The 115,343-nt window shown below is 42.4% G+C and carries 103 protein-coding genes, 2 tRNA genes, 1 pseudogene and 1 riboswitch (1 of these 107 running past the window's edge); of the genes and pseudogenes, 43 read left to right on the top strand and 63 right to left on the bottom strand.

All coding sequences use genetic code 11. The features are described from left to right. Nucleotides 1–6: the start of an outer membrane protein assembly factor BamD gene (gene bamD / locus NT010_09505; GenBank protein ID MCX5806283.1), read on the bottom strand. 1,242 nt of this gene lie to the left of the window's left edge; only the first 6 of its 1,248 coding nucleotides appear in the window; it begins with the start codon at nucleotides 4–6; its stop codon lies off the left edge, out of view. 64 nt (nucleotides 7–70) lie between these two features. Between bamD and NT010_09500 the strand changes: the two genes are divergently transcribed. After that, entirely contained in the window at nucleotides 71–667 is a 597-nt protein-coding gene (locus tag NT010_09500; protein ID MCX5806282.1) for a class I SAM-dependent methyltransferase, read from the top strand. Nucleotides 668–752: 85 nt separating this feature from the next. Here the strand turns inward: NT010_09500 and NT010_09495 are convergent, their stop codons facing one another. Continuing rightward, nucleotides 753–1,133, bottom strand: coding sequence for a hypothetical protein (locus NT010_09495; protein ID MCX5806281.1), 381 nt, complete (start codon nucleotides 1,131–1,133; stop codon nucleotides 753–755). Between the two features lie 186 nt (nucleotides 1,134–1,319). On the opposite strand from NT010_09495, the gene NT010_09490 reads away from it, so the two are divergent. Next, nucleotides 1,320–1,814: a YfcE family phosphodiesterase gene (locus NT010_09490; protein MCX5806280.1), complete on the top strand. Its 495-nt coding sequence runs from the start codon at nucleotides 1,320–1,322 to the stop codon at nucleotides 1,812–1,814. 57 nt (nucleotides 1,815–1,871) lie between these two features. Continuing rightward, nucleotides 1,872–4,016, top strand: a complete 2,145-nt coding sequence (locus NT010_09485) for a glycoside hydrolase family 57 protein (protein MCX5806279.1) — start codon at nucleotides 1,872–1,874, stop codon at nucleotides 4,014–4,016. Nucleotides 4,017–4,177: 161 nt separating this feature from the next. On the opposite strand, the gene NT010_09480 is transcribed toward NT010_09485, so the two are convergent. Together NT010_09480 and NT010_09475 are read right to left on the bottom strand one after the other, a co-directional pair. After that, complete coding sequence (locus NT010_09480) at nucleotides 4,178–4,807, bottom strand: response regulator (protein MCX5806278.1); 630 nt, start codon at nucleotides 4,805–4,807, stop codon at nucleotides 4,178–4,180. Then, nucleotides 4,804–5,790: an AAA family ATPase gene (locus NT010_09475; protein ID MCX5806277.1), complete on the bottom strand. Its 987-nt coding sequence runs from the start codon at nucleotides 5,788–5,790 to the stop codon at nucleotides 4,804–4,806. The genes NT010_09480 and NT010_09475 overlap by 4 nt, the downstream gene beginning before the upstream one ends. Nucleotides 5,791–5,884: 94 nt before the next feature. On the opposite strand from NT010_09475, the gene NT010_09470 reads away from it, so the two are divergent. From NT010_09470 to NT010_09430, 9 genes are all read left to right on the top strand, one after another. Then, nucleotides 5,885–6,634 carry a glycosyltransferase family 2 protein gene (locus NT010_09470; protein MCX5806276.1) on the top strand — a complete coding sequence of 250 codons (750 nt, stop codon included), beginning with the start codon at nucleotides 5,885–5,887 and terminating at the stop codon, nucleotides 6,632–6,634. Nucleotides 6,635–6,636: 2 nt separating this feature from the next. Then, nucleotides 6,637–7,119: a prepilin-type N-terminal cleavage/methylation domain-containing protein gene (locus tag NT010_09465; protein ID MCX5806275.1), complete on the top strand. Its 483-nt coding sequence runs from the start codon at nucleotides 6,637–6,639 to the stop codon at nucleotides 7,117–7,119. Continuing rightward, nucleotides 7,116–7,514, top strand: a complete 399-nt coding sequence (locus NT010_09460; GenBank protein MCX5806274.1) for a type II secretion system protein — start codon at nucleotides 7,116–7,118, stop codon at nucleotides 7,512–7,514. Before NT010_09465 ends, NT010_09460 begins: the two co-directional genes overlap by 4 nt. Beyond that, entirely contained in the window at nucleotides 7,495–8,091 is a 597-nt protein-coding gene (locus NT010_09455; GenBank protein ID MCX5806273.1) for a prepilin-type N-terminal cleavage/methylation domain-containing protein, read from the top strand. Before NT010_09460 ends, NT010_09455 begins: the two co-directional genes overlap by 20 nt. Beyond that, nucleotides 8,072–8,959 (top strand): hypothetical protein, encoded by an 888-nt coding sequence (locus NT010_09450; GenBank protein ID MCX5806272.1) that lies wholly within the window; start codon nucleotides 8,072–8,074, stop codon nucleotides 8,957–8,959. The genes NT010_09455 and NT010_09450 overlap by 20 nt, the downstream gene beginning before the upstream one ends. Before the next feature lie 47 nt (nucleotides 8,960–9,006). Continuing rightward, nucleotides 9,007–9,777 (top strand): flavodoxin family protein, encoded by a 771-nt coding sequence (locus tag NT010_09445; protein ID MCX5806271.1) that lies wholly within the window; start codon nucleotides 9,007–9,009, stop codon nucleotides 9,775–9,777. Nucleotides 9,778–9,883: 106 nt separating this feature from the next. Next, nucleotides 9,884–11,827, top strand: a complete 1,944-nt coding sequence (locus tag NT010_09440; GenBank protein MCX5806270.1) for an FAD-dependent oxidoreductase — start codon at nucleotides 9,884–9,886, stop codon at nucleotides 11,825–11,827. Between the two features lie 2 nt (nucleotides 11,828–11,829). Continuing rightward, the gene (locus NT010_09435) at nucleotides 11,830–12,021 is read left to right on the top strand and encodes a 4Fe-4S binding protein (GenBank protein MCX5806269.1); all 192 of its coding nucleotides are present in this window, start codon (nucleotides 11,830–11,832) and stop codon (nucleotides 12,019–12,021) included. A gap of 516 nt (nucleotides 12,022–12,537) precedes the next feature. After that, complete coding sequence (locus NT010_09430) at nucleotides 12,538–13,206, top strand: VPLPA-CTERM sorting domain-containing protein (GenBank protein MCX5806268.1); 669 nt, start codon at nucleotides 12,538–12,540, stop codon at nucleotides 13,204–13,206. A gap of 146 nt (nucleotides 13,207–13,352) precedes the next feature. Here NT010_09430 and NT010_09425 read toward each other — a convergent pair whose 3' ends face one another. The 7 genes from NT010_09425 to NT010_09395 form a co-directional block, all read right to left on the bottom strand. Further along, a complete protein-coding gene (locus NT010_09425; GenBank protein MCX5806267.1) occupies nucleotides 13,353–13,604 on the bottom strand; it encodes a hypothetical protein in 252 nt (83 codons plus the stop codon). Nucleotides 13,605–13,642: 38 nt separating this feature from the next. After that, nucleotides 13,643–14,650 (bottom strand): Nif3-like dinuclear metal center hexameric protein, encoded by a 1,008-nt coding sequence (locus tag NT010_09420; GenBank protein ID MCX5806266.1) that lies wholly within the window; start codon nucleotides 14,648–14,650, stop codon nucleotides 13,643–13,645. Between the two features lie 167 nt (nucleotides 14,651–14,817). Beyond that, complete coding sequence (locus NT010_09415) at nucleotides 14,818–15,294, bottom strand: universal stress protein (GenBank protein MCX5806265.1); 477 nt, start codon at nucleotides 15,292–15,294, stop codon at nucleotides 14,818–14,820. A gap of 20 nt (nucleotides 15,295–15,314) precedes the next feature. Further along, entirely contained in the window at nucleotides 15,315–16,709 is a 1,395-nt protein-coding gene (locus NT010_09410) for a hypothetical protein (GenBank protein ID MCX5806264.1), read from the bottom strand. A 46-nt stretch (nucleotides 16,710–16,755) separates the two neighbouring features. After that, nucleotides 16,756–18,027 carry an FAD-dependent oxidoreductase gene (locus NT010_09405; GenBank protein ID MCX5806263.1) on the bottom strand — a complete coding sequence of 424 codons (1,272 nt, stop codon included), beginning with the start codon at nucleotides 18,025–18,027 and terminating at the stop codon, nucleotides 16,756–16,758. Nucleotides 18,028–18,146: 119 nt separating this feature from the next. Next, a complete protein-coding gene (locus tag NT010_09400; protein MCX5806262.1) occupies nucleotides 18,147–19,871 on the bottom strand; it encodes a thiamine pyrophosphate-binding protein in 1,725 nt (574 codons plus the stop codon). Between the two features lie 202 nt (nucleotides 19,872–20,073). Then, nucleotides 20,074–21,603, bottom strand: coding sequence for an aldehyde dehydrogenase family protein (locus NT010_09395; GenBank protein MCX5806261.1), 1,530 nt, complete (start codon nucleotides 21,601–21,603; stop codon nucleotides 20,074–20,076). Nucleotides 21,604–21,891: 288 nt separating this feature from the next. On the opposite strand from NT010_09395, the gene NT010_09390 reads away from it, so the two are divergent. Then, the gene (locus tag NT010_09390; protein ID MCX5806260.1) at nucleotides 21,892–23,172 is read left to right on the top strand and encodes a diguanylate cyclase; all 1,281 of its coding nucleotides are present in this window, start codon (nucleotides 21,892–21,894) and stop codon (nucleotides 23,170–23,172) included. A gap of 22 nt (nucleotides 23,173–23,194) precedes the next feature. Here the strand turns inward: NT010_09390 and pth are convergent, their stop codons facing one another. The 12 genes from pth to NT010_09330 form a co-directional block, all read right to left on the bottom strand. Next, on the bottom strand, nucleotides 23,195–23,752 hold the full coding sequence (pth, locus tag NT010_09385) for an aminoacyl-tRNA hydrolase (protein ID MCX5806259.1): 558 nt from the start codon (nucleotides 23,750–23,752) through the stop codon (nucleotides 23,195–23,197). Nucleotides 23,753–23,760: 8 nt separating this feature from the next. Next, complete coding sequence (locus NT010_09380; protein ID MCX5806258.1) at nucleotides 23,761–24,378, bottom strand: 50S ribosomal protein L25; 618 nt, start codon at nucleotides 24,376–24,378, stop codon at nucleotides 23,761–23,763. An 82-nt stretch (nucleotides 24,379–24,460) separates the two neighbouring features. Next, nucleotides 24,461–25,396, bottom strand: coding sequence for a ribose-phosphate pyrophosphokinase (locus NT010_09375; GenBank protein ID MCX5806257.1), 936 nt, complete (start codon nucleotides 25,394–25,396; stop codon nucleotides 24,461–24,463). A gap of 19 nt (nucleotides 25,397–25,415) precedes the next feature. Further along, nucleotides 25,416–25,487: transfer RNA gene (locus tag NT010_09370), tRNA-Gln, on the bottom strand. A 14-nt stretch (nucleotides 25,488–25,501) separates the two neighbouring features. Beyond that, complete coding sequence (gene spoVG / locus NT010_09365; GenBank protein ID MCX5806256.1) at nucleotides 25,502–25,771, bottom strand: septation regulator SpoVG; 270 nt, start codon at nucleotides 25,769–25,771, stop codon at nucleotides 25,502–25,504. Further along, on the bottom strand, nucleotides 25,722–26,705 hold the full coding sequence (gene ispE, locus NT010_09360; GenBank protein ID MCX5806255.1) for a 4-(cytidine 5'-diphospho)-2-C-methyl-D-erythritol kinase: 984 nt from the start codon (nucleotides 26,703–26,705) through the stop codon (nucleotides 25,722–25,724). Before ispE ends, spoVG begins: the two co-directional genes overlap by 50 nt. A 26-nt stretch (nucleotides 26,706–26,731) precedes the next feature. Continuing rightward, nucleotides 26,732–28,219, bottom strand: coding sequence for an Rne/Rng family ribonuclease (locus NT010_09355; GenBank protein MCX5806254.1), 1,488 nt, complete (start codon nucleotides 28,217–28,219; stop codon nucleotides 26,732–26,734). Continuing rightward, entirely contained in the window at nucleotides 28,209–30,515 is a 2,307-nt protein-coding gene (locus NT010_09350) for a TIGR03936 family radical SAM-associated protein (protein ID MCX5806253.1), read from the bottom strand. Before NT010_09350 ends, NT010_09355 begins: the two co-directional genes overlap by 11 nt. A gap of 84 nt (nucleotides 30,516–30,599) precedes the next feature. Further along, nucleotides 30,600–31,955: a phosphomannomutase/phosphoglucomutase gene (locus NT010_09345; protein ID MCX5806252.1), complete on the bottom strand. Its 1,356-nt coding sequence runs from the start codon at nucleotides 31,953–31,955 to the stop codon at nucleotides 30,600–30,602. A gap of 355 nt (nucleotides 31,956–32,310) precedes the next feature. Next, nucleotides 32,311–32,592 (bottom strand): TIGR04076 family protein, encoded by a 282-nt coding sequence (locus tag NT010_09340; protein ID MCX5806251.1) that lies wholly within the window; start codon nucleotides 32,590–32,592, stop codon nucleotides 32,311–32,313. 396 nt (nucleotides 32,593–32,988) lie between these two features. Continuing rightward, nucleotides 32,989–33,603 (bottom strand): hypothetical protein, encoded by a 615-nt coding sequence (locus tag NT010_09335; protein MCX5806250.1) that lies wholly within the window; start codon nucleotides 33,601–33,603, stop codon nucleotides 32,989–32,991. Nucleotides 33,604–33,642: 39 nt separating this feature from the next. Continuing rightward, the gene (locus NT010_09330; protein ID MCX5806249.1) at nucleotides 33,643–34,863 is read right to left on the bottom strand and encodes a PD-(D/E)XK nuclease family protein; all 1,221 of its coding nucleotides are present in this window, start codon (nucleotides 34,861–34,863) and stop codon (nucleotides 33,643–33,645) included. 666 nt (nucleotides 34,864–35,529) lie between these two features. Here NT010_09330 and NT010_09325 point away from each other — a divergent pair. Beyond that, nucleotides 35,530–35,745, top strand: a complete 216-nt coding sequence (locus tag NT010_09325) for a type II toxin-antitoxin system HicB family antitoxin (GenBank protein ID MCX5806248.1) — start codon at nucleotides 35,530–35,532, stop codon at nucleotides 35,743–35,745. Nucleotides 35,746–35,747: 2 nt separating this feature from the next. After that, nucleotides 35,748–35,969, top strand: coding sequence for a type II toxin-antitoxin system HicA family toxin (locus tag NT010_09320; GenBank protein ID MCX5806247.1), 222 nt, complete (start codon nucleotides 35,748–35,750; stop codon nucleotides 35,967–35,969). Between the two features lie 20 nt (nucleotides 35,970–35,989). Here the strand turns inward: NT010_09320 and NT010_09315 are convergent, their stop codons facing one another. Both NT010_09315 and NT010_09310 read right to left on the bottom strand, forming a co-directional pair. Continuing rightward, nucleotides 35,990–36,928 (bottom strand): ROK family protein, encoded by a 939-nt coding sequence (locus tag NT010_09315; GenBank protein MCX5806246.1) that lies wholly within the window; start codon nucleotides 36,926–36,928, stop codon nucleotides 35,990–35,992. 188 nt (nucleotides 36,929–37,116) lie between these two features. Beyond that, on the bottom strand, nucleotides 37,117–37,926 hold the full coding sequence (locus tag NT010_09310; protein ID MCX5806245.1) for a DUF72 domain-containing protein: 810 nt from the start codon (nucleotides 37,924–37,926) through the stop codon (nucleotides 37,117–37,119). A gap of 131 nt (nucleotides 37,927–38,057) precedes the next feature. Between NT010_09310 and NT010_09305 the strand changes: the two genes are divergently transcribed. Then, entirely contained in the window at nucleotides 38,058–38,708 is a 651-nt protein-coding gene (locus NT010_09305; GenBank protein ID MCX5806244.1) for a TIGR00730 family Rossman fold protein, read from the top strand. A 24-nt stretch (nucleotides 38,709–38,732) separates the two neighbouring features. Here NT010_09305 and NT010_09300 read toward each other — a convergent pair whose 3' ends face one another. From NT010_09300 to NT010_09285, 4 genes are read right to left on the bottom strand one after another with little or no spacing between them, the layout of a single operon-like run. Continuing rightward, nucleotides 38,733–39,746: a M28 family peptidase gene (locus NT010_09300; protein ID MCX5806243.1), complete on the bottom strand. Its 1,014-nt coding sequence runs from the start codon at nucleotides 39,744–39,746 to the stop codon at nucleotides 38,733–38,735. Nucleotides 39,747–39,771: 25 nt separating this feature from the next. Beyond that, on the bottom strand, nucleotides 39,772–40,683 hold the full coding sequence (locus NT010_09295; GenBank protein MCX5806242.1) for a phosphatidylglycerol lysyltransferase domain-containing protein: 912 nt from the start codon (nucleotides 40,681–40,683) through the stop codon (nucleotides 39,772–39,774). A gap of 1 nt (nucleotide 40,684) precedes the next feature. Beyond that, nucleotides 40,685–40,966, bottom strand: a complete 282-nt coding sequence (locus NT010_09290) for a 4Fe-4S dicluster domain-containing protein (protein ID MCX5806241.1) — start codon at nucleotides 40,964–40,966, stop codon at nucleotides 40,685–40,687. 10 nt (nucleotides 40,967–40,976) lie between these two features. Then, nucleotides 40,977–42,266, bottom strand: coding sequence for an FAD-dependent oxidoreductase (locus NT010_09285; protein MCX5806240.1), 1,290 nt, complete (start codon nucleotides 42,264–42,266; stop codon nucleotides 40,977–40,979). Between the two features lie 643 nt (nucleotides 42,267–42,909). Here NT010_09285 and NT010_09280 point away from each other — a divergent pair. From NT010_09280 to NT010_09270, 3 genes are all read left to right on the top strand, one after another. Continuing rightward, nucleotides 42,910–43,854 carry a ParB/RepB/Spo0J family partition protein gene (locus tag NT010_09280; GenBank protein ID MCX5806239.1) on the top strand — a complete coding sequence of 315 codons (945 nt, stop codon included), beginning with the start codon at nucleotides 42,910–42,912 and terminating at the stop codon, nucleotides 43,852–43,854. Nucleotides 43,855–44,052: 198 nt separating this feature from the next. Then, a complete protein-coding gene (locus tag NT010_09275) occupies nucleotides 44,053–44,853 on the top strand; it encodes a hypothetical protein (GenBank protein MCX5806238.1) in 801 nt (266 codons plus the stop codon). Further along, the gene (locus NT010_09270) at nucleotides 44,837–45,715 is read left to right on the top strand and encodes a nucleotidyl transferase AbiEii/AbiGii toxin family protein (GenBank protein ID MCX5806237.1); all 879 of its coding nucleotides are present in this window, start codon (nucleotides 44,837–44,839) and stop codon (nucleotides 45,713–45,715) included. Before NT010_09275 ends, NT010_09270 begins: the two co-directional genes overlap by 17 nt. Nucleotides 45,716–45,725: 10 nt before the next feature. On the opposite strand, the gene NT010_09265 is transcribed toward NT010_09270, so the two are convergent. After that, nucleotides 45,726–46,037: a hypothetical protein gene (locus NT010_09265; GenBank protein MCX5806236.1), complete on the bottom strand. Its 312-nt coding sequence runs from the start codon at nucleotides 46,035–46,037 to the stop codon at nucleotides 45,726–45,728. A gap of 693 nt (nucleotides 46,038–46,730) precedes the next feature. Here NT010_09265 and NT010_09260 point away from each other — a divergent pair. The 5 genes from NT010_09260 to NT010_09240 all read left to right on the top strand — a co-directional run bounded on the left by NT010_09260 (nucleotide 46,731) and on the right by NT010_09240 (nucleotide 55,635). Further along, nucleotides 46,731–48,779: a class I SAM-dependent DNA methyltransferase gene (locus tag NT010_09260; GenBank protein ID MCX5806235.1), complete on the top strand. Its 2,049-nt coding sequence runs from the start codon at nucleotides 46,731–46,733 to the stop codon at nucleotides 48,777–48,779. Between the two features lie 126 nt (nucleotides 48,780–48,905). Further along, a complete protein-coding gene (locus tag NT010_09255; protein ID MCX5806234.1) occupies nucleotides 48,906–50,267 on the top strand; it encodes a putative DNA binding domain-containing protein in 1,362 nt (453 codons plus the stop codon). Then, the gene (locus NT010_09250; protein ID MCX5806233.1) at nucleotides 50,264–51,274 is read left to right on the top strand and encodes a restriction endonuclease subunit S; all 1,011 of its coding nucleotides are present in this window, start codon (nucleotides 50,264–50,266) and stop codon (nucleotides 51,272–51,274) included. The genes NT010_09255 and NT010_09250 overlap by 4 nt, the downstream gene beginning before the upstream one ends. A gap of 127 nt (nucleotides 51,275–51,401) precedes the next feature. Then, complete coding sequence (locus tag NT010_09245) at nucleotides 51,402–54,632, top strand: type I restriction endonuclease subunit R (protein ID MCX5806232.1); 3,231 nt, start codon at nucleotides 51,402–51,404, stop codon at nucleotides 54,630–54,632. 70 nt (nucleotides 54,633–54,702) lie between these two features. Beyond that, nucleotides 54,703–55,635, top strand: a complete 933-nt coding sequence (locus NT010_09240; GenBank protein ID MCX5806231.1) for a DUF1848 domain-containing protein — start codon at nucleotides 54,703–54,705, stop codon at nucleotides 55,633–55,635. A 48-nt stretch (nucleotides 55,636–55,683) separates the two neighbouring features. Here the strand turns inward: NT010_09240 and NT010_09235 are convergent, their stop codons facing one another. The 8 genes from NT010_09235 to rpsU form a co-directional block, all read right to left on the bottom strand. Further along, entirely contained in the window at nucleotides 55,684–56,664 is a 981-nt protein-coding gene (locus tag NT010_09235) for an electron transfer flavoprotein subunit alpha/FixB family protein (GenBank protein MCX5806230.1), read from the bottom strand. A gap of 12 nt (nucleotides 56,665–56,676) precedes the next feature. Continuing rightward, a complete protein-coding gene (locus tag NT010_09230; GenBank protein ID MCX5806229.1) occupies nucleotides 56,677–57,468 on the bottom strand; it encodes an electron transfer flavoprotein subunit beta/FixA family protein in 792 nt (263 codons plus the stop codon). A gap of 122 nt (nucleotides 57,469–57,590) precedes the next feature. Then, a complete protein-coding gene (locus NT010_09225; GenBank protein MCX5806228.1) occupies nucleotides 57,591–58,739 on the bottom strand; it encodes an acyl-CoA dehydrogenase family protein in 1,149 nt (382 codons plus the stop codon). Between the two features lie 84 nt (nucleotides 58,740–58,823). Next, nucleotides 58,824–60,371: an RNA polymerase sigma factor RpoD gene (gene rpoD, locus NT010_09220; protein ID MCX5806227.1), complete on the bottom strand. Its 1,548-nt coding sequence runs from the start codon at nucleotides 60,369–60,371 to the stop codon at nucleotides 58,824–58,826. A 14-nt stretch (nucleotides 60,372–60,385) separates the two neighbouring features. After that, nucleotides 60,386–62,092 (bottom strand): DNA primase, encoded by a 1,707-nt coding sequence (dnaG, locus tag NT010_09215; GenBank protein MCX5806226.1) that lies wholly within the window; start codon nucleotides 62,090–62,092, stop codon nucleotides 60,386–60,388. Continuing rightward, entirely contained in the window at nucleotides 62,089–64,389 is a 2,301-nt protein-coding gene (locus NT010_09210; GenBank protein ID MCX5806225.1) for an endonuclease MutS2, read from the bottom strand. The genes dnaG and NT010_09210 overlap by 4 nt, the downstream gene beginning before the upstream one ends. Nucleotides 64,390–64,406: 17 nt before the next feature. Then, a complete protein-coding gene (locus NT010_09205) occupies nucleotides 64,407–64,856 on the bottom strand; it encodes a GatB/YqeY domain-containing protein (GenBank protein MCX5806224.1) in 450 nt (149 codons plus the stop codon). Further along, nucleotides 64,856–65,065, bottom strand: a complete 210-nt coding sequence (rpsU, locus tag NT010_09200; protein ID MCX5806223.1) for a 30S ribosomal protein S21 — start codon at nucleotides 65,063–65,065, stop codon at nucleotides 64,856–64,858. Before rpsU ends, NT010_09205 begins: the two co-directional genes overlap by 1 nt. A 397-nt stretch (nucleotides 65,066–65,462) precedes the next feature. Here rpsU and NT010_09195 point away from each other — a divergent pair, with 397 nt between their 5' ends. The 4 genes from NT010_09195 to NT010_09180 are packed head-to-tail and all read left to right on the top strand — an operon-like array spanning nucleotide 65,463 to nucleotide 70,708. Beyond that, a complete protein-coding gene (locus NT010_09195; protein ID MCX5806222.1) occupies nucleotides 65,463–65,807 on the top strand; it encodes a TfoX/Sxy family protein in 345 nt (114 codons plus the stop codon). Between the two features lie 41 nt (nucleotides 65,808–65,848). Then, on the top strand, nucleotides 65,849–67,069 hold the full coding sequence (locus tag NT010_09190; protein MCX5806221.1) for an STAS domain-containing protein: 1,221 nt from the start codon (nucleotides 65,849–65,851) through the stop codon (nucleotides 67,067–67,069). Nucleotides 67,070–67,072: 3 nt separating this feature from the next. After that, nucleotides 67,073–69,892, top strand: coding sequence for a hypothetical protein (locus tag NT010_09185; protein MCX5806220.1), 2,820 nt, complete (start codon nucleotides 67,073–67,075; stop codon nucleotides 69,890–69,892). Nucleotides 69,893–69,895: 3 nt separating this feature from the next. After that, nucleotides 69,896–70,708: an ATP-binding cassette domain-containing protein gene (locus NT010_09180; GenBank protein ID MCX5806219.1), complete on the top strand. Its 813-nt coding sequence runs from the start codon at nucleotides 69,896–69,898 to the stop codon at nucleotides 70,706–70,708. 349 nt (nucleotides 70,709–71,057) lie between these two features. On the opposite strand, the gene NT010_09175 is transcribed toward NT010_09180, so the two are convergent. From NT010_09175 to NT010_09165, 3 genes and pseudogenes are all read right to left on the bottom strand, one after another. Beyond that, nucleotides 71,058–73,619 (bottom strand): PAS domain S-box protein, encoded by a 2,562-nt coding sequence (locus NT010_09175; protein MCX5806218.1) that lies wholly within the window; start codon nucleotides 73,617–73,619, stop codon nucleotides 71,058–71,060. 359 nt (nucleotides 73,620–73,978) lie between these two features. Beyond that, nucleotides 73,979–76,123 carry an acetate--CoA ligase family protein gene (locus NT010_09170; protein MCX5806217.1) on the bottom strand — a complete coding sequence of 715 codons (2,145 nt, stop codon included), beginning with the start codon at nucleotides 76,121–76,123 and terminating at the stop codon, nucleotides 73,979–73,981. A gap of 66 nt (nucleotides 76,124–76,189) precedes the next feature. Beyond that, a pseudogene (locus NT010_09165) lies at nucleotides 76,190–76,345 on the bottom strand (3-oxoacyl-ACP synthase). 214 nt (nucleotides 76,346–76,559) lie between these two features. Between NT010_09165 and NT010_09160 the strand changes: the two are divergent. The 4 genes from NT010_09160 to lgt all read left to right on the top strand — a co-directional run bounded on the left by NT010_09160 (nucleotide 76,560) and on the right by lgt (nucleotide 81,099). Next, nucleotides 76,560–78,794, top strand: a complete 2,235-nt coding sequence (locus tag NT010_09160) for a SulP family inorganic anion transporter (protein ID MCX5806216.1) — start codon at nucleotides 76,560–76,562, stop codon at nucleotides 78,792–78,794. A 68-nt stretch (nucleotides 78,795–78,862) separates the two neighbouring features. Beyond that, the gene (locus NT010_09155) at nucleotides 78,863–79,546 is read left to right on the top strand and encodes a hypothetical protein (protein ID MCX5806215.1); all 684 of its coding nucleotides are present in this window, start codon (nucleotides 78,863–78,865) and stop codon (nucleotides 79,544–79,546) included. Beyond that, on the top strand, nucleotides 79,524–80,141 hold the full coding sequence (locus tag NT010_09150) for an HAD family phosphatase (protein MCX5806214.1): 618 nt from the start codon (nucleotides 79,524–79,526) through the stop codon (nucleotides 80,139–80,141). Before NT010_09155 ends, NT010_09150 begins: the two co-directional genes overlap by 23 nt. A gap of 172 nt (nucleotides 80,142–80,313) precedes the next feature. Then, a complete protein-coding gene (gene lgt / locus NT010_09145) occupies nucleotides 80,314–81,099 on the top strand; it encodes a prolipoprotein diacylglyceryl transferase (GenBank protein MCX5806213.1) in 786 nt (261 codons plus the stop codon). 45 nt (nucleotides 81,100–81,144) lie between these two features. Here lgt and NT010_09140 read toward each other — a convergent pair whose 3' ends face one another. The 6 genes from NT010_09140 to NT010_09115 form a co-directional block, all read right to left on the bottom strand. Continuing rightward, nucleotides 81,145–81,927 carry a type III pantothenate kinase gene (locus tag NT010_09140; GenBank protein ID MCX5806212.1) on the bottom strand — a complete coding sequence of 261 codons (783 nt, stop codon included), beginning with the start codon at nucleotides 81,925–81,927 and terminating at the stop codon, nucleotides 81,145–81,147. Nucleotides 81,928–81,998: 71 nt separating this feature from the next. Beyond that, nucleotides 81,999–82,964 (bottom strand): biotin--[acetyl-CoA-carboxylase] ligase, encoded by a 966-nt coding sequence (locus NT010_09135; GenBank protein MCX5806211.1) that lies wholly within the window; start codon nucleotides 82,962–82,964, stop codon nucleotides 81,999–82,001. Further along, nucleotides 82,957–84,999, bottom strand: a complete 2,043-nt coding sequence (gene fusA, locus NT010_09130) for an elongation factor G (GenBank protein ID MCX5806210.1) — start codon at nucleotides 84,997–84,999, stop codon at nucleotides 82,957–82,959. Before fusA ends, NT010_09135 begins: the two co-directional genes overlap by 8 nt. A 302-nt stretch (nucleotides 85,000–85,301) precedes the next feature. After that, nucleotides 85,302–85,787, bottom strand: a complete 486-nt coding sequence (locus NT010_09125) for a hypothetical protein (protein MCX5806209.1) — start codon at nucleotides 85,785–85,787, stop codon at nucleotides 85,302–85,304. Between the two features lie 646 nt (nucleotides 85,788–86,433). Then, nucleotides 86,434–88,146 (bottom strand): MBL fold metallo-hydrolase, encoded by a 1,713-nt coding sequence (locus tag NT010_09120; GenBank protein MCX5806208.1) that lies wholly within the window; start codon nucleotides 88,144–88,146, stop codon nucleotides 86,434–86,436. A gap of 182 nt (nucleotides 88,147–88,328) precedes the next feature. Next, nucleotides 88,329–89,858, bottom strand: a complete 1,530-nt coding sequence (locus NT010_09115; protein MCX5806207.1) for an MFS transporter — start codon at nucleotides 89,856–89,858, stop codon at nucleotides 88,329–88,331. A gap of 66 nt (nucleotides 89,859–89,924) precedes the next feature. On the opposite strand from NT010_09115, the gene NT010_09110 reads away from it, so the two are divergent. Continuing rightward, nucleotides 89,925–91,430, top strand: a complete 1,506-nt coding sequence (locus NT010_09110) for a GAF domain-containing protein (protein ID MCX5806206.1) — start codon at nucleotides 89,925–89,927, stop codon at nucleotides 91,428–91,430. Between the two features lie 117 nt (nucleotides 91,431–91,547). Here NT010_09110 and NT010_09105 read toward each other — a convergent pair whose 3' ends face one another. Further along, nucleotides 91,548–91,889 carry a hypothetical protein gene (locus NT010_09105; GenBank protein MCX5806205.1) on the bottom strand — a complete coding sequence of 114 codons (342 nt, stop codon included), beginning with the start codon at nucleotides 91,887–91,889 and terminating at the stop codon, nucleotides 91,548–91,550. Nucleotides 91,890–92,503: 614 nt separating this feature from the next. Between NT010_09105 and NT010_09100 the strand changes: the two genes are divergently transcribed. From NT010_09100 to NT010_09085, 4 genes are all read left to right on the top strand, one after another. Further along, nucleotides 92,504–92,836, top strand: a complete 333-nt coding sequence (locus NT010_09100; protein ID MCX5806204.1) for a DUF433 domain-containing protein — start codon at nucleotides 92,504–92,506, stop codon at nucleotides 92,834–92,836. After that, the gene (locus tag NT010_09095; GenBank protein MCX5806203.1) at nucleotides 92,808–93,152 is read left to right on the top strand and encodes a DUF5615 family PIN-like protein; all 345 of its coding nucleotides are present in this window, start codon (nucleotides 92,808–92,810) and stop codon (nucleotides 93,150–93,152) included. Before NT010_09100 ends, NT010_09095 begins: the two co-directional genes overlap by 29 nt. Before the next feature lie 313 nt (nucleotides 93,153–93,465). Then, nucleotides 93,466–94,014: a hypothetical protein gene (locus NT010_09090; protein ID MCX5806202.1), complete on the top strand. Its 549-nt coding sequence runs from the start codon at nucleotides 93,466–93,468 to the stop codon at nucleotides 94,012–94,014. 770 nt (nucleotides 94,015–94,784) lie between these two features. Further along, complete coding sequence (locus NT010_09085) at nucleotides 94,785–95,714, top strand: ParB/RepB/Spo0J family partition protein (protein ID MCX5806201.1); 930 nt, start codon at nucleotides 94,785–94,787, stop codon at nucleotides 95,712–95,714. A 407-nt stretch (nucleotides 95,715–96,121) separates the two neighbouring features. On the opposite strand, the gene NT010_09080 is transcribed toward NT010_09085, so the two are convergent. Further along, nucleotides 96,122–96,193 (bottom strand) — tRNA-Thr (locus NT010_09080). A 466-nt stretch (nucleotides 96,194–96,659) separates the two neighbouring features. On the opposite strand from NT010_09080, the gene NT010_09075 reads away from it, so the two are divergent. Both NT010_09075 and NT010_09070 read left to right on the top strand, forming a co-directional pair. Further along, nucleotides 96,660–97,625, top strand: a complete 966-nt coding sequence (locus tag NT010_09075; protein MCX5806200.1) for a serine acetyltransferase — start codon at nucleotides 96,660–96,662, stop codon at nucleotides 97,623–97,625. Between the two features lie 152 nt (nucleotides 97,626–97,777). Then, nucleotides 97,778–98,503 (top strand): flavodoxin family protein, encoded by a 726-nt coding sequence (locus tag NT010_09070; GenBank protein ID MCX5806199.1) that lies wholly within the window; start codon nucleotides 97,778–97,780, stop codon nucleotides 98,501–98,503. A 37-nt stretch (nucleotides 98,504–98,540) separates the two neighbouring features. Here the strand turns inward: NT010_09070 and NT010_09065 are convergent, their stop codons facing one another. From NT010_09065 to NT010_09005, 13 genes are all read right to left on the bottom strand, one after another. Beyond that, the gene (locus NT010_09065; protein ID MCX5806198.1) at nucleotides 98,541–99,161 is read right to left on the bottom strand and encodes a histidine phosphatase family protein; all 621 of its coding nucleotides are present in this window, start codon (nucleotides 99,159–99,161) and stop codon (nucleotides 98,541–98,543) included. After that, nucleotides 99,154–100,218, bottom strand: a complete 1,065-nt coding sequence (cobD, locus tag NT010_09060) for a threonine-phosphate decarboxylase CobD (protein ID MCX5806197.1) — start codon at nucleotides 100,216–100,218, stop codon at nucleotides 99,154–99,156. Before cobD ends, NT010_09065 begins: the two co-directional genes overlap by 8 nt. Continuing rightward, complete coding sequence (cbiB, locus tag NT010_09055) at nucleotides 100,215–101,213, bottom strand: adenosylcobinamide-phosphate synthase CbiB (protein MCX5806196.1); 999 nt, start codon at nucleotides 101,211–101,213, stop codon at nucleotides 100,215–100,217. The genes cobD and cbiB overlap by 4 nt, the downstream gene beginning before the upstream one ends. Next, the gene (locus NT010_09050) at nucleotides 101,204–102,022 is read right to left on the bottom strand and encodes an adenosylcobinamide-GDP ribazoletransferase (protein MCX5806195.1); all 819 of its coding nucleotides are present in this window, start codon (nucleotides 102,020–102,022) and stop codon (nucleotides 101,204–101,206) included. Before NT010_09050 ends, cbiB begins: the two co-directional genes overlap by 10 nt. Continuing rightward, on the bottom strand, nucleotides 102,019–103,065 hold the full coding sequence (gene cobT, locus NT010_09045) for a nicotinate-nucleotide--dimethylbenzimidazole phosphoribosyltransferase (protein MCX5806194.1): 1,047 nt from the start codon (nucleotides 103,063–103,065) through the stop codon (nucleotides 102,019–102,021). The genes NT010_09050 and cobT overlap by 4 nt, the downstream gene beginning before the upstream one ends. A gap of 369 nt (nucleotides 103,066–103,434) precedes the next feature. Further along, entirely contained in the window at nucleotides 103,435–103,953 is a 519-nt protein-coding gene (gene cobU, locus NT010_09040; GenBank protein MCX5806193.1) for a bifunctional adenosylcobinamide kinase/adenosylcobinamide-phosphate guanylyltransferase, read from the bottom strand. Continuing rightward, a complete protein-coding gene (locus NT010_09035) occupies nucleotides 103,941–104,738 on the bottom strand; it encodes an ABC transporter ATP-binding protein (GenBank protein MCX5806192.1) in 798 nt (265 codons plus the stop codon). The genes cobU and NT010_09035 overlap by 13 nt, the downstream gene beginning before the upstream one ends. Next, nucleotides 104,735–105,739, bottom strand: a complete 1,005-nt coding sequence (locus NT010_09030; GenBank protein ID MCX5806191.1) for an iron ABC transporter permease — start codon at nucleotides 105,737–105,739, stop codon at nucleotides 104,735–104,737. Before NT010_09030 ends, NT010_09035 begins: the two co-directional genes overlap by 4 nt. Before the next feature lie 3 nt (nucleotides 105,740–105,742). Beyond that, entirely contained in the window at nucleotides 105,743–106,612 is an 870-nt protein-coding gene (locus NT010_09025; GenBank protein ID MCX5806190.1) for a cobalamin-binding protein, read from the bottom strand. Further along, the gene (locus NT010_09020; protein MCX5806189.1) at nucleotides 106,612–107,283 is read right to left on the bottom strand and encodes a diphthine--ammonia ligase; all 672 of its coding nucleotides are present in this window, start codon (nucleotides 107,281–107,283) and stop codon (nucleotides 106,612–106,614) included. Before NT010_09020 ends, NT010_09025 begins: the two co-directional genes overlap by 1 nt. A 38-nt stretch (nucleotides 107,284–107,321) precedes the next feature. After that, nucleotides 107,322–107,540, bottom strand: coding sequence for a hypothetical protein (locus tag NT010_09015; GenBank protein ID MCX5806188.1), 219 nt, complete (start codon nucleotides 107,538–107,540; stop codon nucleotides 107,322–107,324). Nucleotides 107,541–107,610: 70 nt separating this feature from the next. Next, the gene (locus NT010_09010; protein ID MCX5806187.1) at nucleotides 107,611–108,603 is read right to left on the bottom strand and encodes an asparagine synthase-related protein; all 993 of its coding nucleotides are present in this window, start codon (nucleotides 108,601–108,603) and stop codon (nucleotides 107,611–107,613) included. After that, nucleotides 108,554–110,470, bottom strand: a complete 1,917-nt coding sequence (locus NT010_09005; protein MCX5806186.1) for a TonB-dependent receptor — start codon at nucleotides 110,468–110,470, stop codon at nucleotides 108,554–108,556. The genes NT010_09010 and NT010_09005 overlap by 50 nt, the downstream gene beginning before the upstream one ends. A gap of 30 nt (nucleotides 110,471–110,500) precedes the next feature. Beyond that, nucleotides 110,501–110,693: riboswitch (cobalamin riboswitch) on the bottom strand. A 183-nt stretch (nucleotides 110,694–110,876) separates the two neighbouring features. On the opposite strand from NT010_09005, the gene NT010_09000 reads away from it, so the two are divergent. After that, entirely contained in the window at nucleotides 110,877–112,007 is a 1,131-nt protein-coding gene (locus tag NT010_09000) for a putative sulfate/molybdate transporter (protein ID MCX5806185.1), read from the top strand. Nucleotides 112,008–112,058: 51 nt separating this feature from the next. Here the strand turns inward: NT010_09000 and NT010_08995 are convergent, their stop codons facing one another. Further along, complete coding sequence (locus tag NT010_08995) at nucleotides 112,059–112,247, bottom strand: hypothetical protein (GenBank protein ID MCX5806184.1); 189 nt, start codon at nucleotides 112,245–112,247, stop codon at nucleotides 112,059–112,061. Nucleotides 112,248–112,738: 491 nt separating this feature from the next. Here NT010_08995 and NT010_08990 point away from each other — a divergent pair, with 491 nt between their 5' ends. The 3 genes from NT010_08990 (at nucleotide 112,739) to NT010_08980 (ending at nucleotide 114,945) form a co-directional block, all read left to right on the top strand. Then, entirely contained in the window at nucleotides 112,739–112,918 is a 180-nt protein-coding gene (locus NT010_08990; protein ID MCX5806183.1) for a hypothetical protein, read from the top strand. Nucleotides 112,919–113,168: 250 nt separating this feature from the next. Beyond that, nucleotides 113,169–114,353 (top strand): ATP-binding protein, encoded by a 1,185-nt coding sequence (locus tag NT010_08985; protein ID MCX5806182.1) that lies wholly within the window; start codon nucleotides 113,169–113,171, stop codon nucleotides 114,351–114,353. 430 nt (nucleotides 114,354–114,783) lie between these two features. Beyond that, complete coding sequence (locus tag NT010_08980; protein ID MCX5806181.1) at nucleotides 114,784–114,945, top strand: hypothetical protein; 162 nt, start codon at nucleotides 114,784–114,786, stop codon at nucleotides 114,943–114,945. Nucleotides 114,946–115,343: the final 398 nt, after the last annotated feature.

The following is a 115,343-nucleotide window of genomic DNA, read 5'->3' as shown; positions in this document are numbered from 1 at the left end:
ATGCATGCTTAATTATAACAGAAGAAATTTATTTGTGCTATCCTTAAGTGCAATGGAGTTAGAGAAAATAATGCAGAAAGGACTAAATTTTTTCAATATTCAGTATAATGAAAAAACAGTAAACAAACTATGCTCCTATGCTCTTGAACTTAAGAAATGGAATGAGCGCATGAACCTTACCGGCCTGAAAGAAATAAATCGTATTGTTAGCGAACTATTATATGATGCATTTTTTCTATATGGATATATGCAAGAAATGAAATCCATTCTTGATTTGGGTTCCGGTGCCGGAATTCTTGCAATTCCTATTGCGATATTGAATGAAAACTTTAAAATTATTTCAGTTGACAAAAGTCTGAAGAAGATCCAATTCCAAAGGCATATAAAAAGAACAATGCATTTAAAAAATTTTACAGCAGCATATGGCAGAGTAGAAGCGCTTGATTCTATGGAAGTAGATGCAATGCTTGTAAAAGGATTTGGCAGCATTGAGGCGATACTGGAAAGTGGAGGAAGACACATACGGACAGGAGGCTGTGCATTCATTCTAAAGGGTAAAGGTGAGGACCAGGTAATATATCGGGGTTTTGAATTGGATTATGTAATGCCTTATACCTTGCCGGTGAGTGACAGGGAATACCGGCTTTTTGTTTATAAAAAACAATGACCGTGACACCGGTGAACGGTTACCAAGTAGCCCCCCTCTGCCGGCAAAGCTGTCGGAGTTTCTCCCCCTCGCTCACTCATGTCAGCTAAATAAATTCATCTACCGCTTCAGCTTCAATTGAGTATTTGCTTATGCTTTTGTTTTGCCTGGTTAATTTTACATCAAACTCCCCTTTTTGACCTGCATCGAGTATGATTATATCGGAACATCTGCTGACCACATTTTCGTTGTTGTCAAAGAGGTTTATGTTAATTCTTATGAAAATTTCTTTTGTAGTGCAGTTTTTTATTCTGCCGATTACTTTTGCCCAAAATGGCAATAGGGTCTGTGCGCAACATCCCTGATTAGGAGAAAGAAGGAATATATTCCCAGTGATTTCTATCCCGTTGACCGTTATAATCTTTATAAGTTCCGGTGTTTTTGTTGAACAATCGTCTTTACAGACATTATCTTCCTTTTTGTCCATAACAATCTCTTTAATACTGAATGTTCCTGAGTATTTTGTCAATAACGTGAATGCTTTTTCTGATTATATGATAAACATGTATTTGTCGTTGCAGGCTCATGGGTTCCACATATCAGTTTATGAGGCTTTATTTATTAAAGATAAGCCATTGACATGAAAAACTGTTTTATATAAAGTATATCAGGCATGGTAAAAATAGGAATTCTTGCTGACACACACCTTGATAGAGCCACTGATGGCTTTAAATCGGCAATAAAAACAATTTTTTCGGATATAGACATAATAATTCACGCAGGCGATATGATAGGAATGGGAGTTTATGAATATCTCTGTAACTGGGATCTGAAGGCTGTCAGAGGGAATATGGATAACCATGACCTGAAGGCTATTCTTCCGGATAAAAGGGTAGAAGAAATTAATGGTAAGAAGATAGGCATTATCCACGGCAAAGGCCCTCCATATTTTGTTGATATGTTTGTTTCCACTGAGTTTCAAGATGTTGATGCCATTATTTTTGGTCATTCACATATACCGTTTCATGCAAAAAAGGGTAATATAGTTATGTTTAACCCGGGTTCTTTCAGAAAACCCTATACCCCTCCAGGCACAGCGGGTATTATGGAAATTAGTGATAATGAAATAGTGTTCAGACTTCTTAAATTAGATGATTTTTATGGATAAACAAGGTTAAAAAGATTAGGATGGTAAGAAAAATAATGAATTTTTACGATTAAAACTATGGATAATATCTACCTGTCATTCATCTGGCATATGCATCAACCGTATTATAAAAACCTGTACAATGGCGAATATCTGCTCCCCTGGGTTTTGCTTCACGGCACAAAAGACTACTATGATATGCCTTTTTTGCTAAAGGAATTTGAAGGTATACGACAGAATTTTAATTTTGTCCCATCACTATTGCTGCAGCTTATTGATTATGAAGATTTAAACGTAAAAGATACATATCTGGAGATATTCAAAAAGACACCTAAGGAACTTTCGGAAAATGAAAAAATATTTTTATTGGTGAATTTTTTTAATGCAAACTGGGACAATATGATAAGACCTTTTCCGAGGTATTATGAACTGTTACGGAAGAGGGGATTCTATTATCCCCAGGAGCATATTAAGGATATTTTAGGGTATTTTAACGATGAAGATTATCAGGATACACAGGTTTTGTTTTTTCTTTCCTGGATTGATCCGTTGTTTTATGAGCATTATGATGATTTGAAATATCTAAAATCTAAAGGCAAGGGATACGGCGAAGATGATAAGCGTATTTTAGAAAATGTTCAAAAAGATATATTAAAAGGCATTATCCCGTTGTGCAAAGAGCTTTCATTAAATGGCAACATAGAGCTATCCACATCGCCTTTTTATCATCCTATAATCCCGCTTTTAATCGATAACAGGATTGCACGGGATGCGATGCCTGAATGCAGCTTGCCTGAAAAACTCTTTGCCAGTCCGAAAGATGCATCAGCCCAGATCAGCAAGGCAAAAGATTTTTTTTATCATGTGTTTGAATTTAATTCAAAAGGGATGTGGCCTCCGGAAGGCTCTGTAAGTGTTGATGCCCTTCAATTGTACATGGAGCATGATGTGGAATGGGTTGCAACGGATGAGGAAATCCTTTACAGAAGTTTGAATCAGGAGGGCCGAAGAGACAATGAGGGTTTTCTTATAAACCCTGAAGTGTTATACAAGCCATACCGCTTTGAGAAATCAGGTAAAGAAATCAATATTATTTTCAGGGATAAATATTTATCCGATCTTATTTCCTTCCATTATTCCAAATCAGATCCCAAAGATGCAGCAACAGATTTAATAAGAAGGATAAAAAAAATAGGAGAATCTGTAAAAGACAAGATCCGGAAGCCTCTTGTGGCAATTGTTATGGATGGAGAAAATGCATGGGAAAGCTACAGAAACGATGGAAGAGATTTTTTTAATTATCTTTATGAGGGTATACTGAAGGAAAAAGATATTATTTGCCAGACAGTTTCTGAGATACTTAAAGATACAAAAGATGTCGGCACATTGTCACACTGTTTTGCAGGCTCATGGATCAGCAATAATTTTTCCATATGGATTGGTCATATAGAGGATAATACAAGTTGGACTTTGCTTTCCGAGACAAGAGATTTTTTGGAAGCGAAGGACCCGGATGGGCTGAATAAAAATGCATGGGAATCCCTTTATATTGCCGAAGGCAGTGATTGGAACTGGTGGTACGGCGACGAGCATTCATCTGATAGTGACGAAATATTCGATTTTCTCTTTCGTGAGAACCTCTCAAATATATATAGATTTTTGGGTGAGGAGCCTCCCGAAAAACTAAGCATCCCAGTAATACTCAAGGATAGGGAAGTAAAACCTACAATAGAACCTATGAACTTTATACATCCAAAAATAGATGGAGGGGTATCGAACTATTTTGAATGGATGGGATCAGGTTTTCTGGAAGGTAAGGGGCATGGGGCTGCAATGCATGATTCTGTTTTACTCATGAAGGGGTTCTATTTTGGATTTGATGAACACTCACTGTATATGAGAGTAGATATTGATAAATCGTTTATCCAGAATATTAATGATATTTCTTTTGAAATAACTGTTGCAGGAAAAAGTACATTTGAAATGGTTTACCATGTCAAAGGGAGAGTAATCGAAAGCCCTTTACCTATTAAAGCCGCCTTCTCTGCAATTCTGGAAATGGAAGTTGATTTTGAATCTCTTGGTGTTACTGCCGGTGACAAGATCAATATATGGTCTTCCTTGAAAATGAAAGAGATGCTGGTAGATAGAATTCCTGTAAGGGGCTATATCACAGCCAAGGTGCCTTCAAAGGATTTTGAGATGGAAATGTGGTATGTATAGCTTCCTTTACCGGGACACCCGTGAACGGGTACCCGGTCGCCCCCTCCACCGGCCAAGCCGTCAGAGCCTCCCCTTCTCGCACGCTGAGCGTCCTGAATAGATTCTTTGATATTACCGGGGCTAACTCGTCCTGTACTTGGATTGTTTGAAGGAATATGCGGTTATCTTCTTGATTCTCTTATTAAGTTTAAAAGCTTATCCATTTCATCCCGTATGACCTTTTCTGCTGCGTTATTTAGAATCATTTTTGTCTGTTCTTCTATGTATTGACAGATCACTGGTGTTATTCTATCTGCAATGCTCATCTTTATACTTTCTATTGAATCATAAATAATATTTCTCAACTCATCTTCAAGCGCGATTGTTCTTTCTTTCGTCAAAGTAGCTACTTGGATTTCATTATCTTCGACTTTATTTGCAATTTTTATTTCAGGAAGGATGTCTTCTTTATCTATCATTTGATGGACTCTAAAAAAATTAATAGGTTTTTCAATGACTCCATCTATATCATAATAACTGGAAAGATTTAATTCTATGCCCTCATCTTTCAAGAAAAAAAGTCGTACGTTCTGAAGCATATTTTTTTCTTTTAATTCTTTATAAACATCTGTACCATCTTTTTTTTCAAGCCTGGTATTAAGAATATATATTTCTGGCCGATATTCTTCTGATATTTTTTCTACTTCTTTCCCATTTGAAGTGAATATTATATCAAATTCATCGCTGGGAAAAACAACACGGAACGCATCCTTTAAGCTCATGTCCTTGTCTGCAATAAGTATTTTTTTCATTTAATGCCCCCACGATATATATGAGATGGTAATATGTTATGAAAAATAGTTTCTACTGAAATCAAATTCGTTAAGGATAGTGCGAGAAGAGTAATTGCAATTAATGCCGCTACAAGATAAGGGAGCGAAGGAAGTCTTTTATTTACTTTAGTCATATCTGCCAATGTAGAGATGCTCTCCTCTTTAAGCACCGTATTCACAATGCTTTCATCAACTGTCCTTTCGGATTTTGAATAGAGAAGAAGCAAACATCTGTCACAGATGACATTAATAAGCCTCGGATATCCTTTTGATGCAGAGTAAATAAGTTTGATTGCATCGTCTTTGAATTGCAAAAATCCCTTAGAACCTGCCTTTAGAAGTCTGTGGGTAATATAAAGATTAACCTCTCTCAAAGAAAGAGGTTTAAGTCTGTATATGACGGTTATTCTTTGAGATAAATACCTCATACGCGGTTCTTTTAATTTTTCTATCAATTCTTGTTGCCCTAAAAGGATTGTGTGAAGTATTTTTTCCTTTTCTGTTTCAAGATTTGAAAGAATTCTTATGAATTCAAGCATTTCATCTGAAAGTAATTGTGACTCATCAATAATAATTATGGTTTCTTTTCCCTCTCTGAATTCTTCAAGAAGGTACGACTGAAATGTATCAAACATCTCTTTTTTTGATAAATTATCATGAGAAATATTGAGTTCCTTTAAAATTTCATGCAAAAACTCCTTTTCATCCATTATCGGGTTTAAAATAAGAGCAGTATTATATATTGATTTATCAAGAGAATCTATGAATATACGGGATAAAACGGTTTTTCCTGTACCTACGTCGCCGTAAATTGAAGCAAATCCTTCTTTCTGGGACAGGAAAAACTTCAGATGGTCAACGGCTTCTCTGTGTGTGATGGACTCATAATAAAAATGCGGGTCAGGCGTCAGTCCAAAGGGTTTTTCATTAAGACCAAAGTATTCCAGATATGGGATGTCCATTTGTTTTTACTTTTACAGAATATTTGAATATTATGCAAGAAATATTTGATAATACTATCGTTATTTGTATAATTTTATGTATAATATTTTACAAATGCTTATATCCGTGATAATTCCAGCATATAATGAAATTAATACAATTTCCTATGTTTTAAAAAAAGTGGAAGAGACGCCCTATAATAAAGAAATTATTATAGTTGACGATGGCTCAAAAGACGGGACAAGGGAATACTTAAGTTCGCGATTCTCTGTTCATAGTTCACCATTAACCCCTTCTGCCACTCCAGCACCTGGTAAGGGTGAAGGAACTTTTTTAACTGATGTAAAGGTCATATTTCATGAAAAAAACATGGGTAAAGGCGCAGCTATCCGAAGTGGTATAAAAGCTGCCATGGGAGATATTATAATTATACAGGATGCGGACCTGGAGTATGATCCCAAAGATTACCCCACATTGTTTGAACCTATTATTGAGGGAAAGGCAGATGTTGTTTATGGATCGAGATTTTTGGGAGGAACCCATAGAGTATTTTATTTCTGGCACTATGTGGGCAATAAATTGATTACGCTTGCGTCTAACATGTTTACCGATCTAAATCTTACGGATATGGAGACATGTTATAAGGCTTTTAAGAGAGAGATGCTGGATGGGATACAGATAGAATCCAACAGGTTTGGTTTTGAACCTGAAATTACAGCAAAGATGGCAAAGAAAGTCTGCAGGATATACGAAGTGCCAATTTCTTATTACGGCAGAAGCTATGAAGAAGGAAAGAAAATTACCTGGAGAGATGGTGTAAAGGCTGTATTTACTATTATCAAATATAATCTTTTCAGGAAGTAAGTATGTTCCTGATTCAGCGCTTTTTGCGATCTGCAATTTCTGCCCCTTCCTGCCGGGAATGCATATCCCCGATAAAGTGGTTCAATTTTCAACCTAAAGCCAACGGTTTTACATTACTTGAAACAATTATTGTAATTATTATTATCGGTATTCTTGTTATAACCATAGGATACAGATTTTTTTCCACTTCCGAGACAAGCACTGTTGCAGGGGTGGATCAGGCAACGGCGGATATCCAATATGTTCAAACTCTTGCAATGGGCACCATGTCTTCTAAGAGCATTTCATTTACAAACGGTTCCGGCGGATATAATATGGCCGGCGAAGCCAGAACGCTTCCGGGAAATGCTACTGCAGGTATAACAATAATGTTTACTTTCAATTCCCTTGGAGAACCAACTAGTGGAGGAGACAGTATAGTATCGATAGGTTCAAAGCAAATAAAGGTTTGGGCAATTACAGGAAAAGTTGAGGAACTGCCTTGAAAAAAGACGGGTTTACAATGATTGAACTTATAATATTCATTGTTGTTGCAGGAATATTTGTGCCACTTGCCTTTATTGCATTTTCCGGAGCAATAAAAAGCGGGACTGCCCCGGAAACAATTATAAAAGCAAGGTTTATAGCTGAGCATAAGATGGAAGATATAACGAGAAATCCTTATAGCAGCCTCCCTCCAGCACAGTCAACATATATTGCAGTGCCTGGCAGTACCGGTTATGAATGGAAATGGACGATTCAACAATTGGCCTCTGCCGATATATCGACAGTTAGTCCCCCGATAACAGATTATACTAAATATAAGAAAATCGTTGTTTATGTGAAGGAACCGAACAATTATGAATATAAGGCGTTTACAATTGTTACTCAAAGACCGTAGTAAAGCATATATTGGTGTTTTTAAACAATGCCGTGGTTTTACACTGATGGAGATGATAATAACCATCGTTATTCTCTCCGTTATTGCTTTGTTTACCTTTACTTTTTTTGTTGATCTTACAAAGGTTTATACGTCGATGGAAAGCCAGAGAGGTATCCATCAGGAAGCTGCATATATAGTTGAGAGAATTTCCCGGGAATTAAGAGATGCGAAGTCTGTTTCCGTTGCGGGCAACAGCGTTGCCTTCTTGAAAAGTCATGTTGTTGCCACAGACGCCAGCACCAACGTATACGTAAGATTCAGGCTGTCGGGCACAGACCTTTACAGAGACTCCGGCCCTTCAAGCACAAGCTATACGACGAGTAAAATCATTGGCAGGAATATAACTAATTTTACTGTTGCACCTACAGGGGCATTGCCGCAAAACACTTTTGCACAGGTAGCGGTTTCAGTTTCTCAGGGTGGACTGACGCAGAGCTATGCTACAAATGTTTGTCCAAAGAATTACACAACAACAGGCAGTTGCATTTTTACAGGGAGGGATTTCGGGGGTTGTTATGAAGATCGAATTTACTGATAAAGGCATGTCTCTTATTATTCTTATGGGAATAATAGTTGCTGTAGGTATTATCGGTGCCGGAATTGTTTCTTTTATGGATGTTAAGCAGAGAAGCTATCCTCTCCAGGCACAGTCCTATCAGGCGCTGAATCTTGCAAATGCCGGAGCTGAATTTGCCATAAGGTATGCAAATGATCAGAACAACAACCCGGTCAATCCCGGTTTTCCTAATGCATTTCTTTATAATACGACAACATATATAGCCTCTCCTCCAAACTGGACAACAATAAATTTTGGAAATGGAAGCTTCCGGATAAACTATAATTCAACCACCAATACATTGATCTCTCGCGGTATGTGCGGGAGTGCAACAAGAGAAGTAAGCATAAAAAGTTTTCTTGCCTATGCCTTAACAGGCGGGTTAACATTGGTGCCTGGTTCTGCAAATCTCCCTCATCAGGGTGAGGGGGCCAATAAAGAAGTTCACATACCCCTCATGAATAACTATAATGCTGATATCTATCTTTTTCAAATAGATATAAGCCTGTTAAATGCCGGCAGTAATGATTGTCTGCAGGATATTAATGTTGCTGCAGGGCAGGTATATGATTATACGCTGGACACATCAAACCCGTATTACAAAAAGAATAACGGTATTTGCCTGCCCCAGCCTGATAATCCGCCGGATCCCTCCCCGCAGGCACTGTTCAGATTCAATACAGGGGTGTCTCCTTTTTATGTACTTATTCCGGTAAATAGTGTTTTTACCGATGTAATATCTTTCAAAAGCAGTGCTCGCAGCGATTTTTATTATGTAACGCTTCATTATTCATTGAGTTCTGACCTTTCAAGCCCGCAAACAAGTATAGTGATATTCAAGATATAATATCAACAGAAGTACTTTTACAAAAATGAATAAAAAGGTGGGTCCCAATGAAAATTACGGCGATAAATGCAAGCCATCGAGGCGATGAAGGTTTTACGCATTTCCTGATCAATAAGATAGCCACAGGTGCTGCTCAACAAGGGGCATTATTCGAGACTGTTGTTTTAACAAAGCACAGAATTAACCGCTGTATCGGGTGCCAGGCCTGTCATACGGAAAAAAGCTATTTGAAATGTATCTATGAAGACAAAGATGACGTTAAGGAAATATTTGATAAAATGAGAGAAGCAGATATTCTGATATTTGCCACACCGGTTTATCTTTTTAATATGTCAGGTCTGCTTAAGATTTTTTTGGATAGAATTAATTCAACAGGTGATTCGTGTAAGCTGCAATTATCGAAGAGCGGTCTGTTTTTTCATCACATAGATCATGAACTTTGTTCTAAACCGTTAGTATTGCTCGTATGTTGTGACAATCTCGAGGATGAAACTCCAAAGAATGTGATTTCTTATTTCAGAACCTACTCTAAATTTATGGATGCACCGATTGTGGGAACTCTTGTACGGAAATCGGGCAAACTTATCGGGCATGGTAAATCGTCGGAAAAGGAAAAACAATATCCTAAAATTTATGATGTATATGAGGCATTTCAGCAGGCAGGAAAAGACCTGGCGACAACTGGCAGAATTTCTCCAAAAACACAAAAACGTGCAAATCAACATATTATAAATATACCATCTGTATTTAATATTTTGATGAAATTCCGTCCCTTTAAAAAACGTGCTATTGAAAAGGCTAAGACAATTTTTGTGTAAGCTGATAATAACATACAGCAGCTCCAGCCGTTGCCTTTGGTTGACTTACTAATGTTCACTATGGTAAGCATATAAAATAAAATTATAAAAAATAAAGAGGAATGACATGGAGAAATATCCCCATATTTTTTCAACAGGACGCATCGGATCCCTGACAATAAAGAACCGTATAAAATATGCTGCAACAGAGACAAACTTTAATTACGGCGATGGTTATGTTACCGATAAGGAAGTAGCATACATGGAGGCGCAGGCAAAAGGCGGAGCAGGGATTGTGACTACACAGGGAGCCTATCCTGACTCAAAAGGGGAGGGAAAGGGTTTTAAGGGTATGATGAGTATTGATGATAACCGTTTTATACCCGGACTTGCCAAAATTGCCAGAGTCATTAAAGACAACGGGGCTTTATCGTGCATTCAGATTTTGCATTGCGGAAGAGAAGGTGGAGTAGACCTTGATTATTGCCTTATGCCGTCAATTGTGCCCCAGAAACTGTCGTACTTTAAAGCTCCAAGAGAAATTACAGCAAAACAGATAAAGGAATCCGTAAGTGACCATATCAAGGCTGCACGCAGGGCAGTGGAAGCAGGCTATGACATGATAGAACTGTCTGGCATAGTGGGTTATCTTATCTCCACATTCATTTCACGTTACACAAATAAACGACAGGATGACTACTGCGGTGACATACGGGCCAGATGCCGCCTTATGATGGAAATAATACAGGGTGTCAAAGCAGAAGTAGGCAAAAACGTACCTGTAGGTATCCGTTTATGCGGCCTTGAGCTCCTTGATGACCGGGGAGGGAATGCCGTTGAAGAGAGCATAGAGAGTTTTCGTCTTGCAGAAGAGGCCGGGGCTGATTACCTGAGCGTAACTATAGGTTGGCATGAGTCTTCCCAATCGGTCATTACAAGGGATGTACCTATGGGGCATTGGCTTTATGTGGCTGAGACAATAAAGAAGGCGGTGGATTTCCCGGTTACGATGGCTTTTCGCCAGTTTTTGCCTGATATACCAGAACGGGCAATTGCCGAAGGTAAAATAGACTTCTGGGAGGCATGCCGTCCCATGATTGCCGACCCCGAGATCCCCCGGAAAGCCAAGGAAGGCAAAGAGAACGAGATTATTCCCTGTATTGCCTGTAATGTTTGTTTTTCACGACTTTATTTTCACCAGCCGATTATGTGTTCTGTAAGGCCGTCGTTGGGCCATGAAAAAGACGATAAATGGGGTTACTATGGGTTTCCCCCTGTAAAAAAGAAGAAAAATATCATTATTGCCGGAGGAGGGCCTGCAGGATTGCAGTGCGCTGCCGTGGCCGCAAAAAGAGGCCATAACGTTACCCTCTACGAGAAGGGCGATGTCTTAGGCGGCAGTATATTGCTTGCATCAAAGGTTGATGAAGGGGCAATAGAGCTGATGAGGCCTGTCAGCTATCTTGAAGGGGAATGCCGGCGCAATGGTGTTGATATAAGGCTTGGAGCTGAATTTACTTCTCAAACGCTTAATGAATGCGATGCAGATGCAGTTATAATTGCTGCAGGCGCAAATGTTGACATACCTGCCGGAATTTTTTCAATAAATCCTTTAATCCCGGAAGATATTATTAAAAAAGGGATAATGCCGGGGAAACGCGTGTTAATTATCAGTGGCGAAGGCGCAGGACTCGGCACGGCGATTTATCTTTTAAGAAACGGGGAATATAATATTACTATTGTGGAAAACAGCAGTAAACTCGGCCGCGATGTGAACCCCTTTTACCTTTGGCAATACATACAATTATTAAAAAAGAAGAAGGCGGCAATCATGCTGAACTCGAAAGTCACGGCAGTGAATGGGAATGAATTAAGTATTGAAGGCAAAGGAGAAGCCAGGACAGTAGGATTCGACAGTATCGTTGTAGCTCAGAGGAATGCTGCATTATCAGGCTGGAGCAATATGTTGAATAATATCAAGAAAGAGGTCTATTTTGTCGGTGATGCAAAAAAGCCGAGAAGACTGCTCAATGCAATACACGATGGCTATCGACTTGGAATGGAGATATAATTATGATACCGGTTATTGAAAAAGAATCCTGTACAGGTTGCGGCGCTTGTGTCGAGGTCTGTCCGCCGCTGGCCCTTTTTTTAAAAGATGAAAAAGTTCAAATTAAGGAAGAATTTTGTGAGGAGTGCGGCTTCTGTGCTGCCGAATGTCCGGTTGAGGCGATCAGGATAATCTTCCCGGTCTCAGATGAATAAGAGTTGCTTGCTGAAGTCAATGCCACGCGGTTTTTGCCTGGGTAAATGCTGCGCGGTTCTTGACTGAAGCATAAATAGCTTCCTAAAATTGTCGTTTTCGCCGATCCTTTTGCCATGCGATCTTGTGGGTAATAATCGTGGCCGTATGAATAAAAAAAGGCAGAGCCTTCTGGCCATGCCTTTCTGCAATCAAAGTGATTATCTCCAACCAGTAAATTTTACCCTTAAGTTAATTTATTTTCATTCCGATAAAAAACTAATAGGAGTATGAAGGTACACCAAAAGGAGGTCTCATGACTGGCGCCGTAAAGAGTGCAACCCAAGCTCGACCTGTAGTCAGAACCCAACATGTGGCACAATCCATGTCAGTGAACCGAAAACCTGCTCAAGAGAGACCACAACCAGCCCACGCTTTGCAATTTTGTTAAATTATGCATGGTGAATATAAGTAATGACCTCTATACAAGACTTATTTATTTATGTGATAAAAAACTCATATCAAAAAGGAGATTTTCTATGAAACGGCATTTAGTAATGTTTGTGAGTACAACAATTCTTTTCCTCGGTATTACTTTGCCTGTTTTTGCTGACATGATTTCCATTTCCGGATTATATGATACGGGTGTTAATGATGCAGGCAAAGCACTGGCCACTGGCGATGTCGAAACACATTATATTTTATCTTCTGTCAGTCCTCTTGCATCTGGAATAACCACGGTGGTTCCATATGCCTCTGGCGCCTGGTTGCCACCCCCACCAGAATCTAATTGGATTGGCCCTCAAGCCCATGCAGCAGGATTAAGTAGTGACCCTGAAGGTGCTTATAGCTACAAACTCAATTTCAGCCTTACAGGCCTAAATCCTAATTCTGCAAGCATTAGCGGCAAATGGGCAGCGGACAATAGTGCGGAGCTTTTATTAAACGGTAAATCAATGGCGACTGTCGGCGGGTTCGGTAGTTTGGAATCTTTTTTGTTAACGGGACCGAACTTCATAAATGGAATCAACACATTAGAATTTAAAGTTACTAACTATTCCGGTGATTATTATTGGGGTAACCCAAGCGGTCTGTTGGTGTCCGGTCTTCAAGGTACCGCTTCATCTGTTCCCCTGCCACCAAGCGTTTGGCTGCTCGGCTCCAGTTTAATTGGTCTTGTCGGATTCCGGAGATTCAAGAAAATCTAAACAAACCAATTAACAAATACAGTATTCTTAAGGCAGAGCCAGAAATGGCTCTGCCTTTTTAAATATTTATCTATGTGTTTCATGTTGTAATTACCAGTATGAGCTCATCACTGAAATCAAGGATGAGCAGGTGAAGCTCACAATTTTTAAAATTGATTCGATTCAGAAATCCATTTCTGCGATGTACTTCCTGCAACAAACGAAACTGTATCTTCGGCAATTATGCCAGCTTTCATTTGGCAATCGGTGTTCTGGACTGCATCAAACCCTGTGGTCCGAGCCCTGGCTGTTGCATAGGCAAGTTCATGGCTGTCTTGCTGCCTGCGGCGTAAACGGAATTCGCCGCATTCGCCGTAAGGCGGGGAATCGGTCAGTCGGAGTAGACTCCGAACTGCCAATTGCCTGCCTGTCCCTTACGGCTCACAGATACCGGCGATTACTTCTTCGGCACAAGATACTTGCCGGCCATTTCCTGACCATAATCCCTCATTGCTTTAGAACCAAAAACATCTACGGGAGCTGAAGTCATCCTCTCCCGAAATAAAACCACTTCAACTCCAGGGAGCAGACTTTTCAATGCGTAGGCAAGGGGTACGCCGTTCTCCACGATCTCTAAGGCGTGGGAATTCCCGAGCACCATGGTCAATCCGAGTTCTTTGGCTGTTGCTACCAGAGGATTGTCTTTTTTCACGCGGCTGATTGAAACGACCACCGTATCGATGTCAGGGTAGTCCTTTTTAAGCTGGCGCATATGCTGGGGTGTAAATCCGGTGTGGGGGAAGATGTGCAGGATTGTTCCTACTTTGCTTTCCCGTGTTCCGAGGAGGATCTCCGGAGCTGCGGCTATGTTGGCTTCCTGTATGGCCGGCGACTGCCTCTGTTCCTGTTCGCTTTTCAGTATTGTTTTTTCCCGGGACAAATCGGCAAGGACAGTTAACCGATCAACGATGTCGCCAAGCTTCTTTACATCAGGAAGAGGTTTTCCCACAAAAACTACGTTTCCGGGTATGCCGCCATAGTGAATATCCGATTTGAAGGGTACATGGCCGTGCATCCAGGCGATACCTGGATGGCGGCCGTGGAAGGCTTCATGAACTTCGAATATAGCCAGCCCGTAAAGCACAGAGTAGTTCCGAAGGGGAACCCCTCCGCTGCTTGCCGCATCTGCCACAGGATGGTGGAGCACAATGGCGTCTACGCCGGTGGCGCCTGCCAGCTCAATAGCGCTTTCTGTAAGTGTCATTCCCACTGCGATCTTCTTCACGATTAACTTCGGATTGCCAACGACCAACCCAGGGGTTTCCGTGATGGCTTTTCCCGGGATATTAGAACTTTTGGTCACCACGAAAGGGCTTCCTGTACCAAAGGCGGTCTCTGTCTTCATAATTACCCTGCCATTGGTGATGACATTGAGGGCTTCGTTAACGTCAGTGACCGTGTATATTTTATCGGCCCCAAAGGCCATGCCGGCCAAAGACATCAGGACAACTGTGACAAGCAGAACGGAAATCTTACTCTTTACTAATCTCATTATTCAAATCCTCCATTTATGTTTATTTAATCTGTCTTAATACGGGGGTTTCCTGCGTCGCCATAAGCATGATCGCCCCTTCAGTTTATCGCCGTATCAATGGAACTGTCAACACGTTTTATAATGTATACGTTGCACGGGCTCTCCCGAAGAACCTTCTCTGCCGTGCTCCCGAAGAGGACGTGCTCAAAACCTGTCAAACCATGGCTCGACATAACGATTAGGTCTATCGCCGCTTCTTTTGCATATCGGACAATTTCTGCGGCTGGTTTGCCCCGAAGCAACCGGCTCTTGCAAGATCCTATTTCACGGGATATTTCTTCGCATAGTGCTTGCAGTTTCCTTTCTGCTTCTGTTCCGGCAGGCTGAACCATCCTGAGTCCCCCCTCGCCGTGAGTAGGTGCTTCAAACTCTGCGATGTGGCCTGCCTCAAGATATACATGGACAACATGGAGCGTTGCGCCGTATTTCTTTGCCAAGTCTACTGCAAATGGGATAGCAGCCCTGGCATTTTCGGAAAAATCCGTGGAAAAAAGTATGTTCTTATAGGTTATCATAAACACCCCCTGTTAAACTGTCATAGCATGAAGATGGCCACGATGATAACACCTATAAACCCGAGCATGGTGGGCCAAAGATTGCGTCTGGCAATCTCAATCGGGTCCGTACCGGTTATGGCAGCGGCCGGAATAATTGCCCAGGGGATAATTGTTCCTCCCCCAACGCACACTGCAAAAAACTGTCCCAGCGCGCCTAACGTTGCCACATTAAGATGGGTAGGTCCACCGAGAGCCTGGGCTAATGTACCCATTAACGGTAGCCCTGCGAATCCTGAACCGTCCAATCCCGTGATACCTCCAACCACGCCCTGTACAATCGCCACCGGAATGCGGCTCAAAGGCACCATGTTTGCCAAGGCTTGGCCAAGATCAAAGAGAAGACCCCGTGCTCCTTCTCCGAAGACCGCTTTTGCTGTTCCGGGAGCACCCATAAAGAAAAAACTTGCGATCAAAAAAACCGGTGCAAAGATGCGCACCCCGAACATAAAACCTGCACGTGTATGGTCTGCCAGTTTTCCGAAACCCTCCATTTTGTAGACCCCGAAACTGACGATCACCATGATGAGACCGACGGTGCCTCCTAATAAAGCCGTAGCATCACCTCCGCGCAGCTTGAAGGCCAGCATTCCCGCCACGTCGAGACAAAAGAGGATTACAATGATCCAGATGGCTGACTTCTTAAAGATAGGGGCTGCTTTACTCCACTTTTGTCTCTCTGCCATAGCTTCTGCGGAGATTTCGAAGGGTGCCCATTTGATCGGTTTGCCTGCATTGGCTTTGATGTCCTTCTTAGCCGATATGAAGGAAAGCGGCAGGGCGATCACAGCCCAGGCAATGAGCATGGGGACGCTTTTAGCCATGATATCTTCCACGGGAACGCCTGATGCCTTGGATGTTATGGCCGGCGCGCCTTGTATTATGAAGTCTGTGGTGAGTGCACAACCGTACCCGAACATGCTGATGGCCATGGCTGCGGAGATAGGGGGAAGTCCAACCTCTACGGCAGCCGGGAGCAGCAGAGCGCCTACGAGGGCAATTGCAGGAGAGGGCCATATGATCCAGGCAACTGCCAGAATCACAAAGCCCATAACCCAGAAAGCAATGCTCGGGGATTTAATCAGTTTGCGAACAGGGTGGAACATCATTTCAGCAAGTCCGCATTCCTCAAGCATTTTAGCCATGGAGACAATCATCGAAATTATCACCACCGTACCCAGAAGTTCATTGAAAGCCACATTGATCGAGTTGAAGACTGCCTGCACTGCCTTTATGATATTTCCTGTAATTACCCAGGAGAGAGTAAAAGAACCGACAATACAGACCAGGGGTGGATCCAGCCTGTAAGCCATGGCCACTAATACGAGAACAACAAAGAGAGCATAAATCCAGTGTGCTGCTGTTAATTCAACCATGTTAGACCTCTTGTATAGTGTAGACTAATGACTTCCGGTTACTGTCTCAGGAAAAAATGTCCGTCAAACCCGCTTCGTCTACCCGCTTTCGAATCTTATTAATGTCCGTTGTGTAAAAATTATTCTCCCTCATCCGTTCAAAGTAAACCGACCCGGAGAAGGTATATTTATATCCCAGTCCCTCTTCTGTGGCCATCTGGTCGCGAACGTAGGCAATTGCGTCGCCGATGGCAAGGGCAGGTGGAAGAACCAGAGGTTTCTCCTTCTTTGCTTGTTTTGCAGCATTGTAACCTGCAAGTGTGCCGGTAATGATGGCTTCGGTGTGACCAACCAGGAGTCCTGCCTTTTCTCCGGCGCAGAAAAGATTCTCCACCCCGAGGACCTTGAGTGCGTCATCCCTGGGCGACATGCCGATATACCTGATGGAATTGCCGAGACCGCCGGCATAAGGGTCTTCATAACGCGCGCATTCCATACCCGGGACCTGCCTGAGGGAATCGAGAGGGATGTAGGAGGTCATAAGTTTTGCGTGGCCCGTATTCAAAAGGATAATATTGTCAAGGAATTCCGGAAGGGCATATTGCTGACAGGCCTTCATTGCAAGCTTCTCTGCGTTGCGCATTGAGGGAGGTATGGGGATTACGGCTACCCCCTCTTTGTCCAGGGTGTCGGCGACCTCCCTGGAAAGGGATTCCTTAAGAAGCTTGCAGGAGCCGCTCATAGCCCCTATATGATCACCTTTTCGTCCGACCATTTCAGTAATGCCACATTTTGCCGCAATGCTCACCCTGCTGCCAAAAGATGGGCAGCGAAGAATGCACATAGCACACCCGTTGCCGTATTTCGTGCAGTTGACAGGACCTCCTGCAGTGCCTGTGGTTTCAACAAATACATCTCCCTCGAAACGGACCTTATTGCCCTTGATTCTTGCGGTTACAGCTTCGATATGGTCATTCTTAATCACCACATTATCGATGCGGGTGGCAAAGCGGATCTCGATCCCTTTTTTCAGAAGAAAGTCTCTTACAATAGGTTCCATGGTAGCCACGTTGTACAGGGACGCATGTTTATGACCAGGGAATTCGATGTCCCTGTGAAGGTAGTTTTGATCAATAAGATTGAAGATTTCTTTTCCGCCCATTGCCAGGCACTCTTCTGTTGCGGTAAAACGGCCGTTGTTGCGCATAATGCCCCCAACGAGACCTGTACCCAGCAGCATGTCAGTCCGTTCCAGGAGTATGACCTGGGCGCCCTGCTTTTTTGCGGAGATCGCTGCTGCGCATCCTGACCACCCCCCGCCTATGATAACGACTTTCAAATTGTTCTCCTTTTATTACTGGGGCTCACGTCGCCCCCTCCACCAGCAAAGCTGTCGGAGCCACCCCCTCTCGCGACAGAAGTCGCTACAAAAGACAAGATGATACTCATTACTGGGGCTCACGTCGCCCCCTCCACACCGATTTTACCTGCTTTTTTCAGCCAGGAGTATACAGGGGGAAGTTCACTCAGTTCCGGTTCGGTTACGACATCAAGAAAAACAGGAGTTCTTGAAGCAAAAGCTTCATCCAGGCCTGCTTCTAATTCTTCCGGACTCTCTATGTGGAACGCTTTGAGGCCGAACCCTTCTGCGACACGAGCCATATCGCCGGGGGTAAAGTCCACGGAGAGAAACTTGCCTTTGCAATGCAAGGCCTGTAACGCTTTAATCCAGCCAAAACAGCCGTTGTTGAAATGGATCAGCACGGCCGGTGTTCCGAGCCGAACAAGGGTCTCCAGTTCTCCGGCGGACATACCGAGGCTGCCGTCTCCAAAAAGGGCAACTACGCGCGTTCCGGGCCGGGCAAAAGAAGCCCCTACTGCGGCAGGAATAGCATATCCCAGCCCTCCGAAAGAGCGGGGGATAAGGAACCTGGAGCCTCCGCCCTGCAATTTCAGGAAGCGTGTAATATAAGGCGTCGGGGTACCTGCATCGGAAATCACTATGGATGGCGAAGGAAGCCTCTGGTTCAGGGCATGTATAAGGCGCTGGGGCTTAATAGGGATCGAGTCTGAATTGAGGTCGGACTGTGATTCTTCCCAGAAACGGGTCCTTGACCGATTTAGTTCGTCCACCCACGGCGAAGGCTTGCGGGATCTCCCCTCTTTTGCCAGTAATTCGAGAAGGTCTTTTGATACGAGCCTGGCATCTCCAGCCACATCTAAAGTGTTGGCGAAATTGTTCGACAACTGGACCGGGTCGAGGTCTATCTGGATTATTTTGCGAGTCGGCTGATAAGAGGGCAGGGTCCAGCGTATGGTCGAGACCGATCCTCTTTTGCAGCCTATGTAGAGGAGAAGGTCCGCCTCTTCAACAGCTTGATTGGCATACATGTGAAATCCGTTATCCCCGACGACTCCCAACGCTAAAGGATGATCGTCAGGCATGATCCCCTGGCCGGAGATGGTTGTTGCCACCGGAGCGGCAAGCCATTCGGAAAGGGCGAGAATTTCCTGCGAAGCCTGGGAATGGTTGGCGCCGCCCCCTGCGATGATCACGGGCCGAACAGCCTTAATGAGATGTTTTGCTGCTTCCTCCAGGATCTTTCTGCTGCCCCTGGTCCGGTATGCCGGGTAGTCTATGCACTCGGTTTCAGAAAAAATGGCGTGGCTGCCTCCATGGAATTCCCCTGACAGTGTTTCCTGAGGAAAGGCCAGATGCACCGCGCCAGGTTTCCCTGTGGTGGCCACCCGAAAGGCCCTTCGCACGGTTTCCGGTATTTTTTCCACCTGTTTCAAAAAACCGGACCACTTGGTGACAGGTTCGAAGAGCCTGAGATGGTCAAGAGCTGTAATAGCTCCCCTGCCTTCGTCTGCCAGAGAGATGTCGGAGGTGAAGAGGATTACGGGGATCGACGAAGAATTGGCTTCTGCCACACCGGGGATGGAATAGAGGGCACCTGCTCCGCTGGGACACTCGCAGATACCTGGCTTGTTGGATAACCGTGCATAGGCATCGGCCATAAAACCGGCGGAACGTTCGTCTCTTGCCATTACGTGGCGTATTTTAGGTGCTGCATCATAGATAGCTTCATAGAGGGCCAGGCTGGTATCTCCGGGTACCCCGAAGATCACCTCGACCTTATATTCCAAAAGCATCTGTATGAGAATCTCGGCACCTTTCATGGCCTGCTCCACAAAGGGGTCAAATACTTGTTCTTTGGCATGTTCTCAATAGATAAAGTTTTGACCACGGTTTTCCCTAACGGGATCTGCGACAAGGTTTGAACACGTTCCATAAATTACCTCCTGAGAAGCAATATGTCCAGAAAATTTCTTCTTTAATAGGGTCCGCAGAGGACCCAGGCCGCAAGTCTGCGGAGATTCGCTATGTTTCGAACCGGATACCCTGGGCCAGAGGAAGGTCCTTTCCCCAGTTTATGGTGCAGGTCTGGCGCCGCATGTAGGCTTTCCAGGCGTCGGAACCTGATTCACGGCCGCCCCCGGTGTCTTTCTCGCCCCCGAAGGCACCCCCTATTTCAGCCCCGGAGGTGCCGATATTCACATTCGCAATACCGCAGTCGGAACCTTGTGAACTCAGGAACAGCTCGGCTTCTCTCAGGTCATTGGTAAAGATAGCAGAGGAGAGACCCTGGGGAACCTCGTTATGATAGCAGATAGCTTCTTGAATTGTCTTGTACGGGATGAGATAAAGGATAGGTGCAAAGGTCTCTTCGCGGACTATGGATATATCGGCCTTTGCCTCGCAGATGCAGGGCGTTACATAGGTTCCTGCATCATAGATCCCTCCTCCCGAGAGGACTTCTCCGCCATACAGCACATGGCCACCCTGTTCCTTAAGCGTGGCGAGGGCTGCCTGCATGGCCTCCACTGCTTCCCGGTCCACGAGGGGCCCCATAAGGGTCATCTCTTCGAGAGGGTTTCCAATTCTGATTGATTTGTATGCTTTGACCAGGGCTTTGGAGACGGTGGAATATATGGACTCATGAATGATCACTCGGCGCGTGCTTGTGCACCGCTGGCCTGAAGTCCCGATTGCACCGAAGAGGATAGCCCGAACAGCCAGATTCAAGTCTGCGCTGGGGGCTACGATGATCCCGTTATTTCCGCCCAGTTCAAGTAAGGTTCTCCCGAGTCGTGCACTCACCTTCTCTCCGATATGGCGTCCCATCCGTACGCTGCCCGTGAAAGAGACGAGGGGAATACAGCGGTCTTTGATGAGGGCCTCCCCCACAGAACTGCCCTTTCCGATCACAAGGTTCAGAATGCCTTCCGGAAGTCCATTGTCATGCAGCACCCTCCAGGCAATCTTCGTGGCAGCAATGGCAGAGAAAGGTACCTTGGAAGATGGTTTCCAGATTACCGTATCTCCTGCAATCAGTGCAAGCATCGCATTCCAGGCCCAGACAGCTACAGGAAAGTTGAAGGCAGTTATGACAACGATGGGACCCAAAGAGTGCCACTGCTCATACATACGGTGAAATGGGCGCTCGCTCTGCATCGAAAGACCATAGAGCATCCTCGATTGGCCCACGGCAAAATCGGCCATATCGATCATCTCCTGGATTTCGCCTTCACCTTCGGCCCTGATCTTTCCCATTTCGAGACTTACCAGGGCACCCAATTCTTTTTTTTGTTCGCGAAAGGCGTTGCCCAGTTGTCTGACAACCTCACCTCTTTTGGGGGCAGGAACAGTTTTCCATTCCTGGAAGGCCTTTCCGGCCTCCTTTATCACCTGGTCACAATCTGCCTTATCAGCACAGCGGACCCTTCCGATGGTCCGGCCGTTGACCGGAGAAACGGCCTCGAGCAACTCCCCTGTGCAGGGGAACCAATGACCGATGCCTGCCCCGGACTGTTCTTCCGACAAATCCAATTTTTTTAATATGTCTTCCATAGCTTTTCACCATCCTAACGGGCAGGCATTGCGTCAAACCTCTTATTTCTCCCCTGTTATATAACTTCTAATGCACAAAAGCCCTGCCGGCACAATCTTTCCGCATTCAGTTTGTCTGCCCTTGTCTCCATATATGGTATACCATGTTATATATTTGTCAAGTAAAGAGACTGTTAGGAAGCGGACTTCCGCATAATGCCGGTAATGATGACCTGCAAAAGAGGTTTGTTTATCTATCCATAAATGGAGTTGACAAGAAAATTCCAAAATAATATACTTCAGCTTACAATGTCAGCAGAATACACTGAAATAAAAAGCGATGAGGTTGTATACCGAACAATTTTTGAGATAATGAGTACCGCAACGATCATTGTTGAGGAAGACGGATTAATATCCATGGCAAATCAGGAATTTGAAACACTTTCGGGGTATCAAAAAGAAGAAATTGAGGGCAGAAAAACCTGGATGGAATTTGTTTCTCAGGAAGATTTGGAAAGAATGGAGGATTATTATGCTGCGCGAGAGACAGATTCAGACAATTCGCCTGGTAGTTGTGAATTCCTTTTTAAAGACAGATCGGGCAACATAAAGAATGTTTTCCTGACTGTTGCCGTAATCCCGGGAACAAAGAAGAGTATAACTTCTCTGCTCGATATTTCGGAACGAAAGCGCATCGAGGAGAATCTCCGTAATGCACTTATAGCAACCCATGATATTATACAAAACTCACCGGTCGGGATATATGTCATGAATGACCGCGGCAGGATCGTTTATTACAATCATGCATTCCGTAAAATAAGTGGAGTAACCGATGAACAGATTCTTGAGGCGAACATGCTCAATCTCGAGGAATATCAGAAAGTGGGACTTGCCGATAAAATAAAAAAAGGATTACAAGGTGAGCCCTTCAGAATGGATAATGTTAAATACATATCCCATTTCGGCAAAAAACCTACAGTAAGAAATTTTATTGGCATACCTTTCGAGGAAGCCGGAGAGAAAAGACTCCTTATGTTTGTTGAAGATGTTACCGACCAGAAGTTCCATGAAGAGGAACTTGCTTATATGGCAACCCATGATGCCTTAACCGGACTTCCCAACCGCCTTCTTTTCAATGACCGTTTACAGTTTTCCCTTGCATATGTGCAACGCCGGCAACTGAAACTCGCTGTCCTAATGCTTGACCTTGATAGGTTTAAGGAGGTAAACGATACACTGGGGCATGATGTGGGAGATATGCTGCTTAGATCTGTGGCAGATAGATTTAAAAGCGTACTGCGCAAAGCCGATACCGTCGCACGTTTGGGCGGAGATGAATTCATTCTGCTTCTGCCGGATATCATAAAAGCGGAAGATGCGTATGCAACGGCAAATAAGATTCTCGAAACCTTTGAAAAAAGTTTTGTTTTAGATAGTCACCAACTTGCTGTTACTGCGAGTATCGGGATTGCCGTTTACCCTGAGGATGGTACAGATTCGGAAAATCTCGTTAGAAACGCTGATATAGCAATGTACGATGCAAAAAGGAACGGCAGAAACAGATTCCAGCGTTATACAGGTAGTCCTTAAAAATTCACCGCGGAAAACTTTTTTACAAAATATCTTTCTTGTTAAACATGCTCATCGCTTTTTCTTTGCTTTCAAAGATGAACGTATGAATTGCATCTGTTGCTCTGTCAAGAGATTCTATCAGTATTTCCCTTTCTTCTTCCCTGAAACCGGAAAGTACATAATCTTCCGGTTCCATGAAGGGACTCCTGCCGATCCCGATTTTTACCCTGTAAAAGAGTTTTGTTTGCAGAGCATCTGCAACGGATCTTACGCCTCTGTGTCCGCCGTCCCCCCCGTTTAGTTTTATCCTGATTTTACCGAAATCCATATCAAGATCGTCGTGGATAAGAATAAGCTCTTCGGGTTTTATACCCATTTTCCCTGCAAGAGATGAAACAGGTGCGCCAGAGATGTTCATAAAAGTATCCGGTTTTGCAAGAAGCACATTTTCATGCATACCTATTCTGCAGCCACAGACCTTTTTTTTTACCGGGATATGGAATTTTTCTGAAAACCTGTCTATTACAAGATAGCCAATATTATGCCTTGTAAACTGATATTCAGAACCTTTATTACCAAGACCGCATAATAAAAACAAAAAAACTTTTACCCTTCCTTCTTTTCTTCGGCTACCACGGTTTCCTCGGTTAAAGCCTTTTCTTCGCCGGCAGCGTGGATAACTGTTACTATTGCGACATCCTGATTTTCAAGTAGCTTAACCCCAGGCATGGATATCTCGTGAACATGAACGGAATCCCCTATACCGAGGTTTGTAATATCAACCTCAAATTTTTCCGGTATCTGAGACGGAAGACATTCGGCCATAACTGTCCTCAAATGCTGTTCAACGATTCCACCGTCTTTTAATCCTATTGGCGTACCGGTCAGGTAGATGGGTATTTCCACCTCAATGATTCTTTTCATGGAAACCTGCAAAAAATCAATATGACAAATGGTATTGCTTATTACGGTCCTTTGCACGTTTTTCACCATGACTGGTCTGTCTGCAGTGCCGGTGCTATCAGGTAGTTTCATTGTAAGAATTGTATTCCTTTTCAATTGCTTGCGGAGTTTTTCCCAATCTTTTAATGAGATTGTGATCGGTAACGATTCAATGTCTCTGCCGTATAAAACTGCAGGGATACCTCCCTCTTTTCTTATCTTTTTTGCAAGGGACTTGCCATGGCCATTTCTGACATTTGCTTCAATTAATATTTCTTCCATTTAAACCTCCTGGTTTTATTACTTAATGAATAATTAAAACTCGATCCGTCTCCGGCTGAATCTGATGTCGGGTCTGCTGCTTTTATATAAACAAAGAACTAACGGATTCGTCCCTGTGTATCCTTTTTATTGCTTCACCGAGTATGGGAGAGACATCAAGCACCTTGATCTTCTCGACCTTTTTTGCCTCTTCCACCAAGGGGATTGTGTTTGTTGCAATGAGTTCTTTTATCTGCGAGTTGTTTATCCTTTCAACTGCATTTCCTGAGAGCACTGCATGGGTACAGCAAGCATAAACACTTCTTGCGCCGTTTTCCATAAGCGCTTCGGCTGCCTGGACAATGCTTCCGCCAGTATCAATCATATCATCAAGAAGTATTGCTATTTTATCCCTTACAGTACCGACGATGTTCATAACCCTTGAGACATTCGCTTTTTCTCTTCTCTTATCAATAATGGCAATGGAAGTATTCATGCGCTTGGCAAGTTCTTTTGCCCTTTCAACACCTCCTGCATCAGGCGATACTATGATGATTTCACCTTCTATCTTTTTCAAGTATTCAAACTGTGCAGGCAAAGCATAAAGGTGATCAACAGGGATGTCAAAGAAACCCTGAATCTGCCCCGCATGTAAATCCATAGCAAGTATCCTTGTAGCGCCTGCCAGTGTGATTAGATTGGCGACAAGCCTTGCCGATATCGGTGTTCTTGGCACTACCTTTCTGTCCTGTCTTGCATAACCATAGTATGGCATTACTACAGTTATCCTTTTTGCCGAAGCCCTCTTCACTGCATCAAGCATTATCAACAATTCCATAAGATTGTCACTCACGGGAGGGCAGGTAGGCTGAACGAGGAAAGTGTCCATCCCCCTTATATTTTCCACAATTTCCACCTGAATTTCACCGTCGCTGAATCTGCCGACTTTTGCTTTACCCGGTTGAATGTCCAGGTACTTACATATCTTATATGCAAGATCAACGTTGGCGTTTCCTGTAAATACCCTAAGTTTATCCACGTAATGCTCCTTTAAAATTCTGGGGCGGGAGGGCTCGAACCTCCAAATGCAGGCTCCAAAGGCCTGTGTCTTACCATTTGACGACGCCCCAATAATTTTTATTATTTATTGCTGATGTTTTCTGTGTGCCTCTTTTTCGTATGCTTCAATCACGCTTAATTCAATTTTCTGCCTTGTAGCATTATTCAAAGGATGAACTGTGTCTCTATAAGAACCGTCTTTCATTTTCTTGCTCGGCATTGCAACAAAAAGTTTGCTGTCCCCATTTATCACTTTCAAATCCCTCACAATAAAACAATTGTCAAATACAATTGATGCATAAGCTTTAACCCGCTTCTCCTCTACCGGAAAAATCTTGATATCTGTTATATCCATTTAACTCCCCCTTATGTATGCTATGTGCAATGAATGCACTTTTCATATCGCCGAAAGATATCAATGTTTTTTTTGCTTGCTCCTTATCTTTGAATATACCGAAAACCGAGGATCCACTGCCGCTCATAAGCGCACCAAAAGCGCCTGCATCAATTAATCTCTCTTTTAATGTCTTAATTTTTGGACACATTAATATGGCGACCTTCTCAAGATCGTTTTCCAGGATATCCGCAACTTCTTGAACAGATTCAAAATTTTTCCTCAATTTAATATCATTTTTGTCTTTTGTCAATACGATTTTTAGGCCTCCATATACATCCGGGGTTTTTAACGCTATATCAGGATATATGATGAGGTACCATAACCGGGGTAGTTTGATAGGCGATACCTTCTCTCCTATTCCTCTTATTATGCATGGGCCTTCGCTAAGGAATAAAGGAACATCAGCGCCTATTTCCTTCCCCATTTCCACAAGATCTGAATGTTCTATAGTCAATCCCCACAATTTCGGTAATTCCCTTAAAACAGCAGCAGCATTACTGCTTGGTCCGCCAAGACCGCTGCCTATTGGTATATTTTTTTCCACGTATATATTAATCCCTTTGTTGATTCCATATCTTTTTTTCAACAGCATTGCTGCCCTGTATATTGTATTTGCATGCCCTTCGGGAAGACAATTTTTATTATCCTTTACAGTTACAATTTCATCATCCTGATTTTTAAAATATATCACATCATAAATAGAAACAGGCGACACGATGCTTATGATATTATGATAACCATCATCTCTTTTTGAAAGGACTTTCAAAAAGAGATTAACTTTTGCAGGGGACATGCAAATATGTTGAGCATCATCTTTATTTTGATTTGCCAAATCACTTTTACTTACGGATTCTGAACCTTGCATATGCTGTCTTATTTTTCCGTTTTTCACTTTCCGTTTCCTGCTGTACTGTTGCTCTACGATGCTTTTACTACCTGGAACCTGTCAATGCTGAAATCAGGATTGGCAATAAGATTAACCTTTGTTTTAAGGGTATTTTCTATGAACTCTATTGAACTTTTCTCTTCCTCGTAAATAAAAGTTGCTGCTTCGGGGGATAGATAGACGTTCACGCTATCCACCTCTTCATTCCTGCAAAAACTTCTGATTTCTCTGAGTACTTCATAACAAACTGTGTATCTTGATTTTACATAGCCTGAACCGTCGCAGTTCGGGCAGGTTTCAGTAAGCATGTTGACTATATTGTGTCTTGTCCTTTTCCGTGTAATCTGGACGAGGCCGATCTCACTGATGGGATACACGAAAGTTTTTATCCTGTCCCTTTTTAGAGCTTCCATTAGAGCCTGAAAGACCGTATCTCTCGATTCTTTCCTCTCCATGTCTATAAAATCTACAACAATAATTCCCCCGATGTTCCTCAACCTTATCTGGTATGCTATCTCTTTCACGGCTTCAAGGTTTGTTCGCAGTATGGTGTCCTCAAGACCTTTTTTCCCAAGATACCTGCCGGTATTGACATCAATAACCGTCAATGCCTCGGTATAATCTATTATTATATATCCCCCTGATTTTAACCATATTTTCTTCTGTATAAGTTTGGCAATGTCTATTTCAATTCCATATGCTTCAAATATGGGGTCTTTTTCATCAAAATAAATTGCTTCGCATTTTTCTTCCGGCAGATATTCCTTTAGAAACTCCTCAATAGTTTTAAAAAGCGGTTCATTGTCAATTACGATCTTTTTCAGATTGTGTGAATGGAGGTCTCTGATGACCCGCAATATCAACCCGAGGTCCTGATGCAGTATAGAAGGCGCCCTTGTATATTTTGCCTTCTCATGGATGCTCTCCCATATTCTCATTAAAAAGTTAAGATCAGCCGACAGCTCTTCAGTTGTTTTGCCTTCCGAAGCGGTTCTTGCAATGAGACCGAACCCTTTCGGGCATATGTCTTTTAACATATCAGCCAGTCTTTTTCTTTCTTCTTCCTGATCTATTCGTCTTGATACACCGATATGCTGAGTCGACGGCATAAGAACAAGCAGTCTTCCCGGCAGCGTTATTTTTGAAGTGACTTTAGTTCCTTTTTGGCCTATAGGTTCTCTTGAAACCTGTACGATCAATTCCTGCCCTTCTTCTAATACACCTTCTATCCTTTCGTTCATCTCAATGGGGAAAATAAGGTCTGCATCTTCATATTCCTCGTACATAGCCTTATCCAGCATGATATCGCCGACATACAAAAATGCTGATTTTTCAAGTCCAACATCAACAAAGGCGGCGTCCATTCCAGGAACAATCCTTGCTACCCTGCCTTTGAAAATGTTTCCCACCATGTTTTTATCGTTTTTCCTTTCGATAAAAAATTCCACAGGCATGCTATTTTCCAGAAAAGCCATACGAATTTCATTGAATGTTACATTAATGATCAGTTCAGATCCCATGTATCTTCCTGTCTTCTACTTTCATTATCCTGCTAAATATTCCTTTTTGCCAAAATGTTTTAATTCCCTTGCCTTTCCAAAGGTAAAAAGTGTTTTTTGTTCCGGTTCTCCATTTTTTTAAATCTTCCAGTCCTTCATTTTCACCGGAGACCAAAATATATGTATATTCTTTTACCATATATTTCAGGTTGCTCTCAACAATTTCTAAAATCTTCATACCTGCAGGCAATATCCTGTTCATTTCCTTTAGCACTTTTTTATCCGAAAAAGTGCCGGTCTCTGTCTCTATTTCCATTAATTCGCAGATGCTCTCGATCCCGACGGGAAGTGCATCGGACAGGGCAATATTCGGCATAGGATGGTATTTCCCGTGCATTTTTATCGAAACCCCGGAAACCCTGAGTGCCCGGAGCAGGATATCCATGGCGTCAATATGACCCATATACCTTGCATTACCATATTTTCCGTATCTGAGCGTAAACTTTTTTGTAATTGTGAACTTTGGATTTTCCGGCTTTTGGACGTATTGAACCGTATTAATTTCGGAATCAGAAATTTGAGATTTAAGATTTGTGATTTGTGATTTCCCAATCCTGACTTCTGATTCACAGCCTATGCCGCACTGTGCACAACCTGAATAACAGTCTGTAGTGAGCTTGCCAAGTTCAGCACTTTTTGTTTCGTCGATCAGAAAGGACTTGTCAACACCTGTATCAATAAATTCCCATGGCAGAGGTTTGTCAAACTCCTTTTTCCCGAGGTATTTTTCCATGCCTATTCCGTTATTATTGAACCATTCATAATAGACTTCCGGTTTAAAAAATTCTCTCCATGCTTCAAGCCTTACATCTTTGTCTGCAAGGTATTCAAAAAGAGGCGACAGGGAGGCATCGCCTCTTGAAATTATCCCCTCGATCATGCTTGTCGCAACATCTCTGTATTTTACTGTTTTACCCTTTTTCCGCAGCAGTGTTCTTATTACTGACATCTTTTCTCTCAGAGTATCTGCATCTTCCATGGGCAGCCACTGGAAGGGTGTATGCGGCTTGGGGATAAATGGAGAAATTGCAAGATTTATATCCATGCCGGCCTGTTCAAAACTCCTGACAATCTCTTTGATTATTGATATGTCTTCTTCCTTTTCCCATGGGAAACCTATCATGAAGTATATTTTCAATCTTCTCCAGCCGCACTTTTTAAGGAGAGGCAGTTGCCTGAAAAGCACATCAACATCAATATTTTTATTAATCATGCATCTGATCCCGGGAGAAGCAGATTCAAGGGCAAAGGTAAATCCGGTCCTTGCAATGCTGCTTATTGCTCCAATCTCATCTTCACTTATGCTGCCTATTTTCAGGGATGGCAATGAAACGGATACCCCTTTATGGTGCTCTTTTATATAGGAGATGGTTTGAAAAAGGGCGCTGTAGTCGCCGGAACTCAATGAAAGAAGGGATATCTCTTCGTACCCGGTACCCTTAATTGAGATGTCTATTATCTCCTTAATCCTTTCAAAGGATCTTTCCCTGTATGGTCTATATCCGAATCCTGCCATACAGAAGCGGCATCCGTTTCCGCAGCCTCTCGATATTTCGATATTCAGCCTGTTATGGATGCTTCCGGAAACAGGTATAGGCGGCTTTAACGGGTGATAAGAAGCGTCAAGGTCTTTTATATACGACCTTTTTACGGATTCTTTAGGATATAAAGGAGAGTAAATACCTTCGATCTTTGCCAGTTCTCTGATAATATTTGCTCTGTTGTCTCCTTTTATACTTTTAAAGACATTCAGCATTTCAACCAGGCTTTCCTCTGCTTCGCCGATAACAATCAGATCAAAAAACTTTTCAAAGGGTCTCGGATTCAGCATAAGGGGTCCGCCGCCGATGATAATAGGGCCGGCTTGTCTGTCTTCTGATCTTAGCGGTATTTTGCCGAGTTTAAGCATGTTGAGTACATTTGTTACATTCAGTTCATAGGAAAGGGAGAAGCCCACCAGATCCATTGCATATAACGGCGTTCCGGACTCAAGAACGCTTAACGGTATGTCTTTCGACTTCATGTAGTCATCCATGTCGTACCAGGGGGCAAAGCATCTTTCACACCACACCCCTTCCACCGTATTTGCAAGCTCATAGAGAAGAAAATATCCGTAATAGGACATGCCGATCTCATATACATCGGGGTAGCAAAGGGCAAAACGGACAGAGACTTCTTCAGGATTTTTCATGACCCTGTTGGGTTCAATGCCCGTGTAGCGGGCTGGTTTCATGATATTATTGGGTATGATTTTCATAATATGGTTTAATCAATGAAGAATGGAGCATTAAGAAGAGAAAAGTGTAATGGTAATTCTTAATTTATGATTCTTTATTGAATGTTAATTCTCCTTTATAATCCGGTTAAGGTCTTCATTGACCATTTTCTGGATTCTTTCCAGCGCCTCTTCGGTCTTTGCCTCAAAGCGCAGAACAAGTATGGGTCCTGTGTTCGAAGGTCTTACAAGCCCCCAACCGTCATCGAGTACCAACCTTACACCATCTATATCGATAATTTTAAACTTACTTCTATAATATTCAGTCAGTTTTTTAACTACGTCGAACTTTATTTCATCCGGACAGTTTATCCGTATCTCGGGTGTTGAGTACAGCTTCGGAAGGTCTTTTAGAAACTCGGAAACAGGCCTCCCATCTCTTTCCATGATCTCAAGGAACCGCAGAGATGCGTAAATGGCATCATCGTATCCGAAAAATCTGTCAGCGAAAAACATATGCCCGCTCATCTCGCCGCCGAGAACGGCATTAACTTCCTTCATTTTCTTTTTTATCAATGAATGACCTGCCTTCCACATAATCGGAATGCCGCCATGCTTTTCAATATCTTCATAGAGGTTCTGCGAGCATTTTACCTCAGACACAAAGTAGGCGCCTTTTTTCTCCCTGAAAATATCTCTTGCAAAAATGATCATAAGATAATCGCCCCAGATAATGTTCCCTTCATTATCAATCACACCGATCCTGTCGGCGTCGCCGTCGTAGCCGATGCCGACATCGGCTTTTGTTTCAACGACCGTTTTTCTGAGGTCAACAAGATTTTTTTCAACTGTCGGGTCTGCAAAATGGTTCGGGAAATGCCCGTCCACATCACAATAAAGGTCTATTACTTCCTGCCCCATTTCCTTCAAAATAGGGAGAGCAACCACGCCTCCAACACCGTTTCCGGCATCTATTACCACTTTGAATTTTTTATTGAGTTTAATATTCCCACGCAAAAACGTGTAGTAATCATCAACGATATTTTTGTACTCTCTGAAGGAGCCTGTTCCGTGGACAAATCTCTCTTCTTCTATTATTTTTCTCAAATCCTGTATTTCATCACCGAAAAGAGTGGCTTTTCCAAAAGCTACTTTAAAGCCGTTGAATTCAGGCGGGTTGTGACTCCCCGTTACCATAATTCCGCCTTCCATCCCGAGATTAAAAAGAGAAAAATAAAACAAAGGGGTAGGCGCCTGCCCAAGGTCAACGACGTTCAGGCCGCTTTCAACCATGCCTTCAACAAGAAGATTTTTAAAATGTTCCGAGCTTAGTCTGCCATCCCTTGCCACAGATGCATTTATTTTACCGCGGTCGGACATGTATGTTGCCAGGGCTCTGCCGATATTTTTCACAACATCGTCAGTTAAGTCTTGCTCTACTGTGCCCCTTATATCATACTCTCTAAAAATCTCTTTATTCATGTTTCCCTCCCTTGATGGCTGCAGGTATTGTCCTTTTGCATTTTATGTTTTTCTTGGTTTTCTCTTGGTCGGTCAACGGCATGTTGGGAATTTTGATCTGCGGCGGTCTGCTTCGCCTTGCGATCCTCCGACGTACGTTCAGTACGTCTGCGGCCTGCAAATCTCGCAGCCCATCCACATCTGCAAAATTCCCAACATGCCGTCGCCCACTCAAACCGGATTTGCATATATGTTTATGCAAACCCGGAATAAAAAATACATTTTCAAATTTTATTTTGTACCTTTTTTGTACTGTTTATCCATTGCTCAACTTGATAACTTTTTAACAAACGCCTTATTATTAAAAGATAATATATTACTCTTTTATGCGTCTTAGTTCTATCGTTACTGCATTCTTTATATCCATACAACTGGCTTCAATAACGTCAGGGTCTCCCCATTCGACAGGGAAACCACCGCCAAACTGTAGCATAATAACATAGGGGAACAAATCATGATAGAAAAAACCGCACATATTGCCTGAGCGATGCCCGCTCAACTCAATTTTTTCCCCAACTTTATGCCCTGCATTGCAATATCCCTTTACTTCCTTTATTGTACCGACTACCCGGTAGCCTATTCCTTTTTCTTCTGACATGATTTTTACCTCCTCCTTATTTTATATCATAACATCTTGTATTTACAAAACATTACCATCATTATATCATGTAACTTTTGACAATACCTTTATTTATATGCAAGTTTATAAACTATGACATTTTGTTTTAATTAACAGCTACCACAAAAAAGCTCAATACGATGTTTGACGTACGTGAAAAACACCATTAAAAATGATACCAATAATTTTAATATTATTGGTATGTTAGTGGATGGAAAAACCGTGAGGGAAAAACTAATGATTTATACGCAACGTGTTGGAACCAGGGTCTTCTTCGCTAGCAAATGGTTAGTATAAAACAATACTCTAAGAATTTCCGTTAGTAATGCATCATGTTATCGGATTAGTTCATTCATTATTCCATACAGAACGGACTCATTCATCGAGTTCCTCCAAACACACCTGGAGCCCAACGGAGTAACGGTTGAAGTCGATCGACAACTCACTCTCATTTAAGTCAAACCGTAGATCGTCTTCGACTTCTTTCTCGATGCGTGTGTACTCGTCCCGTGAGAACGGCCGCTCCCCTGGGTGGCGGATGCATATTTCTGCAACAGTTGGCGCCCAGAGACGACCCGCAGCGACCTGGTCCGCCAAGTCTATTTCGCGCAGCTCATCGACGAGGAGCCAGCGCGTGTTGCCTTCATAATCAAAAAAGAGAACCATATAGCGGCAGGGGGAGGCTTCGGCATCGTAAGTCTGCTTGCCGATCATAGGCGCGAAATCAGCCGTTTCGTTGAGCAATGCAAAGGACATTGCGACCGAGACAAGCTGGATGTTCTCACGGACCGCACGCTGTGCTTGCCGTATCGTTGCATGGTCGTCGTGCTCAAGGGATAGAGTCCTCGCGGCAGCATGATAACCATCGAGACGGGCGGCAGCTCGGTAGCTCTTTGCCCAGCGTTGGAAAGCGCCCTTGGAAATTTCTTTTCCTGTGGTTACCACAGCATCTTCGGTATTATTTCGAACAGGCTTTCTTCTTATTTTCATAGACCCTCGTCAACCGAATCTCCGCATGTGATCCGGTACTCATTTCCTTTTCCAACCGAAATTATTAATGACCTTCGTGGCTTCTGCAACTTTATCTTTGCTTTGTTGCCATAGCTCCTCTATAACTTCCTTTATTTCATCGGAATCGCCTAAATCTCGAACTTTGTGAGAGCGGGAATAGACTCGTGTATATCTTGCATCTTCACGATAAGATTTTTCAGTTGTCCTAAATCCAGCTTTAGCAAACGCCTTCACCAACTGTTGACGGAATGTTCCGTCGGTCATTGGGCCTACCTCCAAAATGATACTTACCTTTTGAGCTTGTTGATATCTGACAAACCAGAGTGAAACTGGATAAGGGGATCGCCAACCCACGACAGGTTCGTATTCGTGCATTGCGCGCGCCCATTCTTTCGGAACGAACCACAACTCCCCCGGTGCGCTGTATGTTTGTTTAAATTTGCTATGGTTCTTTGTGATAAAGCCATCAGCAGCCTCTCCAAACCCCGTGGTGGCACCATACTGGACAATCAGATCTATGGCGCCTTTATGCTTCCGGTAAATTGATTTACATAAATCCTCAAGCTCTTTGTCTTGCATGGTTTCTCTCCTTAAAATGTTCAGGTAATGGCGGAGGAACGTTTGTGCATCCTCAGGTATGCGGCTCCGGTTCTGCTCCGCTACCTTTCCTGCCGCTTTATAGAGCGCAACATAGCTCCAGGGAATATAATACGATTCTTTAGCTGCCGTTGAGGGTTCGTCACCGTCGAGGGTAAGGATCACTGGGATAATTACATCAACGTCCGGGAAGGTCTTCCTGACGCGCTCTTTATACTTGACGAGTTGACCCTTGGATTCCTTGGTCCGTATCTTCTTCTCAATCAGTAGAATGAGGCGGTTTTCCTTGCTATAGATGAGCAGATCGATGTTGCTCCACTCACGCCGCACTTCCACATCAGAGAAATTCATTAATTCCACTTTGGCCGGGGACAAACCGAAGTCGGCCTGCTCATTATCGAGCAATAGCGTTGAGATAAATCGTCTCACAAAGGTATCGAGCAGACCGTGGCTTTCTCTCGGGTTTAGAAGCCAGGCCAAAACATTACTGTGCCGTATTTCTGCCTGTTCGATGCGAAGCACTTGAAGGATATTGAATTCACTCAGTTTTGCTGACAACTCCTCCAATTCACTATTGCCGACAAGGAATTCGGCCAGGCTGCGGTGTTTCAAATCATTCATGCTTTCGTTTGATTCAGTCATTATGGAACCTCAACATGAAAAATGTATTTACTATAAGTGGCATTCTATCTAATACTATTCGGGCCAACATAGGTTGTCAAGAATTATACGACCTTCAACTGGCAATCTTAATGATAAATGTTGAAATTCAATATTCTCGGGACTAAAGAAATAGAGATACGATCTATTACTGACTGAAATATAGCATACATATCGTAATTACGACAAACTCTCAACTTCAAGAAGCTGTACGTGGTTCAGTGAGTATAAATCATTTGTTTTTCCCTCACCATTTTTGTGTCGTGTAAGTATCTGATATTATGGGTTATTAAAATAAGTTTTTGATGTGGGTTTTTCCCTCATCAACACTTGCTCTCTTCAATTGTGACGCTGATTGCCAGGCGTATCTGTCCCCACAAACTGACCATTTCTACGATGAGGTTTTTTACGCAGAGAATATTGGTTGCCACTCGATATGATTTATTTCAGGCAAAACTTTGCTGCATACAGTTGTTGTTACTGCAGCTTTATGGAAATAAGATGGATTTATATCAAATCAACACAGGTAAAAAATAATAGAGATTAAAAAGCTTAGTGATGATAAAATATTACACTGAACCTTTCTATAGTCCTTATTGAGGATTTATAGTGGTGAATTAAACTGAAAATACTTTGGAGGTAAGGATTATGATTTTTCATGTCATGCTTGAGCACGCCGAAGATGGCTGGATTGTTGCCGAATGTCCTGCGCTTCCTGGTTGTGTCTCTCAGGGAAAAGATGAAGAAGAAGCGCTTGAGAATATTAAGGAAGCTATCACTGCCTGGTTATGGGCTGAAGACCAAAAGGCAATGGAAGGACTCTCTTGCAAACCTGATTATCAACCCATTGTTGTTGCGGTGTAACCGTGGGTAAATTAGGAAATATTTCCGGTAAAGAAGCGGTTAAAGCATTTCAGAAAGATGGTTGGCAAACTATTGGTCAGGTTGGGAGTCATGTGGTAATGGTTAAACCTGATGTCCGTGTTAATCTGTCCATACCTCAACATAAGGAATTGTCCACTGGTACGCTTCGTGCATTGATCCGGAATGCCGGTTTAACTGTAGAGCGGTTTTTAGAATTACTATAGCGGGAAACATCCCCCGCTGTTTACTCCACAAACGCTGCGCCGACAATACCGGCATCTTCACCGAGTTTCGCTTTCTCTATCTTTAAGCCGGCAAGGGATGCCTGCATTGTCCTTTTCTCCATCGCAGCCTTTACATCCTCAATGAAATATTTTGACCCATATACAACCCCGCCGCCAAGTATTACAACCTCAGGATTTAAAAGATTTACAAGGCTTGCCAGGGCAGCGCCCGCATATTCAATAACTTCTCCCCATGTTCTTCTGCAAAGAGTATCTCCAAGCAGATATGCTTCTTCGATATGGCCTGTATGGAGCGAGCCGATGTTGCATTCTATTATGTCCCATAGTTTCCCTCGATATCCCTCCTCAACTTCAGTCCTTACTCTTTCTATTATATATGAGCCTCCGCAGTATGCCTCAAAACAGCCTTTGTTTCCGCAATGGCATTTGTAACCGTAGGGATTGACTATAATGTGTCCCACCTCGCCTCCGACATGAGAAAATCCCCTGTAGATTTTCTTATCTACAATGATTCCGCCGCCAATGCCGGTTCCAAAAGACACCCCGATCACATCATCGGGAACTTCTTTCAATCCGAATTTCCATTCACCGTATACTGCTGCATTTACATCATTCTCAATAAAAGTATCTATACCGCACATTTTTTCAATGTCGCCTCTTAAAGACACATTGTGCCAATCAAGATTCGGTGAAAACAGAACATTTTTAGTAGTTTTATCAATTTGTCCGGCACAGGCTATGCCCACCCTTTTCACCTCTTCTGTTTTAATATTGCCTTCCTTAACAATTGTCCTTATTAATCCGGCAATGTTGTCCCTGACTGCCGCGTAACCCTTTTCGCTCTCAGCAGGAATCTTCTTCTTGCAGGTAACCCGTCCTGATTCGTCAACCAGACCGGCTATAATTTTTGTGCCGCCAATATCAATACCGATACGCATATTAAACCTCAGTGAATAGTCGTTAGTGAACAGTGAATAGTAAAAATCAAACCCGTAACTCATTAATCTCAGTGAATAGTTGTTAGTGTATGGTTTAACCCCGCTTAATGCGGGACATAGTAAAAAACAAAATCAGAACCAAACCGTAAACTCCTTCGTTTCCCGGTTTTTTCACTATTCACTGTTCACTAACGACTATTCACTTTTTTTATCATCTCTTTCATCATCTGCGCATTCTTTACTGCCTTGCCCAGATGACAGTTGTTGAAGAATACAAAGGTATTCCCTGCTTTGCTGGAAATATCCATTATCGGATCAACGAATTTTTCAAGTTCCTTCTCCGAGTAAAGATAATCGTATCTAACATTTACCGGTTCGTTAAACCATGCCTTGTTCCTTCCATGAAACCGGAAATATCCTGTATCTGACGTAAGGACAGGGTAAAATGGTAATAGGCCCTTCAGCCTGGGTTCGTCAACAATGCAACAGCCGAAAGACAATTCTTTAAGAATATCAAGATATCCATTATCAAACCATTTTGCATTCCTGAATTCTACCATTGATTCAAAATTTTCAAACTCTTGCCTAAGCATCTTCAAATAGTCTATGTTTTTACTGTCAGGCAGAAACGTATAAGGAAACTGAAAAAGAAGCGCCTTCAGACTGTCACCCAGAGGACTTACCCCGTCCTTAAAAAGTGTGCACTGCTCTTTGGGGCTTCCGGTCCTTTCATGGGTCAGGCCCTTATAGGCTTTTACCACAAAAGAAAAATCCCTTGATGTTTTCATCGAAAAAGACTCCATAGTCTTCTTTGAAGGCATCGAATAGTATGTGTAATTGACTTCGAGTGCCCTGAAGCCTAATGTTTTTTCATAATATGGCAGCATTTCATGCTTTTTTATATGTGCAGGATATACCTCTCCCACCCAGTCATCAAAGGAAAAACCGCTTGTACCTATAAGTATATCGCCCATAATAAAGCCTTGTTCATGGTTCACATTTCACGGTTCACAGCCTCTGCCTCTTTATCCTTTTACCTTTTCATGTTTACGTTTTAATTTGACATATTTTGCCAATATCTAAATAATATATATGAACATTTCAAATCTCAAGGTAAAAAGGAGCGGCCATGGAAAAACAGTATGTAATCGACGAATTCACGTTAAGAGATACGTGGAGGCTGTTCCATATTATGTCTGAATTTGTTGAAGGGTTTGAAAACCTTTCCGATATACACCCTGCTGTGAGCATATTCGGCAGCGCACGGTGTCAAAAAGGCGAAGCTCTTTATGAACAAACGTTTAAGTTGTCGAAGATGCTTGGAAAAAACGGTTTTAATATTATTACCGGCGGCGGCGGCGGCGTAATGGAGGCTGCGAACAAAGGCGCAAAAGAGGCAGGGGTAAAATCAGTGGGCATAAACATTGAACTTCCCTTTGAGCAGAAACCGAATCCATACTCAACACTCAGATTAAGCTACCGGTATTTTTTTGTACGGAAGGTCATGTTTATAAGATACGCCATGGCGTACATTATCATGCCCGGAGGGTTCGGAACGCTGGATGAGTGTTTTGAAGCCATTACCCTTATCCAGACAAAGAAGGTAAAACCATTTCCTGTTATACTTGTGGATTCCTCATATTGGAAGGGGCTTATGGATTGGATTAATGGTACCCTTCTGTCTCAGGGCAAAATCTCCAAAGAAGATCTGAATATATTCAGGATCATGGATGATCCTGAAGAGATTACCGAGTACATAAAAAAATTCGTTATTTTATAATAGATGGTTCCTTGAATATTCCAACTATTTGGATAGGTTAACAATGGTCCAATAAAGACCTTTTACTACCTCTGCCATTTTGTTGAAATCAAGCGTATCAATCGTGTCCGTGGTTTCATGATAATTACGGTTCCTGTAGAATGCAGTGTCGGTAATCATCAGCGCCTTATAATGAAAACGCCAGAAGCTCTGATGGTCTGAAAAATCAATACCAGGGAGAAAGGACGGTGCGGCTATGGACTCTACTGGCATGTTAGCTGCTTCCGAAATATTTTTTCTTACGCTCTCAACGAAGTCTCCCTGCCCCCATTTTCCGACTACTGAAATAAAGTTGCCAATGTCAGGATAAAACCATTTAAGGAAAAATACCGGATATTTCTGGGATTTGGGTGTATCGGAGAAATATCCGATCATCTCAAGCGATATCATTGCACGGACCTGAACACCCGCATTTGCAAGTGATTCTGCGTGCACGTAGCTTCCCATATGGCGGGTACGGAACAATTTCGGTTCTTCAAGGGTGTAGGCCACAAAATCAATACGGTATTTAAGAGAAGGTTTCAGACTATTTACAAGACGGCTGAGTTCCAGAAGTCCTGCAACCCCGCTTGCGTTGTCGTCTGCGCCCGGCTGATTTCCATGAACATCATAGTGTGCTCCCACTACAATTCTCTCCCCGTCCTCAGGGCCGAAGGAACAAATCACATTTTTATACTCGTTCTTATCATAAACAAATGACTGTATCCGGGTAGTACAACCGGTTTTATTGAATTCCTTGAGGATATACTCAGCGCTTTTATTAAGGGATTTGATGTTCTTATAATTTCTGGGCGGATCTATTGTTGTAAGTGCTTCCACGTCCTGCCTCATTTGTTTTATGTTAACAGGTATGTTTATTGACTTTGATTGACTGTTTGCAGAAAAACCATTGTCAACAGTGAAAAACATAAGTAGGATTATTAAAGCACAAGTGTACTTTGTATACCCGATGAAGCAGAAACTTTTATTCTTCTTTGGTAAATTTGCGGTATTTTTCATGCGTCCTGTAGATGCATTGCTCGGGTCAGCGGATCAGCCTTATCATATATTTCTCGACAAAATGGTGCGGATAATAGGAAAGCTTGGCCTCACGCAGGCCTTGCAACCCCAGATCCTGTTCCCTGTTAATGTAAGGCACATTCTCCCATGCCTTTTCGCAGAACTGTTGATTTACAATCTGATACAATCCCGGTATATCCGGATCGGCCTTTTCTATATGCACAACTGCTGTTTCATCATTCAGCAATTCGCCTATTGTAAAGGCCATAACCTTTTTTTCAACCATAACCACCCCGCCCTTCAGCTCAAGGGCGCTGTAATTATGCAGCACTTCACGGACAGCCTCCCATTCGCTGGAAAGGTTCAGGTCTTCTTCGCAGCGCTTTAACAGGCACCATTTTTCCTGAAGCTTAAGGCATTCGTCTATATGATGTTGGTCCAGAGCCTCATATTCAAAATTATATGAACGAAATAACTGGTTTATATGATTTCTTTTTGAACGGTATTTGTTTCCGGCAAGTGCCACAAGATCATCTCTCAGGTAAACATAATCAAAATGTTCCCTGGCAGGCTCAATTATAAGGTGTTTCAAACCGTTGAGCTCTGAGGCAAGTAATTCATCTGCCCGTTCGATACGGGGATCAGAAGCGTTCTTTTCCTTTGAGAGCCATTCAAGGAGGACAAAGGCAGCTTCACGTCGTGATGCCGGCCCCATTGGTTCCATAGCATAAAAACTATCATTGCTGTCCCGGCATATTATCATTAACCAGTCCTTATAGCATGACCACTGAAAGCGGTATAGAGAGCGCCATATAAAAAGGTTTGTAAAAGTCCACTCAGAAACACGAGGTTGACATTGTTTTAATATATTTTTGAATATGTCACGATCTTGTAAATCAATCGGTTTGAAATCAGGGAATTCAGGTATTTTTGACATGTTAACCGAATCTGTACTGAATTCCGAATTCCCCTCTTGGATATGTCCAGTCAATAGCCCCTTCGATGCATGCTACCCTGCACGTCCCGCATTCGAGGCAGCCTGCGTATTCCACAACTATCTCATCAGTTTCTTCGTTATATGTATAAAGATGCCCCGGACAGATATACAGGCAATATTTTGCTTTGCATTTACTTCTGCATATATCATGATTTATTTTTATGTGGCTGTCCCTGCTGTCTGTTTTGAATGCATCAAGGGCAAGTTTTTCATCAACTTTCATTACGTGGCACCTATATATTTTTCATTCTGTAAAGTATTTTTAATCCTTTCATGCTCAATGCGCCTGAATTTTTCAGTCCTTCCCATATGGTCTTGCTTAACTTTTCCTTTGGTTCCCTGCCGAACCACATTGCCTTTTCAACAAGCCCAGGGAAAAGATTCGGATAATATGAGAAAAAATCATCATTATCGAGAAATTCAGGCATCTCCTTGTAATTATAAAGATCTTTCAAGACAAAACTATCTTTCAGTCTATCTTCATAATAGGAAAGTGTTTTTGCCGAATAGTCATCCGATGACTTTGCCTTGATGATTGTTTCCGCCGCAATTATACCTGATGCTATAGCAAACTCCATACCTCTCACTGTTACGCCCATATTCAAGGCAAAACCTGCTGCATCGCCGGTTACCAGAATGTTGTTTCCGTAAAGTTTCGATATGCCGTTGTAGCCTGATTCCGGGATTATATGGGCAGCATATTCTGCAAGCGTGCCTCCATCAATAAGCCTCTTAATCTCATATCTTTCTTTAAAAGCATCTATCAATGTATGCGCTTCTATGGTGGGGGACTTTTCCATAAGAGCCCTTATTCCAACCACTATGCCCAATGAGATTGTCTCTCTATTCGTGTACAGAAATCCGCCGCCGAACATCCCTTTTGTAACATCACCCACAAAAAGCTGTGCAACACCTTCGTCTTTATCCACATTAAATCTGTCGTTTATCTTCTCTTCGGAAAGCTCAATCACTTCTTTAATACCTACGGCATAACTTTTCGGCTTCATTTTAGGCCTGAGCCCGGCCTGTTCAGCCATGAATGAAAGAGCGCCGTCTGCTGCAACCACTACGTTTGCGTATATCTCCTCTTTGCCCGCTTTTATACCAGCCACATTTTCGCCTTCCCATAACAGGGAGTCCACCCTGTATTTTGGTATGACAAAAACGCCTTTCTCCATCAGTCTGTCTGCCAGCCACCTGTCAAAATGTGCCCTTAAAATTGTATAGCTGTGAGCTTCCTGCCTGAATTTATCTCCGGTAAAGTCTACTCCGATGGAATTTGTTTCTCCCAGCAGGCTCCACCTTTCCCTGACGACCTTTCTCTCAAAGGGAGCGCCATCAAACATGGTTCCTGTAAGTTCACCGATTTGTTCGAGATAAAGCCTTCCGCCTGTTACGTTCTTGCTGCCGGGGAAATCCCCCCTCTCAACAACTATTACCTGCATATTCTGTTCAGCAAGCATATACGCACAGGCAAGCCCTGAAAGACCCCCACCGACAATGACTACATCAATCTTTTCCATAATTAATTCATTATTAAACTATTTTTCTTTAATAATCAACTTTGATTTGATTAAGTTTTCCGGTTTTTTTTATTGGATATTTTTATCCTTCAACATCTTTTTTTATTAATCTTTTGTTTCTACGAGACAAAGCCAGGAAACTTCAGTCAAAAATCTTCTTGACAAATATTTTCAACACATGTAATTGTACCTTTAACTGCACATTAATGTTGGGGAATTGTTATTAATAGAAGAATCAAAAGCATTTATCTCTCGCAGAGTACGCAGGGTACACAGAGAAAGGCAGAAGTAAATTTTACCCGCAGGATGTGCGGGTGAATAGTATGTATTATTTTTTATACTTACGATCAATATGTAAAAATAAAGTTGAGAAGAGGAAAACTGACAATTTAATGTTTCCGGATTCACATAATCGTATATGTGAATCCGGGTTGAGTGGGCAGTGGCATGGCAGTGATGTTTCAGATTCGGATGGGCTGTGAGTCTTGTAGACCGGAAACTATACTTTATGTATGTTGGAGGGCACAAGGCGATGCAGAACGCCGAAGATGAGCATTACAATCATGCCGCTGACCGAACAAGGAGAGCACTCTCAAAAGAGTAAAAATCTTTTGATATTACTTACAAAACTAGGGGGTTATACATGGCAGCGAATAAGACAATGGAGAATCAGGAATTTCAGTATCTACCATTAAAGAGCATCATACTGGAAAAACAGATAAGATCATCAATCGACAAAACAACAGAATCCTTTAAAGCTCTTGTGGCATCCATTAAAGAAAAGGGTGTACTGGAACCTGTCCTTGTAACACCAAAGGATGATAAATATCTCCTCCTCTGCGGAGAAAGAAGATATCTTGCCGCCTACAATGCAGGTCTTGAAATTATCCCGGCAAGGGTAGTAAATACCATTACACAAAAAGATGAAATCCTTGCCATTCAACTGACTGAAAATCTCCAGCGTGAAGACTTGAATCCCATAGATCAGGCAAATGGGATGCTTGCCTATATTAAGGCAAAGCATCCTGATAAAAATTATAATGTGGACGGGGTAATGAGTGACTTGGTGAGTTATAACCGTAGGCCGGAAGGCCTGGCTGAAGAAATTGCTCTCACTGTGAGAGCAATTATTGAAATCTCTGCAAAGTCAATACAGACGCTGCATCGCACGATATCGCTTTTAAAACTCGTCCCTAAAATTCAGGACGTAATTTCTGCTGGAACACTCCCGGTTTCCCAGGGATATCTTTTTGCCGCGAACCTTGGGACCCCCGATTTTTTTACCATCTTCGATGAAATACTTGAGACGCCTGTAACAAATGCAGTGCTTGAAAAGAAACTCACCGCGTACAAAAGGAGAAAACCCAAATCAACAGAACCTAAACCGATACCTATGAAAATAAAGGTTGCAAGCCTGCAGACTATAGAATCATACTTTGAGAAGAAGACCGGTATGTACGCCAAATCAAACCTTCAGACATTTCTCGATGAATTGAAAGTTTTATCCTCATTGATAGAACAGCAGATTAAAACAGCCCCGGAAAGTGTGCCAATAAAACCGGTAACAAAACCTGTTCCGCAGATATAAAGAGTTAGGTGTTCAACATTAGTTACAAAGGACTTGAACGTTGTCTGTGCGTCTTAAGCGATGCACCAGTGAGTGATTCGCAAGAAGAATGACAGATGGGTCAATAGCCACGGCGAAAGAAAAACGACCCGATTATCAGGTGTTGTGAAGACTTGCAAATGTAATTTAATTATACGATAATAATCCAGTGGGTTATCTATGACTAATAAAAATACATTCAGCGGTTTGGGGCCAAAGGAAGCCGAATTTGTTGCCCGGCTCACATACGAGAAGAAGACCATTCTATCTGCTGCCGACATAACCGGCTTTCTGCCGCCGGAATTTAAGTACCGCAACCAGCTTGTCTATACCTTAAAACAAAAGAAGATACTTACCCCCATCAAACGCGGGTTTTATGTGTTTACGCCATTGGAGGCAATCTCCACGGGCCTGCGGGTCAACGAATTCCTCATTCCGCCAATTTTCTTTCCCCGAAAAGGCTATTACATCGGATATTCGACCATGTTTAATTACTATGGATTTACAGATCAGCTCTTTCAGACCGTCTATGTGCTCAACACGTCCCTCTTTCAGGAGCGTACCATTTGCGGCGCCTCGTTCAAATTTTTGAAGGTTTCAAAAGACCGGATGTACGGGATCGAGACTATAAGAGTGGACAACACGGATGTACAAGCCAGCTCCAAAGAGAGAACGCTTGTTGATCTTATATATTTTAACAGACCAGTTGGTGGTGTCGAGAGGGCCGTTGAGATTCTGACAAGGATGATAAGAGAAAAGGGGTGTGACATAAGTAAACTTGTTGAGTGTGCATCACTGTTTCCCAATGCTACGGTAAGAAAACGGATAGGAGTTGTCCTTGAGAGCCTCGGCATTGTAGAGACTGCCCTGACTCCATTAATAGAGAGCGTGAAGAAAACTGCCATAAGCTCCCTGACGGATTCACGAAAAGGCACATTGAACAAAACGTGGAGGGTCATTGTCAATGCTCCACAGAAATAAGGATGACTTTGTTAGAACCCTGAATCAGGTGGCCATGCAAACGGGCTTTCTGTTGACCCTTGTAGAAAAGGATTATTACTTGACCCTTGTCCTCTCCCGCCTTAATGAGTTGAGCCCTGACCTTGTTTTTAAAGGAGGAACTTGTCTGAACAAAATCTATTTCTCCTATTACCGGTTGAGCGAGGACCTTGATTTCACCATGCGCCTGCCCGCAGATGCGGCAACACGGGCAATACGCAGGAAGTGTATTGAGCCGGTAAAGGAAGGCATCGAGGCATATGCCGCACAATTCGACATGAGGATTGACAACACGGAAGAGGCGGGACGCAATGAATCAAGACAGTATGTATATCACTTTCTCTACAAGTCTGCTGTCCTGCCCGTTGAATCAAAGATCAAGATGGAAATAGGACTGCGTTCCAACCCGATCTGCACACCGGAAAGAAAAAAGGTCCAGCACGGATTTCTCCACCCCTTTACCGGGGAACCGCTCTTTGATACAAAAGAGGTCTTCTGCCTGACCCTCAAAGAGATCGTTGCTGAAAAACTGCGGGCTGCGGCAACGAGGGAAACCATTGCCCCGCGTGATTTCTACGATATCGACTATATCATCAGAAACGATTTTAATGTTACGGAACCGGAAGTATTAACCCTATTCCAAAGAAAACTTGAAGAGGACAAGGCAGATACAGACCTTGCCCGATACAGCCTTAACCTTGGAAGAAGTACTGGTGAGATTCAGGATATGAGAGGACGCATTAAAGAAGAACTTTATGAGGTACTCACCCCTGCAGAACGGAGCAGATTTGATCTTGATGCTGCCCTGGGGCGGATAAATGCAGCCTTTGCGGGGTTGCATTGATGGGGAAGAATTAAGCGGTTTTTGATGGAGGCGGGGGATAGGAAGTGTTGGGGATGGGGGAAGGCGTTATTTCAATGCTTGAATTAAAAATCCATTTAACATTCAGGTTGAAACCGTTTGTATTTTTGATCCCATAGGGGTAGAATTTTCGCATACAGGAAAAAGGGGCGGTTTCAATCCAAATGATGCAGCTTGCTGCAGGGTTACTACTTTCCCTCGCCCCTTCGGGGGAGAGGGCGGGGTGAGGGGGGTATGAGCCTCTTTCCAGTAGAATTGGGAATTTTGGATTCAACCCATTCGAAATGCCCAGCTTCTCTTTCAAAATAGTATTTCTTGCAATACCTTGTCTGTATTGGTTCTACAGAGATTTTGGAAGTTTCTGCCACAGTGGCAGAAAAATGTTTGCGAAATGAAAACTGTGAGTTGTTACTCATCACAGTTATGGAAGAAAGGCGGAGGACATGGTTTTGAATCTGATACCGGTATACCTCCAATAAAGATAATATTACTTGTAATCCCTACAATAAGATAATGTTCAACATCCAAACTGAAATTGTTTGTATTTTCCATCTCATAGGGGTAGAATTTTCGCATACAGGAAAAAGGGGCGGTTTCAATTACACATTGTAAATTTAGAATTGGGAAGTTAGAATTTAGGAAAACCCTGAATACACAGTTTTCAAAATGCATGTTGTGGATATGCTTGTCTGTATTGGTTTTACGGAGATTTTGAAATTGGTTGACACAGTGTCAACGGAAAGTTGTGAGCTGAATAATATGAGTTATAGACTATTACCTGTTGGATGTTTTGAGACCGATGAATAGGGCATGTATGATTGCAAAATTTGGCCCCAGAAGTTCAGTTACAAAGGACTTGAACGTTGTCTATCTGTCTTAAGCGATGCACCGGTGACTGATTCGCAAAGATGTGACAAAAATATATGGTTTAGGAACCTGAAGCTATAGAAATTAAGGGTTTAAACAATGCGCAACGACATGAGAAAAGGTTCGGGAAATGACCAGTGAAGAATTGAAAAAACTTGAAGAAACACTCTGGAAATCAGCGGATACAATGCGGGCTAATTCTGACCTAAAATCCTCCGAATATTCTACGCCCGTCATGGGCCTTATTTTCCTGAAATTTGCCGATAACCGTTACAGTAACTACGAAAAAGAGATTATAGAGGAATACAACAGCCTGAAAGGCACCAGACGGGAAAAGCCGATAAGTCAGATAGCTGTGGAAAGATGCGGCTTTTATCTGCCTGACCATGCCAGATATGACTATCTTCTCGGTTTATCCGAAGACAAGGAAGTGGACAAGGCTATCAAAAAAGCCATGGAAGCTATTGAAGAGTATAAGCCAGAATTGAAAGGAGTGCTTCCCCAGGATGAGTATTTACGTCTTGTCCGTACCGATAAGACTATCCCCAACCAGCTTCTGAAGAACTTTTCCAATATCCCCAGGGATGCTTCTTATGACATGTTCGGCCAGATTTACGAATATTTCCTTGGTAATTTTGCCATGGCTGAAGGACAGGGCGGCGGGGAGTTTTTTACCCCGCGTTCTGTTGTCCGCCTAATGGTTGATATCGTAGCGCCTTATAATGGTACCGTCTTTGACCCTGCCTGCGGCTCCGGCGGCATGTTTGTCCAGTCGGCGAAATTTGTGGAGCATCGCAGTAAAGAGCTTGCAGAAAACGAAGAGTCGAGCCTCTTTGTATATGGTCAGGAAAAGACCCTTGAAACGGTGAAACTTGCCAAGATGAATATTGCTGTCAACGGTCTGAGGGGCGATATAAGACAGGCTAACACATACTATGAAGACCTTTTTGAAAGCTTTGAAAAGTTCGATTATGTTCTTGCCAATCCGCCCTTTAATGTGGATGATGTGAATTTGAGCCGTGTAGAAAAAGACAGGCGTTTCAACACATACGGTGTACCACGTAATAAATCAAAGCAGAGCAAGAAGGATAAAGGCAAAGACACGGTGCCTAACGGCAACTATCTTTGGATTAATCTCTTTGCCACTTCCCTGAAACCTACAGGCCGGGCAGCCCTTGTCATGGCCAATTCAGCGTCAGATGCCCGCCACAGCGAGGCTGATATTCGCAAAAGGCTAATCGAAGAGAACCTTATCTATGCAATGCTTACCCTGCCTTCAAACATGTTCTACACGGTAACGCTCCCGGCAACGCTCTGGTTTTTCGACAGGGCCAAGCCGGATAACCGCATTCTCTTTATTGACACCCGCAATATTTTCACTCAGGTTGACCGTGCCCACAGAGAATTCTCAGACGAGCAGATACTCGATATCGCCATAATCAGCCGCCTCCAGAGAGGCGACCGCAAGGGCTTTATCCGCCTTATTGACCGCTACTTTGAAGCAGGCATGGAACGGTTGAAGGAAAACAAGGAAAAGATAGTGGAGGTATCGAAGGCCATCGGCGACTTTCTCAAAACATATAAGAAAAACGAATTACCAGACTTTGCGGCGCGTCTCGAAGAGATTAGAATATTAGAGGCTGCATATGCGGGACATTGCACGGATACTGTGGGGAACGGTTGCGACCTTTCCCTACAAATAGATAAGGCCAACAGTGCGCAACGGACATTGGCTGCTGCTTTTGCACCATTCTTTGCGGTCATTCATGAAATACTCAAGACAATAGACAAAAAGATGCGCCTTCTTGAAAAAGAACATGGCAATAGCAAAGAAGCAAAAACAATAAAAGTTGATCTGGACATCCTCCACAAAGAGATAAAGGACGCCGAATATTTCTTTATTCACATCAACTGGCTTCAGGAGCGGTTCCCCGATTCAAGATATGAGGATGTGACAGGTCTCTGTAAACTTGCCACGCTTGACGAAATAAAGGAACAGGATTATTCCCTCAATCCGGGCCGGTATGTGGGTGTCGTCATTGAAGAGGACGGAAAAACCGAGGAAGAATTCATCGAAGAAATTGTTTTAATGAACGATGAACTCAACAAGCTGAATAAAGAGGCACGAGAGCTGGAAGACATTATAAATCATAACATCAGACAGCTTGCTGGAGAATAACAAGCCTGGCAGAGAATCAAATTAACGGCAATTATGTTGACTTATTGCCAATGATTTGACTAAGTTAAAAATATTTACTTATTGGTATAGGATTTATTTGCCGGAGAAAAAGGCAGGGCAAAAGTAATGCGTTTCGTCGAATCAAAACACATTGAGTACAAACGCGAACTTTCTGAAACACTGGAAAAGGAAGTGGTTGCTTTTCTCAACACCGGCGAAGGCGGCGTTATTTACATCGGTATTGACAGCAAGACTCAGACCGTGTGGAACGTCACTGATGCTGATGCAGTTCAGTTGAAAATAAAAGACCGGATTAAAAATAATATTGCACCGTCAACACTGGGCTTGTTTGACGTATTACTGGGACGGATGGACGATAAAAACATCATCAAAATCAATATCGCCAGCGGACCGGAGAAACCTTACCATATCAAAAAACTGGGCATGTCGGAAAAAGGTTGTTTTATCCGCGTCGGTTCAGCGGCGGAACCAATGTCCTCAAGGATGATCGAAGAAATGTTTGCCGGACGTTCGAGAAATTCCATCGGGCTGATGCGTTCGCCCAAAAGAGAACTCTCGTTTGAACAACTAAAAATTTACTATCAGGAAATGGGGTTTCACCTCAATGAGCATTTTGCCGCCACCCTGGAACTGTTGACGCCCGACGGACTATACAATTACGCGGCTTATCTGTTATCCGACAAAAACGGCATATCCATTAAAGTTGCCCGGTATAACGGCAAAACCCGCGTTGATCTTGCCGAAAACAACGAATACGGCTATTGCTGTCTTGTGAAGGCCACCAAACAGGTGCTGGACAAACTGGATGTGGCAAACAGGACGTTTACAAAAATTACCTCCAAACAGCGGCTGCAAAAACGGATGATGGATGAAACAGCGCTACGTGAGGCGGTGATCAACGCAATTGTCCATAACAATTATTCCTATGAAGCTCCTCCAAAATTCGAGTTATTCTCGGACCGTATGGAAATCACCTCCACGGGAGGGCTGCCTTTCGGTTTGAACAGAGATGACTTCTTTTCCGGCATTTCAGTTCCCCGCAATAAGGAATTGATGCGGGTTTTTAAAGACCTTGATCTTGTTGAATATCTCGGCTCAGGTATCCCGCGTATTCTTCAAAAATACGACGCCTCCGTGTTTCAGTTCTCAGAAAATTTTACACGTATTGTCTTCCCCTACGAAGAGGGGTATTCGGAAGGTCTGGAATATGCCCCCCAAGTCACCCCCCAAGTCACCCCCCAAGTGGTACGATTGCTCACAGTCATTAAAAGGGAAATGAACCGTGATGAACTGCAAAGTGCCCTGCAATTAAAGGATAGAAAATCTTTTAGAGAACTGTATATTAAGCCTGCTTTGGCTGCCAAGTTGATTGAGATGACGATCCCGGACAGTCCCAACAGCAGATTGCAGAAATACAAACTCACAGCACAAGGGGAAAATATCCGGCAGATTGCGGGGAAAGAATGAAGGGGTGGGCTCGTATTAAGGCAAAAGACCTTGTCACATTTAAAACGGGCAAGTTGGATTCGAATGCTGCCGAGGCAGACGGGAAATATCCCTTTTTCACATGTGCCCAAGAAACATACAGAATCAATAAATGTGCGTTTGATACTGAGTGTGTTTTGCTTGCAGGTAATAACGCAGATGGCATATTTCCCCTCAAGTACTATAAAGGGAAATTTAATGCTTACCAAAGAACTTATATTATTGAACCAAAAGATCGTAACGAAATAAATACCCGCTATATTTATGAATCATTCAAGTTATTTTTAAAATCCTTCGAGCAAACATCCACCGGAGCAACAACCAAGTTTCTTACAATGGGAATCTTGAATAATCTATGGATTTCCAAACCACCTCTCCCCATCCAACGCAAAATTGCCGCTATCCTCTCCGCTTATGACGATTTGATTGAAAACAATAATCGCCGGATTGCCATTCTGGAAAAGATGGCTGAGGAAATTTACCGGGAATGGTTTGTGCGTATGCGCTTCCCGGGGCATGAGAAGGTAAAATTTCATAAGGGTGTGCCTGAGGAGTGGGAAACATTGCGGTTGGGAATGGTTCTTGAGCTTGCCTATGGTAAAGCTCTGAAGGAACATGAGAGAATACAGGGTCCATTTCCAGTTTATGGTTCTAGTGGAGTTGTAGGATATCACAATAAACATATCGTTAATGGTCCGGGTATAATTGTTGGTCGCAAAGGAAACGTTGGGAGTGTAAGTTGGTCCGACAGTGATTTCTATCCAATTGATACAGTTTATTACGTGAAATCAGCCATTAGTCTCTATTACCTGTTCTTTTTGTTGCAAGGTTTGAACTTTCTAAATAGTGACGCTGCGGTTCCAGGCCTTAACAGAAATCAGGCGTATTCAAGTATAGTCTATGTCCCTGAACCATCGCTGCTGGTTATATTCGATGATACAATGAAATGTATCTTTACCATGAAAAGGAACCTTTTCATTAGGAATTAAATGTTGGTAACCTCCCGCAACATCCTCCTCTCCCGCCTCATTACCGGCAAACTTTCTGTCGAAGACCTGGATATCCATTTTCCGCCGAGCATGGGGAACTCTGAGTCTGCCGAAGGGGGCGAATCCGGTGCCTAACTTCATTTCTGAGACTCAGATAGAAAAAGCTATCACCTACCTTCTTACAAAAAAGTTCGGCTGGCGGCATATGGATTGCTTCACCAAAGAACCGGACGCTCTCAAGGATGGTTCCGGGCGGGACAATAAGACCGAAGTCGTACTATTTGACATCCTTAAAAGGCAAATAAAACAGATTAACCCCCGCGTGCCGGAAACAGCCATTGACGAGGTCATTTCCAAACTCACAGCGAGGCGTTACGCCATGTCCCAGGCTATTGCCAATAAAGAGGTCTACAACCTTATTCGTGACGGTATACCTGTGGAATACGAAAACAGCAAGGGAAAGAAAGAACGGCCAAGAGTCAAGATCATTGACTTTGACAATCCTGTAAAGAATGACTTTTTTGTTGTTACGCAGTTGTGGGTCAAAGGTGAGCGATATTTCAGGCGGCCCGATGTACTTCTCTATGTGAACGGCATTCCGCTTGTATTCATTGAACTGAAGAACTCAAACATTGCGCTCAGGAATGCCTATGACGACAACCTTATTAACTATCGCCACGACATACCACTTCTCTTTCAGTACAACGGACTTTGCATCCTTTCAAACGCTATTGAGACAAAGGTCGGCAGCGTCACTTCAGAGTGGGAGCACTTCTTCCCCTGGCTTCGCGTTGATGATGAGCGGGAAAAGGTAGACCGGCTGCAAATGAAGAAAGAAGGGACAAGCATTGAGCGGGCTATCGAGGGCCTCTGCGATCAGCAGCGTTTACTGGATTACCTTGAGAACTTTATCCTCTACTATCGGGACACAAACAAGATTGTTGCCCAGAACCACCAGTTTATCGGCGTCAATAAGGCCATCCGGTCTTTTGAGGCACGCGAGGAAAGAGCAGGGAAATTAGGCGTTTTCTGGCATACCCAGGGCGCGGGCAAGAGCTTTTCCATGATCTTCTTTGTGCGGAAGATCTTCAGGAAATATACAGGTAATTTTTCCTTTGTAGTGATTACCGACCGGGATGACCTTGACGGCCAGATATACCGGAGCTTTCTTGATACAATGACGGTGAAGAAGAACGAAGCGGCGAGACCGAAAGACAGTGAAGAGATGCGCCGATTCCTTTCCCTGAATAAAAGGATTGTTTTTACACTCATCCATAAATTTCGATGGCCCCAGGGGAAGAAATATCCTCTCCTTTCCGACCGGAAGGATATCATTGTCATTGTCGATGAAGCCCACCGTACACAATATCTTACATTGGCAGAGAATATGAGGGCCGGTCTTCCCAATGCCCAGTATATTGCCTTCACTGGTACGCCGCTCCTCGGAAGAGAGAGGAAGACAAATGCCTGGTTCGGCGACTATGTGAGCGAGTACAATTTTGTCCAGTCTGTAGATGATGAAGCCACGGTGCCCCTTTTCTATCAGAAGCGCGTTCCTGAGGTGCTGATACAGAACGAGGATTTGAGCGAAGAGTTCTACCGGATACTCGAAGACGAGAATCTTGACGAGAAGCAGCAGGAGAAACTGGAGAAAGAGTTTGCTACCGAAATTGAAGTCATCAAAAGGGATGACCGGCTGGAGACTATAGCGAAGGATATTGTCTGCCATTTTCCGCAAAGAGGCTATCTGGGAAAAGGCATGGTTGTCTGCGTCGATAAATTCACTGCCGTGAAGATGCATGACAAGGTGCAGGCACACTGGAAGGAGGAGATAAAGCGCCTTATAGGTCAGATTGCCAAAGCAAAGGACGATGCTGTGAAGGACCGGCTTAGAAAAACCGTCGATTACATGCGAAGTGTGGAAATGGCCGTGATAGTTAGTGAAGAGGCAGGCGAAGAAAAGAAATTCGATGCCCAGCAACTTGATATAAGACCACATCGCAAGAAGATGAACGCCCTCGACAAGCAGGGTCATGACATCGAGTATCGCTTTAAAGACCCCTTTGATCAGCTTCAACTCGTCTTTGTCTGCGCCATGTGGCTTACCGGTTTTGATGTACACACCCTATCCACCATGTATTTTGATAAGCCCATGAAAGACCATACACTCATGCAGGCCATCGCGAGGGCAAACAGGGTCACATCGCATGAGATAAATGATATCGCCAAAAAGAACGGCGAAATTATCGACTATTACAACGTCTTCAGGAACATGAAAAAAGCTCTGGCCGATTATGCGGCAGGAACGGAAGGAAGGCCCCAGGATATGCCTGTTCAGGAAAAAGACGAACTTTTCAAACTCCTGGATGATGCATTGAACGAGAGCAGTCAGTTCTGTGCTGACATCGGTATTGATCTTGAAGAGATACTTGGAAATGACGAGATATTCAGGAATATCGAGGCCTTCAATTGTTTTGCCGATAAAATACTGGAGAAAGATGAGTGGAAGAAGGAATTTACAGTTTATGAAAATACCGTTACTGCACTTTATGAGGCCTGCAAACCTGAGATACTGAGCGACAAAACCCGGCCTCTTGTGCCTGTATTTCAATATCTGCGCGGTGTTATCGACAGCATCATCCAACAGCAGGACATTGATTCAGCAAAAAGAAGAATAGCGACCCTCCTCGACGAAAGCGTTGTAACTGCCGATAGGAATACTGCCGGCGCCGACCGTGTGACGGAATTTCAAATAATCCACAAAGGCCGCTCATTAGATTTGAGCAAGATCAATTTTCAGAAATTGAAGGAAGATTTTAAGAAGAGGGAATACAAGAATATCGAGATTGCCGATCTCAGGATTTTCATTGAGCATAAACTGGAACAGATGATAGGAAGGAACTCAACAAGGGCTGATTTTGCTCAGAAGCTCCAGCAAATAATTGACCGATACAACTCAGGAGGCTCGTCCACTGAGAATTACTTTGATGAGCTTGTAAAATTTACTGAAGGGTTGAAAGACGAAGAAGAACGGGCAGTCCGTGAGGGTTTGTCGGAAGATGAACTTGAAATTTTCGACATCCTGAAAAAGGAAAAAATGTCAAAGGAAGAGGCACAGAAGGTAAAGCTTGCCGCAAGATCGCTCCTGCAGAGATTAACAAGCGGACGACCCAAGGTTCTTGTTCAGGACTGGTACAAAGACAGCCAGACTCAGGAGAAGGTAAGAACAGCAGTGGAAAAGGTGCTCGACGGATCGTTGCCGGAAAGCTACGATAAAAATCTTTTTCAAAGTAAATGCAGCAATGTTTTTGATCTGATCTATGAATACTCCATGAGAAAGGTTAAGTGGGCCGCTTAAACAGACTTTGTGTGAATACTCCAAATCTTCATCCTTGCCTCAGCAGTAAGGGAATTTACCGGATTAAATTATGATAATTAGCGCAAGCAGAAGAACCGATATACCGGCATTTTTCTCCGACTGGTTTTATAACAGAATTGATGAGAGATATTTGCTGGTTCGTAATCCAATGAACCGGCATCAGGTGAGCCGGATAAATCTATCCCCGGAAGCTGTTGACTGCATTGTGTTCTGGTCTAAGAATCCCGCCGGAATAATGGACAGACTCCACAGGCTGCGAGGCTACAACTTCTACTTCCAGTATACTCTTACCGGCTATGGAGAAAAGTTGGAGCCGAATGTTCCCTCGTGTCAGGAAGCAGTCTCAACTTTCCGTGCTTTGTCGGATATGATAGGGAAGGGCAGGGTTATCTGGAGATATGACCCTATAATTCTGAGTGAGCAACTAAATATAAAATATCATGCAGGCAGGTTCGAAGAGATAGCACGGCAATTATCGGGAAAAACTAAACGGTGTGTCATAAGCTTTGTCGATATGTACAAAAAATCAAAGCGGAACATGGCATCTGTTCCAATAGTTGAGATTCAGGCGGAGCAGATGATCGAAATGGCAGCAATTCTCAGCAGGATATCCTCCAAATACAATATTGAGTTGACAAGCTGTGCTGAAATAATTGATCTGACACAATACGGAATTATTCATGGAAAATGTATAGACGATAAACTTATTGAGGAAATCTCAGGCTTTGTCCTTAATGTGAAAAAGGACCCGACACAAAGGCTGGAATGCGGCTGTGTTGCAAGTGTCGATATCGGGACGTATAACACATGTGCCCATGAATGTTTGTACTGTTATGCCAACTATAATCACAACCGGGTTCATCGTAATTATGCAGCCCATGATCCGCAGTCGCCTTTGCTTTTCGGGGTTATTGGCCCGGAGGACAAAATTCACGAGAGGAAAACTGCAAGCTGCAAAAAAGTCCAAAAGGGACTTTTTTGAACCGGTCGGGTCACGACTGATCCTGGTTGTTTACTACGAATATGTCCCTTATAATTCTTCTTTTGTCTTCTTCAATTCTTCTTTCAAAACCGGCAATATATTAAAAACATCGTCAACAATACCGTAATCAGCATACTGGAATATCGGGGCATTGGGGTCTTTGTTGATTGCAACGATCACTTTCGATGTGTCCATGCCCATTGTATGATGAAGGGCGCCTGATATGCCGCAGCCAATATAGAGCTTCGGAGATACGGTCTTGCCGCTTTTTCCGATCTGGTCGTCATAATCTCTCCATTTGGCGTCTACAACCGCACGGGAAGCTCCTGCCCTTCCTTCCATGATATCTGCGATTTCTTCAAGAGCCTGAAAATTTTCAGGACCTTTCATGCCTCTGCCGCCGCAAATAATAAAATCAGCTTCCTGCAGATCAATTTTTTTCGTAATAGCCTTTTGTATGCCAAGAACATTTATTCTCGTGTCTTTCTGCACATCCATTGTTTCTTCTATGATCTCACCGTTAAGCATCTTCTTTTCAATCAGGAAAGTATTGGGTCTGAATGTTAAAAGCGTATTTTTACTGCCTTTGAATGTAACCCATGAAATAATTTTACCTCCGTAAAGCGGTTTTTTAATCTTCATTTCTTCGCCTTCAAATTCAATGCCGATTGCATCTGACACTATGGGCATTTCCAGCCTTGCAGCAAGCCTCGGGAAAAGGTCTTTACCGGTTACAGTGGATGCTCCGAAAACCATTTTGGGATTATATTTTTTTACAAGATATTCCATTACTTGTGTATAGGCATCGCATCGGTATTCCTTTAAAATTTCCTTATCCACCACGATAATCTTGTCGGCATAGGCCTTTAATTCTTCTGCTATCTGAATTATATTACTGCCTAAAAGCACCGCATATGAAGCTGATGAAATTTTCTCAGTAATTTCCTTTGCCTTCGACAGAAGTTCGAAGGAAACTTTCCGGATTGCGCCGTCTTTACATTCTATAAATACAAAAACACCTCTTGACATATCCGCTCCTCTTTATAAAACTTTTGCTTCTTCTTTTAAAACCGTTATCAGGTCTCTTACCTTTTCCTCCGGTGTATTCCCTTCGATAATCCTGACAGGAGGCCTGCTTTCCGGGGTTTCATAATAGAGTATATTTGTTTTTGCTGCACATGTGTCTATCATTTCCCGTGTAAGTCCCAGTGAGTAAGGATCTATTAAAGGTATATCCGCTTTCATTGCTTTCATCACGCCGGTAATGAGCGGGACTCTCGGCTCGTTTAGCCCCTTCTGGGTAGTAAAAAGCGCCGGCAATTGTACTTCTACGGTTTCTCTGCCGCCTTCTATCTCGCTTTCCACCAATACCTTTTTTTCGTCGATAATATCCAGTTTCATAATCGCACTTACATGAGGGATACCCAGAAATTCAGCCGTCATTATTCCGATGTTCGAACTTTCATCATCAATTGCCTGTCTGCCGCACAAGATAAGATCAAAACCTTCCTGTTTGGCAAAACCTGCCAGAATCTTTGCTGTAATCAAAGGGTCGTCGCCGTTTATACCATTATTATCCAGTAAAAACGCCTGGTCAATGCCCATTGCAATCGCTGTTCGTAATGCTTCAATTGCCCTCCTGGGACCATACGTACAAACTCCGATCCAGGTTCCTTCTTTTTTTTCTTTGATGCTTATAGCTTCTTCAACAGCAAACTCATCAAAGAAATTCATATTATACTTATTCTCAATCTCAAGCGATTTTTTATCGCTTTTTATAAAAATTCTTGCCTCTGTATCAGCAACCTGCTTGATAAATACCAGAATTTTCAACTTATTAAGCCTCCTTATTGCAATTTGAGATTGCAGATTATAAATTCAGGACTTACAAATAAAAAACCGATTAATTTTATATGGATTTTTAAATTTGCAATTCTAAATTCAATATTTGCAATTTACAATTTTCCTATTATAGCCTTTCCAATAAAATCCTTCAAGACTTCATGTGTTCCTCCACCGTAAAGGAGGAACCGCGCATCCCTGAAATATCTCTGTGACTTGTATTCATAGGCGAAGGCGTTAGCACCGTAAATTCTTGTTAATTCATCAACCACCTTAAGACATGTTTCTGTTGCGTACATTTTTGCTTCAGCGGCAACAATCCTGCTTTCCATATTGTTTTCCAACAGCCACGAGCCATAGTAAATCATCAGTCTTGACGCATTAATCATAGTGTCCATATCGGCAAATTTTTCTCTTATCAACTGGTAATTTCCTATAGGTTGCCCGAAGGCCACTCTTTTTCTTGCAAATTCCAATGCTTCACGATATGCGCCTCTTGCTATGCCGAGAGCCATTGCGCCTGTCATTAACCGTACTTCGTCCAGTATATCGCTTACATAAAATACGCCTTTTCCAGGCTCTTCGCCCAGAAGATTTTCATAAGGCACCCATACGTTATCGAATACAAGTTCCCCGGTCACAGTGCCTCTGCACCCAAGTTTGTGGATAATCTGGCCGCTTGAAAAACCCGGCGTTCCCTTTTCTACTAAAAAAAAGTTCAACCCCTTCAGTCCTTTTGAAGGATCTGTTGTGGCAAGGACAGTACAGAAATCACATATAGGTCCGTTTGTAATCCACATCTTCGTTCCGTTTATCCGCCAGCCTTCTCCGTCCCGAACAGCCATTGTTCTTGTGGCGCCGAGATCGGAGCCTGACTGATCTTCTGTGAAGCACATTGTGGCAATCTTTTCACCTTTCATTGCCGGATAAAGGCACCGTTCCTTGATTGCGTCGCTTCCAAAACGGAATATGAAATATGTTCCCATGAGGATATTCATGATAACACTCTGGGCAAAACCGACAGAGCCGCGGGCAATCTCCTCATAAAAAGTCATGCACATAATCATATCTGCATTCAAACCGCCCATTTTTTCAGGATAACGTAATCCGAGATAGCCCAGCCTTGCAAATTCCTTCCACAGCTCCCATGGAAATTCATCCTTCTCGTCTATTTCCTGGGACCTGGGGGCAACTATTTTGTCAATTGTATCAGCAACAGTTTTCTTAAAAAAACCTTGTACTTCTGTTAATTGAAAGTCCATAATAATCCCCAATTTGAAAAATATAGAATACTAATATTGTATACAATATTTAAAATGGATCGGACTTGTCAAGCAAAATACTTGCTATGCTTCAACAAAACCTCTCAATTTTGTTGCTCTCATAGGGTGCTTCAGTTTTCTTAATGCCTTCGCTTCTATCTGTCTCACCCGCTCTCTTGTTACGTCAAAAACCTGTCCAACCTCTTCCAGGGTATGATCGTGCTTTTCTCCCAGACCAAACCTCATGCGCACCACCTTTTCTTCTTTTGGTGTCAGTGTGGCGAGCACTATGTTTAATTGTTCAATAAGATCATAGAATATGGCAGAATCCTGCGGTGTTTGCGCGCGCCGGTCTTCAATAAAATCAGCAAGGTGAGTATCGTCATCGTCGCTTATCGGTGCTTCAAGAGAAATAGGTTCTTTTGTTATTTTTAAAACCTTCCGCACCTTGTCTGTAGAAAACCCTATTTCTTCTGCTATTTCATCGGGAAGAGGTTCTCTGCCGAGATTCTGCACAAGCTCCTTCGATGCTTTTACAATTTTATTTATAGTTTCAATCATATGGACCGGAATTCTGATTGTTCTTGCCTGATCGGCTATGGCCCTTGTAATCGACTGTCGGATCCACCATGTGGCATAAGTGCTGAATTTATAACCCCGCCTGTACTCAAATCTGTCTACTGCCTTCATCAAACCTATGTTGCCTTCCTGAATTATATCCAGGAGAGAAAGCCCTCTGTTTATATATCGCTTTGCAATGCTTACAACTAATCTGAGATTGGCTTTAACCAATTCGTTCTTTGCACAGAGACATCTCTTTTCGGCATCTTCAATCTTTTTCAGATAGGACTTGAGTTCCTTAGCCGAAGCCCCTGCTTCCTGTTCAATTTTTTCCAGCCTTTTCTGTAGTGTAGATAACTGTGTCTCCATATCTTTGCTGCCGGCATTGCAACATTTTTCTATATCACCTTCTATTTTACAAATTCTTTCTACATACTTTTTTATTTTACAAGTAATATTCTCGGTAATTTTTTTACCAAAATTCATTTCGCCTATTATTGCCTTTACTTTTGCTCTGTATTTTGTTCTATTGCCTTTGCTGTTGTCTTTAAATTGCAGATAAACATTTTTCAGCCCTTCAAGAAGTTCAATTATCTTTTCTCTTTGCAATTCCATGTCGCATTCTGTTTCGTCTTCATCGTCATTACCGAAAATTATGTCTTTTATCTTTGTATTTGTTGTTTTAAGGGATAACAGGACATTCAGCAATTCTTTAACTGTACCAGGGAAAGAAACAATAATTTTTCTGATTTCTTCTTTGGCTTCTTCCATTCTAATGGCAATCTCTTTTTCGCCTTCACGTGTGAGCAATGCAAGATCGGCCATCTCTTTGATATAGTGTCTGATGGGGTTGGTCAGTTCATCAATATAAACTTCTTCAAGTTCAGCGTTCAAGACCTCTTCAAATCTTTCAGTATCTACAAGGCTTGTTTCGGCTTCCCCTTCCAGATCGAAAAGTTCCATGTCATCGAATATGCTTTCAGGTTTTTCACTGCCTTTTACGATAAGATACATTTTTTTGTTTTCTTGATTTTCATCAGAAGGAAAAAATATCTTCGCTTTATCGGCCATTTTCACCTCTCTTTTTATTGGTTGGTTTTGAAGAATGCCAGTACCTTTCTCTTCTCATTAAGAAGCTCCATAATCTCCTTTTCATCTCCCCTTTTTTCTGCTTCCAAAAGCCTTTCCGTAATTTTCTTTGCTTTATCTTTTATGGAATTTTTTTCTACATGTCTGAAGTAGTCCTGTAAAACCTTCTCTAATTCATTATCCTCATAACCTGCCACATCAAAAACAGCATTTGTTACTAAATCCCTCAAGCTATCCGTGCCAAGGACGTTAATAAAGTTGTTTACCTCCATGGTACCTTTCTCATCAAAGAAGTCACACATATTCATCAATATCTCTTTTATTTCGGCATCTTTTATATAATTTATCACCTCCTTTTCTTTTAATATCCCGAGCATTCCGGGTTTGCCCATCAAAGCCCCGATAACCTTTCTCTCGATAATACTGGATGAAATATAATTACCGGATAGTTGTTCAGTTCTCCTTTCCTCCAGTCCTTCTCTGAAATGGTATTCCTCCACTCCTGTTAATTCCGACAATCTCTTTATATAAAGTCTTTTTTTTACACCGCCTCTTATGCCTTCTATGTAAGGCAGAACCGATTTTATAAACCGGTTCTTGTTTTCCATTGTTCCTACTCCCCATTTTGCCATACAATAGTCAAAATAATAATCCATTATTGGTTTCTTTGTGTTGATCAATTTGTTCAGTGCATCCATCCCTTCTTTTTTTATAAAGCTATCCGGGTCATGACCATCGGGCAAAACAACCATACTTCCGTTAATATCCATATCAGAAAGCCGGCCTATCAACTTTAGGGCACTTTTTATACCAGCCTCGTCGCCGTCAAGCATAAGGGTTATATTATCCGTGTAATTTCTTAATCTGATAAGCTGCTCTTCTGTTACCGATGTACCCAGTGTGGAAACAATGTTCTTCAAACCTGCCGTATATAAAGCAATAAAATCGAAGTACCCTTCAACAATAAATACTTCATTCTTTTCGGTTATGTGTTTTCTTGTTTTGTCAATGCCGAATAACGATGTACCCTTAGAAAAGATAGGAGATTCCGGAGAATTTATATATTTTGGAAATCCTTCTTTTTCAATTGTTCTTCCTCCAAAGCCTATCACCTTTTTATTAACATCAATAATTGGAACTACAACCCTGCCCATGAACATATCGTATATTTCTGTATCTTTTAACCTTAAAATCCCTGTATTTAAAAGGACATCTCTTGGTATTCCAGAATTTTTTATAAATGTCCGGATCGAATTTCTTGACCTGTCGCTGTATCCGATCTTAAATTCATCAATAACATCAGAGGTTATTCCTCTCCTGGAAAGATATTCAAGCGCAACCCTGTTGTTCTTAATATTATTGTGGTAATAATCAGCCAGTTTCGACATTGCATCAAATGAATTCGACCTTTTTGTGCCCCCTTTTTTAATCTCAACCCCGTATTCATGTGCAAGATTTTCAAGGGTTTCCTGGAAGGTCATATTTTCGAATTTCATCAGAAAATTTATTACATTACCCCCTTCATGACATCCGAAACAATAATATATCTGTTTTTCAATGCTTACTGTAAAAGATGGTGTCTTTTCACTGTGAAATGGACATAAGCCACTGAAATCTTTGCCGCTTTTCCTTAGTTTAACATGTTGGGAAATAACATCCACAATATTTACCCTGTGAAGTAGTTCTTCCAGTGTTGATCTCATAAAAGCTCTACCAATGTTATTCCTGCGTTTCTTTCGTCTCTTTCAATATTTTTTATGTACTTTGTTTCAAGAAGACGGTTTTTGACTGCGTTCATCAGCCTGCCTGTTCCTATTCCGTGAATAATCTTTGCCTTTGATATGCCCCGGACAATGGCCTTGTCCATAAACCTGTCAAGTTCTTCCAATGCTTCCTCGACTCTCAGCCCCATGAGGTTCAACTCGGATACTTCAGTATCCTGAACGTTTACGACGATCTCTGCTTCTTTCCTGACCGGTTTGGGTACTTTTGTTTTTGATGTTTTACTGACAAGAGCTTTGTGGATCTTTGTTCTGAGGTTTCCTATGACAACCTCATACATGTCCCCCCCCTTATCGATGTTTGTAACATAACCATTTCCCCCCATGCTGCTCACAAATACATAGTCACCTATCCTAATATCATCAGTTTTTTTTATCGGATTTTTAACATATTTATTTCTTAAAGATGTTAATTTTTCCTTACTTATCTTTATAGACATTTTTTCATTTTTTGCAATCTCTTTTTTTATTGATTCCAATTCTACTTCTAATTCCAATAACCTGAGATTGTATTTTTCTTCAAATGTTTTTATAATTTCATCTTTTTTACCCTTTACCAGAGAAAGTCTCTTTTTTATTTCTTCTTTTGTGTTTTTAAGCTCTGCAAGTTCTTCATCAGCCTTTCTCCTTGCATTTTCCAATGCGCTTACAAGCTCGTTGAGCATATGTTCCTGTGTTCCCAGATACTCATAGCTTTTCTCGATAATCCTTTCAGGGACATTAATATTTTTTGCAACACTGATTGCATTGCTGTACCCTGCCATTCCATAGGTCAACTTATAAAGCGGCTTCATCTTTTCCGTGTCAAAAGCCGTGGCTGCATTTATAGCAAAGGGTTTCGTGTAGCCATAGGCTTTTAAAAGATTCAGGTGAGTTGTGACAATTACCCTGCACCCTTTTTCAACAAAGGCATCAATAACGCCCATTGAAAGGGCAGAAGCCTCCTGCGGTTCTGTATTCCCGCCGATTTCATCAATCAGGATAAGTTCTCCTCCAGCGGCATGCTCGTATATGTCTTTTACAGTTGTCATATGCGCAGTAAAACTGGAAAGTTCCATAGCAATATCCTGCTCATCCCCTATAATGGCAAAAACATTTTTAAAAACAGGTAACCTTGGCTTACCGGATGCCGGAATGAATAAACCTGTCTGTGCCATAAGGGATAAGAGTCCAACTGTTTTTAAAGCAGCAGTCTTGCCGCCGGCGTTCGGGCCGCTTATAATCATTGCTTTCTTGCCTGGTTCCATAAAAATATCTATCGGGATAGTCCGGTCTTTTTTTGATATTGCTATAAAAGGGTTTTTAGCATCTTTGATGTCTATGGATTCATCTGGACCAACCTCCGGTTTTGTACAGTCAAACTTTATGCTGAATAAGGCGAGGGACTGATAAAAATCAAGATCTGCAACAATCTCAAGGTCTGTTTTCAGGTCGTTGGCATAGGTCCTGATATATTCGGTCAATTCTTTTAGGACCCTTTTTTCCTCTTCCTTTTCCTCCTTTTCAAGCATGTTGATGTTATTGTTCATATCTACACATTCTACCGGTTCAACAAAAGATGTCTTCAGCGTATGAGAATAATCATGAACTATGCCCTGTAGAAACTGATTGAAGTTTGGTTTTAGAGGTATAACGTATCTCCCGTTTCGAATGGAGACATAGAAATCCTGTAGTACTGGGTTTACCGTTTCCCTTTCCATGATTTTTTCGAGTTGTTTTTTTATCTTTCCCCTGAAAAGGAATAAGTCTGCTCTGATCCTAGACAATTCATATGTTGCAGTGTCTTCAATAAACCCGTCAGGGTTGATGGTCTTGAGTATTTTTGAAAGGATATGAGGAAATGGCTTAGCATTTTCCAGAATTGTTTCTATGTATTGTCCTTTAACGTGCGCCTTTTTTAAGAACCTGACAATATCGTCGCAAGTCCTTAAAAAGGTTGACATCATCAAAAATTCACCTGTCTCAAGGATTGAGTCTTTAATAAAAGTCCTCTTCAAAACATCCCTGATATCAGCAATATAGGACAGAGGAATATTCCCATCCCACTTTATAATCTCAATAATGTCTTCAATTCTGTTCTGTCTGAGTTTTATTTCTTCGATAGCGCTAAGAGGCCTTAGCGCTGATATAAGATCTGCAGCAAAGGGGGTTGCAGAGTATTGTTTAAATAAATCAAGGAGTTTTAAATAATCGAGGTATGATAATGTTTTATCAACCATGGGTGGCTTTGACTATCTTACAGAGAAGACAGTCTTTTAAGCACCATTCCACTTAATGCCTTTCCATCGATTCTTCCAGGATATTTTTCCATAAGGTGTTTAATAACTTTCCCCATATCCTTCTGGTTTTTTGCTTCTACTATTTTTATGGTTTCCTCAATTTCTGTCAGAAGTTCTGTATCTGATAAGGCAACAGGCAGGAACCCTTTTAACATTTCGAGCTCTTTTTCTTCTTTATCTACAAGATCCTGTCTGTTGCCTTTTTTAAAACTTTCTATTGAATCAATATGCTGCTTTACCGATGTTTTTACGATACCGTAAAATTCGTCCTCTGTCAGTGCTCTGAGCTTTTCAACTTCCTTATTCTTGATAGCGGCAAGGAGCATACGAAGAATTGATACTTTTAAGGCATCTCTTTGCTTTAAGGATTGCTTAAGACTGTCTTCAATATTTGATCTGAATTCCATTAATAAAGACCTTTGTCCATTACTCTCTTAAGCTTTTTTAACGCTCTTTTCTTTGCGGCAAGCATTTTTTTCTTCTTTTTTACGCTTGGCTTTTCGTAATGTTCTCTTTTCTTAATCTCAGATAAAATCCCTGTTTTTTCGCATTGTTTTTTAAATCTCTTAAGGGCACTTTCGAAAGATTCTCCTTCTCTTACAATAACTGCTGGCATTCATCTTTCCCTCCTTCCATACATGGTATCTATAATATGTAAATTAAATTAGCTAATTAAACCCGAAATAGAGACTAAAGTCAACAGAATTGTACTTTTCAAGTCGAGCCGCATAAACATCGGTTGCAAGGTTAAATCAGCAGACACATTTATGAGTAGGCGGTTGAAAGTAAGGAGCAGTTTGCCGGATCAGGGGGGAGGTAATTCGGAAATGAAGAACTATGTCAATACCATTGTTCTTGACAACCTATTTTGTTAATCATAATATTTGAGAAATTTTACCTTGCAGTGCAATACCCGCTATACGTTAATGGAGCAAATTGACAGGTGCATAAAAGAATATCGGGCTGAAACAACACCAGGTTATTGCCTGTTAAAACAAAGGGAAGGTGATTACATGGCATATGATAAAGGTTTAGCGCAAAGAATTCGTGAAATTTTAGAAGAAGAGCATGGATTTAATGAAAAGAAAATGTTCGGAGGTATATGCATTTTATTCAACGGCAATATGGCCTGCGGCATATTGAATGATGACATCATTGTGCGTGTTGGTCCTTATATTTACGAAGAATCATTAAAAAAACCTCACGCAAGAGAGTTTGACATTACCGGAAGGTCTATGAAGGGCTGGGTAATGATTTCATCCGAGGGATATGAATCAGATGTGGATCTGATCGATTGGCTGTATAAAGGAATTGAATATGCCCGATCATTACCTCCAAAGCAGAATGTAAAAAAGTAAGGGTCTCGAATAATAATGCATAATATGATACATTTGCGAATATGTTTGAATGTACTGTAACAAATGAAGGCCCTATTAAGTGCATTACTGCAAAAGGGCGCATTGATTCGCTTAGTTCGTCTGACATTCAGAAGGTATTCGATGAGCTCATCCTCTCAGGTGAGCACACTTTTATTTTTGATATGGCGGCAGTGCATTATATAAGCAGTGCAGGCCTCCGCGTATTTATCAGCACACAGAAGTTGTTGAAAAAGGCGGGAGGAGAAATTATCCTCTCAGGCGTTACAGAGCCTGTTTTTGAAATATTTAAAATGAGCGGCCTTGTTGCATTATTCCATATGGTGACAGACAGAGAAGAGGTGCAGGAGCTGTTCCGTAAAGATAATAAGGGAACAGACATTATTGCATGTAAAATTGACGGGATAGCCATAGAGTACATCGAAAGCAAGGAAAAGAAATTATCCCCCCTCTTCGTTGCCGGGAAACAGGATAAAACGGCAGACTCTTCATTTACCGAAGAGGATGTCATAGCAGTGAAACCAACAGATATGCAGTTTGGCTGCGGCCTTGCGGCGCTGGGAGATACATACGATGAATACAGGTTTCTCTTTGGGGAATCCATGGTGGTGAACAACGCCTTCTTTTTTTATCCAGCCGTAAAACACTCATCTGTTGATTTCCTGATTGATGCCCATAAAAACCCAGGTGTTGTCTATAGATTTTTCCATGGTTTTGGCTTTAACGGGGACCATAGATATGTTCTCTCATTTCATGGGGAAAATACCCCTGTTGATTTATCTTCTCTGATCCGGAGTTTTTTTACGATCTCCAGTGCGGATATCCTCGGTGTTTGTATACTGGCAGAAAGCAAGGGAATCTGGGGCATGCATATTAAGCAGGTACCTGTCATTGACCGGAAACCGGCAAACGGGAAAAGTATCTTTGACAGCGATAATTTTTCCGATTGGATCGATTATCCACTTGAGCCGTCATATATAAACAACATTGTTATTGCAACGGGTATTGCCGTAAGGGAACGTTCATGCCTGGCTCGTGAGAATGCATTCCTCATTCCGGAAGGGAACAACTTCCATATCCACGGGGGCATTTTTGATAAGGCACCTGTCAGTAAAAATATGGCTGATTTTGACAAAGAGACGATGCGTATATTTAACGAACATCAGATATATAAAATCCAGCATCTTCTCGGTCTTTCAAAGTTTTCAACCGGCATGGCTGCAATCGTGGAGCTTGAGGCCTGAACAATGGAACTCTGGGTCGGTGCCATAAACCTCGGGTTTTTGTATGCTTTTATGGCCATGGGTGTTTTCATAACTTTCCGGATACATGACTTTCCCGATATTACGGTAGATGGGAGCTTTGTTACCGGGGCAGCAGTAACAGCCGTGCTTATTGTTGCCGGGGTAAACCCCTTTGCAGCCCTGGCCCTTTCTTTTTTAGCTGCGGCATTCGCCGGTGCTGTTACGGCTTTTATACATACCAGATTTAATATTAACGGCCTCCTTGCCGGCATACTCGTCATGACCGGTTTGTATTCGATCAATCTGCATATTATGGGGAGATCGAATATCCCTCTTCTCAACCGCCCCGGCATTATCACTTATTTAAAAACACTCAATCCGGGATTGCCCTACGAAATCTGGATATGCATTGTTTTTAGTGCCGTTATCTTTATTTTCTGGGCGCTTATCTCACTTTTTTTCAGGACAGATTTCGGGATCACTATGAGGGCAACGGGTAATAACCCGACAATGGCCGGTGCATCGGGTGTTAATGTAAATATGATGAAAACCATCGGCATTGCACTGGCAAACGGTCTTGTAGGTATTTCTGGCAGCATCGTAGCCCAGTATCAGGGTTTTGCCGATATCGGCATGGGCATAGGATCTGTTGTCTTTGGACTTGCAGCGGTCATCATCGGGGAATCAATCATCAGGACGAGGTCAGTCTACGGCAGAGTATTGAGCATAATTATCGGTTCCATTGTTTTCCGGCTCATGGTCGCCTTTGCTCTTTATGTCGGTTTGGACCCCATAGATTTGAAGCTCATTACCGCACTTTTTGTGCTCTTTATACTTATCGCTCCGAAAGTACTGACAGGCAGAGGTTTAGAAATTATCGGCGCAACTGAAATGATTGTAAAAAGAGTTAATGTTAAGAAATTGATCACAGGTGTTGCTGCTCTTATTGTAATTATAACCGCTGTTGCCTTTGGCTATAAATTATTCAGCACAAAAGCGCTTACTTCTTCAAAAAAGGTTCGCATCGGAATTGTTCAGTTGACAGACCACGCTCTTCTCAATATCACCCGCGACAGCTTTATCGAAGAGATGAAAAAGCTCGGATATGAAGATAAGAAAAATGTGAGCTACTATCTTGAGAATGCAAACGGTGATATGACTACTGTAAATTCCATACTTGATAAATTCCTGTATGAAAAAGTCGATATTGTACTACCCATTTCTACCGGTTGTACCCAGGCTGCCATAAACAAGATAAAGGACCGCCCCATAGTTTTTGCTACTGTTGCAAATCCTTTTATAATTGGTGCGGGCAAATCTGAAACAGAACATCTGCCCAATGTGACAGGGGTTTACGGAGCGGCGCCTTCAGATAAAATGATGGAAATGGTTAGAGAAATTTTGCCGGGAAAAATTAAAGTCGGATGCATATGGGACCCATCCCAGGAAAACGCCGTATATAATGTAAAAAAACTGAAAGAAACCATAGCGCTGAATAAGAATGTTACTTTCATCGGTGCAACAGTTGCAGGCTCGTCGGAAGTCTACCAGGCGGCAGCCTCACTGGCCGGCAAAGGAATAAACGCATTTGTTTTAACGACAGATAATATTGTTTTTTCAGCTTTCGAATCGATTGTGAAGGCGTCAGAAGCTAAAAAGATACCTATTTTCATAAGTGATGTTGAACGGCTGAAAGACGGCGCTCTCGGCGCTTGCGGATATGATTATTCTTTGAGCGGTATTCAGGCTGCCCGTATTACAGACCGTATCATAAAAGGTGAGAACCCGGCTGGCATACCCTTTGAAAAATACACCAAAATCACCAAAGGAATCAACTTTGACGTAGCAAAAAAGCTTGGTGTAATAATACCGCAGAAAATTCTCTCTGAAACTGCCATTATAGGCGACAACGCAAAAATTGATAAAAAGACGAGACGTCTTGCGCTCTTCCTCTTTTCTGACAACTTTGTTCTGAAAGTCACTGCAGACGGCATTATGGATGAGTTGAAAAAAAGCGGCATATTAAAGAAATACAACATAACCGTGGATATGAAAAATGCCCAGAACGATTATTCCATTGCCCAGGCCATAGTGCAGGATATAGTCCGTCAGAATTATGATTATCTTGTAACTGCATCAACTATTGCCCTTCAGGTGGCGGCCAACGGCAATACAAAGATTCCCCATATATTCGGGGCAGTAACAGACCCTTATCGAATGGGTATTGCTAAAACCCCCAAAGAACATATTCCTAATATTACAGGCGTTGCTACGTTTCAGCCTGTTGAATCAGCGATTAAGGCAATGAGGGCTATTTTTCCGAAGGCAAAACGTATCGGGATTATCTGGAATCCGGCTGAGGCAAATTCGGAAGCATGTACATTCAAGGCGCGGGAAGCGGCTAAGAAGCAGGGTTTTGAGCTTATTGAAAGAACAGTAAGCACAACCGATGAAGTAAAAGATGCCCTGGCTGCCCTTGTTAATGAGAAAATAGACGTTTTCTTCACATCCGGCGACAACACGGTGATGCTTGCCGTTGTAACAATAGCAGCCATTCTGAGCGAACACAGAATACCCTATTTTACAAACGACCCCACGGATATTGAACGCGGGGCATTCTTTTCAATCGGCGCCGACTATTTTGAAGTAGGCGTGGAGACTGCAAGGATTGCAGAGAGGGTAATCGGCGGAGAAGAAACAAAGAATATCCCCATTTTGGATTGTGCCCCGGAAAAAATAGGCATTCATATGGCGCTTGCAAAACTATACGGGGTAACTATACCGGAAAAGTTTTTGAAGAAGGCCGTTATTATTAAAAGGTAGATGATGATAGAGCTAAGCAGTATTCATAAAAGGTTTAACGCACACACGATTAATGAGGTTTATGCGTTGAAGGATGTTAGCCTTGAAATCAGGGAAGGCGAATTTGTCACAGTTATCGGTACCAACGGATCAGGGAAATCGACGCTGCTCAATATGGTGGCAGGCGCGATAATGCCTGATTCCGGGACCATTATGCTTGCAGGAGAAGATATTACAAAAAAGAAAGATTTTAAAAGGGCTCATTCTATTGCGAGGGTTTTTCAGAATCCTTTTATGGGAACTGCCCCGGACATGACCATAGCCGAGAATCTCCTTCTCGCATTTCTCAGGGGCAAGCGGCACTATCCGAAATTAGGACTAAACCGGGAACGCAGGGATTTATTCAAAAAGAGGCTGGCAGAACTTGAAATGCAACTTGAGGAAAGGATAGACACTGTCATCGGTACACTTTCCGGAGGGCAACGTCAGGCAGTAAGCCTTCTTATGGCTGTAATACGGGAGCCCCAAGTTCTTCTTCTTGATGAGCATACGGCAGCCCTTGACCCGAAATCGGCCTCTCAAATCATTAAATTGACAAAAACCTTTATTGAACGGGGGAATCTTACAGCCCTCATGGTAACGCACAGCATGCAGCAGGCACTTGAATTGGGAACCCGTACGATCATGATGCACCAGGGCCGGATTATCGATGATATTTCAGAAAAGGAAAAGGTGCGGCTCACGGTGGATGACCTCCTCGACAAGTTCGCAGAGTTGAGAAAATCGGAAAGACTGACAGATGATATTATTGAACAGTTAAGAAGAGAGTATCTATGATACCGATTAGCCTTCAATCATATAACTTCGTTGCCTCTCCGCTATTACTGGGGCTTGCGTCGCCCCCTCCACCAGCAAAGCTGTCGGAGCCTTCCCCTCGCGCCCAAGAATGGGCTGGTTAACACCTTACAACCTTCAGATGTGGAGCTTCCGCATTCACTCATCCGTATGTTCTCCTATTCCCGGGGCTTGCGTCGCCCCCTCCACCACGACCCGCTCTGTGGGTGCCCCGGCCGTCGGAGCCTCCCCTTCTCGCTCACTGTGTGAGCTAAACAAACCCCTGTATGCCCGGGTACCCCTTGGGTGCTATGTCTGAAACAGAATTGGTATGTATAATCCCGTTGTTTTATTATTGTCTGTCGAGTATTTCCCGCACTTTTTTCAGTAATTCATCTGGCAGCAGAGGTTTTTTGATAAAATCATATTCGCTTTGCTCAACACCCTTGTCAGACACCATGTCGAGTGTATATCCGCTCATAAAGAGGGCTTTAATGTCAGGCGCAAATATCTTTGTTGCATTATAAACATCTATACCGTTCTTGCGCGGCATAATAGAATCGAGAACTAAGAGTGATATACCTTTGTGTTCTCTGAATCTTTCAATTGCTTCATTTCCATTAACTGCCTCGATAACCGTATAGCCGTGTTCACTGAGAATGTCTTTAACAAAAAGCCTCACGTCCTCATCATCCTCTGCAACAAGAATTGTCTCTCTTCCACCTTTCATAAGTTCAACCGAAGGCTGTATATTATGGACAGCGCTTTTGACTACAGGAAGATAGACGTTGAAGATAGTCCCTTTGTTTGGCCAACTGTCGGTAGTGATGTATCCGCCGTGCTGCTTTACAATCCCGTAGACAGTGGATAGACCGAGTCCTGTACCCTTTCCGATAGCTTTAGTTGTAAAGAAGGGGTCGAAGATATTTTCTTTTGTCTTTGTGTCCATGCCTGTACCTGTATCCGATACGGCAATGAGTGCATACTGTCCTGTTTCACCGAACCCGTGAGCTAATACAAACTCTCTGTCCAGTTCAACAGCTTTTGTTGTGATAATTAAATTTCCTCCTCTCGGCATTGCATCTCTCGCATTGGAAACGAGATTAAAAAGGATTTGGTCAATCTGGCTTGCATCTGCCATAATTGTAATATCCTCCGCGCCCAGATCGGTTGTAAATGCAATATCCTCAGTAATGAGACGTTGCAGAAGTTTCTCAGATCCCCTGACGGCATTATTGACGTTTAATGGTTTTAAAGTGATGGGCTGCTGCCTGCTGAAGGCCAGGAGGCTTTGCGTAAGGCTTGCCGCCTTCCGGGACGCTGACAGTATCTGTTCCACATATATCCTTAAGGGGTCTGTTCTATCCATTTTCATTTGCAGGAGGGTTCCGAATCCTATCAGGGCAGTAATGATATTATTGAAATCATGGGCAATGCCGCCGGCGAGCGTGCCAATAGCCTCCATCTTCTGGGCCTGACGGAGCTGTGACTCAAGTGCTACCTCTTTTGTAATGTCAATCAGCGTCCCAAAGGAAGCCGGTCTTCCATTGTAAATGATAAAATTTCCCAGAATTTTTATTGTAATAACCTTGCCGTCCTTTCTGACTACCTTTAATTCATATTCACTTTGACATGTATTGCCATCCATGCGGCTTTCGAGGTTTTTTCGTATTTTTTCCCGTTCATCGGGAAGGATAATATCCAGTGGGCTCAATTTGTCAATAATTTCATTATAGGTATATCCTGATATCTTGCAGAACAGGGGATTGACGAATCTGAAGAGGCCGTCCTGAATAATAAAGGACCCTACAAGTGAATTTTCCACCACAGTGCGGTATTTTTCCTCTGACTCACGAAGTGCAATCTCGGCAGACTTCCGTTTAGATATGTCCTCTATGCTTCCTTCAAGGTATACGCAATGGCCTTCCCCGCTACAAACAGCGCGGGCGTTCATGGAGATCCATGCGATACTTCTGTCTTGCCTGTACAACTGCACCTCAAAACCTTCAACATATCCCTGTTCGCTTATGATTTTTTTAAGATGATCCCTGTCCTGGGAATCAACATAGAACTGATTAAGGTCTTTGATGTTTTTAACCATATCCTGCGGAGAGGCAAAGCCGGCCATCCGTGCCAGGGAAGGATTTACATTTAGTACCTCGCCATCCGGAGTAGCCTGAAAAATACCTTCTACTGCATTTTCGAAGATGTTACGGTATTTTTTCTCACTCTCCTGTAATTCTTCTACGGCCCTTCTCCTTACCAGTATTTCAGCCTGAAGTTTCTCGTTTGTTTCCCTTGATTCACTCAAAGACCTGACCATTTTTTGTTGTATGCTGTTTATTGCAAGAATGAGCGGCATTACATACACAACAAAACATGCGATCTGTACAATCCATCCAACGGGCGCTGATATATGATTGATAATATCGGGCTTCATGTTGATCATGCCTGTGCAAATGCCAGCGCCGATTAATGATGCTGTCAGGATGCTGGCGCACATAGCTATGATTCCCGCTCTTACACCGAGGAAAACCCCTGCGAAGATACAAAGTACGGTGAGGCTGGCAAAACCGGCGCTTGCAAGCCCCATGTTGATAAGAGAATACAGGACATCTACACAGATAAGACTAAGCAATGCTGAAAACATGAAAATGACAGATATTCGTCGGCGAAAAAAGAGAATTACCATGGCAAAGAGATACATACCTGTGTGTAAAAAGACTGCAGGGTACCATCCGTAATTTATTGACCGGTAGATTGAAAAAAGAAGCGCAATACCCCCGAAAATTCCGCCTGCCAGAAACATTATATCAAAAAGCTGTGTCAGGACTGTGTATAACTCTTCCTGTAACTTTTTTGTTTTACAGGAATTTTTGTAGATGTTCAGTACATGTTTTGCCACCGTGTTCATTGATGTCCCCCTTTTTTTAAAGATGAACATGCTGCATTTACATTGCTGAACCTCTGTTGCAATAACTATCGTCACTATTTAAATTATTCTATATCGTTTATTCTATATTTGTTGTAGAGAAATGTATACAGAAAATTATACCTGAAGATCTTGCCTGCATCATGCAGAAGCTCAAGACTGTATTTCTTATAAACAATATCACCTGTCACGCATGTTATTTACTTCCAGAAGCCGAAGAGCTCATAGGCATTTTGAAAGCCGATCAGTTCCATGGCTCTGTCGTCCTGGATGAGTTTTTTATGGCTTCATAGTTCTTTTTTACGCCGGGAACGCCCGGGAAGTCGGAACCGAATATGTATTTATGGCTGAATCTTTTCATTGAAGGAAAATATTCTAAAAGGTTTTTTATCCACAACCATGCGGGCATCGAGGGCACAGACGCCTGATCCGTCCTTAAGGAGTCGTAAAGGATTGACATCCATTTCTTTTATTTCCGGGAATTCTGCAAGTATCCACGATACTCTCACAACGGAACTAACGTATCCATCAATATCTGCAGGTTCCATACCCCGGGCTCCCTTCAGAAGTGCATAAGATTTAAGAGATTCGATCTTTTTCCTTACAAACTGTGCATTGGCAGGGCACAGGCAGGTTTGAACATCTTTGAAAACTTCCACATATATGCCTCCGAAACCGAAAATGACTACGGGACCGAAAGATTTATCGAATTTGCCTCCGATGAACATATCGTAGCCTTCATCGGCCATTGCCTGTATCCGTATCCCCTCAAAACTAGCGCCCTTCTTATATTCTTCAAGATTCTGACGTATTTGCGAAAAATATCTCTTAACCCCCTTCTCATCTCTGACCCCAACGACAACCCCACCGGCATCGGTCTTGTGGAGAGCATCGGGAGATACAACCTTCATTGCAACCGGGTATCCGATCTCTTTTGCCAGTTCAACTGCATCTTGCTCATTCCTTGCAATATCTGAGACGGCTGCGGATATGCCTGACATGCGAAGCAGTTCAAGGGCATCTTCACCGATTACCTCTCCATGAGCATCGATCCACTTTCGAAGATCGTCTTTATTAAAATATGAGTTCGTTGGAGGCGCCTCTTGATCGATATACCTTCTTGTATGCCAGTCTTTCTGGAAGGAGAGTGCTCGCACCATCTCTTCGGGATTATTAAAAATCGGATAGTTCGAATATTCCTTTACTGTATGCAGGTACCCGGAAAGTCCATAGAGACATACCCCCAGTGGTTTCCCTGATGAAAGAATTGAGCCGTAAGTTTCCTTTGACAAGTCCGTCAAAAACAGACCGGTAAAAACATTATTTCCTTCAGGCATCTTCGGCTTCTGACCGATATAAATTGCACCATCAACATTATCATTGTGCATTACCTCGTAATTTACATGGGCTACCATATGTGGATCATAAATATCTCCCATGTCGAGTGGATTGGAAAATTTGATTACCCCTGCATTGGCAAACTTATTCAAACTATTATAGAACTCTTCACCGGGATCGGCAAACTCAAAGCCTGCCTTTTCACACAAGTCTGCACCCATAACGGCGAACCCGCCGGCCGGACTCATAACCATAATCCGATTTCCACGCATTGGAGGAAGCACGAAAGCTTTGGCAACAGCCACAAGGTCCCCGAAATTGTGTATTCTAATAATCCCAGCTTCCTCAAAAGCTGCATCTATAATATCCTCATCATTACTGAGTGCGCTGGTATGGCTTAATGCAGCCCTTCCTCCGGCCGATGTGGTATTCGATTTATAGACTATTATAGGTTTCCTGACCTTTTTAGCGACCTGAATAAGACGATTTCCATTGCTGATGCTTTCAAGGTACATACAAATAGTATCTGTCTCAGGGTCCTGGTCCAGGTACTCAAGAAAATCTGCTTCATCAAGGTCAAGCTTATTTCCGATGCTGATAAACTTTGCCATGCCCACATTTTCATCAGCGAGCAGGTTGAAGAGCATGAGACCGACGCCGCCGCTCTGGGTTATAATGGACATTCCTCCCCTGGCGGGTGGGTAAATCGGGACGAAGGGAAGGCAGAGACCATTTCCGGTATTTGCCACTGCAATACAGTTTGGACCCACAAACTTGATATTATACTTCCGGGCAGTTTTTAAAAGAACAGATGATAGATTTTTACCCTCATCTCCGAATTCTGAAAATCCTCCCGATAAAATGGCCATTCGTGTGATTCCGAACTTTCCGCATTTTTCAACCGACTCAGGTACAAAGCGGGCAGGTATAAGGCATACCGCAAGATCAGGAATTTCCGGCAGGTCTTCAACCTCCTTATACATCTTGATCCCGCTGACGTTCAACTCGTCGTTCTTTGGATTTACTCCAAATATGCGTCCCCTGTAACCCCATCGCAGGAGATTCTCCAGAATCAGCTTGGGAATATTATTAGCCTTAGCCGACAGTCCGATAATAACTATTGATTGTGGATAGAAAAGTTTTTCCATAAAATAAGCACCTCATTCAGGTTGTCTGATAACCATTTATTCTAAGGCAGATAAAATGAGCCAGCCTTACCACCTGATTACAACTGCACCCCAGGTTAAACCTGCTCCAAAACCCGTCAGTACCACCACATCACCCGCTTTAATCCGACCGGTCTGCAGTGCTTCGTGCAGTGCAATAGGGATGGATGCTGAGGATGTGTTGCCGTATCGATCCACATTTACCATGAACTTCCCTCTTTATTTGAACTGTATTGCGAATCTACTTCTCAACTTCTGTAAATTCATTTTACCGCATCAGGATATAAATAATACAGGAAAAACAAACTATCACTGAGAGGCTTTACAGAACATCCTCCTCTTAAGGGAGCTGAAGAAATTATCCAACATTCTTTATACCCCCTTGACATTGTCCTGCTATACCGGTATGTTATGAAAAATGCCCGGCAATGCCAATAAACCGGAACAACTTTTAAAAAACCGATTTAACCCTGGTAAATTTTTTACAAATTTGACTGCAGGGCTAATCTCCGGGGTTATCACAATCACCATGGGCACAGCTTTTTCTGCCCTTATATTTGCAGGCCCTTTGTCTGATTTTATGTCCCGCGGTGTCAGCCTTATTCTTTTCGGCGCTTTTATAATGGGTGTTTTTACAGCAATTACAAGTTCTTACAAAGGTACTGTAGTGCACCCCCAGGAAATTCCAGCGGTAATTCTTGCCCTTATTGCGTCTTTCATTGCTTCTGCAATGCAGGGCAAGGGAACAGGGGAAGCTGTTTTTGTAACCGTTGTTGCCGTGATTATTTTAACATCTCTTGCCACGGGACTTTTTTTTCTTATCCTCGGTTTTTTAAAGGCAGGCAATCTTATACGGTTTATTCCTTACCCTGTAATAGGGGGATTCCTCGCCGGCACCGGTTTACTGCTGGTCAAGGGAGCATTCAGTGTAATGACAGGGAAAACGCTTGCCATTGCCAATCTGCTTTATCTTGCCCAGCCTGATATCTTGATCAAGTGGTTTCCGGGTCTCTTCCTTGCCATTATTTTGTTTTTGATTCTTCGATGGCGGAAACACTATCTTGTTATGCCCCTTTGGCTTTGCGCTTCCTTTGGTCTTTTTTATCTCATTATGGTTACAGCTCATATTCCCTTAAGCGAAGTGCGGGCACAGGGGTGGCTTATAGAAGCATTTCAAAAGATAGAATTTAGATACCCCTTATCATTGTCATCTTTTTCGCAGATTAACTGGCCGCTGATTTTAACGCAGATCGGAAACATAGGGACTATTCCAATAATCTGCTGCGTTTCCATGCTGCTCAATGCGAGCAGCCTTGAGCTTGTCGTGCGGGAAGAAATTGACCTTAACCGGGAACTCAGATCAGTTGGGGCTGCTGACTTCATGGCAGGTCTTTTCGGCGGCACTGCCGGTTTTCACTCGCTTAGCCTTTCCACTCTCAGATATTCCATGGGGGCAAACAATAGAATGGTAGGGCTATTTTCCGCAGCCATGTGCGGTTCCATTATCTTTTTCGGAAGTTCCCTTTTATCTTATTTCCCAAGACCAATTATGGGCAGTGTGCTGCTTTACCTCGGCTTTGCCTTCCTGTATCAATGGCTATATGAAGCCTGGTTCAAGCTCCCCAGGCTTGATTGCTTCCTTATAATCCTTATACTCGTAGTCATAGGGGCTTTAGGTTTTATCGAAGGGGTAGGGGCAGGCATACTTATAGCCATCATAATCTTTGTAGTGCGATACAGCCACGTTAATGTGATAAAACATGCCCTTTCAGGTATCAATTATCACAGCAACGTAGACCGTGCTCCGCATCAGCAGCAAGTCCTTGATGAGAAAGGAGAGGAAATTTATATCCTGAAACTTCAGGGTTTTATTTTCTTCGGCACTGCCAATAATTTATTCGAGGATATACGCAAAAGAGCAAATGATCGGATTATGATGCCTCTTCGCTCAGTCATCCTTGATTTCAGACTTGTGAACGGCGTCGATTCATCGGCAGTAAATAGTTTCAGCAAGATGAGGCAGCACGCTGAGGTACATAGCTATGTTCTTGTATTTACACAGATATCAGCGGAACTTTTCAACCAGTTCAAAAGGGGTGGTTTTGATTTCATGGACGATGAGTCCTTCCATATGTTTCCTGACCTCGACCTTGGCATGGAGTGGTGTGAAAATGAGATTTTATGCAGCATTGATTCGGTTTGTATTGAGAAAAAACAGAACCTTGAAGATCAACTACAGGATTTTCTCCTGTCTTCAGTCAGAATAGACCATTTTCTTCATTATCTTGAGCGGCAGGAAGTTCCTGAAGGCTATTACCTGATAAAACAGGGCGATCCTCCTCATTCCCTCTACTATCTTGAATCCGGTCAGGTAACTGTAACGCTTCGCAATGAATATGGTCAAACAGTCCGTTTACGGACCATGGGCCCGGGTACGGTAGTTGGAGAACTGGGACTCTACCTGAGCCTCCCATCAACGGCATCTGTAGTAACAATAAAACAAAGTGTCTTTTTCAAATTAACAGTTGAAGCTTTACGCAGTATGGAGGAAAAAGAACCTGAGCTGGCCGCTGCCTTTCACAGGTTTATAATTCATCGTATGGGAGAACGGCTTGCCTATACTAACCAGCTCCTGCAGGTGCTGATGGATTAAAGCCGGGGCGGACTGGCACGATATGGTTTTTCTTGAAACTTACACCACAGAATGTGTTAATTTAAAGCATGTCCAAGGCATGTCCCGAAGATAATCCAAACAGGCTTTTTATCCTTGGTGTAATTCACCGGGACGACAAGGGTGCTGAATTGCTACGTGAATGGCTTGTAAATATTGCGCCTGAAGTAATTACCCTGGAGTTTTCCAACTATGGTCTGGAATTCAGAAAAGAAAGAGGTATGGAATACAAAAAAAGACTTGAGGAAATCCTGAATAAAATAAAGGTTGAAAATGAAACCTATGATAGGGAAGCGCTTTCCAGACTTTTTGCTTATATCAATATGCCCTATGAGTATGAGGTTGTATCCGGGTATGCCCAGGAGCATGACGCATTGTTTTATCTGATAGACATGGACGATTTTTCTTATCTCAAGCTTCAGCAGATTGATGAATTGTTTGAAGAAAACAATATAAGACAGCTCCTTTACGGGAATGACGGAGCCGTAGACAGCAATGAGAAGGCTATTGCAAAATTATTCTTTGAAAAAGGGATAAAACTTTTTACTTATACTGATGAGATGTATGTCAGGGACAAGCATATGAGTAACATGATTTCGACATTAATGAAACATCATATGCATAAGAAGTTTCTTCATATATGCGGGTGGCAGCACCTGCAGGATCCATACGGGCTTTATGCCCAATTCAATCCAGGAAAGGCGTTTTTCTATGATAAAGCTTTTTGTGTTTGACCTCGGAAATGTAATCCTGCCCTTTGAGCACAGGCAGATTGCGGTAAAACTCTATGAAAAATCAAAAAATAGAACGGGAATATTGCCGGATGATATTTTTAAATTCCTCTTTGACAGGGAGAAGGGTATTGTAAATATCTATGAAACAGGCAACATGTCTTCGCTTGAATTCTTTACCCGGCTAAAGGAACTTTACATGCTTGCCATGGATTTTGAGGATTTCAAAAATATATGGAATCCTATTTTCCATGAGAACCTCCGGGTAAGTGAGGCTGTATTATATTTAAAATCAAAGGGTTATCCTGTTTATTTATTAAGTGATACAAACGAGCTTCATTTCACATATGCTGCTGAGACTTACCCTGTTGTCCATGCTATGGATAAGTGGATTCTTTCTTATAAAGTAGGCGTAAAAAAGCCTGATAAAAAGATCTATGATGTTATATTTGAAGAGATGGACATAGATGGAAGCGAAGTTTTTTATATTGACGACATTGAGAGGTATATAGAAGCTGCAAAAAGTTATGGTATTAACGGCATGGTCTTCCGGGATGCGGAAGAATTGTGGCAGATGTTGAAAGAAAATGGAATATAGCAAAACATGCCACTCCGGGGCGATTTGTTACTGAGTAACTTTAATTAAACAGAGTTGAGTTACTCAGAAATAGGTTTCCATCCGGGAACCCCGGACGGGAACCAGGTGATAAAGAAAGGTTGCTCAGCGTCCAAGGTTTAACAAATATTGGACATACATAGGAGTATATACAATGATTCAGTATCCTGATATTGATCCGGTAATCATAAAAGTTGGCCCTTTAGCAGTACGATGGTATGGCCTTATGTATATTTTAGGATTTGTTTCTTCATACCTCCTTGTCATGTACCAGATAAAAAAGAAGGCGCTGAAAATAGAGAGGGCGCAGATTGATGACCTGTATTTTTACCTGATTCTTGGTCTTATTGTCGGAGCTCGGCTGGGGTATATATGCTTTTACAATCTAAGCTTTTACCTGGGGAATCCCCTTGAGGTATTTGTTCTATGGCATGGAGGCATGTCGTTTCACGGAGGACTTATAGGGACATTCATCGCCGGTTATATAGTTATTAAAAGAAAAAAACTTAAATTTCTTACAATGCTGGACCTTATTGTCCCGACCGGCCCTATAGGTATAGGCCTGGGAAGGCTGGGTAACTTTATTAACGGCGAGCTTTTCGGTAAGCCTTCAGATGTGCCCTGGGCGATGATATTCCCCCAGGGCGGCAATATTGCAAGGCATCCTTCGCAATTATATGAGGCATTTTTTGAGGGATTTGTCCTCTTTGTCGTTCTCTGGTTGTACAAAGACAGAAAGAAAAGAGGAGGCGATGTTTTTGCGCTTTTTTTAATGTTGTACGGTGTTTTCAGATTTTTTTGTGAATTTTTCCGGGAGCCTGATTTGCAGGTTGGCTACATATTCGGTGTAGTAACAATGGGACAGATATTATGTGCCATAATGCTTTTTACAGGCCTTTTTCTCAAGTATTTCTATCTCCCAAAATACAGCATAAAATAAATGCAGTAAGTACAGAAAGTGTCAAATCATGGGGCAGGGCTTTCATTATTTGAATTTATGAAAATCCTTGTTTCTCTCGTAGAGTATTTTCAGCCCCTTCAAGGTGAGAAATTCATCCACTTCATCTATAGAATCTGAATTTTTAAAGATAAGGTTGGCAAGCCCTCCGGTAGCCATCACATAGGGATTAGTTTTAACCTCTTCCCGGATTTTCTTTATTATTCCGTCCACAAGACTTACATATCCGTATGATATGCCGGACTGCATGGCTTGTATGGTATTTTTTCCAATAACATTCTTTGGTCTTATTAATTCTACCCTCGGCAGTTTGGCGGCCCTCTCAAAAAGGGCTTCAAGGGAAATCATAATACCCGGTGCAATAGAACCGCCTGCATACTCCCCCTTCGGGGTTACGTAATCAAAAGTTGTTGCAGTTCCGAAATCTACAACAATGAGGGCATTTTTGTGCTTATCGTAGCCTGCAACAGCATTTACGATCCTGTCGGCACCTACTTCCTGGGGATTTTCGTAAAGTATGGGCATTCCGGTTTTGATGCCGGGGCCTACTACCAGAGGCTTAATTCCCATATATCTTCCGCAGAAAATTTCAAAGGGAATTAGAAGCGGCGGGACTACGCAGGATATAATAGCGCTTTCTACTTCATGGGGCTTTATTTTTTCTATGTATAGCAGGCTGTTTATAAGAATGGCATATTCATCAACAGTTTTATGGAAGATGGTGCTCAACCTCCAGTTGTTTACAAGTTTATCGCCTTTGTATACCCCGAAGACTATATTGGTATTTCCGATATCGATAACTAAAAGCATTTTCTATACCTCATGATTTGTTAGTGGTTCACAGCTAATACTCCACTGTCTAAAAAATTAACCCAAAAATCCTAAAAAATTACATCCCCTGCAATTATTCTTTTTATCTCCCCATCTATATTAAGGAGCAGTGCGCCTTTATTGTCTATACCTTCGGAGGTTCCTTTGTATATCCGGCCCATTTGATTTATCTCCAGATATTTGCCTTTTATACATGACCTGTCTTCCCAGATACGACAAATCTCATTTTCACCATTCTGTTTAAAAAGAAGGTAATATTTCTCCAAGTTTGAAAGTAAAATACCACATATACGAGGCCTTTCAAATAGAATTTTTGTCTCAATTAAGAGGGATGTTGCCTTTTGATCAATCTCCTCGCTTATTTCCTTTTCCTTCATATTTATGTCCAATCCGATACCCACGACAACAAATTTTACCATGTCGGCCTCAGTGGAAAGTTCAAGCAATGTACCGCATATCTTCTTTCCGTTGATAAGCAGATCATTGGGCCACTTAAGCGTTGGTTTTATTCCTGTTATTGTCTCAACAGTGTCATAAACGGCAAGAGAGGAAATAAACGTTATGGAGTATACGTTTGAAGGATGAACATGCGGTTTAAGTATTATTGATAGATACAGGTTTTCTCCTGCCGGCGAAAACCAGACCCTGTTTAATCTTCCCCTGCCGGCTTTCTGTGCATCGGCAAGAACACATGTTCCCTCAGGAGCGCCATCAAGAGCGAGTTTGAAAGCATATGAATTCGTTGAATCAATAATGTCCTTATATATTATCTCTTTTCCGATAATGTCTGTTTTTAAGTGCCTTTCTATTTCCCAGGCATACAGTTTATCAGGGGTCTTAATGAGTTTGTATCCTCTACCTTTTAATTTTGCAATAACATATCCAAGCCGTTCAAGCTGATGCATATACTTCCATATAGCTGTCCTCGATATGCCAAGCTCAGTGGAAATAAAATCTCCGGAAATATAGTCCGGTTTTTCTCTTAAAAAGTTCAATATATCTCTGATTCTATCCATTTTCCACCTTGTCGTAATGTGAGAAATACATAGTAAAAGATGCCCTTCCCTGTGAAATGGATCTTACATCGGTAGAATAACCGAACATCTTTGTCAGTGGTGCATATGCCTGAACCATAGTAATTTTATCTTTTGCTAACAAATTTGCAATCTGGCATTTTCTTGCATTTAAGTCACTGATAACCTCTCCCAGGAATTCATTTGGCACTGTTACGGCAAGAGACATAATAGGAAGGAGAAGTTCGGGTTTTGCATCATTGCATGCCTTTCGAAACCCTTCATATGCGGACATTTTCAGGGTAAGACGGGCAAAATCAGGGTTGTTGAATGATGCATCTTTTATGTCCACTTTAATGTCCGTCAAAGGAAAACCCTTGATAATCCCCACATTGGATGATTCAGTAATGCCTTCTTCGATGGCGGCAATATATGGAAAGGCGGGGTGTTCCTCGTTAATATGACAGGTAACGACTATGCCTTCCCCGCGTTTGTTCGGTGCTACACTCAATGATACCGTACCTTTGCAAAGGATATTATTTATCGATTTTTCAAATGTGTGCTCTATGGATGCAGAAGCTTCAATGGTTTCTTTATAAACAACCTGAGGTTTGCCTACCTGTAGATCAATGCCGAATTCTTCCTTGATCCTCCGCATAACAACATCAAGGTGGAGTTCACCCATGCCGGAGACAATCGTCTGATAGGCATTCTCATCAGTCTTGAGGATGAATGTAGGGTCTTCCTCGGATATTCTCTGGAGTACCTGGTTAAGCTTATCCTGGTCAATATTCCGTCGGGGTTCGACAGCTATTGAAATGACAGGCTGATATATTTCAATGGATTCGAGGAGGATCGGTTTTGTTTTGGTCAGGGTGTGGCCGGTGGATGTTTCCTTCAGACCGACTATGCCGACTATGGCCCCGGTCTTTGCTTCGTCTACCCTGTCTTTATGATTCGCATGAATTTTATAAATTCTTGAAATCTTTTCTTTCTTTCCAATATTTACGTTGTAGACATCCTCTCCGACCTTTATTTCCCCGGAGTATATCCGAATATAGATAAGCTTTCGGCCTTCTTCCATGACAACTTTAAATGCAAGGGCCGATAAATCCTCATCACTTCTTGTCTGTCTTGTCTCAATCTCCCCGGTTTCTGGATTTTTGCCCTGAACAGGCGGGACATCAAGCGGAGAAGGCAGATAACGGACTATTCCGTCCAGAAGGGGTTGAATGCCTTTATTCCTGAGCGCTGCACCGCACAGGACAGGCACACATTTTAGGGAGATAGCGGCTTTCCGTATTGTATCGTGAATTACAGACTCTTCAATTTCCTGCCCTTCCAGATAGAGTTCCATGAACACATCGTCAAGAAGCGACAATTTTTCAAGGAGTTTTTCACGATATTCCATGGATATTTTTATATATGCCTCGGGAATTTTGATAAATTTGTAAGTAGTCCCCAGGTCTTCTTCATCCCAGATAATACCTTTCATTGCTATGAGATCGACAACGCCGAAAAAGCCGTCTTCTTTGCCGAGGGGAATCTGCAATGGAATTGGATTTGCTCCGAACTTCTCTACCATCATATCTATAACATTAAAATAATCGGCGCCAATCCTGTCGAGCTTATTGATAAAGGCTATTCTTGGAACATTGTATCTGTCTGCCTGATGCCAGACGGTTTCCGACTGAGCCTCAACGCCGCCGACACCACAGAAAACAGCTATCATTCCATCAAGCACCCGGAGAGACCGCTCGACTTCAATAGTGAAGTCAACATGTCCCGGTGTGTCAATAATCTGAATTTCGTGATTATCCCAGTAGCAAGTTGTAACGGCAGAGGTAATGGTAATGCCCCTCTCCTGTTCCTGCGGGAGGTAGTCCATTGTGGCTGTACCTTCATGAACTTCCCCTATTTTATAGGTTTTACCGGTATAAAAAAGGATACGCTCCGATACAGTGGTCTTTCCGGCATCTATATGTGCGGCGATTCCGATGTTGCGTATCTTTTTCAGTCTCTGAGATTCTTTTTTCATCAGGCTAAAATATCACCTATCTGGGGAGGAAAAGTCAATACTGGGAAGATGTTAAAGATCAGGTAAGATCAAGAAAGTGCTTAAAATTTTATAAGTCAGAAAATTTGTGAAAATTAGTTTCCTATTTTTTTGTCATGTCATGTATGCGTGGTATTACTGTTTGCTTCGCTCAACCGCTTTTAGGTTCAAGGCTGGTTTTTCTCGGATTGCTGCGAAGAAGGTTTGTGAAGTAATCACTCATAATATTTCAAATAAAAAGGCAGGGTCAAATCGACCCCGCCTTGATAATTGATCTACTATGTTTATTTTTTGAATCTTCTCCTCAATCCTGCAAGTCCTACCAGACCAGAGCCCAAAAGCCATAGAGCACCGGGGATTGGTACTGTACTACAATGTGATGCCATGGCTGCATAGGTTACTATCGTTTCTGTCCCAAAAAAGATATGCACAATCTCTGACGAAGGTTGGGGAGTAAGTGTGAACATCCAGGTGTATCTTCCAGGGCCATATGTTTCAAATATTGTTTCCGGTTCAATCCCTCCAGGAGTGGTGATAACGCTTTTCATGAAAGCAGAACCGGATGATTCCATATAAAACCAGACTGTTTTTATACCGTCTGGGTTATATATATTCTGAAGTTCGAAATCAAAATATGTGTTAGTCGGCAAATAGCGCCACTCGTTATAAAAGTCCGGTTGAAACGGCGGCTCCGGCGTCTGATATGCCAACAAGGCTACAGGGCTGGTGATAAGGATAATTAAACACATTAATATAATCTTTTTCTTCATATGCTTCCCCCATAAATAATGTTAGATGATATGTGGAGTGCCGAATTCTTTCCATCAGCTATAACTATTTCAATAAGTTCCCAATACTACGCCAGCTTTTATCATTTCGATTGCTGTTTGCCGGTCCACCCCCATTTTTTCTCAAGCGCTAAATATGGCAAAGACGCTTCAAGAGCTGTTAATAATAATTTGAATAAAATCATTTCTACCATATACAATAATGTATTATTTTTGTATGTAGGAAATGTTATACAAATGTTGTCTAAAAATCCTACAATTTAGGAGTAAAAATGTAAGATCATTATTTTTGACAGACAATCATTGGGAATGATAATAGTCCGTGCAAATAAGTTGTCAAATTGGATACAGCGCTTCTCGTAGATACAAGATTTTATGTTGATGATGTACAATCGGGAACCGGGGGACATGATAAAAACATTTGCATCTACCGGGGATGCAATCATAGAAGTTTCTGAAAAAGCTTACCCTCTTAGTTCCACACGATTTTACTTTTAAAACTTTGGTTCTTTGATTCAGGCTGCAATTGTCCAGATGCTGCCGGAATTAAACTGTAGGGATGGAGCATTATCAGCATCCTCAGCCTATAGTTTTCAGAGGGCGCAACATTGTTTGTATCTGGTTGTTATTACTCTGATGGAAAAATATAATGATAGACGTCTGTATTCTGAGATACATTTTTTTTGAACTCTCCGCCTGCAAGCCTCATTGAATGCTGCTGATAGAGCAGTTTTGATTCCCTGAGAACAAAAGGGTTGCTACCATGCATGGGTGTTAGCGACAGAATGATGTCTTTCCGGCTACGGTATGTTTTCAGAAGGACTTGGGGGACTTCGGAAATAGCAAGCTGTTCCAGAAAGGCCGTGAGAATATCCTGAAACATGAGTTTATCGGCAGTAATAAGGAGGTCTTCCTGTATTGGATCGAATGTTATCCGGATTGAAGAGAAAAGAGGCGTGTAGGCAATCCTTTTTGTAAGTTCATCAATAAATTTTCTGTCGTCATCGAGGGCATCAAATATCTTTTCGTCTTGAGAGGAAATGTCTCTAATTGAATCAAGTGTCTCTTTGACAGCGCTGTTGAGGTCGAAGAGAGTTTCCTGATCTTTGAATTGAATACCATAGACTACGTTTACAAAATCTGACAGCAGACTTCTGATCCTGTGAATAAAGTGGGGATCAAAGAGCCCAAAAAGCTTTTCGGGCTCAAAGATCTTGTTGACTTTTCTTGAAAAATGTACAGCCTTTGAAATGAGCGGTGCCCCGCGCTTGTCCGTGAGTTCGTCAAAAAAACTTTGAAATTCGTTTACAATATTATCGATTGCATCAAAATCGATGGCACCCAGGATTTCCACTGCCCTTTCCTCTTCTTCCAGCATCTCGAGATAGTAGGAGGTCTTCAGGAGGCGCGCTGCAATGATGGAAAATATATTGCTTGCTTCCTCCAGGAGAACGACAGCATATTCTGACAAATACAAAGAACGTTGCCGGTCAAAATAAGAAATGTTTTTGAGCTTCAATGCATCTTTGTAAGTATCTTCAAGAATTTTCTCTGCCTTTGCAAAACTGATGATGTTACCGTGACCGGTCAGTACAAGTTTTATACCTGCTTCTCTCCCTTTTTTCAACATTGCCCTTATTGACAGGGCCAGTTTTTCATTATCCCACCCTGATTTTCCGGCAATCCCCGGCGTAGTGGCCAAATGCAGGTCTCCGGTAAAGAGAAGCGATCCCAACCGATAACTGACACTATCCGGGCTATGCCCAGGTGTGTGAAAAAGTTGTATTTTGTCGTTCTCGCTAATTGCGAAGGATTGACATGGTACAATTTCACCATTCTCAAGTTGGATGACGCTGTTCTCAATGGCCAGGGGGTGTTCTTTGGTTGTATCGGATTCATCATAGTTTTCAAAAAAACGGGCTCTTACCTTGCACTCAGGCAATACTGAACCATTCATGTTTGCAAGGGTAATACTTTCATCCCGGCTCTCAATGGCCCTTGCCGCCTCGAAATGGCAAATAATTTCACCATGGGGTTCATCATTCATGAGATGTGATACGGCAAGGAAATGGTCAATGTGGCAATGTGTAAAAAAGATAAATACAGGCCGGTATTTCTCTTTCTGAACCGGCGAAATAATCCTTTGTATTTGCTCTATCTGATCAAGTTCTGCGCCTGGATCTATAATGATAATATACCGGTCAGATTTCAGAATAAACGTATTGGAACAGGTAACGCAGGGTTTCCGTATTAAAGGGTATATTCCAACGCTATTAGACCCTGGTACCGCAGCCCACTGGTTATTCTCCAGAGTTGGTTCTTTTGAAAGTGTTGTGTCCATAAAAATAACCTCATATTATCATAATTTAATCCAAATGATTCCCTGCAGCTTGCTGCAGGGTTACTACTTTCCCTCGCCCCTCCGGGGGAGAGGGCGGGGTGAGGGGGATATGAGCCTCTTTTCAGTGATACCCCGCAGCTTGCTGCGGGCAGGTTCATTAGCATATCCATCTCCTGGATATGTCACCGTTTATTTGCAAAAATTGTAAAAAACAAAGCTAAAACACACATCATCCCCCCGGCCACGTATGCATGGCTGAATCCATTCAGCAGTATTGATCCGGGAATGTCCAGTTGACTCAAATTTACACTGCCTGGGGCAAAGCTGCCAAGTGAATCAATGAAAACTTTTTCAAATATGGCAACCCCAAAAACCATGCTCAAATTAATTGCTGTATTAAGAAGACCTGATGCCATTCCTTCTTTTCCTTTAGAAGCACAACTCATGGCCATATTATTAATTGGCGACAGGAAAAACACATAGGAGAAGCCGAACAATGCGAGGAAAACAATTACAGGAATAAGGCCGTTGTTTCTTATGCTGTAGGAGAAGGCAAAGGTGTTTATTGTTGCAGCAGCCATTGCTGCAATACAGAGAATGGCGGGGTTTTTCCTGTCGGAAAGTTTGCCTGCATAAGGGGATACGAACACATAAATCAATGAGTAAACAAGTAGAATCATCCCTGTTCCTGCAGGACTGAGCCCTTTTACAATTTCAAGATAGAAGGGAAGGAGAAAGGCATTTCCAGCGATAAGCATGTATGCCATCATTGTTGCGGATAATGCAAATGTAAATTTAGAACTCTTCAGGGTATTAATATCCAGAAGAGGGTCTTCATGTTTTTTTTCATGTGTAATAAAGAAAAAGAGTACAAGGAGAAAAATGCCCAGTAATGCGAATGTTGAAAACGAAATCCAGCCTTGCTTACTTCCAATAATGTTGCAGAAAAAGAGTGCAGACAATAAAATAAAGCTGAGAATTGTACCAATAAAATCAAATTTGCGCTTGATACGGGCAGGCATTGCATCATGATTGCCGACCGATGAGGGGATGAATTTGTATGCGCAAACCATGGCGCCTGCACCAAGGGGGACATTGATAAGGAATACCCCCCTCCACGATAAATACTCGGCTATTATGCCCCCTAAGGGCGCCCCTGCAGCGACTCCGAGTGCTGTAGCAGAAGCATTCATGCCAAAGGCCCATCCCAATCTATTTTCAGGGACTACTCTTGCAAGGATTGCGAAACTTGCAGCCAGAAGCATGGAGCTCCCCAGGCCATGAATTGCCCTGGCAATGGTCAGTGTATTAATTCCTGTGGATATGCCGCAAAAAAGCGACCCTAGGATAAAAACGCCATATCCGATAATGAATATGTTTTTATGTCCCGTCCTGTCGCCAAGTTTTCCAAAAAACATGAGAAAACTTGTGATAACAAGGAGATATACAGTTACAATACGGGACGCCTCGCCTGTTCCGATGTTAAAGATACGAGAGATTGTGGGCAGGGAAACATTAACAGTGTAAAGGTTCAGGCGGCCGAGAAAGGAAGCAAAGGCAACACTAAGGACGATCAAATATATTTTTTTATCGTCAGCCCTCATAATGTTCAAACAATCTACACTATCTTTGCTGTTTTGCAACATCAAAATAAGAAAATGTTTCTTCTTGACAGTTTTTTTTCTCCGTGCTAATTTTCCTTTAAAAAGCATAAAACACATTCTTTTTGCATCCTGTTGAAAACATTTAATTATGTATTTCTTGCTGAAAGGAGCAAAATGTCCACTTTTTCTGATAAGCAATCAATGCCAAGAAGTTTCGGTAGGCGACAGGAAGACTGGTTTGTAAGGGACAGGATCAAAAGACAGAGCCAGCTTCTCCATGTCGGTCAGATCATAGTTTCTGAAATTAACATGAGCGCTCTCTTCGAAATAATTATGGAGCAGACCAACCAGATCCTTGATGCAGAGAGAAGCTCTGTGTTCCTGTATTGCGATAAAGATAACGAATTAAGGTCTCTTGCGGCAACAGGCATGCATGATGAACAAATCAGAGTTTCCGTGGAACACGGGATAGCAGGCTGGGTCTTCCAGCACCGGGAGCCCTTGCTAATCAATGATTGCTACAATGATCCCCGCTTTTATGCTGAAATAGACAAGAAAACTGGCTTCCACACCAGAAACATTCTTTGTTTCCCCCTGATCAACAGATCTCACGAATGTATAGGAGCGCTCCAGGCATTGAATAAAAAAACAGGGGATTTCACAAATGAGGATGTGGAACTGCTTGTGCCTGTCTCTAATTATATTGCAATTGCCCTTGAGAACTCGAAGCTCTATGAAGAACTCAAACTTCTTGATAAAGCCAAAGAACGGGTTATCAACCACCTTTCTCATGAATTAAGAACGCCCCTTGCTATAGTATCAGGAGTCCTGGACCGGGTTTTAAAAAAGGTAAGAGAAGCCAATATTGTATCGCTGGAGCGGGCTATTGCTATCGGGTACCGAAATGTTACCCGTCTGCAGGAATTGCAGGTGAAGATAGATGATTTACTCCATCAGAAGCCTTCGGAGGAGAAACAGAAAATATTGAACATTATCCAGGATGCCCTCTATTTTGTAGAAGAACTCAACGGACAGGAAAACCTGTCAGGTACAAATATTCTTGATCTTATAACCGAGCGCATTGAGTCTTTATACAGGATCGAAGAGGTGAGGGAAGAACTTATTGTGATCGATGTTTTTCTGAACGATCTCTGTAACGAAACGGCCGTATTGATGAAAGAAAGGGAAATTGAAATTGTAAGAAATTTTGAAAAGAGTATTGCTGTAAATATGGACCGGAATATCTTGAAAAAGGTGTGCGGTGGTATTTTGAAGAATGCTGTTGAAAAAACGCCTGATGAGGGCATGGTTGATATAAGTGCTTATTCTGTGGACAATAGTGTTCAGATAGACTTTCGTGATTTTGGAATCGGTATTTCCCCTGAAAACCAGAAGATGATCTTCGGAGGGTTTTTTCATACCCAGGATACTGATGTATATTCATCAAGAGAACCATATATGTTCAATGCAGGCGGCTCAGGTTCCGACCTTCTCAGGATTAAGGCATTATCCGAACAATATGGATTCCGCCTTGATTTCAACAGTTCCCGCTGTGTTTTTATCCCTGCGGACAGAGATATCTGTATGGGCAGGATCTCTCGCTGCCGGGCTGTTAAATCAAAGCAGGAGTGCTTTGCCTCCGGAGGAAGTATTTTTTCAGTAATCATCCCGAAAGCATGAAAAAGGATAGGGCACGCCAGGCTTATTGCTCTGCTGGTCCATACCCCGAAGCTTGTTTCAAGATGGCTGCACCGAAAATTGCCGCGAGGGCTTCATTTCCTGCCCCCGTTTTTTCTGTTAAAGAGTAGGTATATCTTTCCCCTCATGGCTCATAACATTTTTACGGTCGAACTCATAAGGCGATGAAGGCAATTCACCTGTAAAAATGCTTTTCAGTTGTTTCACCAACTCATGGTCTTCTCCGAGCACAGGAATGAGCGACTGTATGGTACGACCGACAGTGGCATTACATAAATCCTGAATTTCATGCCTTATTTCCTCTGGAAGCATGTTGTAACCCTGCACTACGTGACCTATCCACGCAGGCAAATAAGAAAGCTCCATCTCTTTTGGAAATACATAACCCTCAAGCGAACCTACCTTAGCGGCAAAATCATATATATCCCTGTTAAATCCCATGTACCCTCCTTGTTATTCTATTTAATATGTATATTTATAGCACCGGCAGACTTGAAGTTCAATCAATTGATTCCTCGCAGCTCTGCTTCGGGGTGACCACAATCCCTCGCCCCTTGAGGGAGAGGGCAGGGTGAGGGGGGGATAATCATGTCCCCCATTCCTCTGATACCTCGCAGCTTTGCTGCGGGGAGGTTCATTAAGCGCATTACACTTTAAGAATATTGTGAAGTAATGATAACCGAGATGCGGTATTGGTTGCATTGTATCATTTAAGGCCTTGATGTAGTGGTTCCGGGAAAGAATTCTGCCTGAACATTCTTTTTATAGTATCTGCCAAGGAAGGAGAGATCCTGACTGTGCTTCCAATGTATGCAGCAACATCGGGCTCAGGAACAACAGCGGATCATGCTGCTGCTACAATATTAACTATATAATACCTTGGTGGATAAAATTTAAGGCGTAAAACCAGGATAATTGGTTTGGAGTGGAAGTAAGTACATATATAAGCATCAAGAAAGGTCTTTATTGTCGGACTTGCTTATAACGATAATAAATTTATAGAAAAAGGCAAATATTTATAATACAATAGACAAAAAGATAAGGTGGTGAAATATATGGGAGTTGCAGCTAAAAGAATAGATCATCCTTACATAACAATAGATAAAAAGATTAGAAACGGTGAACCGATTATAGCCGGTACCGGCATTCGTGTTCTTGATATTGCAATAAGATATGGGCTTATGGGCATGTCTCCTGAAGAAATTACCAATGCACACCCGCACCTTGATCTTGCACAAGTGCACGATGCCCTTTCATATTATTATGAAAACAAAAATGTAATTGATAAAATATGGAAAGATGAGCTTGAAGAAATAGAGAAATTAGAATCCGTGCATTCATCAGTTCTGGAGAAAAAGCTTGGGAAAATTAAAAATCTACATAGATGAAAATGTTGATATTTCAATAGCAAAAGGATTAAAAAAACAAGGAATAGAGGTTCTTACTGCTATTGATGAAGGCTTAATCGGGAAATCCGATATAGAACATTTCAATTATGCCCGTAAAATTAACGCCGTCTTGTTTACCCATGACCACCATTTCCTTAATATTGCAAAGCGTGCAAATGAAAAGGGACTGAATCATCCAGGGGTTATTTTTTCAAAAATGAATAAATATGGTATTGGCGAATGTATTAGAAGGCTGTCTGTTTATGCCGAGATCATAACGCCTGAAGAAATGAAAAATCAGATTGAATTTTTATAATAAGTTAATAAGTGCTTCCTGTAGTAAAGCCTCTATAACAATTTTAGAGACAGAACATTTCAAACCGTATTCAATTAAGTTTCTGTATTTACTGCTTGAAATTAATAAAGAATTGAAGGACAATAAATACTTAAGTGGGGAGTCGTTGAAGCAGGAATGGAAAAATAATTATGTTTTTATGGGCGGGGGTTATATTGTTTGATATTTCAATATCTCAGAAGATTTCTGTAAAACTTGTTCTTTGCTATTTATAGGCAAGACAAAATAGCGCAAACTTTACATAAGCGTATTCTTGACTAAAAAGAGGAGACAGATGAAAAAGACTGTAATAGTACTAATAATGATTATAAGTATTTTTGGTTTTGGTAGGATTTGTGAAGCACAGCAAAGCGAGAAAACGACTGTCAAAGGAGAAATCTCATTTCAAGTGGGAAAATCAAAGCACACATACTCTGGATGCTTTAAAGACAAATGCTCGGTGAATGTAGGCCAAAATATTATGCTTCATACGATAGAGAAAACATTGGGAGGTGAACCCAAAAGCGAGAAAAATTTCCTACGCTTAATGTTTTGGTATCGACTAACTGGCAGGACGGGTGAAAAAACGTTCAACATTGAAAGCGGAATGGATAGCATCAGTATATATGACGGAAGCCCTAATTTGAGTAGTGACAAAAAAGCAAAGCTGCAAAACATGTATTTCTCTGCTGGTGACACTGTTCCTCTTGCCAGAAGCCTATATTTCGGGTGTAGTGAGGCCAAAGACCAGATGATTAAACTGAAAATGATTGAATTAAAGGGAAATTCTCTTATGCACCAAATAATACTGCCAGATTGTATGAAAGAGATTGCAACCGATTAACTCGGTGTTTGAGCCCTGACAAGTGAGGCAGAGACCCTCTTGAAATGTAATGGGAACGTGGACGGGATGTTCTTTAAAAAATAAGAAACTTTTTGATGGCCCTCTTGAACGCGTAAAGAAAGGAATATTTTCTTAAAACATTAAATAATATTGGGAAGAAATAGCCCCCCTCTCTTGGTAATTCTTAATTCCGGAAAACTGCGAAGCCGCTTACTTTGGTAAATTTAATAATTTTCATAAAACACATTCTCAACTAATTTGCTAGAAATGGGGAGGATGCGTAACGCCTGTCAGCTCTGCATAACCCCCGGAAATGTCTTGACACATTGTTCTTAAATATCTACAATTAATAACAACATCAAGGTAAACTCACAAGACAATTAAAAAAACACCAGGGGAGTGTCCGAAAAGCTATATAAAACTCTGCGCTCTCCGCGTACTCGAAAGACCGTATAGGAGAGGGCGAGAGGATAAAAGATTTTAAGGCATTGTCTCTCGCAGAGAACGCAGGGTACGCAGAGAAAGGCAAATTTATCTGTGAGCAGTATCCTGAGACTGACTGATTCTGCTCACATTTCATGCCCCTTCGGGGCAGATGTTAGTTTTTACCCGCAGGGTGTGCAGGTTTGCCGGAATGAATCATTCTCTCAATTCCGGCAAAAATAAGTTTTAACTCTGCGATCTCCGCGTACTCGAACGACCGCATGGGAGTGGGCGAGAGGATAGCAATAAGCTTTTTTACAAAACCAATTAAAGGTAGAGGGGGTAATATGGCAACAAAGAAAACAACTGTAAATCCTGAGTTTCTGTACATTCCCGTAGAAAAGATTGTGGTAATGGAACAGGTGAGATCAAGCATCAATATTGAAACGGACTCATTCAAGCCACTTATGCAGTCAATCAAAGACAAAGGTATCTTAGAACCTCTCATTGTAACAGCTCAGGATGACGGGACATATCTACTTATCTGCGGAGAGAGACGTCTTGTGGCAGCCAAGCAATTAGGACTTGAAACCGTACCGGTGAGAGTTATTGAAGCAGGCAAGGAATTGGGTGACACTATAGCCCTTCAACTGACTGAGAACCTCCAGCGGGAAGACTTAAATCCCATAGATCAGGCCAAAGGAATTCTTACATATATTCAGGCGAAACATCCTGATAAAGGGTACGATGTGGGTGGAGTCATGAGTGAGTTAGTAAGATACAAGTTGAGAACCGATGATATATCAAACCAGTTAACGCCAACAGTTGGCGTTATAATTGAAATCACTGGAAAGTCAATATCTACGCTGTTTAACATAATTTCACTTTTAAAACTTTCTCCTGAAATTCAAGCCGAAATCAGGTCGGGAAATCTCCCTGTTTCCCAGGGTTATCTTTTTGCCGCAAACCTCGAATGCCCCGATCTTAAGAATATATTCGATACTGTCATAAAGACACCGGTAACCAATGCTACACTTGAAAGAATCCTTACTGCGTACAAGAAAATCAAACCTGCCCCTGTTGATACAAAGCCCAAATCCGTTAAGAAACAAGTCAAAGGCCTTATATCCATAAAAACAGATTTTGATAAAGGCATTGGAACCTATATAAGGGAAGATGTTGAAAAATATCTCTATGAACTACAGGTTTTCTGTAATCATGTCCAGCAGGAGATGTTTATAACCCCATACGGCAAGAAAAGACCACCACAAGTATAAAAATAGTGAATAGTGAATGGTGAATGGTGAATAGTGTACGGTTTAATCCCGCTTTATGCGGGACATGATGAAAAAAGCGGGAAAACATTTGAAAAGCAAATTAAACTGGTGTGAAGTGGAAATGCAGGATTCTTGAAGCTGGAGAGGCAGCTAACAGTAGATGGATTTAGCAAGAGGGAATGTGTTTCAATAATTCAATAAATGTGCAAACGAAACATACAACATTTCTATTTTGGTAAGGATAGGACATTTCTATTTTGGTTTGACACAATGAAATATTATGTTGTTTCACCGGATGATTTTGAACAGAAAGAAATAAAGAGGTTAGATGGTATGGTGGATACCAATACGGACACCAAAGAAAAAATCTTGTTGAACGATTACCCACAAACCCTTGATAATAATAAAGCCGACGATGGGATTCGAACCCGCGACCTGCTCATTACGAGTGAGCTGCTCTACCCCTGAGCTACGTCGGCATGATTTATTTTATATAGCACAGGAATTTACTCGCAGACAATACAATTTTCACTAAAAGGGCAATGCATGTTTTTCTCTTGTCTATATGTTGCATATGCGTTTCAGTGCCCTGTCTTTGATTATCACGAAATTGATAAAAAAGCATAATGAATTTTTGTAGAGCTCACAGAATTAATATAAATTTGTTTTAACACATATTTTACATCAGGATAAGCAACGGTGTCGGACTGTCCTGAGGCAAACATGCTCATTACGCTTAAAGTGTCAACATTGATGCGGTCTGGAATACCGTCAAGAAAGATATCCCGCAACTAAAAAAAGAAATTGAAAAATTGATTCATTTATAAATACATAAAGGATATTTTCAAATGTCAGACATGACCCCGGGGTCTCCACAAACTTGTTGACGCCTGCGGAAACTTTGCTGTATAACGTGTTGTAGGCTGTATATATAATGGAGGTATTATGAATAAGAAAGTAAAACCTGTAAGCAGAAAACAGGAATGCAAGATTGATATTTCTAATAAAATGGGTTTTCGCAGAGAGATCCCTTCATTGGTAAACCAACTTGTAATGTCATACGAAAAAAATGATTGCTTCAGCCACACAGACCCCGAGCCTATACCGTCAAGGGCATCGGTTATAGATATTTTAGAGAGAGTTTGCCGTATTGTTTATCCGGGATACTTCACAGATACTGTCCTTGATGAGGTTAATTTGAATTACTGTCTTGGTCGGGAAGCAACGGAATTCTTCGATGTGCTTTCGCAACAGGCTACTTTTGCAATAAGACATGACTGCATTCGTTTTAATCAACCCTGCACCGGTTGTGAAGAAAGGGGCCAGAAAGCTGCCATACAACTTATGCGTGATTTGCCTCAACTCCAAAAAATGCTTGGAGATGATATCCGTGCTGCTTATGAAGGAGATCCTGCTTCAAAGAATTTTGATGAAATCATATTCAGCTATCCGGGTCTCTTTGCCATTACTGTATATCGTATTGCCAATCATCTCTACAAACAGAATATCCCACTTATACCGAGGATCATGACGGAGTATGCCCATGGCCGCACCGGCATTGATATCCATCCGGGAGTTCAGATCGGCGAGAGGTTTTTTATCGACCATGGAACAGGCGTGGTTATTGGTGAAACAACGGTTATCGGCGACCGTGTTAGAATATATCAGGGTGTAACTCTTGGCGCACTTTCACTGAATAAGGATGAGTGTCAACAGCTAAGGGACAAAAAACGTCACCCTACCATCGAAGATGATGTGATTATCTATGCGAACGCAACCATACTTGGCGGCGATACGGTCATTGGCCGCAACTCTGTCATTGGCGGCAATGTTTGGCTTACAGAATCCGTTCCCCCCGATACAGTTGTATTCCTTAAAAAACCTGAGCTTATCATCAGGGAGAAAAGATAAAAAGGCGATAACTCATCCCCTTTAAAACTTGTGAAAGAACTTGACCATCTTTTGGATAAGTTTGTTCTTGTAGTAAAATAATGTCAATAGTATTATCTAATTGATAAATGTTTGGAAGATTTTAATAGAATTAAAAAACTTTGGAGGGTGTTATGGAGGTATTGATTCTTAACGGCAGCGCAAGAGGACAGAAAGGAGTAACGGGAAGATTGCTCAAGAGTTTCGTTGAAGGCTTAATTGACGGCAATGCAAGCGTAACAGAATTTAATGTACAAAGTCTTGATATATCACCATGCACAGCCTGTCTCTCATGTATGCACAAGACTCTGGGAGAATGCGCCGTCAAAGATGATATGGAACATATCTATAAAAAGATGAAGAAATCGGATGTGTTGGTGTTGGCAACGCCTGTGTATACTGACAATATGTCCGCCCAGCTAAAAAAGGTCATGGATCGCTCTGTATGCTGCATGCAGGGTTTTTTAAACAAAGATCGTTTCGGCAGAGTAAGGCACCTCTTTTCCTGGCGTATGCCGGCAAAATTCATGCTTATTTCCACATCGGGTTTTCCGGAAATGGAAACATTTGAACCGCTTATCGCTACATATCGCGCCCAGGCATTGAATTTCGGCTCTGAGGCCGTTGCGGAGATATGCGTCCCCGGTTCCATTGCTATCCAGATGGAACCGGATGCATTAAATCGGCACATTGAGCTTATCAAAAAGGCTGGTCAAGAAATTGCCGCTAAGGGGTCAATAAACGCAGGCATCTTAAAAGAGCTGAATACACCACCCTTTACAGTAGAAGGGTATCTCATTGCGGCAGCCAAATACGAGTCCTGGTGCCGGAAGAAACTGAGCGAAACAGGTCAGAAATAAGTATTGTTGGGAGTAGCCTGAAAGAACTTGACCACCTCTAGTACAAGGTAAAATTGAGAAGCTTTATTACAGTAATATCATCCTTGTAAATGTCTATTATATTAATACAGCCGTAGTCCTGGCCAATCTTGAATATTGAGGATAATTGCATGCCGAGGATCGAAGCGAGTATGAGCCTTAGTATGCCTGCATGGGTGACTACTGCAACATTTTGTCCTCTGTGCCTGCTTATCATTTCATTGAAAATGCCAACGCTTCTTTGCTGGGCGTCTATGAGAGGTTCGCCTTGAGGCGGGGTGTGAATATCCGGGTTTTTTACCCATCTTCGGAATTCTGTCGGGTTTTCCTCATCTATTTCTTCAAAGCTTCTTCCTTCCCAGATGCCGAAATGGATTTCGTTGAAGGCCTCGGCAATTTCCGTCTCGATGTTGTGGGGTTCGGCAATGATTTTCCCGCTTTCAATGCACCTTGAAAGAGCGGATGTGTATATGTGATCAAAATTAAAACGTGTGAGAAATTGTGAAGCTTTTTGCAGCTTTTCCCTGCCTTTTTCGGACAAAGGTATATCGCTGGTACCTTTAAAGACTTTCTTTGTTTCTTCGTCGATTGTATCACCATGTCTTATGAGAAATAATCGTGTACGGTTGTTTCTATTCAATGCATCCCTCCATGTATTTTAAGAGAAGATTGTTCTCTTTTTGTGATTTTACTGCAATACGTAAATATCTGTGGTCAAGTCCTTCGAAGTTTGAACAGTCTCTAACCATGATGCCTTTTTTTGCAAGCTGTTCTGCAATTTTTAGAGCTTTGGGAGTATGTAAGAGATAGTAGTTTGCATGAGAAGGAATATAATCAATGCCAAGACCTTGCAATCCCTTCTCCAGGACTCTTTTTTGTTTTTTTACAATTTTCATCGTCCTTTCTTTGTATGCGCTGTCATCCAATGCTGTTATACCGGCACTCTGGGCAAGAGTATTGACGCTCCATGGCTCTTTATGTTTCTGCACCATCCCGGCAATATTGGCGGGAAAGATGCCGTAACCCAATCGTAAGCCTGCAAGTGCATAAAACTTTGTCATAGATTTTAATACAATAAGATAGGGGTTCTTTTCCACTTTATCTGCAACGGATTCCCCCGGACAGAAATCAATGAAGGATTCGTCTACAATGAGATAGAATTTTTGTTTTTTTGCCTGTTCTGCTATTTGAAGAAGTGATGTTTTTTTAATAAGCCTTCCTGTGGGATTATTGGGGTTGCATAAAAATACGGCATCAGGTTTTGCATTCAGGATTTTATTTAGTAAGTCTTCTGTTTCTATATCGAAGTTGTTCTTATGCTCAAGCATATAATCTTTGATGGTGCATGAAGGATATGCAATTCTGCATGCCCGTTCATAATCACTGAAAGTTGGCTGGGGTATGAGGACATTTCTGAAACCCATTATTCTCGGGACAAGATAAATCAGTTCTGTAGACCCGTTCCCGCAGACTATGGATTTTTTGCTTACACCAAGCGTCTCAGCGATTTTATCAATCAATCTGGTTGCGTGAATATCCGGATAATGGATAAGATTTTTCAGGTTCTTTTTGATTTCCTGGATAACATTTTTGGATGTGCCCAAAGGGTTGATAGAGGCACTGAAATCTGTTACAGACCTTTGATCCAGACCTTTCTTCTCCATGAAACTGTATATGTTTCCGCCATGAGCTGTCATAAAATTATCAGCAGACATAGTACACCAATTGAAATAAAAAAGCCAAGAAATGAGGCTGTCCTTACAATCCTTATGGTATCGAGAGAAGCGGAAAAATAGTCTGCGGACCTTTCAGAACCTATATATGGTTTTTCAAAAATAGCCCCATTGTATTTTGACGGCCCTCCAAGCTGTACGCCAAGAGCGCCTGCCATTGCAGCCTCCGGATAGCCGCTGTTCGGGCTCGTATGCTTCCTTCCGTCGCGATACATGGTTGTGAAGGCGTAACGCATAATTTCCTTAGAGCGAAAAAGGATGCCTGATGATAATACAATAAGAAGACCTGAGATACGTGCCGGTATATAGTTGGCAAGATCATCAAGACGTGCAGAGGCCCAACCGAAACGTATATACTTATCGTTTTTATACCCCACCATGGAATCGAGTGTGTTGATCGCCTTATAGGTCAGACCGAGGGGCATTCCTCCGATGGTGAGATAAAAGAGGGGCGCGATGACACCGTCAGATAGGTTTTCGGAAAGAGTCTCTATTGTTGCCTTTAGTATACCTTTATTATCAAGAACGTCTACGTCACGACCTACAATCATATGCAAATGCTTTCTTGCAAGGTCAATATTATTTTCCTTAATAGCCCCTATGACCTTAAACCCTGCCCGTAGAAGTTCTTTTGTTGCAAGAGTCGTTGCAGTGAGATATACAAGAAAGGCTATGCCGATAAATCTGGTTATGCCTTGTGTGCCAAAGAGAATCCATTTTTCCGTTATATAGGCAAGGAGGAAAGTTGAAGAAACAATTGTTACTGTCAGAAGAGTGCCGGCCAGTCTCTCCTGCACTTGCATTGAAAACGGTTTTGTCAAAAGATACTCCATTATGGCAATACCTTTTCCGATGATTTTTACAGGATGCGGAAGCCAGGTGGGGTCGCCTATGGCCAGGTCGAGGAAGAATGCAAGGATAAGTAAAATAATGAATATATGGTTGTTAATTATCTCCATATCAGTGCAACGAGCAGAAATACAATTTCTGATATTTCGTGGATAGCGCCAAAATTATCCCCTGTGAGACCGCCGAATTTATTTGTGAAAATATGTCTTAAAAAAAGACAAAAAAGAAAAATAACGGCTATTTCGCAGAAAAGGAAAAGGATAAATCTGTACTCTCCCAATTGAGCAAGGGAGGACGTGCCATATCCACAGGCATAGAATGCTGTTAAACCCGTAAAAAAAATAAGGAGAGTTGAGAGGAGGGCGTGTTTGAAACCGACCCGTTCAAGAAAAATCCTGCCGATGCCGTCTGAACGTGCGCTCCTTGAACGATACATAACTGATACCATAGCCCATTTTGAATAAATAGGCATTAAAAAAAGGATAAAACAGGCATTTCCCTCTATTTGCAGAATCGCCTTAATTAAAAGATATTTGAGGAGCAATGAAAAGACAATAGCAATTACTCCTATGGGTCCTGTTGTGCTGTCTTTCATTACAGCCAGTCTCTTTTGTATATCCTGCGCCCTGTTTCCTGTGGATTTTACAGAAATGGCGTCAAATGTGTCGGAGAGGCCGTCCTGGTGAAAGCCTCCGTTTGTAAGAAGATATGCAACAAGGACAAGGGCAGTGGTTATCTCAGGAGAAAAGACCTTCAACAGAAAAAAAGATAAGGCAACAAGTATAAACCCCTGAAAAGCCCCAACAACAGGAAAAAAGATCGAAGAGTCAGCTATATCTTTTTCCGAGACCTCACCGGTTGTTTTTATCGGTATGATGGTAAGAAACTGAAAGGCGAGGGCAATATTTCGTAATTTCACGGCAGTTCCTTTGAAACTCCTGCTTCATCAAATGTAGCCATTTCACGATATATTTTGAGACCTCCTTCAATGATAAACATTGCCAGGGCAGCCCCTGTGCCTTCCCCGAGTCTTAAGTCCAGATCAAGTATGGGCCGCAAGCCCATTGCATCAAGAATAATTTTATGACCTATTTCTATTGAGTTGTGGGCTGCAAACATATAATTTGCTGCAGCCGGTTCTATAGCATAGGCTATAAGTGCCCCGGCAGTAGAAATGAAGCCGTCTACCACCACCGGTATCCTCCGGGATGCAGCCCCGAGAATGAGCCCTGCAATTCCCCCTATCTCTGCGCCGCCCACCTTGGAGAGCACATCAACCGGGTCTTGTGGGTCCGGTTTATTTAAGGCTATTGAATCTTCGATAACCTTGACCTTGTGTTTTAAGGCTTCATCGGATATACCGGTACCTCTGCCGGTTACTCCGGAAACGGGTTTTCCTGTAATGACTGCTGCAATGGCGCTGGATGGAGTGGTATTGCCAATACCCATATCCCCTGTCCCGAACATGCCATAGCCTTTGTCAGCATATTCCATAGCGAGCGAAATACCTGTGTCGATACATCGTTCTGCCTCTTCACGGGTCATGGCAGGTCCTTTTCGCATATTCCTTGTCCCTCTGACGACTTTTTTTATGAGGAGGTCTGACTGTCCGGTAAAATCACAGTCTACGCCTATGTCTACAACAACAACATCCGCTCCTGCATGTCTTGCCAGTATATTTATACCTGCCCCGCCCCTGAGGAAGTTATATACCATCTGTTCCGTCACTTCTTTCGGATAAAGAGATATACCTTCCTCTGTAACCCCATGGTCTCCGGCAAAGGTGAAGATAGCCTTTTTTGAAAAAGGAGAGGGAATTTCCAAACCTGATATGCCGACAAGCTTTCTGGCAAATTCTTCAAGTCTGCCAAGGCTGCCTATCGGTTTTGTAAGACTGTCGAGTCTTGTCTGTGCAGATTCAAACAATGCTGTCTTTATCGGTTCAATTGTAAGTTTTATCATCGAATTTGCCTCTCTTATGTTTTGTTGAGTATTTGTTATATCATTTCCGGTTTTTCTCTTTATCGGGCAGCGGCATGGAAGAAATACTCATCTGCGGCGATCTGCTGCGCCTTGCGATCCTCCATCGTACATTCAGTACGATTGCGGCCTGCAAGGCTTACATCTCATCCACATCTGCTGCATTTTTGCTCAACACTGCCCTCGCAATGAAATCTCACTTCCATGCCGCTGCCCACTCAAGCCGGATTCACATATAAGCTTATGTGAATCCGGCGGAAATGAAGAAAAGATTTCTTCATTTCCCATACTTCTCGATCACTGCCTCTGGTTTATCATTATTCAATCTTTGTAGCCATTTCATGAAAATATTTATGATGTTTTTATTTTTAATGGTATGCCTGCAACCATGAAAATTACATCCGATGCTGCCTGTGCAACCTGCCGGTTCACGTGCCCCAGATTATCCCTGTAGGCCCTCCCGAGAGGCGATTCAGGGACAAGTCCCAATCCTACTTCATTTGAGATTATATATAGCGGGGCAGGGGAAGCGGTTGAAAGTGCGGAAACAAGTTTCCCTGTTTCTTCAGCAATGTCAAGGCCGGCGTGCATGATGTTCGAAACCCATAAGGTAAGGCAGTCTATCAGGATTACATTGTATTTTCCTTTGATCCTGTTAATAAGGGGCGCTATTTGGAGCGGTTCTTCGTAGGTATCCCAGTCGTTTCCCCTTTCCTTCTTATGATTTTCTATGCGGATATACATCTCATCGTCAAGAGGCTCTGCTGTTGCAATAAAGGCTTTTTTCCCCTTTATGAGCGATGCCTCTGCCAGAGCATAATAACTTTTTCCACTCCTGGCGCCTCCCAGCACAATGACTATCTTTTGCATCGTTTTTTTACCTCCTCAGTTACTACAAGCACGAAGGGCTTGGAAGACAGAGGATTTGTTTCCACAACAACAACTGTCTTATAGACCTCTTCTATATCACTGTAATTCAGTACGTCTTTCGGTTCCCCCGCCCTTTTGATGGTGCCTTTGTCCATCAGGATTAGACGGTCGCAATATTCTGCTGCAAGGTTGAGATCGTGAAGCACGATGATAATAGTAAGAGCATACTCCATATTCAGTTTTTTGATGAGGTCCAGGATTCCTACCTGATGAGTAATATCCAGATGGGCGGTAGGTTCATCAAGAAGAAGCAGCACCGGCTCCTGTGTGAGTGCCCGTGCAATGAGTGCAAGCTGTACCTCTCCGCTGCTCAACTCCGAGATATACCTGTCTTTAAATTTTATTGTATCGGTAAGTTCCATGCAATATTCGGCAAGTTCAATATCCTTTTCGGTTTCGAACAATTGGAATGTACTGTAATGGGGTAATCTGCCGAGGAGAACATATTCTTCGACAGTCATTATTGTCGCAGGTATGCCCTGGGAAACTACGGCAATCTTTTGTGCAATTTCTCTGAAACCCATCCCCCTTATATCTTTCCCGTCGAAAAGGATCGTGCCTCCGAAATGTTTTGCTAATCGTGTAATTCCGCGAAGTAATGTAGTCTTTCCTGATCCGTTAGGTCCTATGATGCCTACAAATTCTCCTTTGTCTACCCGGAGATCGATATTATTCAGAATAGTTTTAGAGCCATATCCGCATGAAAAATTGTTTATTTGAATCATTTTAGAAACCTCCTGCCCAGAGCATAGACAAAAAGGCTTCCGCCGAGTATGCCCGTTATTACCCCTACAGGAAGTTCCACCGGCGAAATGATCGTCCGCGCCAGGGTGTCGCAGAATATGAGAAAACCTGCGCCTGTGATAAATGACATGACCAGAAGCACTCTGTGGTCATACCCTGCAAGCATCCTTACAAAGTGAGGGACAACAAGCCCGACAAAGCCGATTATCCCTGCAATGGATACACTGACTCCTGTTAAAACCGATGCAATGAGAAAGAGTATCTTTTTCGCCCTTTCCACATTTACCCCGAGATGAATGGCCTCTTCTTCGCCCAGTGCAAGGGCGTTCAGGTCTAAAGAAAAGATGTAAGACAAGACAAGGCAGATCAAGGAAATAAAGAGGACAATGGAAATGAGCAACCAGCTCGGTTCTTCGAGTGATCCCATTATCCAGAATATGATGCCCTGGAGATCTTCGGTGCTTGATATTGCCAATATAAGTGTAACTATAGAGGAAGATATATAGCTTATCATGACTCCTGTAAGAAGAAGCCCTTCTGTTTTTACCATACCCTTCCTTATATTTATAAGTGATATGGGAAGGGCTACAGCAAAAGCTCCAATGAATCCGAAAAGCGGCATGGCAAGGTCCGGGAATACCCTGTGAAGTCCCAGAATAATACAGAGGGCTACTCCAAGGGCAGCGCCTCCTGAAATACCAAGTGTATATGGCTCAACGAGAGGGTTCCGGAACATGCCCTGAAGGATAACTCCGGCAAGGCTTAAAGAGCCCCCGACAGCAAAGCCAAGCAGAATCCTGGGTATTCGGATATCAAAAAGAATGCTGAACTCAGGGGTTCCGCTGCCCTTTAAGAGCGTTGGTATGACATCTTTCAGGGTGATGTCGGAGGAACCGCTGCCCAGTGAATAAAGGCTTGCAGCAAGAAGAAAACCCACTGAAAGAAGCATGGAGAGCGGCCAGTTTAATATAGTTTTTTTCATTCCCTATCCTTCAAATGCTTCAGGATGCAATATTTTTACAATCTCTTCAAGCAATTCTACAAAGCTGACCGGCGTAGGGCTGCATATTTTGTCGGAATCTACGAGATATATATGCTTGTTTTTCACAGCGTTTATGGTTTTGTATTGCTGCCATGATTTTTGCTCTTTTTCGCCGGCAATGCCCATAGTTGTGATAATCAATATGTCAGGATTGCGCCGTACCACTTCTTCCCTGCTTATAAGACCGGACTTTGCGTCTTTAAAAATATTTACACCGCCTGCAAATTCTATAAGATCATTGATAAAGTAATCCCTTGTTACTGCAAAAAGCGGTTTGGAGCCGAGCTGGACAAATACCTTTTTACGGGGAAGATTTTCAACCTTTTTTTGTGTTTTTACTATCTTTTTTCTCGATTCAGCTATCATAGTCCGGGCCTGTTCTTCTTTTCCCACCAATTTGCCGAGATCAAGGAAAATTTGGCATAGCCGGTCAAAGTCTTTTGATATATCGAAAGTTACCACATTAATCCCGAGATTTTTTAATTTCTTGATATCTTTTGAATTTGTAAGCCCTGTACCGATTACAAGGTCAGGTCTGAGGTTGATTATTTTTTCCGTATTGATTTCAATTATGGTGCCTATTTTTTCTTTTTTTGCCGCCTCAGGTGGTTTCTGACAGTATGTGGTGACGCCTACGACTCTGTCTTCAACTCCAAGGAAGTATAGGGCTTCCGTAATGGCAGGACCCAGGGAAATGATCCTGTGCGGGACGTTTTTTGCCGCAGGTTCGCCTGTACAAGGGGCGGATAGGATAAAAAGGCCTGAACAGGCATAAAGTACAATAAAAAGTGCTGTTATGACGTGTCTTTGCATTACTTGTCAGCCGCTCCTCCATCTTTGGGCGCAAGTTCCAGAATCCGGTATGAATCCATTAATATCTTTCTTACTACGTTGAATTCTACAGGTTTTTTAAAAATTGGGCCATCATAAACAAAAGTATGATATTCTCCTTTTTCTCCACAGAGATCGACATTATTTAATGCTTTTAAATCATGTATAAAAGCCCTGTTTATCTCCCTTCCGAGCCATTCTTCGCCTAAGTATCGTTCATCCGTTGCTACAACTATGGCCTTAAACCCTGCATCAATAAAGCTGATAAGGATTTCCTCCCTGTCTTTCAACCAAAGTGGAAGTATGGGTTCCACTCCTGACTCCAGACATACCCGTTCCACCCAGTCTCTATGTTCTATCATGTCAATATCCCCGAAGACTCCTCTAAGTGCATCTCCGTCTTTGATGATTGAAAGAGCTTTCTTGAATTCTTTTTCATAGGTATCCCAGGATGCCTTTTGTTGTAACAGACTGATATTGATTGCTTCAGATTGAGAGGCGAGAAGACCTGATGTAAGACCATGAGTGCGTGAATGCTCACCGTTTTCCGTTGCCATATTGAGTAAATGAGTAATTTCTATACCTGATCTGGTTGCCTCATAGAATGCCAGAGCACTGTCTTTTCCACCGCTCCATGAACAAAATGTTTTCATAATACGCTCCTTTAGTAAATAAAAACTTTGTTTTCCCCCTAGTTTTTTCTTTGTTCGGTCAGCGGCTTGGAAGAAATGCTTATCTGCGGCGATCTGCTGCGCCTTGCGATCCTCCGACGTACGTTAAGTACGCCTCCGGTCTGCAAGGCTTGCATCTCATCCACATCTGAATCATTTCTTACAAGCCGCAGCCCACTCAATCCGAATTCACATACACGCTTATGTGAATTCGGAAATAAAAAAACAGATATCTTCATTTTAAACTACCTATCTCCACATTTTTCTGTATTGTTCAAGTTTTCTTTACTCATACTTTACACCCATTTTTCATGACCCATTTAGCAACTCCAGTACATGCCCGCACACATGGCAGTGGAAGGAATCTACCGGCATACCGGCGCCGCAGCCCGGACATGATTTTTCTCCTTCTTCCGGCCCCGGGATCGTGCCGACGACCTCACAAAACACCTTGAAATAATAGAAATGTTCTTTGTTAAAAAATCTTATAGGATAAGGATTATTTTGAAACTCTTCGTCGCTGATCATTGAAGATATGATGCCTCTGAGTCTTGTCATACCGGAGCCGTATTCAAGGGGCCTTTTGCCTTGCCAGATGAATTTGGACGGGAGAAGGTCTTCGAAGGCTTTTCTGAGAACCCATTTGCCGTGGATTATCCCGTGCTCTTCCCGTATCCTTAACTCATTCGGTATTTCCAGGGCAAATTTGATTACATTTTTATCAAGGAAGGGCTGCCTTACGTCCATAGCCAGAAAATCGGCGAGCATATTGGAACTGAAAGACATGTGTGAAGCGATCCTTCTTATATAACCGGGTAAATCATCAATTTCCTTCATAAAATCATAACCGCCGAAAAGCTCGTCTGCGCCGTCTCCTGTCATGAATGAAGTGATGCCCATACCGGAGAGGGTCTTTAAACCGTAGTAGGCTGTAATATCATTCGGTATTGCAGGATCGAAACTCCCAAGTGCTTTTATTACAATGGGAATAGCCTCTATTGCTTCATCAATGCTTATCGATCTCTGAATATGATGGAATCGGAGAGTCTGTGCAAGCTCTTTTGAGTACTGGAGGTCTTCACCCTCAGACAAAAGATTTATTGTAACAGCCTGAACTTCAGATGGTGCATATATACGGCATGCAATGGCTGCGATGATGCTCGTATCAAGCCCGCCTGAGAATAGTATACCGGGTGCAGCTATCTTTTTAACAGCATTGGTGAAAACTTTATTCAGCTGTGATGTTATATTCTCAATAGTCAACCTTAAACCCTCCGTACATGGAAAATCCTGGTGTTCCATATCCATGGACCTCCTGATATTTTCTGTTCAGGAGGTTCTCAATCCTTCCGAATAACTGGATTTGTTTGGTTATATTGTATTTGGCTGCAGCATTTACCAATGTATGTCCTCCAACTATACCGCTTGAAGGATACGGCATCCAGTCTCTCCTTTGGCCAGTATAAAGAATCCTGAGATTAACGCTTCCTTTTTCTGAAAAACTATAGTTTGCATCAGCGCTGAACTTATTCTTCGGTCTTCTTAATAAAGATTCGTCGGTATCCTGATTCTCGGTGTCCATATAGGTATAGCTGAAATCTAATATAAGATCATCTCTTGCCTTAATCCTGGTTGAGAACTCCACTCCGTCAGTTCTTGCCTTTCCGATATTTACGTAACCGAGGGCATTATCGAAGTCTATGAGGTTTTTGAATGTGTTATTAAAATAGGTGATACCAAGGGTGACTTTTTCATGAAAAAAATCCTGGTCTATCCCAAAATCCCAGCCCTTGCTCTCCTCCGGTTTTAAATTCGCATTACCCACAGGACTCCACACTGTTGCCGGTGCATAAAGCTGATACAGGGAAGGAGCCCTCTCTCCGGTGCCGTATGTTCCCCGTATCTTTGTTCCGGTCTGTTTTATGAAATATGCAGGGGCAATCCGATATGTGATTTTCGATCCTATCTCACTGTGATCATCCAGGCGCATGCCTATGGTTCCAAAAAACTGTTCCCCCAGCCTAATCTGATCCTGTATGTAATAGCCCGTATTATGCGCAGATTTTTCGGGAAAGAGACTTGTCCCGGGGCCCCAGGCGCTTATCCAGCGGTAATCTGATTTTCCCGTCTCTTCCTTATATTCCACACCAAAGGTGAGCGTATTTGTTCTGTGCACCTCAACAACATGCTGCCATCCTATTTTGTCAAGCCTTCCGTTATAACTTGCTCTTTCTGCATCAAGAGGATGCTGGAAATCCTGTGGATTAAAGTTTGTCCTGTCATTGGTGTTGGTAGCGAACTCTATGGACTGCATCCATTTTCCATCATAAAGGGTGATATCAACCTTGCCTTTCAAGAGAAGCTGGACAACCCTGTATATGTTATTGATATCATCTCCGCCTATGCCGCCGCCATTATCTATATCTGATCTTGCTTTGGTATAATGGACAACAAAATCGGTATTGACATATTCCCCAAGGCTAAATCCGAACCTGGATGAAAGGGACATATTATCATATCCGTCGGTTTCAATATTGCCGTCCCCTCTGTTTGCCGATGAGATGCCTTTTGAATTAATATGGGAAGCACCTAAAGAATAATGAAAATTTTTCAGTGAGCCCTCTAATCCTGCAGATTCTCTATAAGTATTATAGGAACCGCCTTCTCCAGACACAAAGAACTTCGGTTTACCGGCTCCCTTTTTTGTAATTATGTTTATAACGCCTCCTATAGCGCCTGAACCATAAAGGGTGCTTTGAGGCCCCCGTAAGACCTCGATGCGCTCGATATTGTCAATCGTAAGGTCCGAAAAGTCGTAGAGTCTGCCGAAGTGCATAACATCGTTTACTTCCATTCCATCGATCAATACAAGTGTATGTTCCGGATTAGCGCCCCGCATATATATTGAGGATGTCCTGCCCAGTCCTCCGGTTTGAGTAACGTCAACTCCCGGTAATCCGCGGAGGATATCCAGAACAATAGGCTGTTTTTTGTCCTCAATCTCTTTTGAGGTGACGATGCTGATCGAGCTTGCGACTTCTTCCGCCGGTGTTTCTACCCTTGTTGCGGTAACAACAATTTTGTCTAAACTGTAAGTTTGCAGACCCTGTGCTGTATGGGGAATTAAAAAAATAAGGAATAAAAGAAATGTTGATAATACATGTTTCAAGAGTAACCTCCTTATGCCTCGTAAGGACAGTATCTTAAGACATCCAATCCAAGGTTTCCTGACTTCCGGGCGTTGAGCTTACGCGCCTTCCCATCCTTTTTCAGGACAGTGGCCGGCATATGCCATGCGTTGCCTTTAACCCGTCACAGTTGCGGGACAGTGGAAGATTTTCACTTCACTTCCCTTGCAAATCGGACGAATATTGCTTAGTTGAAATCTTTATCATGCATTGAATTAAATTTCAATAATAATATCTTAAAGATATTTTTGATATACTTTTTGTGCCTTTTCTTTTCATCTTTCTTCTTGAACGGCTCTTTCTTGAATGTTAATGTTGTGTGATGGAGAAAAAATGTTCCTCTGTGCCCATTGACAGCAGGCATAGGATGATTAGCGGAAAGGCTCTATGAAGATTTTTGGTAATCAATACGACAGAATGGAATTTGCCGGTGCCTTCGGAGATCTGGGAACGTTAATCCCTTTTATTGTAGGCTATATCACTCTTAACAAGATGGACCCCCTGGGTATTCTCGTTACATTCGGGCTCTTCAAAATCTTTGCGGGCCTTTATTTCAGAACGCCTATGCCGATTCAGCCCATGAAAGCGATCGGGGGAATGTCCATTGCTCATGCAAGCACTATCTCTCCGGGAATGATCTGGGGCGCGGGTATTTTTACCGGGGTTTTCTGGCTTTTAATGGGCTTCACAGGCGCCATTACAGTGATTCAGAAGATCACTGCCAAGCCTGTGGTAAGAGGCATAATGGTCGGCCTCGGCCTCAGCTTCATTGCTGAGGGACTGAGCATGATGAGAACGCAGCCGGTATTTGCTATCGGAGGCGCTGTTTTGACTTTGATTCTCCTGAACAGCAAACGATATCCGGCGATGCTGGTCCTTCTTTCTTACGGGATCGTTGTTTCATTCATTCATAATCCGGGATTGTTTGGTGACCTGGCCCATATTTCAGTTAGGTTCCGGTGGCCGGAGATCGGGCTTCCGCGGATTTCGTGGAGCGAACTGCTGACAGGGTTTATAGTCCTGGGACTCCCCCAGGTGCCGCTTACCCTTGGCAATGCCATCATCGGCACTGTTGCCGAGAATAATCAATATTTTCCGGACAGGCCGGTGACAGCCAGGAAAATCAGTATCGATCATGGAGTGATGAACCTTATCAGCCCTTGCATTGGCGGTATCCCGGTCTGTCACGGTGCAGGAGGTATGGCGGGACATATACGTTTTGGAGCAAAAACCGGCGGTGCCCTGGTAATACTCGGCCTGATTACCCTTTTTTCCGGGCTTTTCCTGAGCGACTCAATATCGCTCATACTTCAGGTCTTTCCCCGGTCTATTCTCGGCGTGATTCTTTTTTTCGCGGGTGTGGAACTTGCCATGACCATCAAGGATGTGAAGCTAAAGAAGGAGAACCTTTTTGTCCTTGTCATCACCGCCGGTACTGCAATGTGGAACATGGGCGCAGCCTATCTGGCGGGATTATTTATCTACTATGCCATTGAACGCCGTTGGATCAGAATATAAACTGCAAGTTTTATTTACCCTTCTTTCCCTGGTAACTGAGCAGACCGGATCTTAAGCAGTTTTGTCTGTCTTTTCACTTGGTCGGTCAGCGGCATGATTGGGATGTTCATCTTCGGCGCTCTGCTTCGACTTGCGATCCTCCGACGTACGTTGAGTACGTCTACGGCCTTCAAGTCTAACAGCCCATCCGAATCTGAAACATCCCTGCCATGCCGCTGCCCACTCAATCCGGCTTAGCATCTACATTGATGCTAAGCCGGAATAAAGAAGGGGGCAAGTTTCTTCATTTTCAATTTTATTTTCTACATACCCTCTATTTTGCTTTGTAGAGTCCTGCCCATATTCAATCCAAATGATTCCCTGCAGTTTGCTGTAGGGTTACTACTTGCCCTGAAGCTTGCTGTAGGGTTACTACTTGCCCTCGCCCCTCCGGGGGAGAGGGCGGGGTGAGGGGGATATGAGCCTCTTCCCAGTGATAACCTGCACCCTGCTGCGGGGAGGTTCAATCTTCATATTAATTGTGCATGAAACTTTTGACAATACCATATCATCATGATTTGTTTGGTTTATTTATTTTCATCTTGGACTGGGTGATGAGTGAGTTGATAAGCTACAATCGGAGACCCGAAAACCTACAGAAAGAAATCGTTACAACAGTTGTAACGATTTCTGAAATCTCTGCAAAGTAAATACAGACGCTGCATCGCACGATATCACTTTTAAAACATGTTTTGAAAATACAAGATGTAATTCAGACAGAAAAACTCCCCTTTTCACAGGGATATCTCTTTGCCGCTAACCTTGGAAGTCCTGACTTTTTTACCATATTTGATGAAATAATGGAGACGCCTGTAACCAACCCGGAGATTGCGCCAATAAAACCGATTAAAAAACCTGTTCCGCAGGTGTGAGGATCAATTCCAGTTTTAAATCAAGGATGAAATCAAGGCGGCAAGGAAGAAGAGACGTAGGCGTACGATAGCAGTACGTCGAGGATCTGATGACGAAGCCAACGATGATAGCGCCTTGATTTAGAATTGGAATAATGCGTGCAAAAAAACAAGACCTGACCCCCAGTCTTTCCCAGGAAAAGGAGGCAGCGTATTTCAATTATTTGTCTTGACAGATATAAAGTTGTAATTTATTATTGTCAATATGTATGTGTCCAGGCTCTTATCATCAAAACTGGCAGAGGCATTAAAATCTTTCCCATCGGTATTGGTGACAGGACCGAGGCAGTCGGGAAAAACCACGTTTTTACTTAATGAAATAGGCGAAGCATCGGACTATGTCAGCCTCGATGACCCGTTTGAAAGAAGTTTTGCCCTGTCTGACCCCAATGGATTTTTAAACAGGTTCACAAAAAGGCATGTTATCCTTGATGAAGTTCAACATGTCCCTGAGATATTCCCGTATATCAAAATCCGTATAGATAACGACAGAAATACACCGGGACTATGGGTGCTGACCGGTTCTCAGCAGTTTCATCTAATGAAGAATGTAAGCGAATCGCTTGCAGGGCGGATTGCAATACTTGATCTTCTGCCGTTCAGTATGACTGAAAGCATGAAGGAAGGCGGGGCGTCGTTGGAAGCGGTTATATGGAATGGAGGTTACCCTGAACCGTCTCTTTATCCAGAGAAAAGGGACTTATGGATTCGTTCCTATATACAAACTTATATTGAGCGCGATGTAAGACAGCTTCAAAACATTAAAGACATCAGGTTGTTTGAGCTATTTCTTGGTTTTTGCGCAGCAAATCACAGCCAGACATTTAACACTGCAAATCTATCGAGAGAGTGTGGAGTATCCTTACCTACCATAAAGGCATGGTCATCTGTTCTTGAAGCGTCATATCTCTGTTGTTTTCTCCCCCCGTATTTTAGTAACTATGGAAAACGGTTAGTGAAAACCCCGAAACTCTATTTCCTCGATTCTCTCATTGTCTGTGCACTGACAAGGCAGCCGGATGCAATTTCAACACTTTCCGGTGCAATGAGCGGTGCAATCTTTGAGGGTCTGATAATATGTGAAGCAGTTAAATTTTTTGCAAACAAGGGGATGAAGGCGGATGTGTTTTTTTGGCGCTCACACGACGGCCTTGAGGTAGACTTAATTGTTCGGGCAGGCGCAAAAATGTACCCCATAGAGATAAAACTTACTTCAACCCCATCTTTGAAACACCTGGAACCGCTTAACCGTTTCAAGTCTCTGGCCGGAAACGATGCGTCTGAAACGGGCTTGCTGGTATGCAGGATTGAAAAGGAGATGCAAATGCCATTCAATAACCTTGCAATCCCCTGGCATCATTTTCCTGCGTGGCTGTCAGCAAAATTGGGTGGATAGTTAAGAATCAAAATAGTCTTGATGACAACCTCATTGAACAGGCAAAAACATACGCCCGAAAAAAAAGTTTATCCTTGTCGCAAGTGGTTGCCGATTATTTTCGTATCCTTAATACAGATACAATCCATACCAAAAAACACCTCCTATAACGGCATCTCTTCGCGGACTGCTCAAGGAAACAAACGTTGATGAAAAAGATAAATACCTTCTCCTCTGCGGGGAAAGAAGATATCTTGCAGTTCAGAAGCTGGGCCTTGAATCCATCCCGGCAAGAATTGTTAATATAGTCACCCAAAAGGATGAAATACTGGCCATCCAATTGACAGAAAACCTCCAACGAGAAGACTTGAATCCCATAGATCGGACCAAAGGAATATTATCCTTTATTCAAGCAAAACATCCTGATAAGGGATACAATCTGGATGGGGTGATGAGTGAGTTGATAAACTACAATCGGATACCTGAAAACCTACAGAAAGAAATTGCTACAACTGTTGTAGCAATTTCGGAAATCTCTGGAAAATCAATAAAGACGCTGTTCAACACGATATCACTTTTAAAACCTGTTTTGAAAATACAGGATGTAATTTAGGCAGAAAAACTCCCCTTTTCATAGGGATATCTCTTTGCCGCTAACCTTTGAATTCCTGACTTTTTTACCACATTTGATGAAATAATGGAGACGCCTGTAACAAATGCAGTACTTGAAAAAAACTCACCGCATACAAAAGAAGAAAACCAGAATCAACAGACCCGAAACCAGTACCAATGTGCATACTGCGTGGTTTCGCAGAGGCAAAGACTTCGGATTGAAATGTGCGCCTTCTACCCTTAACTGGATAATTTTTCTTCCACCTACCTATACGTAACAAAATTTATTGACCGTTAGACTGCTAAGGATCATTATTTATTCTGCTTTTTCTTAAAAGAAAAGGAGGAGAAATGACCCGGACAAATCAAAGTTTTATCAGACCAAGCGGCAACTTCGAG

The sequence above is a fragment of the Pseudomonadota bacterium genome, assembly GCA_026388275.1.
Taxonomy (GTDB): Bacteria; Desulfobacterota; Syntrophorhabdia; order Syntrophorhabdales; family Syntrophorhabdaceae; genus JAPLKB01.
The sequence above is the reverse complement of the archived record's forward strand: the minus strand, read 5'-3'. Positions and strand labels throughout refer to the sequence as shown.

Bases quoted from the DNA above. Each gene is read 5' to 3' on its own strand.
- NT010_09235 (MCX5806230.1), bottom strand. From the start codon at position 56,664: ATGTCAAGAGGTGTTTTTGTATTTATAGAATGTAAAGACGGCGCAATC.
- NT010_09500 (MCX5806282.1), top strand. From the start codon at position 71: ATGCAGAAAGGACTAAATTTTTTCAATATTCAGTATAATGAAAAAACA.
- NT010_09085 (MCX5806201.1), top strand. From the start codon at position 94,785: ATGGCAACAAAGAAAACAACTGTAAATCCTGAGTTTCTGTACATTCCC.
- NT010_09020 (MCX5806189.1), bottom strand. From the start codon at position 107,283: ATGAAAACATTTTGTTCATGGAGCGGTGGAAAAGACAGTGCTCTGGCA.
- NT010_09345 (MCX5806252.1), bottom strand. From the start codon at position 31,955: ATGAATAAAGAGATTTTTAGAGAGTATGATATAAGGGGCACAGTAGAG.
- NT010_09395 (MCX5806261.1), bottom strand. From the start codon at position 21,603: ATGGAAGACATATTAAAAAAATTGGATTTGTCGGAAGAACAGTCCGGG.
- NT010_09480 (MCX5806278.1), bottom strand. From the start codon at position 4,807: ATGAAAAAAATACTTATTGCAGACAAGGACATGAGCTTAAAGGATGCG.
- NT010_09150 (MCX5806214.1), top strand. From the start codon at position 79,524: ATGATAAAGCTTTTTGTGTTTGACCTCGGAAATGTAATCCTGCCCTTT.
- rpsU (MCX5806223.1), bottom strand. From the start codon at position 65,065: ATGCCAGCAGTTATTGTAAGAGAAGGAGAATCTTTCGAAAGTGCCCTT.
- spoVG (MCX5806256.1), bottom strand. From the start codon at position 25,771: ATGGATATAACAGATATCAAGATTTTTCCGGTAGAGGAGAAGCGGGTT.
- NT010_09270 (MCX5806237.1), top strand. From the start codon at position 44,837: ATGCTCCACAGAAATAAGGATGACTTTGTTAGAACCCTGAATCAGGTG.
- cbiB (MCX5806196.1), bottom strand. From the start codon at position 101,213: ATGGAGATAATTAACAACCATATATTCATTATTTTACTTATCCTTGCA.
- cobD (MCX5806197.1), bottom strand. From the start codon at position 100,218: ATGACAGCTCATGGCGGAAACATATACAGTTTCATGGAGAAGAAAGGT.
- NT010_09285 (MCX5806240.1), bottom strand. From the start codon at position 42,266: ATGGAAAAGATTGATGTAGTCATTGTCGGTGGGGGTCTTTCAGGGCTT.
- NT010_09180 (MCX5806219.1), top strand. From the start codon at position 69,896: ATGATAGAGCTAAGCAGTATTCATAAAAGGTTTAACGCACACACGATT.
- NT010_09000 (MCX5806185.1), top strand. From the start codon at position 110,877: ATGAAGATTTTTGGTAATCAATACGACAGAATGGAATTTGCCGGTGCC.
- NT010_09090 (MCX5806202.1), top strand. From the start codon at position 93,466: ATGAAAAAGACTGTAATAGTACTAATAATGATTATAAGTATTTTTGGT.
- NT010_09195 (MCX5806222.1), top strand. From the start codon at position 65,463: ATGGCATATGATAAAGGTTTAGCGCAAAGAATTCGTGAAATTTTAGAA.
- NT010_09140 (MCX5806212.1), bottom strand. From the start codon at position 81,927: ATGCTTTTAGTTATCGATATCGGAAATACCAATATAGTCTTCGGGGTA.
- NT010_09290 (MCX5806241.1), bottom strand. From the start codon at position 40,966: ATGAAAGTTGATGAAAAACTTGCCCTTGATGCATTCAAAACAGACAGC.
- NT010_09035 (MCX5806192.1), bottom strand. From the start codon at position 104,738: ATGATTCAAATAAACAATTTTTCATGCGGATATGGCTCTAAAACTATT.
- dnaG (MCX5806226.1), bottom strand. From the start codon at position 62,092: ATGAGATCAACACTGGAAGAACTACTTCACAGGGTAAATATTGTGGAT.
- NT010_09280 (MCX5806239.1), top strand. From the start codon at position 42,910: ATGGCAGCGAATAAGACAATGGAGAATCAGGAATTTCAGTATCTACCA.
- NT010_09155 (MCX5806215.1), top strand. From the start codon at position 78,863: ATGTCCAAGGCATGTCCCGAAGATAATCCAAACAGGCTTTTTATCCTT.
- NT010_09435 (MCX5806269.1), top strand. From the start codon at position 11,830: ATGATACCGGTTATTGAAAAAGAATCCTGTACAGGTTGCGGCGCTTGT.
- NT010_09470 (MCX5806276.1), top strand. From the start codon at position 5,885: ATGCTTATATCCGTGATAATTCCAGCATATAATGAAATTAATACAATT.
- NT010_09030 (MCX5806191.1), bottom strand. From the start codon at position 105,739: ATGAAAAAAACTATATTAAACTGGCCGCTCTCCATGCTTCTTTCAGTG.
- NT010_09305 (MCX5806244.1), top strand. From the start codon at position 38,058: ATGGAAAAACAGTATGTAATCGACGAATTCACGTTAAGAGATACGTGG.
- NT010_09105 (MCX5806205.1), bottom strand. From the start codon at position 91,889: ATGGGATTTAACAGGGATATATATGATTTTGCCGCTAAGGTAGGTTCG.
- NT010_09250 (MCX5806233.1), top strand. From the start codon at position 50,264: ATGAAGGGGTGGGCTCGTATTAAGGCAAAAGACCTTGTCACATTTAAA.
- NT010_09175 (MCX5806218.1), bottom strand. From the start codon at position 73,619: ATGAACACGGTGGCAAAACATGTACTGAACATCTACAAAAATTCCTGT.
- NT010_09190 (MCX5806221.1), top strand. From the start codon at position 65,849: ATGTTTGAATGTACTGTAACAAATGAAGGCCCTATTAAGTGCATTACT.
- NT010_09355 (MCX5806254.1), bottom strand. From the start codon at position 28,219: ATGGGATCTGAACTGATCATTAATGTAACATTCAATGAAATTCGTATG.
- NT010_09295 (MCX5806242.1), bottom strand. From the start codon at position 40,683: ATGTCAAAAATACCTGAATTCCCTGATTTCAAACCGATTGATTTACAA.
- cobT (MCX5806194.1), bottom strand. From the start codon at position 103,065: ATGATAAAACTTACAATTGAACCGATAAAGACAGCATTGTTTGAATCT.
- NT010_09325 (MCX5806248.1), top strand. From the start codon at position 35,530: ATGATTTTTCATGTCATGCTTGAGCACGCCGAAGATGGCTGGATTGTT.
- NT010_09485 (MCX5806279.1), top strand. From the start codon at position 1,872: ATGGATAATATCTACCTGTCATTCATCTGGCATATGCATCAACCGTAT.
- NT010_09410 (MCX5806264.1), bottom strand. From the start codon at position 16,709: ATGGTTGAATTAACAGCAGCACACTGGATTTATGCTCTCTTTGTTGTT.
- cobU (MCX5806193.1), bottom strand. From the start codon at position 103,953: ATGCAAAAGATAGTCATTGTGCTGGGAGGCGCCAGGAGTGGAAAAAGT.
- NT010_09490 (MCX5806280.1), top strand. From the start codon at position 1,320: ATGGTAAAAATAGGAATTCTTGCTGACACACACCTTGATAGAGCCACT.
- NT010_09205 (MCX5806224.1), bottom strand. From the start codon at position 64,856: ATGGAATTCAGATCAAATATTGAAGACAGTCTTAAGCAATCCTTAAAG.
- NT010_08995 (MCX5806184.1), bottom strand. From the start codon at position 112,247: ATGCTAAGCCGGATTGAGTGGGCAGCGGCATGGCAGGGATGTTTCAGA.
- NT010_09015 (MCX5806188.1), bottom strand. From the start codon at position 107,540: ATGAAGATATCTGTTTTTTTATTTCCGAATTCACATAAGCGTGTATGT.
- fusA (MCX5806210.1), bottom strand. From the start codon at position 84,999: ATGAAAAAAGAATCTCAGAGACTGAAAAAGATACGCAACATCGGAATC.
- NT010_08980 (MCX5806181.1), top strand. From the start codon at position 114,784: ATGAGTGAGTTGATAAACTACAATCGGATACCTGAAAACCTACAGAAA.
- NT010_09160 (MCX5806216.1), top strand. From the start codon at position 76,560: ATGCCCGGCAATGCCAATAAACCGGAACAACTTTTAAAAAACCGATTT.
- NT010_09260 (MCX5806235.1), top strand. From the start codon at position 46,731: ATGACCAGTGAAGAATTGAAAAAACTTGAAGAAACACTCTGGAAATCA.
- rpoD (MCX5806227.1), bottom strand. From the start codon at position 60,371: ATGGCCGATAAAGCGAAGATATTTTTTCCTTCTGATGAAAATCAAGAA.
- NT010_09170 (MCX5806217.1), bottom strand. From the start codon at position 76,123: ATGGAAAAACTTTTCTATCCACAATCAATAGTTATTATCGGACTGTCG.
- NT010_09465 (MCX5806275.1), top strand. From the start codon at position 6,637: ATGTTCCTGATTCAGCGCTTTTTGCGATCTGCAATTTCTGCCCCTTCC.
- NT010_09380 (MCX5806258.1), bottom strand. From the start codon at position 24,378: ATGGAAGAAATATTAATTGAAGCAAATGTCAGAAATGGCCATGGCAAG.
- NT010_09070 (MCX5806199.1), top strand. From the start codon at position 97,778: ATGGAGGTATTGATTCTTAACGGCAGCGCAAGAGGACAGAAAGGAGTA.
- NT010_09415 (MCX5806265.1), bottom strand. From the start codon at position 15,294: ATGATAACCTATAAGAACATACTTTTTTCCACGGATTTTTCCGAAAAT.
- NT010_09255 (MCX5806234.1), top strand. From the start codon at position 48,906: ATGCGTTTCGTCGAATCAAAACACATTGAGTACAAACGCGAACTTTCT.
- NT010_09350 (MCX5806253.1), bottom strand. From the start codon at position 30,515: ATGAAAATCATACCCAATAATATCATGAAACCAGCCCGCTACACGGGC.
- NT010_09300 (MCX5806243.1), bottom strand. From the start codon at position 39,746: ATGAAAAATACCGCAAATTTACCAAAGAAGAATAAAAGTTTCTGCTTC.
- NT010_09330 (MCX5806249.1), bottom strand. From the start codon at position 34,863: ATGACTGAATCAAACGAAAGCATGAATGATTTGAAACACCGCAGCCTG.
- NT010_09390 (MCX5806260.1), top strand. From the start codon at position 21,892: ATGTCAGCAGAATACACTGAAATAAAAAGCGATGAGGTTGTATACCGA.
- NT010_09440 (MCX5806270.1), top strand. From the start codon at position 9,884: ATGGAGAAATATCCCCATATTTTTTCAACAGGACGCATCGGATCCCTG.
- NT010_09075 (MCX5806200.1), top strand. From the start codon at position 96,660: ATGAATAAGAAAGTAAAACCTGTAAGCAGAAAACAGGAATGCAAGATT.
- NT010_09025 (MCX5806190.1), bottom strand. From the start codon at position 106,612: ATGCAAAGACACGTCATAACAGCACTTTTTATTGTACTTTATGCCTGT.
- NT010_09110 (MCX5806206.1), top strand. From the start codon at position 89,925: ATGTCCACTTTTTCTGATAAGCAATCAATGCCAAGAAGTTTCGGTAGG.
- NT010_09010 (MCX5806187.1), bottom strand. From the start codon at position 108,603: ATGGAACACCAGGATTTTCCATGTACGGAGGGTTTAAGGTTGACTATT.
- NT010_09315 (MCX5806246.1), bottom strand. From the start codon at position 36,928: ATGCGTATCGGTATTGATATTGGCGGCACAAAAATTATAGCCGGTCTG.
- NT010_09475 (MCX5806277.1), bottom strand. From the start codon at position 5,790: ATGGACATCCCATATCTGGAATACTTTGGTCTTAATGAAAAACCCTTT.
- NT010_09210 (MCX5806225.1), bottom strand. From the start codon at position 64,389: ATGGTTGATAAAACATTATCATACCTCGATTATTTAAAACTCCTTGAT.
- NT010_09450 (MCX5806272.1), top strand. From the start codon at position 8,072: ATGAAGATCGAATTTACTGATAAAGGCATGTCTCTTATTATTCTTATG.
- NT010_09400 (MCX5806262.1), bottom strand. From the start codon at position 19,871: ATGAAAGGTGCCGAGATTCTCATACAGATGCTTTTGGAATATAAGGTC.
- NT010_09495 (MCX5806281.1), bottom strand. From the start codon at position 1,133: ATGGACAAAAAGGAAGATAATGTCTGTAAAGACGATTGTTCAACAAAA.
- NT010_09120 (MCX5806208.1), bottom strand. From the start codon at position 88,146: ATGGACACAACACTTTCAAAAGAACCAACTCTGGAGAATAACCAGTGG.
- NT010_09335 (MCX5806250.1), bottom strand. From the start codon at position 33,603: ATGAAAATAAGAAGAAAGCCTGTTCGAAATAATACCGAAGATGCTGTG.
- NT010_09225 (MCX5806228.1), bottom strand. From the start codon at position 58,739: ATGGACTTTCAATTAACAGAAGTACAAGGTTTTTTTAAGAAAACTGTT.
- NT010_09125 (MCX5806209.1), bottom strand. From the start codon at position 85,787: ATGAAGAAAAAGATTATATTAATGTGTTTAATTATCCTTATCACCAGC.
- NT010_09275 (MCX5806238.1), top strand. From the start codon at position 44,053: ATGACTAATAAAAATACATTCAGCGGTTTGGGGCCAAAGGAAGCCGAA.
- NT010_09430 (MCX5806268.1), top strand. From the start codon at position 12,538: ATGAAACGGCATTTAGTAATGTTTGTGAGTACAACAATTCTTTTCCTC.
- NT010_09340 (MCX5806251.1), bottom strand. From the start codon at position 32,592: ATGTCAGAAGAAAAAGGAATAGGCTACCGGGTAGTCGGTACAATAAAG.
- NT010_09185 (MCX5806220.1), top strand. From the start codon at position 67,073: ATGGAACTCTGGGTCGGTGCCATAAACCTCGGGTTTTTGTATGCTTTT.
- lgt (MCX5806213.1), top strand. From the start codon at position 80,314: ATGATTCAGTATCCTGATATTGATCCGGTAATCATAAAAGTTGGCCCT.
- NT010_09240 (MCX5806231.1), top strand. From the start codon at position 54,703: ATGATAATTAGCGCAAGCAGAAGAACCGATATACCGGCATTTTTCTCC.
- NT010_09115 (MCX5806207.1), bottom strand. From the start codon at position 89,858: ATGCTTTTTAAAGGAAAATTAGCACGGAGAAAAAAAACTGTCAAGAAG.
- NT010_09445 (MCX5806271.1), top strand. From the start codon at position 9,007: ATGAAAATTACGGCGATAAATGCAAGCCATCGAGGCGATGAAGGTTTT.
- NT010_09100 (MCX5806204.1), top strand. From the start codon at position 92,504: ATGGGAGTTGCAGCTAAAAGAATAGATCATCCTTACATAACAATAGAT.
- NT010_09135 (MCX5806211.1), bottom strand. From the start codon at position 82,964: ATGGATAGAATCAGAGATATATTGAACTTTTTAAGAGAAAAACCGGAC.